Source organism: Burkholderia sp. L27(2015) (assembly GCF_009765705.1).
GTDB lineage: Bacteria > Pseudomonadota > Gammaproteobacteria > Burkholderiales > Burkholderiaceae > LMUX01.
The window spans coordinates 85278-199627 of the sequence record NZ_LMUX01000021.1; the positions used below are offsets into that span (position 1 = coordinate 85278).

Consider the following 114350-nt stretch of genomic DNA (forward strand, 5'->3'; position numbering starts at 1 on the left):
GAAATAGTCGAGCGCGATATAAAGCTGTCCGGTCAACAGATTGCCGGTGCGCAACTGGGCGCGCAGACCATGTTGAACCAGCGAAGCCAGCAGCGCACCGTTCTGGGTCGGCGAGGCGTCACGTATGCGCGCGGCGAAGTGCGCGCCAAGCCGATTCGGATAGAGCAGCACCGTGACCGGCATCTTGAAACGCTGCGTCGGCTCGTCGTAATCGAGTCCGATGGACTGCACTTCACCGACTTCCACGCCGCGGAAATCGAGCGATGCACCCGGCGACAGCCCGCGCAGCGATTGGTTGAAGTTGAATACGATCGTGACCGGTTGACCGTCCGGCACGCGCATTGCATCGCTGCGGCTGGTAGCCAGACCAAACGAGTAATCGTCCGGCGCCGGGGCCCCCAGCGTTTCGGCGGGTGCGGTCTGGAACGCGATACCGCCGATCAGCACTGCCGCGAGCGACTGGGTGTTGAGCTTGATGCCGTTGGAATCGATCTGTAAATCGACGCCGCTGGCATGCCAGAAGCGCGTGTTGACCCCCACATAGTGATCGTAGGGCGCATCGACAAACACGCGCAGGGTCACCCCGTTGCCGTCTTTATCGAGATTGAACGCGACCACCTGCCCGACCTGAATGCGGCGGAAAAACACCGGCGAGCCGATATCGAGCGAGCCCAGGTTGTCGGTATGCAGCACATATTGATGGCCCTTCTGGTCGCCGGTGACGGCCGGCGGCGTTTCGAGCCCGTTGAAATCCTGGCGCTCGTCGTGGGACTTGCCCGCGTCAGCGCCGATGTAGGTGCCGGACAACAAGGTATTCAGGCCCGACACGCCGCTCAATGCCACACGCGGGCGCACCACCCAGAAGCGGGTGTCGGTGACGGCAAAGCCTTCGGCCGCCTTGGTCAACTCGACTTTGACCACCACGTGCGAAAGATCGTGGCTCAGCGTTACGCCCTTGACGTCGCCAATGTCGACGTTCTTGTATTTGACCTTGGTTTTACCGGGCTCGATGCCTTCCGCGCTACCGAACGTGATGCTGATGGTCGGGCCGGTCTTCAATATCTCCTGCGCCACGAGCGACAGCCCGATCAGCGCAGCGATGATCGGGATAAGCCATACCAGCGACGGCAGCCAGCGCCGCATCGGGCGCACCACCGGTTCGGAAACATCGCCGTCGATCGGCGGCGAACCGTCGGGTTTAGTATTCTCGCCCGGTGAGTTCGGGTCTTTTTCAGTCATAGTGAGATCCAGTGTGTTTGATCGGGTCCCAGATCAGACGAGGGTCGAAGGTCATCGAAGCCATCATGGTGAGCACCACCACGCAGGCAAAAGCCACGGCACCGCTGCCAGGGGTGATCACGGCAAGGGATTGGAAATTGACTAGCGTCACGGTGAGCGTGATCACAAATATGTCCAGCATCGACCAGCGGCCGATTTTCTCAACCAGCCGGTAGAGCCGCGTGCGTTGCCGCGGGCGCCATTGCGAGCGCAACTGCGAGCTGACCACCAGCAAGACCAGCACCACGAGTTTGAGCATGGGCACCAGGATACTGGCAACGAACACGATGCAGGCGAGCGGCCATTCGCCATCCTGCCAGAAATAAATGATGCCGCTCATGATCGTGTTGTCCTGCGAGCCGAGAATCGAGCTCGTATGCATGATAGGCAGCAGGTTGGCCGGGATATAGAGCAGCGCCGCCGCGATCAGCAGCGCCCAGGTGCGCGTCACGCTGTCGGGGTGCCGCACATGCAAGGGGGCGCCGCAGCGCCTGCAGCGTGGAGGGGTCGCGGATGCGCCCGACGTGCCCCCCGATGCGCGCGGCGGATTCACCAGCCCGCAGGTATGGCACGCCTGCAGGCCCGCTTTGCGTGCCGTGACGTATTTCATGGGCGTGCCGTCCGCTTGCGGGCAGCATGCGCCGGCCGGCTAGCGGTGGGCTTACGGCGTGCGGGCTTACGGCGAGCAGGCGCGGCCTCAGGCAGCGCTTGCGCGATTTCCCACAATTGCCGCAAGTCGAACGCCATGATCAGTGCAAGCAAAAAGGTCACGGTTCCGAAGGCGAACAAGGCAGCCTCCGGAATCACGCGCGCCAAGTCGGATAGCTTGACCAGCGTGACCAGCACGCCCAGCATGAATACTTCGATCATGCACCATGGCCGGATCGCCTGGATCGTGCGCAGTACGGGCGCGTAGTACTGCGGTCGACGCCCGCGACACATCGGAACGATCAGCCACAGCATCGCCAGTACTTCGAACAGCGGCAGCACGACGGTCGACGCCAGCACGATCGCGGCGACCAGCGGTTCGCCGTCGCTCCACAAATGCCCTACCGCGCCGATGAGCGTGGTGCGCGTGGAAAAGCCACTGGTCTGGAGTTCGACGATCGGAAAGCCGTTGGCGATGCCCAATGTGATCAGTGTCGTCAACAGCAATGCGAGGATGCGCTCCAGTTTGCCGGAGGACTGGCTGTAGAGCACAGCATCGCAGCGCGAGCAGCGCGCGCTCGACAAGCGTGAAAGCGCCACCTTGCTATGCAGGGCGTCGCATTCCGGGCAGGCGATCAGCGTGTCTGTATCCATCGAGTCATTTCAGCAAAAAGAGGGCATTGCCAGTCGGCGGTACTGGGCGCGAGCGGGGCACGAGCGAGCGATCCGCGCAGCGCACTCGCATGGTATCAAAGCGTCGCAATCCTGTACGGATCGATCGACTCGGGGCAGCGCGTTCTTGTCGTCGATTGCGCCAATAGCATAGAAGCGGCGACAGAGATTGGCACAGACATTGGAAGCAGCGCGAGCTTCGGGTACGATCACACCCGTCGACATTCGGGCGGTGACCCGAAACGTCCTACTGAGGCTTGCGCATGCATCTGCTGTCCGTTCTACCCCGACATCTGGCTCGGTTTCTGTTAATAAGTTCACTACTGGCTGGCGGATGGGCGCACGCGGCGTCCGACGTACAAGCCACGCCGGGGCTCGACGCAGAAGCGCTCGATTTCGCCAAAAGTTCGATCCGCGCCACGTTTTCGCGCGGTAAACCGCGTTGCACCGGGGTTTTCAGGCATTTTTCAGGCGATGTCCGCTTCGATCCGAGTCGTCTCGGTGCGGCGCATGCCACGTTCACCATCGAGGTTGCCAGTATCGACTTGGGGCAATCTGCGTTGAATCAGGCCGCACGCAGCCGCGACTGGCTGGACGTAGAGCAGTTTCCAGACGCGACCTTCGTTTCCGACGCCATCGTTTCGGCCGGTGGCGGCAAATATAGCGTGCTGGGCAAACTGACTTTACGCGGTAAAACCCGCAATGTCGTGCTGCCGATCAGCTACACGCAGACGGCGACGGGCAGCGTGTTCGATGGCGTGTTACCGATACGCCGTTTGCAGTTCGGCGTGGGGCAGGGCGCCGACGCCGAGCCGCTGGGGATCGCGGACGGGGTGATCATCCGTTTTCATATCGTGACGCGCCTGCCGCCCTCAAATACCGACAGCACCGATAATGCCGGCCCCGAGCGCGACACGCATTAATCATGCGCTTGCCATGTGGAATCGTCGACCTCACCGGATAGCAAATTTCGATATCGCAACATCGTATAAACTCGTGCGCAGTGGCGCTTCGGCATCCGGCCTTTTTTCGATCCCGTACTTTCCAGAATCGATGCATGCTCGCAGAACAACGGCAACACTACATTCTTGAAAAAATAAGCCACGATGGCGCGCTATCGATCAGCGAGCTGGTCGAGCAACTGGCCGTGTCGCGCGAGACCATACGCCGCGATCTCAACCTGCTCGCCACACGCGGGCTGTTGCTGATGACGCACGGCGGCGCATTGGCCGCCAGCCATCGCGAACCCGATGTCGATGTTCGCGAAACCTCGAATGCGGAGGCCAAACACCAGATCGGCCTGCGCGCGGCGCAACTGGTGCCGGACGGCGCCTCGCTGATCATCGATTCCGGCAGCACCACGCTGGCGCTGGCGCGCTCTCTACTGGAGCGGCGCCGCTTGACGATTTATACCAACGACCTGCGCATCAGCCTGCTGTTGGGGCGCCGTAACGAGAACCAGGTGACCTTGCTGGGCGGCGAGCTGTCCGATAACGAGGATGCCACCTTCGGGCTCGATACCCTGCATCAGCTCACGCAGTATCACGCCGACATCGCGTTCATCGGTGCCGGCGGCATCACCGCCGACGCTTACCTGACCGACTACACCAGACCGGCCGCCGAGCTGCGCGGCAGCATGATCCGCGCAGCCAGCGTGGCTGTGGTGCTTGCCGACTGTTCGAAGTTCGGACGCACCGCGCCGGTGCGGATTTCACATTTTTCTCAAGTGCGCTATGTCATCAGCGAGCGCAAACCCGATGCGAAATTTCGCAAAAGTCTACTCGCGCGCGGGCCTGAGCTGATCATCGCTTGATCTCGGCGGACGCGGCCGGCATTGAAATGCCCATGCGCGTGAGCGCGATACCGATGGCATCGACCGCTTGCCGCATCTCGCGGTGATCGATTGCGCCTATGCAGCCCACCCGGAACGTCTCGACCTGGGTCAGCTTGCCCGGATACAGGATATAGCCGGCCTCGCGCACCAGATCGTAAAACAGCTTGAACTGATAGGCCCGGTCGGCCGGCGCATGAAACGTGACGATCACCGGTGCTTGGTGCGCCGCCGTCAGGTAGGGTTTGAAGCCCAAAGCGCGCATGGCGCCGGTCAGCGTGTCGCAATTGCGCTGGTAGCGCGCGCCGCGCGCGGCCTGACCGCCTTCGGCCAGAAATTGGTCGAGCGCCGCACGCAACGCGGCGACCACATGCGTGGGCGGCGTGTAACGCCACTGCGTGGTTTTTTGCATGTAGACATATTGATCGTGCAGGTCGAGTGCCAATGAGTGGCAGCGTCCCGTCGCCGCTTCCAGCACGCGCTTGCGCACCAGAACAAAGCCCATGCCGGGCACCCCTTCAAGACATTTGCCGCTCGCCGAGATAAGCGCATCGAACGGGGTGGTGCGCGTATCGATCGGCAACGCGCCCAATGAGCTCATTGCATCGACAATCAAGCCCACGCCACGTCGTGCGCACACGGTGGCAATCTCGTCGAGCGGATTGAGCAGACCCGTACTGGTCTCCAAATGAACCTGCGCCACATGGGTGATGGCCGGGTCGCGTTCGAGCTGGGCTTCCAGCGCACTCGCACTGACCGGTTCATTGTCGGCCAGCGGCAACTCACAATAGTCGCGACCGAGAATCTGCAAGATCTTGACGATGCGCGTGCAGTAGGCGCCGTTGTTCGGCACCAGGACTTTCCCCTCGCGCGGCACCAGTGTGCCCAGCGCCGCCTCGACGGCAAACGTGCCGCTACCTTGCAAGGGCACGCAGACGTAGTCGTCACCGCCGTTCACCAGATTGACCAAATCGTGGCATACGCTGGCAGTGAGCTGGTTGAACCGGGCGTCCCATGACCCCCAGTCGCGCAACATCGCCTGGCGCGTTGCGGGCGAGGTCGTCAAAGGCCCCGGTGTGAGCAGGATGGGTTCATTCCTCAATATCACCGTCTTCTCCTCTTCGGCTTGGCCACAGGCTGCGCGGATGGACTGTCGTCGTCCGCCGTGCGCCGCGGTAAATCAAAGTATAGAAGCGCAGTGTAGTTGCGATTTGTGTCAAAAATTGTCATTAGTTGGCGTTTATTGGCGTTTCACGGATTTGACACAAAAGTCTGCGATTCTGCGCAGGTTCGCCGTCGGCCGAATTTGCCGTGCGTTCGCCGTGTCCCCGCCATCGAGCAGTTCGGGGACCCGCCTGACACCTACCGGATGTGGAGATCATGATGAAAGGTTTGAATCGAGTCTTGAAAGCAGCCGTCACGCTTGCCGTGCTGCAATGTTTTGCATCCGCCGCACACGCTGCCGACGCCGTGGTGCTGTACACCGCCGACGGCCTGGAAGGTCTTTACAAGGACGTGCTGCCGGCGTTCGAGAAGAAAGAAGGCATCAAGGTCAATATCGTTACCGCCGGTAGCGGCGAAGTGGTGAACCGCGCCACCATCGAAAAAGATTCGCCCAAGGCCGACGTGATCGTCACGCTGCCGCCGTTTATCCAGCAGGCTGCGCAAGGCGGCGTGTTGCAGAACTATCAGAGCGTCGAGTACAAGAATGTGCCGGCGATCGCCAAATCCGCTGACGGGAGCTGGGCGACGTTCGTGAACAATTATTTCTCGTTCGCGGTCAATCCGGACGTGGTTAAGACCCGTCCGAAAACCTTCGCCGATTTGCTGAGCCCGCAATTTAGCGGCAAGGTGGCTTACTCGAATCCGGCGACCGCTGGCGACGGCATGGCTGTGATTATCCTGACCACTTCGTTGATGGGTGACGACGCCGCGTTCAAATATCTGGCGCAGCTCGAACAAAGCGTGAAGTTTCACACCAAAGGCACCGGTTACCTCGACGTGCTGTTGTCGCGCAATGAAATCTCGGTCGCCAACGGCGACGTGCAGATGGATCTCGACGATGCACAAAACGGTGGTCTGACGCTCGCGCCGGTATTTCTCGCAGCGAAGGCCGGCGAAGCACCTTCGACTTTCCAACTGCCCTACGCGATCGGCCTGATCAAGAACGGTCCGAACCAGGCGGCCGGCAAGAAGCTGATCGATTACCTGATGTCCAAGCCTGTGCAGTCCAAGGTGCCGGATAGCTTCGGTTTGCCGGGTCGCACCGACATCGCATTGACCGGCAAGAACGGTGGCGCATTGAAGCAGGCAGTGGCCGGCGTCAAGGTGATCCCGGTCGACTGGACCCAGGTGATGGCGAAGAAGGCCGACTGGACGCAGCGCTGGAAAAACGAAGTGATTGCCGATTCGGGCAAGAAACTGGACGTGGTCAAGCCGGCGCAATAAGCGCGGGGGCGTTCCTCATCAAGCGCGGGGGCGTTCCTCGTCAAGCGCGGGGACGTCCCACTCGTAACTAAAATCCAAGCTCACGCGCGTCTGATCGCGATCAGGAAGTTTCAGTGAATTCTCTACCTCTCGCCGTCAAGTCCCAGGCCGATGCGGCCGTTTCCGAAGTGGGCGGCGAGGGCGTGCAAATCGAGAATCTGACGGTGCGCTTTGCTGGGCGTACCGTGCTGGACAACCTGAGCCTGTCGATCAAGCGCGGCGAGTTACTGACCGTATTGGGGCGCAGCGGCTGTGGCAAGACCACGCTGCTGCGTTTTATCGCCGGCTTCGTCGAAGCCCACAGCGGGCGGCTCTCGATCGCGGGGCGCGACCTGAGCGCAACGCCGCCGCATCAACGCAACCTGGGTTTGCTGTTCCAGAGCTATGCGTTGTTTCCACACCTGAGCGTGTTCGAAAACGTGGCCTTCGGTTTGCGCGCGAGGCGCATCGGCAGCAGCGAGGTAAGCCGGCGCGTCGCGGGTGCGCTCAAGCTGGTGCAACTGGGCGACGCGGGACACCTATTGCCGGCGGCACTCTCCGGCGGCATGCAGCAGCGCGTTGCATTGGCACGCGCGCTCGTGATCGAGCCCGACGTGCTGTTGCTTGACGAGCCACTGTCTGCGCTCGACGCCAATTTACGCGCCTCGGTGCGCTCCGAACTCAAGGCTTTACATGAACGGTTGCCCGACCTGACCATCGTGTGCGTTACGCACGACCAGGACGACGCACTGGTGCTATCCGACCGCACCTTGTTGATGCGTGAAGGCCGCATTGCCCAGCTTGGCACGCCACAACAGCTTTACGACGAACCCGACGACGCATTTGTCGCGCGTTACCTCGGGCCCGCCAATCTTCTGCCGTTCCGCCTGGTATTCCCGCGCGAAGCGCATGCGCGCGACTACGAGCAACTGGTGTGTTTGCGGCCCGAGCGCTTGACGATAGGACCCTTGGGCAGCGGCCAACTGCACGGCGTGGTCGCAGCGGTGGATTGGTACGGATCGACCACCACGGTGCAAGTCGCTCTCGATGCGCTGCCCGGCGAATTGATTCAGGTTTCTCAATCGCGCGGGCAGACCCAGCCCCCGGAAAAAGGCGCGCGCATATCGCTCAGTTACGAAGAGGGCGATGCGGTGATCACCCGAGCGGAAGCGGCTCGTGCATAAGGCTCCTGCGCAAGAAATGCATTCGCTGGGAGCGACCGGGGCGCACGCCGCTGCGCATGCCATTTCGCTTAGTGCTGAAGTGGTGGCACGCAAGCGACGCCGTGCTTTGCTGACGAATCTGAATTTGGCGGCGATTCTGGTTGTGGTGCTGGGCCCGCTGATCATTTACCCGTTGCTGCGCCTGGTTTGGCTCAGTGTCGATGGCGCACATGGGCTGAGCCTGCAGACCTATCAAACCTTTTTTTCCAATCCCGAAACGCGCGGGGTACTGGGCACTACGCTCATGATCCTGGGGGCGAGCGCCGGTGCCGCTTCGATCCTGGGCGTGACGCTCGCGGCATTGCTGTTCTTCAAGCCGTTTCCGGGCGCTCGGCTACTCACTCGTTTTCTCGAACTGTTCGTCGCGTTCCCGTCTTTTCTGGTCGCCTTTACGCTGATCTTTTTATACGGCTCGCAAGGCTCGATCGGCATCGCCTTGCAGCAGCTTTTCGGGCTCGAAGCGCCGCCGTTCAATTTCCTGTTCGGTCCCGGCGGCGTCATTCTGGCCGAAGTGATTTTCTATACGCCTTTCGTGGTGCGGCCGACGCTGGCCTCATTCGCCACGCTGGATATGCGCTTGCTCGAAGCGGCGCGCAGCCTGGGCGCGGGTCTTCCGATGGTGGCCTTGCGCGTGGTGTTGCCGATCGCCTGGCCGGGGATCGCTGCCGGAGTGATCCTGTGCTTCTTGATGACGCTCAATGAATTCGGGATCTTGCTGGTGCTAGGCAGCGCGCATTTGGTGACCTTGCCCGTTGCGATCTACGCGTCGGCCACCGTGGACCTCGATTTGCCGACCGCCGCCGCGGGTGCAGTCGTGATGCTGTGCATGTCGCTCGCGCTCTATGCCGTGTATCGGCGCCTTAACCGCCGCAGGGGCTAACCGATATGGACATGCAGCTTGCGCCCGTACCGCAAAAACCTTCGCCCCAACCCTCGGAGCCGGCGCTGGCCGCCGCCGCGCGCGTGGCTCGGCAACGCCGCATGCGCCGGTTCAGCGGCTTTGCCATAGCGTTCGCCACCGGCCTCGTCTGCTGCTGGTTATTCGTGTTGCCGGTGATGGTGGTCGGGCTTTCTAGCGTGGCCGAACATTGGTCGGGGACGATCCTGCCGACCGGCGTCAGCCTGCGCTGGTTCGAGCGCCTGGGGTCGGACGACTGGGATGCCGTCATAGCCAGCCTTGAGGTCGGATTCGGGGTAGCGCTCTCGGGCACCTTGCTTGGGCTGTGGATTGCGTTGAGCCTGGAAGGTCGAGATCGACGTGGAGTGGGCGCGTTGATCGACACGTTGGCCATGATGCCCAACGGTCTGCCCAGCGTCGTGTTGGGTTTGGCTGTGTTGATCGCTTATCACAAGCGTCCGCTGGATTTATCGGGCTCGGCCGCGATCGTGGTGCTGGTGCAGGTGGCGCTGGTCCTGCCGTTTTGTTATCGCTGTTGCGCCGCAGCCTTGCGCCCTGAACTCACCATCCTGCGCGAAGCGGCGGCTAGCCTCGGAGCGGCGCCGGCTCGGGTGCTCGTGCGAGTGGTGTTGCCGCAATTGATGCCGGCGCTGCGCGCCAGCATGGCGCTCGGTTTCGCACTTTCGCTCGGGGAGCTGGGGGCGACGCTTACCGTCTATCCGCCTGGTTTTGCCACGGTGCCGATCGTCGTGGTCGGCGAAGTGGAGCGGGGTTATTATCTGCCCGCCTCGGCGCTGGCGCTGATATTGCTGGCTTGTTCGCTCCTCGCATTGTGTCTGATTGCCGCACGTATTCCGAAGCTCGGAGCGCGGAAAGCCTAGAGCAGCGTGGGAAATTCGAATCCAGTACGCGAGCATTAAGCGATTGAACCGCGCCCTCGAATTGGTCTGCTGAATTGGAGCGCTGAATTGGGCAGTTGAATCGGACCCACACAGGTGGACCCAACAGATGGTTTGTGTGGCAAAATGTTGCAAATTGATGCATTTTGAGTTTTTCTGAAAGCGCTCTCGCTCAAGCCCACCGCATTATGGAGTGTCACATGAGCCCTCATTCGACCGACGCCCACGCGAGTCTCGCGGTAAACGGCCGCACTTACCGCATGCCGGCCCACCCCAGCGTCATCCTATGCATCGATGGTTGTGAGTTCGCCTATCTGGAAGCTGCGGTCGCCGCCGGTGCCGCACCGTTTATCGCCACGCTGCTGCAGGAAGGCCACGCATTCAAAGCCGACTGCGTGATCCCTTCTTTTACCAACCCGAATAACCTGTCCATCGTGTGCGGTGCGCCGCCGTCCGTGCATGGCATTTGCGGCAATTATTTCTTCGATCGCACGGCCGAGCAGGGCGCGGGCGCCGAAGTGATGATGAACGACCCGCAATATCTGCGTGCCGAAACCGTGCTCGCGGCTGCCGCTGCCGCGGGTGCGAAGGTTGCCGTGGTGACGGCCAAGGACAAATTGCGTCGCTTGCTGGGCTGGCATCTCGACGGCATTTGCTTTTCGGCGGAGCAAGCCGACCGCGCCACGCTGGCCGACAACGGTATCGACGCCGTGCTGGAACTGGTCGGCATGCCATTGCCCGATGTCTATAGCGCCGAATTATCGGAGTTCGTGCTGGCCGCAGGTGTCAGGCTGCTGGAGACGCGCTCGATCGACCTCATGTACTTGTCGACCACCGACTACGTGCAGCACAAGCATGCGCCCGGCAGCGAAGGCGCCAATGCGTTCTACGCGATGATGGACAGTTATCTGGCACGGCTCGATCAACTCGGCGCGCTCATCGCACTGACCGCCGACCACGGCATGAACGCCAAGCATGACCCCCGCACGGGTGAGCCGAATGTCGTCTATTTGCAGGACTGGCTCGACAGCAGACCCGGTCCCGAGGGTGGTGGCGCGGCGCGCGTGATCTTGCCGATTACCGACCCCTATGTGGTGCACCACGGCGCGCTGGGTTCGTTCGCCACGATTTATCTGGTAGACGGCGTCGATCGCGAGAGCTTGCGCGCAGATCTGCTAGCGCTCACCGGGATCGAGTTGGTGCTGGCTAACGCCGAAGCGTGCGCACGCTTCGAACTGCCGCCCGATCGGGTCGGCGATCTGGTCGTTATCAGTCGACGCGATACGGTGCTTGGCACTGGGCGCGCGCGCCATGATCTATCGGGATTGACGGTGCCGCTGCGTTCGCACGGCGGCATCTCTGAACAAACCGTGCCGTTGCTGTTCAATCGGCGTCCTCACGGTCTGCGCGAGCGCTTCGGCGACGCGCCGTTGCGCAACTTCGATGTGCTCGAGATCGCGCTCAATCACCTGGAGCCATGGCCATGAATGCACCTATTGCTATCAGTGGACGTTGCGCCGTCGGGTTCCGCGCACAGGCACTGCGCATCGGCGGCCAGCAAGTGGCGCGCGAGCGCGTTATCGAGGTCACTGATCCCTACACCGGGGCCTGCGTTGGCACGGTGGCCAAGGCCTCGGTCGAGGATGTAAGAACGGCGTTCGAGATTGCCGCGCGTTACAAACCCACGCTAACGCGCTATCGGCGCTCGCAGATTCTTCAGGACGCCGCGGCGTTGCTCGGCGAACGCATCGAAGAAGCCTCCTCGCTGATTTCGATCGAATCGGGTTTGAGCAAACAGGACTCGCGTTACGAAATCGGCCGCGTGGCCGACGTGCTGCGTTTTTCCGCCGCGGAAGCGCTGCGCGACGACGGCCAGGCATTCTCGTGCGACGTGACGCCGCATGGTCGGGCGCGGCGGGTATTTACGCTGCGTGAGCCGATGGATGGGGTGATCGTTGCGATTACGCCGTTCAATCATCCGATGAATCAAGTTGCGCACAAGATTGCGCCGGCGATTGCGACCAATAATCGGGTGTTGCTCAAGCCTTCGGAAAAAGTCCCGCTGTCGGCCTATTACCTGGCGGACCTATTGTACGAAGCAGGGCTGCCGCCGCCGATGCTGCAGGTGGTTACCGGCGACCCCGCCGAAATTGCCGACGAACTGATCACGCATCGCGACGCGCAACTGGTGACGTTCACCGGCGGCGTCGCGATCGGCAAGTACATCGCGGCGAGAGCGGGCTACCGGCGCGTGGTGCTTGAGCTGGGCGGCAACGATCCCCTGGTGGTCATGGAAGACGCGGACGTGGAACGCGCGGCCACACTGGCCGTGCAGGGTTCCTACAAAAATTCAGGACAGCGTTGCACGGCGGTCAAACGCATCCTGGTGCAACGCCGTATCGCCGCTCGTTTTACCGAGTGCGTCGTCGAGAAAACCCTTGCGTGGCGTTATGGCGATCCCTTCGATGAAGCCAACCAGATGGGCACGGTGATTGATGAGACTGCTGCGCGACTGTTCGAAGCGCGCGTCGATGAGGCCTTGGAACAAGGCGCACGCCTGCTGTGCGGGCATCGTCGCGAAGGCGCGCTTTACGCGCCGACCGTGCTCGATCGGGTCGACCCGGCGATGACTCTGGTACGCGAGGAAACCTTCGGCCCGGTTTCGCCCATCATCGAATTCGATACGCTCGACGAAGCGATCCGCATCTGCAATGCCACGGCGTACGGTTTGTCGTCGGGCGTTTGTACGGATCGTCTCGATTACATCAATCGCTTCGTCAACGAGTTGCGCGTGGGGACGGTGAATATCTGGGAAGTGCCGGGTTACCGCATCGAGTTGACGCCGTTCGGCGGCATCAAGGATTCTGGGTTGGGCTACAAGGAAGGTGTGCAGGAAGCGATGAAAAGCATGACCAATCTGAAGACGTTTTCACCGCCGTGGAATACCTGAGGGAATACCCGGGGGAATACCTCGCCGCGGCTCACTTTATCGAGGATCATATGGCTCTTAGTTTCGACGATATCCGTACGCTGTTCGAGCAGCGCGGTGCGATGGCTTACAGCGGTGAGCCCATCACCCAGCTGGAGCACGCGCTGCAAACCGCGCAACTGGCGGAGCAAGCTGGTGCACCCGACACCCTGATCGCCGCGGCACTGCTGCACGATCTGGGGCATTTGCTGCATCCTCGCTCGACCGATGGCAGTTCGCCGAGTGTGCATGGTGTGGACGATCTCCACCAATACTATGCGTTGCCGTTTCTGCGGCCTCATTTCTCGGCGGCCGTGCTGGAGCCTATCCGTTTGCACGTGGACGCGAAGCGCTGCCTGTGTGCGATCGATGCGACGTATTTCGACCGACTGTCGCCTGATTCCGTGCGCAGTCTTGCGCTGCAAGGCGGCGTGTTCAGTGCCGACGAGGCCAGTGCTTTTCGTCAGCAGCCCCACGCCGAAGACGCGTTGCAATTGCGCCGCTGGGACGATCTCGCCAAATGCGAGGGCCGTGCCACGCCGGAGCTTGGGCACTATCTAGAAGTGGTGCGTGGCGTGATGCATGACGTGCCGTTGGACGCGACCGCTGACGCGCCGTCGCATGGTCGATAGGCGAGTCGATAAGCAGATCGATAAGCAGATCGATAAGCGCGAGCTGCGATCTGCACTGTGAGCCGAACTCGGCCGAAGGGCGACGTTAACGGAGATGACTGCGACGTCGAACTCGGCCGAACGCAGAACAGCGCGCGAGGGCGCTTAGCGAGCGTTATCGAAAACGCCAGCGCGGCGCCCGCGTGCTCCAGATAATGCAGACGATCAGCGCAAGCTGGATCGGCAGGCGTATTGCGAGCAGCCAGACCGGGAATTGCGGGAACAGTTCGTGGTGCTGCAGCATATAGACGTTAGCGGGCGTGACGCATACGGTCAGCAGCGCCAGGCCTTTGCCGGCCATTTCGCGCGTGCGCCACGCGAGCAGGCCGAATGCGCCGAGCAATTCGAGCCCACCGCTGACCAGCACAACGAGCATCGGCCACGGGACGTAAGGCGGCACGATTTCCACAAACCACGCGGGACGCGCGAAATGGGTGATTCCGCCCACGAAAAACCAGCAAAACACGAGATCCAGGCCTATCCGTTTTTTCAGTGTCACGCGGGAAGCGGGCATCGGAAATCCTGCACAGTGCTGAAGCGGTTAAAGAAACGGCCGGTTCTATTGTCGAACCGGCCGCTTGATGTGAAGCGCGTGCTGCAACCGTGAGGCTGGCGAGCTAGACAGAAGCTCCTGCATTCGGATCGGTCGGGTCGTGCTTGGGTTTGGTCTGCTTGATCAGGTCTTCGCGTTTCACGCCCAGCCACATGGCGAGTGCCGCGGCGACGAACACCGACGAGTAGATACCGAACAAAATCCCGATCGTGAGCGCCAGCGCAAAGTAGTGCAGCGTCGGGCCGCCGAACAGGAACATCGACAGCACCACCATTTGCGTACAGCCGTGCGTGATGATGGTGCGCGATATCGTGCTGGTAATGCCGTGGTTGATCACCTCGGTCACGCTCATCTTGCGTTGCTTGCGGAAGGTTTCGCGAATCCGGTCGAAGATCACCACCGATTCGTTGACCGAGTAGCCCAACACCGCCAGCACGGCCGCCAGCACCGAAAGCGAGAACTCCCACTGGAAGAAGGCGAAGAAACCCAGGATGATCACCACGTCGTGCAGGTTGGCGATAACGCCGGCCACCGCATATTTCCATTCGAAGCGAAACGACAGATAGATCACGATGCCGACTACCACGCTAAGCAGCGCGAGCAGGCCGTCGGTGACCAGTTCCTTGCCGACCTGAGGACCTACGAACTCGACGCGCTGCAGCTTGACCGTGGGGTCTTGGGTGGTGAGCACGCCCATCACCTGATCGCTTTGCTGCGCCGACGACAGCGCGCCTTTGAGCGGCAGGCGGATCAGCACGTCGCGCGAAGTGCCGAACGTCTGCACTTGTGCGTCAGGGTAGCCGACCTTGGATAGCGCATCGCGAATCGGCTCGACCCGAGCCACTTGCGGATAGTTGACTTCCAGCACGGTGCCGCCGGTGAATTCCACCGACAGGTGCAGCCCGTTATGGATCAGAAAGAATACTGCCGCCAAGAAGGTCACCAGCGACACCACGTTGAAGCCCAACGCGTGGCGCATGAACGGGATGTCTTTGCGGATACGGAAAAATTCCATGTTCGTCTCCTTAGCGCGTCGAACGCGGTTTTGCCGCAGGTTTGACCACGGGTTTTGCCGCGGCGGAGGCGACAGGTTTGGCCGTGGATTTGCTCGCGGTCGTGCCCTGTGCAGTGCCGGACGTGTCGCCCGTCGTGGCTGTCCTTGCTGGTGCCGCTTTCACCGGCTTACCTGCGCCAGGCCGATTCGTCGCTCTGGATGCCGGCAGACGCGGTTTGGCAGTGCCGCCTACGCCCGTGTTGTCTTCACCCTCATCGCCGTCGTCATCGTTATCGTTGCGGCGCGCGGCGCCACTTGGGCGCCAAACCTGCCCGATCGCCAATGACTTCAACTTGCGCTTGCCGCCGTACCAGACATTGACCAGCCCGCGCGCAAAGAACACCGCGGAGAACATCGACGTCAAAATACCGATCACGTGCACCACGGCAAAGCCGCGCACCGGGCCCGAACCGAAAGCCAGCAATGACAAACCGGCGATCAACGTGGTGACGTTGGAGTCGAGAATGGTCGCCCACGCATGGGTGAAGCCGTTCGAAATAGCCAGTTGCGGCGGCGCGCCGTTGCGCAACTCTTCACGGATACGCTCGTTGATCAGCACGTTGGCGTCGATCGCCATACCGAGCGCGAGTGCGATAGCCGCGATACCGGGCAGCGTCAACGTGGCTTGCAGCAGCGACAGCACGGCGACCAGCAGCAACAGGTTGACCGACAGCGCGATCACCGAGAACAGGCCGAACAGCATGTAGTACGCGATCATGAACACGGCGATCGCGGCAAAACCATATTTGACCGAGTCGAAGCCCTTGCGGATATTGTCCGCGCCCAGGCTCGGGCCGATGGTGCGCTCTTCGATGATGTCCATCGGCGCCGCCAACGAACCCGCGCGCAGCAGCAGTGCCAGGTCGCTAGCCGCTTCCGTGGAGGCCGCGCCCGTGATCTGGAACCGCTCGCCGAGTTCGGACTGGATAGTCGCGACCGTGAGCACCTGACCCTTGCCTTTTTCGAACAGAACGATCGCCATCGGCTTGCCGATGTTGTCGCGCGAAACGCTACGCAACACGCGTCCGCCATCCGCATCGAGGCGGATGCTGACGTCGGGGCGTTGATGCTCGTCAAAGCCGGCCGAGGCATCGGTAATGCGGTCACCGGTAAAGATCACCTGCTTTTTCAGCAATACCGGGGTGTTGTTGCCTTGCGTGAACAACTCGTCGCCGGGAGGCACCGGATCGCCCGGGTTCGGGAAGCGCGGCGCGTCGGCGTCGGCCAGACGCGCTTCGAGCGTGGCGGTACGGCCGATGATGTCCTTGGCCTTGGCGGTGTCCTGCACGCCCGGCAACTCGACCACGATGCGGTCGTCACCTTGCTGCTGGATCACCGGTTCCGACACACCGAGTTCATTCACCCGGTTATGCAGGGTCGTGATGTTCTGCTTGATCGCGTTGCTCTGCACGGTGCGCTGCATGGCCGGCGTGAACGTGCCGATCACCTGGAAGCCGGTCGCCGGCGGCGTGGCGGCGGCACTGGTCCATTGCAGCTCCGAACCGTTCGCGGACAGCAATTGCTTGGCTTGATCCGCGCTCGCGGCATCGACGAAATTGACGATAATCGACTGATTGACGCGGTTCACGCCGCCATCGCGTATGCCTTTATCGCGCAGCAATGCGCGCGCATCGGCAGCGTCGCTGTCGAGCTTCTTGCTCAAGGCGCCGTCCATGTCGACCTGCAGCAGGAAGTGCACGCCGCCACGCAAATCCAGGCCCAGGTACATCGGGCGCGCATTGAGCGCGCTCAGCCATTTCGGCGATGCGCTTTGCAGGCTCAGCGCGACAATGAACGACGGATCGCTTGGATCAGCGTTCAGGGCGCGGTTCACCAAATCTTTCGCATGCAGTTGGGTGTCGGTGTCGTTCAGACGGACCCGGACTGTGGCGTTATTGGGGTTGTTGTCGAACGAAATGTCGTTGGCAGCGATGTGGTTGTCAGTGAGCGTCTGCTCGATCTGCGCGTACACGGCAGGCGTGAGCTTGACGGTCGCCTTACCGCTGGACACCTGGATAGCAGGCGTCTCGCCGAAGAAGTTCGGTAGCGTGTAGAAGAAGCCGATAGCGAGCGCCACCAGCATCACGACATATTTCCAGAGGGGGTAACGGTTCATGAATGGGCCGGACTGGAGGGTGAGGGCGCCACCTGGTTAGGTCGGCTGGGTTGCCCGCCCGGAGAGTTCGGGCGGGCGCGCCTGGCGCAGATATCAAGCAGCAACATCAAGCGGCAGGCGGATCGGACGCGTTCAGATCGACTTGATGGTGCCCTTGGGCAAAACCGTGGTAATCGAGCCTTTCTGCACGGTGATTTCTACGCCGTCGGCGATTTCGAGGCCGATATAAGCATCGCCAGCCTTGGTGATCTTACCCACGACACCGCCGTTGGTGACCACTTCGTCGCCTTTGACCATGGCAGCCAGCATGTTGCGCAATTCTTTCTGACGCTTCATTTGCGGGCGGATCATGATGAAATACAGCACCGCGAACATTAGAATGATCGGCAGGAATTGCGTCAGGCTGGACTGAATCCCGCCCAAACCGCCAAATTGTGCATACGCATTGGAAATAAACACTTTTGTTTCTCCATCATCTCTGTCGAATTAACCATGGATTCTATCACTTGGGCATGGCCGGAACGTGGATTTCACTGACTCGGTCATTTAGCCCACTCGCTAGCGCATTTAGCTGGGTGAGTTAGCTAACCCACCCCCCGCATCCGGTCCGCCGCAAACTTGTGCCGAAATGCCTCGAAGCCCTGGGCTTCGATCGCATCGCGCATCTCCGCCATCAGCTCAAGGTAATAGTGCAGGTTATGGATAGTATTGAGCCGCGCGCCGAGAATTTCACCCACCTTATGCAGATGATGAAGATAGGCGCGCGAAAAATTACGGCAGGTGTAGCAGCCGCAGGTGGAGTCGAGCGGGCGCGGGTCGTTCTTGTGCGCGGCGTTCTTGATCTTGACGTCGCCAAAACGGGTGAACAGCCAGCCGTTGCGGGCGTTGCGCGTGGGCATTACGCAATCGAACATGTCGATACCGGCAGCAACCCCGGCCACCAGGTCTTCGGGCGTGCCCACGCCCATCAGGTAATGCGGCTTGTGCGCCGGCAGCTTGGGCGCGGTGTGCTCGAGGATGCGTTCCATGTCCTCCTTGGGCTCGCCGACCGACAAACCGCCGATCGCATAGCCGTCGAAATTCATCTCCGCCAAGCCTTCCAGCGATTCGTCGCGCAGTGCCTCATACATGCCGCCCTGGACGATGCCGAACAGCGCGTTCGGATTTTCCAATTCGCGAAACGCCGAAATCGAGCGCCGCGCCCAGCGCATCGACATGCGCATCGACTCGCCCGCCAGTTCCGAGGACACCGGCACATTGTCGATCGAATAAGGGGTGCATTCGTCGAACTGCATCACGATGTCCGAATTCAGCACGTGCTGGATCTGCATCGAAATCTCGGGAGACAGAAAGAGCTTGTCGCCATTGATCGGGGACGCGAAAGTGACACCTTCTTCGGTTATTTTGCGCAGATCGCCGAGGCTGAATACCTGGAAGCCGCCTGAGTCGGTCAGGATGGGTTTGTCCCAGCCCATGAAGCGGTGCAGGCCGCCGTGCAGTTCTATGGTTTCGAGCCCTGGTCGCAGCCACAGGTGGAAGGTGTTGCCCAGGATGATCTGCGCGTTGATCTCACGCAGTTCGAGCGGCGACATCGCTTTGACCGTGCCGTAGGTGCCCACCGGCATGAAAATCGGCGTTTCGATTACGCCGTGATTGACGGTGACACGTCCGCGCCGTGCCCGGCCGTCGGTATTGAGTAAATCGAATTTCAGCATGAAGTGGGTGTGTTGCTCGCAGGGGAAGCACAAGGGGCAGGGCTGCGCGTCAATAGCATCGCGTCGCCGTAGCTGAAAAATCGGTATTGGTTGGCAATGGCATGCCGGTAGGCGGCGCGCATAGTTTCGATGCCGGCGAAAGCCGACACCAGCATGAGCAGCGTCGATTTGGGTAGGTGAAAATTCGTGATCAGGCGGTCGACCACCTGGAACGTGTAACCCGGTGTGATGAAGATATCGGTTTCGGCTTGCGCGGCGTGCAAGCTGCCCGGTGGCAGGCCGCCCGCTTGCGCTGCGCGGGCAGCGGCCTCAAGCGCGCGCATCGAGGTGGTGCCCACGGCGATCACCCGGCCGCCGCGCGCCCGGGTGGCGGCGACCGCGTCGACCAGTGCGGGCGACAACTCGTACCACTCGGTATGCATCTTGTGCTCGGCGAGGTTTTCTGTGCGTACCGGCTGGAACGTGCCGGCACCGACATGCAGCGTCAGTGTCGCGCGTTGCACTCCGCGCGCGTCGAGCGCTGCGAGCAGCGCATCGTCGAAATGCAGCCCGGCGGTGGGGGCGGCCACGGCGCCCGGATTGGCGGCGTACACGGTCTGGTAGCGGCGCTCGTCGTAGTCGCTGGCGTCGTGCGTAATGTAAGGCGGCAGCGGCAGGCGGCCGTACTGCTCGATCAGTACCAGGCAGTCTTGCGGGAAGTGCAGCGTGTAAAACGGCTCGACGCGCTCGCCGACGATTACGTCGAATGCGTCGGCCAGTCGCAGCGTCGAGCCCGCGAGCGGAGTCTTGCTGGCGCGGATTTGCGCCAGCGCGGTGCGCGTGCCGGTGAGGCGTTCGACCAGCACCTCGATCTTGCCGCCACTGGCCTTTTGGCCGGGAAAGCGTGCCTTGAGCACCTTGGTGTCGTTGAATACCAGCAGGTCGCCCGGTGCGATAAGCGTGGGCAGCGCACTGAATGCGCGGTCGGTGAGCCGGGGATGCGCGGTGTCGGGAGCGGCGCTTGCACCCTCTACTTCGAGCAAGCGGCTAGCGCTGCGCTCGGCAAGCGCGGTTTGCGCAATCAGCTCGGGTGGCAGCTCGAAATCGAAATCAGATAAGGTATACACGTTTTACGGCAGACGCGAAAACCGCTATTGTACTTGCGATGAGACTTAAGCCCCAGGCCAACCCCGCCTCAAGCGGCGCAGCAGATGCCGCTTCTTCGACCGCATCCGCCACCAAAGCCCCTGCCCAGCCGGCCCCCAAGCCGTTGGCGCGCACGGTCGACAAGCTCGGTAAGCTAGGCCTGTCGCGCGATATCGACCTCGCGCTGCATCTGCCGATGCGTTACGAGGACGAGACCACGCTCACGCCGATCGGCGCTTTGCTGCCGGGCGCCTCCGCTCAAGTGGAAGGGGTAGTGTGCGATAACGAAATTACCTACCGGCCGCGCCGCCAGTTGATCGTCAAACTTTGCGACGATGAAGGCGATGTGTTGACGCTGCGCTTTCTGAATTTCTACGGTAGTCAGGTCAAGCAACTGGCGGTTGGGGTGCGAATCCGCGCGCGCGGCGATGCCCGTGGCGGTTTCTTCGGCATGGAAATGGTCCATCCGGCCTGCCGCGCCGTCGAAGAGGGCGCTGCACTGCCGCAAGTGCTTACGCCCGTTTATCCGAGCACCGCAGGCGTAAGCCAAGCTTATTTGCGGCGCGCCATCGACAATGCGCTCAAGCGCACGCCGCTGCCCGAATTGCTACCCGCCGAAATTGTCGATGCGTGCTTGCCGCTCCCCGCGATGCAACTGCAGCAAGCTGTGCAGTTGTTGCACCACCCGGGCGCTGATATTGACGAAAGCGCGCTGATGGACGGCACGCATGCGGCCTGGTTGCGGATCAAGTTCGAGGAATTGCTCGCGCAACAGCTCTCGCTCAAGCGTGCCCAGGAGCAGCGTCGTAGCCGTTCCGCGCCGGTCATGTTGCGTCACGCCCAAGGCGCATCGGGCACGGCGCAGGCCTCATTGGTGGCCCGTTTCGAGGCGACGCTGCCGTTTTCGCTGACCGCGGCTCAGCGTCGAGTGTGGGCCGAGATCGGCGCCGACATGGCCGTGCCGCACCCGATGCAGCGTCTGCTGCAAGGCGACGTCGGCAGCGGCAAGACGATCGTGGCGGCGCTCGCCGCGGCCCAGGCGATCGATGCCGGCTACCAGGCCGCGCTTATGGCGCCCACTGAAATTCTCGCTGAGCAGCATGCGCGTAAGCTGCGCGGCTGGCTGGAGCCGCTCGGCGTCGAAGTCGCTTGGCTGGCCGGCAGCCTGAAGGCCAAACAGAAGCGCGCGGCACTCGAAGCGATAGCGTCGGGCGCGGCCCAACTCGCCATCGGCACGCACGCGATCATTCAGGACGCGGTCGAATTTGCCCGGCTCGGCATGGTCATTGTCGACGAGCAGCACCGTTTCGGGGTGCAGCAGCGGCTGGCGTTACGGGCCAAGGCGCAGAACGCCGCCGATGGCGCCCGCGATTTCCAGCCACACCAGTTGATGATGAGCGCAACGCCGATTCCGCGCACGCTGGCGATGACGTACTACGCCGATCTCGACGTCTCGACCATCGACGAATTGCCGCCGGGCCGCACGCCGGTGCTGACCAAGCTGATCAGCGACGCTCGGCGCGACGAAGTGATCGCGCGGGTACGCGAGGCGGCGCTGACCGGTCGACAGGTGTATTGGGTGTGTCCCTTGATCGAGGAAAGCGAGGCGCTGCAACTGCAAACCGCGGTGGATACGCACGAAACGCTGACACTGGCCTTGCCTGAATTGAAAGTCGGCTTGGTGCACGGGCGCTTGAACCCGGCTGACAAGGCTGCCGTGATGGAGGATTTCACGCAGGGCGAGCTCAATCTGCTGGTGGCGACCACGGTGATCGAAGTAGGTGTGGACGTGCCCAATGCCTCATTGATGGTGATCGAGCACGCCGAGCGCTTCGGGCTTGCGCAACTGCATCAGTTGCGCGGTCGCGTTGGGCGCGGCAGCGCGGCGTCGGTGTGCGTGCTGATGTATGCCGGCCCGCTTTCGCAAACCGCGCGGGCACGGCTGCAGACCATGCGCGAAACCAACGACGGCTTTGAAATTGCACGCCGCGATCTTGAGTTGCGTGGGCCCGGCGAATTCCTGGGCGCACGGCAATCGGGCGCGGCGATGCTGCGATTTGCCGATCTCGAACAGGATGCGTGGTTGATCGAACCGACCCGGCAAGCGGCTCAAACCATGCTGCAGGACCATCCGGAGGCGGCCACTCAACACTTGAACCGCTGGCTGGGCGGGCGCGAGCACTATTTGAAAGCTTGAATGCGCGCGACTGGGGTTGGCGGGCAAGCAGGGTCGGTGTATAAGAACTAAAATCTATTGAGATTGCATGTTCGATTGTTTGTGTTGTTTCTTTATGGCGCTTGCTCATGACGCTTACTGAATTGAAATACATCGTCGCAGTGGCCCGCGAACGGCACTTTGGCCGGGCTGCCGAAGCCTGTTTTGTTAGCCAGCCCACCTTATCGGTTGCGATCAAAAAGCTCGAAGACGAGCTCAATATCCAGATTTTCGAACGCGGTACCAGCGAGGTCAGCGTCACCCAGATCGGCGAACAGATCGTCGCCCAAGCGCAGCGCGTGCTGGAGCAGACGCTCGCCATCAAGGAAATCGCCAAACAAGGCAAGGATCCTTTGCTCGGGCCGCTGCGCCTGGGCGTGATTTACACCATAGGACCGTACATCCTGCCCACGCTGGTGCGACGGATGATAGATACCGTCCCGCAGATGCCGCTGATGCTGCAGGAGAATTTCACGCTCAAGTTGATCGAACTGCTCAAGCAGGGTGAAATCGACGTCGCCATCATGGCCTTGCCATTTCCGGAAACGGGTTTGATGGTGCGCCCGCTCTATGACGAACCATTCGTGGTGGCCTTGCCCAAGGGCCATCCGTGGGAAAAGCGCAAGGCCATCCACGCCGAAGACCTGAAACAGGAGACCATGCTGCTGCTGGGCAACGGCCATTGTTTCCGCGATCATGTGCTGGGCGTGTGCCCGGAGCTGATGCGTTTTTCGCAAAATGCCGATGGCATCCAGAAGACCTTTGAAGGGTCGTCGTTGGAAACCATACGCCATATGGTTGCCAGCGGCGTGGGTATCACCGTGCTACCGCGTACCTCCGTGTCGGATTTCGACGGTGAGCATATGAACAGTACCGACAGCGGCATGTTGACTTATGTGCCGTTCGAAGCGCCGGTCCCCGACCGGCGCGTGGTGTTGGCCTGGCGCAAGAGCTTTACGCGCATGCCGGCGATCGAAGCGATTTGCAAGGCAGTGATGTCGTGCGAACTACCTGGCATCGAGATGCTGGATTTACCGGCGCAGATGAGTTGACGCGATTGCGCAACGATGACTACGCGACAGGGCCCTGCGTCGCAACTCGGCGATACGGCTAAGCGATACGACTAAACGAAGCGAATCGGTACACGACGCTCGATCGCTCGAAAACAAAAACCCGCAGACGCGGGTTTTTTTACGATTGAGGCGCGCTATTCAATAGATATATTTTATTGATTAGTCTGTTTTGATAGTATTTAATAAGATTCTTCCGTGGTCACCGATAGCGCGTCAGAACGGAGGAATACATGCAAACCAGCTCACATCACCCCCTGAATTTCAGCACGTTGAATTGGCTGGCCAGTTTCGACATTGTCAAAACAGTCGTCACCGAAGCGCTAGTGCATCGCGCATTAGCGGTCTGAACGCTTCGTAGCCGCTGCCGGCTTTAGCGAGCACTCTCCCGCTGCTTTTCTTGCCTATCCCTGGGCGCCGGTTGTTCGTGGGACCGCGCCCATCAATTCACTACAAGACTGAAGAGAAAAATCATGACCTCATCCAAAATGACCAACGGCGTCGGCGCTCCGGTTGCCGATAACCAGAATTCGTTGAGCGTCGGCGCACGCGGACCGCTCGCGCTGCAAGACGTGTGGTTGCTCGAAAAACTCGCGCATTTCGACCGTGAGGTCATTCCCGAGCGGCGCGTGCATGCCAAGGGGTCTGGGGCCTTCGGGACCTTGACCGTCACGCACGACATCAGCCGCTTTACGAAGGCCGGTGTATTCAGTGAAGTCGGCAAGCAAACGCCTTTGTTCATGCGTTTTTCGACCGTGGCGGGCGAGCGTGGCGCGGCGGACGCCGAACGCGATGTGCGCGGCTTTTCGGTCAAGTTCTATACGGACGAAGGTAACTGGGACTTGGTCGGCAATAACACGCCGGTGTTTTTCATCCGCGATCCGCTCAAGTTCCCCGATTTTATTCACACGCAAAAGCGCGACCCGCAAACAATTTGCGTAATCCCGTGGCGGTGTGGGATTTCTGGTCACGTCATCCGGAGTCGCTGCATCAAGTCACGATATTGATGAGTGATCGGGGCATTCCGCAAAACTACCGGCAGATGCATGGCTTCGGTTCGCACACGTACTCGCTGATCAATGCGAACAACGAGCGCTTCTGGGTGAAATTCCACTTCAAGTCGATGCAGGGCATTGCGAACTACACGAACGAAGAAGCCGGCCAAGTGGTGGCCAGCGATCGTGAAAGCGCCCAGCGCGATCTGTTCAATCACATCGCGCAGGGTAACTTCCCGAAATGGACGGTGCGTATCCAGGTGATGCCCGAAGCCGATGCGGCGGTCTATCCGATCAACCCATTCGACGTGACCAAAGTATGGCCGCACAAGGACTATCCGTTGATCGACGTGGGCGTGCTGGAGTTGAATCGCAACCCGGCCAATTATTTCGCGGACGTGGAACAGGCCGCATTCACGCCGGCCAATGTGGTGCCCGGTATCGGATACTCGCCCGATCACTTGCTGCAAGGGCGGCTGTTCTCGTATGGTGATGCGCAGCGCTATCGGCTCGGCGTCAACCATGCGTATATACCGGTCAATGCCGCACGTAGCCCCTCGCATGCACCGCACCGGGACGGCGCGATGCGCACCGACGGTAACCTCGGCGGCACGGTGAACTACGAACCCAATCGGTTCGGCGAGTTCGCCCAGACTCCGTCGGCGGCTCAACCGCCGCTGCCGGTGAGCGGTGCGATCGGCCACTACGATCATCGCGAGGACGGCGACTACTACAGCCAGCCGGCCGCCTTGTTCCGTTTGTTCGACGAGGCGCAACGGCAGCGTTTCTTCAACAATATCGCAAGCGCCATGCAGGGCGTGCCTGAAGATATCGTCGCGTGCCAGCTCGAGCATTTTCGCAAGATCGATCCGGCCTATGCCGCAGGCGTGGAGATCGCGTTGGGCCGCAACGTGAGGTAATGAAGCCCGGCGTCTGGCGACCGGCGACCGGCGACCGGCGTGCGCATTGCACGCCGTGTCGGCCGAACTGTTTCAAGATAAACTGGGGTCGGCATCCGTACGAAATTGCAACTGATCTTCTAAGGAGTGAGTTATGGCGAAAAAAAATCCGCCCCCAAGTGTCAATATCGGCATCAATGACAAAGACCGCAAGAAAATCGCGGAAGGGTTGAGCCGTTTGCTCGCCGACACGTACACCTTGTACCTGAAGACGCACAATTTTCACTGGAACGTGACCGGCCCGATGTTCAATACATTGCACCTGATGTTCGAAGGGCAATACACCGAGCTGGCGCTGGCCGTCGATTCGATCGCCGAGCGCATCCGCGCGCTGGGCTTTCCGGCGCCGGGCAGCTACAAGGAATACGCGAAGTTGTCGTCAATTCCGGAAGCGGAGGGCGTGCCCGAGGCCAATGAGATGATCCGCCAACTGGTGGAGGGCCAGGAAGCCGTGGTGCGCACCGCGCGCGGCGTATTTGCGCTGACCGACGAAGTCCACGACGAACCGAGTGCCGACTTGCTGACCCAACGCATGCAAATCCATGAAAAGACCGCATGGATGTTGCGCGCGATGCTGGGCTGAACTGCCGGCTGCGACCCACGTGATCGAAAAAAAGCGCTGAACTTCAGCGCTTTTTATTTGCCATTTTCCCGCCGTCCGTATGCTCAGTCGCGTCCACCCGTGTCCGCCACCCGGAACACATTGACGGCTTCACGCAACGAGCGCGACTGCTCTTCCATCGATTGCGCAGCGGCTGCCGCCTGTTCAACCATGGCCGCGTTCTGCTGGGTGGTCTGGTCCATCTGCGTGATCGCGATATTGACTTGCTCGATGCCGCGGCTCTGCTCTTCCGAGGCCGCGGAAATCTCGCCGATGATGTCGGTCACGCGCTGCACCGCCTGCACGATCGAGGTCATCGTGGTGCCGGCGCGCTCGACCAGACCACGCCCGGTATCCACCTGATGCACCGATGCCTCGATCAGGCCTTTGATCTCCTTGGCGGCTTCCGAGCTGCGCTGAGCCAAATTGCGCACTTCGCCGGCCACCACCGCGAAGCCGCGGCCGTCTTCGCCGGCGCGGGCCGCTTCCACCGCAGCATTCAGCGCCAGGATGTTGGTCTGGAATGCGATGCCTTCGATCACCGAAATAATATCGACGACGCGGTTCGAACTGGCCGCAATGTTTTGCATCGTGTCGACCACTTGCTGCACGACCGTGCCGCCTTCGCCGGCGATCTGCGATGCGCTGGACGCCATCTGGTTGGCCTGGCGCGCATTGTCTGCGGTCTGTTTGACGGTGGCGGTGAGCTGCTCCATGCTCGCCGCGGTTTCGCCCAGCGAGGCGGCTTGCTCTTCGGTGCGTGAGGACAGGTCGAGATTGCCGGCCGAAATTTCTTGCGCCGCCAGCGTAATGGTTTCAGTACCGCTGCGTATCTGCTGGATGGTGTCGGTCAGGCGGCCCTGCATGTTATGCATGGCAAACAGCATGCTGTTGCGGTCGTCGGCGCGCAACGCAAGCTTGCTGGTCAGGTCGCCGCTCGCGATCGTTTCGGCAATCTGCGCTGCGTACCCGGGTTCGCCGCCCAGGCTGCGCTTGACGTTGCGTATGATGAGTGTCATCGCTAGCGAAATCAGGCCGCCGATGACCAGCACCACGATAAAGTATTGCAGCAGATTGGCGTAAAACGCGGTGTTGATGTCCGCCATGTAGACGCCCGAAATCAGATACCAATCCCATGGTGCGAAGCGCTTCACAAAACTGATTTTCGGAGCCCACACGCCGTTCAGGCGCCCCACGTAGCTGAGGAACCCCTGGCCGTTGGTTTGCCCGATCTTGACCATCTCGACAAACATCTTCGTGCCTTTGGGATCGGCGTAATCGGAGACGTCCTTGTTGCGCAGGTCGGCGAGCACCGGATGCATGATGACGACCGGGTGGGCGGTTGAGATGATCATGTAGCCGCTATTCGGATAGCGCATCTCGCTCAGACGATCCATCGCTTGCTGCTTGGCTTGTTCGAGCGTCAATTTTCCGGCGTCGACTTGCTTCGCATAATCGTCGACGATCCCGTACGACGATTCGACGACATTTTGTACGGCGCCCTTGCGCTCACTGAGCATCGTGGTGCGCGATTCCCACGCGGCCCAGCCGCCCAGCAGCAAAAGGCCCAACCACGTAACGGCAAGCGCCAACCATAACTTCGCGTTCAAACTTAGACGACTCAATCTGCTCTCCCGGGCATGCGCTTACTTTAAAGGCATGAGTAAATGAAATGGGCTCACGCCGCTACCTTTAACATAACGACCAAGTGGAACGATTTCTTGACAAGGGAAAACACTTAGTAGAACGGGGAACGAGCGCATAGGGTGAAGGATAGGCATAGGACAACAGCGCGAGCGGAGAGCGCCCGGTAGCAGGCTCTTAATTGCAAGGGATACTCGAAACCGCTTTAAAATGCGACAGTTGACGTTCCCGGCCGACGTTCTCGGTAGATGTCCCCCGGGGCAACGTCACCCGCGTTGATGTCACTGATCGACATCCTCCTTAAGCCCTGCAAGCCTGCGGTCGCGCCGGTTTGGTATCCAACTCCAACTCTGACTCTATTCGCCATGCTTGCCCGCTTACCGCTTTACCTGCGTCTGATTCGGATGGACAAACCCATCGGCAGCTTGCTGTTGTTGTGGCCCACGCTCAACGCGCTTTGGATCGCCTCCGACGGCAGACCTTCGTTGCCCATGCTGACGATCTTCGTCGTGGGAACGATACTGATGCGCTCGGCCGGCTGCGCGATCAACGATTACGCCGATCGCGATTTCGATCGCCATGTCAAACGCACCGAGAACCGGCCGCTGACTTCCGGCGCGATTCAGCCGTGGGAGGCGCTGGCGATTGCCGGGACGCTCACGGTGCTGTCGTTTCTGTTGATCCTGCCCCTCAATTCATTGACCAAGCTGCTGTCTATCGCCGCGGTGATCCTGGCCGGCAGCTATCCGTTCACCAAGCGATTTTTCGCGATTCCCCAGGCGTATCTGGGGATAGCCTTCGGCTTCGGCATTCCGATGAGTTTTGCCGCGATACAGGGTCAGGTGCCTGCGGTGGCTTGGGTGATGCTGTTGGCCAATGTGTTTTGGTCGGTCGCTTACGATACCGAATACGCGATGGTCGATCGCGAGGATGATTTGAAGATCGGCATACGCACTTCAGCGCTGACGTTCGGGCGGTACGACGTGATCGCGATCATGCTGTGCTACGCCGCAACGTTGTTGATTTATGTGGGGATAGGCGTGTGGCTTGGGTTGGGCTTGCCGTTCTGGGCGGGACTGGGTGCGGCGGCCGGGTGCGTGGTCTATCACTATCGCCTGATTCGCGATCGTGACCGGATGGCGTGCTTCGCGGCCTTTCGCCATAACAACTGGCTCGGCGGCGTGTTGTTTGCGGGGATCGCGTTGCACTATTTGATTTGCGGGTAGCGACGAGATCAAGCGTTACCGAATTCGTCGCCCATTGCTTCAGCCCGATGGTGCGCCGCCAATGCACCACGCGCGATCGCCGTGCCCACTTGATCGGTTTCAAAAGAAGCGAGTGCCGCCGCCGTCGTGCCGCCCTTCGAGGTAACGCGCTCGCGCAACGTGCCGATCGGCTCAAGCGTTTGGGCCGCCAATTGCGCCGCGCCCGTGAAGGTCGAGACCGCGAGCTTGCGTGCCTGTTCTGCGTCGAAGCCGAGTTCCAGCGCGGCCTGCTGCAGCGCTTCAATGAAATAGAACACGTAAGCAGGGCCACTGCCGGAAATCGCCGTCACGGCATCAATGTCGCTTTCGGCTTTGCACCAGACCACTTGACCGACTGCCGCCAGCACCTCACCCGCGAGCGCGCGCCCAGCCTCGTCTACGTCGGGTAGGGCGGCCAAGCCAGTCACGCCCATGCCGATCAGTGCGGGCGTGTTGGGCATCGCGCGCACGATACGCGCATAGCCGCCCAGCCAGCGTGCAATATCGATGCCGCGTATGCCGGCGGCGATACTGATGATCAACTGTGTGCCGATAAACGGCGCCAGCGCGGTCGCGACTTCCTTCAGCACCTGCGGCTTGACCGCCAACACGATGGCGTCGAAATCCTGCAGGTGAGGCCCGACCGCACCGTAGGTCTTGATGCCGAATTGCGTTGCGAGATGCACGAGCGTGTTCGCGTTCGGATCGATTGCGCCCAGGCCATTGGCCGCCACGCCACGTTTGAGTAGGCCGCCGATCAAGGCGCTGGCCATATTGCCGCCGCCGATAAATAGAATCTTCATAGGGAATTCCGTCAGGGTTGAGAGGGGCGTTAGCTAGTGGCGTAAGTGCGTGCGCCGAAAATCGCGGTGCCGATGCGTACCATCGTCGCGCCTTCCAGCACCGCGGCTTCGAGGTCGTTCGACATGCCGGCGGACAGCGTATCGAGCGCAAGGCCGTCGGCGCGCAGCGTTTCATACAAGTCGTGAAGTGCGCGGTGTGGCGCGCGTTGTTGATCTAGCTTGTCAGCACTTTCGGGAATTGACATCAACCCGCGCAGGCGCAACCGAGGCAAGGCGGCGATCGCGTGGGCGACTTCGCGCGCGGTGTCGGGCGACGCGCCGCTTTTGCTGGCTTCACCGCTGATGTTGACTTGCAGGCAGAGATTGAGCGGCGGCAATTCAGCCGGGCGCTGCTCGGACAGCCGTTGTGCGATCTTCAGGCGATCGACGGAATGCACCCAGTCGAAGTGTTCGGCGACTTGGCGCGTCTTGTTGCTTTGGAGCGGGCCGATGAAATGCCACTCGAGCGCGTCGCGCACATCGGCTAGTTCAGCGATCTTGCCTAGCGCTTCCTGGACGTAGTTTTCGCCGAACGCGCGTTGGCCTGCGGCGTAGGCGTCACGCACCGCTTGCGCCGGGAAGGTCTTGGACACCGCCAGCAGCGTTACGCATCCGGCGGGACGATGAGCCGCCTGCTCGGCCTGCGCGATGCGGGCATGGGTTTCATCGAGATGTGCTGCAATCTGGGACATGAGGCGTGGATCAGTGAGAAATCTTCGGGCGGGCGGAGACCACGATTTCTCGATTATAGCGGTGTGCAGTCGGCAGGATCGGCGGTCTTAAATCAACATCCGATCAATTCAACATGCGATCGAGCAACTCCACCCAGTGCATCACCGGTATCCCCGTGCCGCTTTGCAAATGCGAAATGCAACCGACATTTCCCGACACGATCATCTGCGGCTCGGTCGCGGTCAGTTTTTCGACCTTCTGATCCCGCAACTTATACGACAACGTCGGTTGCAACACCGAGTAAGTCCCAGCCGACCCGCAACACAAATGCGAGTCCGCAGGTAGCCGCACTTCGATGCCCAGCGCACTGAGCAAGCCTTCGACCGAACCGCGTATCTGCTGCCCGTGCTGCAGCGTGCACGGTGGATGGTAGGCAATCGTATGCACGCTGCCGCGCGTCGTCATCGACAGCAGCTCGATTTCGAACTCAGGCAGCACCTCCGATATGTCGCGCGTGAGCGCCGAGATGCGCATCGCCTTCTCCGCATACATCGCGTCGTCACGCAACAGATAACCGTATTCCTTAACCGTCACGCCGCACCCGGATGCATTCATCACCAGCGCTTCCACACCCTGCTCGATGTACGGCCACCACGCATCGATATTGCGCCGGATATCGTCCAGCCCTTCGTCGTTATAACCGAGATGCAGGCGAATTGCGCCGCAGCAGCCGGCATTGGCGGCAACCAAAGACTGTATGCCCAGCGCGTCGAGCACGCGCGCGGTGGCGAGGTTCACGTTGGGCATCATCGCGGGTTGCACGCAGCCGGCCAGCATCAGCATCTTGCGCGGGTGTTCGCGGGTCGGCCATACGCCGACATTTTGTTTGGGCGGTACTTTGTCGCGCAGCTTTTTGGGCAGCAGCGGTCGAACCTGCTGGCCGAGCTTGAATGCCGGCGCGAACAACCGCGCATTGGGCAAGAAATTGGCGAGCGCGCGTCGGATGAAACGCTGCCCCAGCGGGCGCGAAACTCTTTCTTCGGCCACTTTTCGGCCGATCTCAATCAGGCGTCCGTATTGAACGCCCGAGGGGCAAGTGGTCTCGCAATTGCGGCAAGTCAGGCAGCGGTCGAGGTGAGTCTGCGTGAGCTGCGTGACCGCCGCGCCTTCGACCATTTGTTTGATCAGGTAGATGCGGCCGCGCGGGCCGTCGAGCTCGTCGCCCAATAGCTGGTAGGTCGGGCAGGTAGCGGTACAGAAGCCGCAATGTACACATTTGCCCAAAATGGCTTGTGCTTCATCGCCATCGGGTGTGTTGCGAATGAACTCGGCAAGAGTGGTTTGCATGCGGGCAGGAGTTGTGATTGGGCTACGTGCGGCTGGAGCGCCGCACTCGGTCGTTTCAGTCTGACACTTCCGGGCACAACTAGAAATCGGGATAAAGCCTGCCTCGATTGAAAATTCGCGCCGGATCGAAGGTCGCCTTCAGACCTCGGTGGATTTTCATGAGTGCCGCGGGTAGCGGCGTGAATACACCGCCCTGACGCGATTGTTCATTGCCGGGCCCCGGCCTGAACAGGGTGGCGTGACCGCCTGCGTGACGCGCCGCCATGCGTACCTGCTGCGCGTCGACATCGGTGATCCACCAACGTTGCGAGCCGCCCCATTCCATCAACTGCTGTCCGGCCAGCGGTTCGGCGATGGACGGTAGCGATAGCCGCCACAACGCAGCGGTGGGCGAAAGGTCGCTGAAAAAAGAGTCGGTCTGCTCGCGCAAACCTTCCCAGAAGCGCGCCGCTTCGATGGCGTCGACCGCTTCGCCGCCCAACTGCGTGCGCGCTGCTTTGACCGCGGCTTCCGCACCGGCCAGACGCAGCGCGAGCGTGCCGTCGCGCCAGGCGCTTGCCGTCACGGGCAAGGCTCTACCGGCCCACTCGTTGAGCTTGCGCACGGCATCGGTCGCACTGGTGTCGAATTTGAGCGTGGTTTCCGCGAAAGGACGTGGCAACACCTTGACCGAAATTTCGAGCAGCAGGCCCAGTGTGCCCAGCGCACCGGCCATCAAGCGCGAGACATCATAGCCGGCAACGTTTTTCATCACCTGCCCGCCAAAATGCAGCACTTCGCCACGACTATTCATCACCACCGCGCCAAGCACGAAATCGCGCGGCGCACCGGCACTCTGGCGACGCGGGCCCGCCAGTCCGGACGCGATGCAGCCGCCCAGGGTCGCGCCCGATCCGAAATGCGGCGGCTCGAATGGCAACATCTGGTTGTGTTCAGCCAGCTTGGCTTCGATTTCGGCCAGCGGCGTGCCGCTGCGCGCGGTGATCACGAGTTCGGCGGGGTCGTAAGCGAGGATGCCGGTATGTTCATGCGTGTCGAGGATCTCGCCTTCCAGGGCTTGGCCATACCAGTCCTTGGTTCCGCCGCCGCGGATACGCAGGGGGGTGTCGTGTCCGGCGGCGTGGGTCACACGCTCGCGCAACGATAGTGTCAGATCCGTCATTAAAACCTCGGTAGCTCGGGGTGTGGCAACAATCCGCCGCGTATGTGCATCTTGCCGTATTCGGCGCAGCGCGCCCGGCTGGGTATGCCTTTGTCCGGATTGAGCAGGCTCGCCGGGTCGAAGGCGCGCTTCACCGCAAAGAACGCATCGCGCTCTTCGGGCGAGAACTGCACGCACATCGAATTGATTTTCTCGATGCCTACGCCATGCTCGCCGGTCACGGTGCCGCCCAGCTCGACGCAGGCTTCGAGTATGTCCGTGCCGAATGCTTCGGCACGGTGCCATTCGTCCATATCGTTGCCGTTGAACAGGATCAGCGGGTGCATATTGCCATCGCCCGCATGGAACACGTTCATGCAGCGCAGTTGATAGCGCACCTCCATCTCGGTGATGCGCTTGAGCAAGACGCCGATACTGCGGCGCGGGATCGTGCCGTCCATGCAGTAGTAATCGGGCGAGATCCGACCCGCGGCCGGGAATGCGTTCTTGCGCCCTGACCAGAAGCGCAGCCGTTCGGCTTCCGAGCGCGATACCTGGATGCGCGTCGCGCCGTGATCCCTGAGCACGACCGTCATGCGCTCGATTTCTTCGCTCACTTCCTCTGTCGTGCCGTCGGATTCGCACAGCAGAATTGCCGCGGCGTCGAGGTCGTAGCCCGCCTTGACGAACTCTTCGACAGCGCGCGTTGCGGGCTTGTCCATCATCTCCAGGCCAGCCGGAATAATGCCGGCCGCAATGATAGCGGCCACCGCATTGCCGCCTTTTTCGAGGTCGTCGAAGCTGGCCATGATCACTTGCGCGAGCTGCGGTTTCGGCAGCAGCTTGACCGTCACTTCGGTGACGACCACGAACATGCCTTCGCTGCCGATCACGACCGAGAGCAGATCGAGGCCCGGCGTATCGAGTGCGAGCGAGCCGAATTCGACCACTTCGCCTTCCATCGTCACGGCACGCACGCGCATCACGTTGTGTACCGTCAACCCGTATTTCAGACAGTGGACGCCACCCGAGTTTTCGGCGACATTGCCGCCGATCGAACAGGCGATCTGCGAGGACGGATCGGGCGCGTAGAACAAGCCGTAGGGGGCGGCCGCCTCAGAAATCGCGAGATTACGCACGCCGGGTTGCACCGTTGCGGTTCGCGCGTAGGGATCGACGTTGAGGATTTTCTTAAAGCGCGCCAGCGACAGCACCAGCCCTTGCTGCAACGGCATGGCGCCGCCCGACAAGCCCGTGCCCGCGCCGCGCGGCACCACCGGGACGCTGAGCTTATGGCAGACCTGCAGGATGCGTTGTACCTGGAGTTCGGTTTCGGGCAATGCGACGGCCAGCGGCACGGTTCGGTACGCGGCCAATCCATCGCATTCGTACGGCGTGGTGTCTTCGGCACGGTGTAGCAAGCCGTGGCTGGGCAATATGGCGCTGAGCGCCTGGACCAGCTCGCGCTGCCGGATCGCCAGCGCATCGGCCGAGAGTTCTGCCGGTGCATTCATTGAAAGTCTCCTGTGACGCGCCCGGTAAGCCGGTGTTTTTGCGCCCGACTGGTGGAATCCATTGGCGAATTCATTAGCGACTCGATCAGCGCATCGATGATCGAGTCACTTATTGGGTCGCTTATCGTGTCGGCTGTCTGATCGCTTATTGGGTCGATCAGTCAGACGAAAATCTTGCCTGGGTTCATCAGGTTCTGCGGATCGAGCGCCTGCTTGATCGAGCGCATGACGCTGATGGCGTCCTCGCCGTGTTCTTCGATCAAAAAGCCCATTTTATGCAGACCGACACCATGCTCGCCGGTGCAAGTGCCGTCCATCGCGAGGGCGCGACGTACCACGCGCTGGTTGATCCGTTCTGCCTCTTCGAGCTCGGCCGGCTGAGTCGGATCGATGAGCATCGCGACGTGGAAATTGCCGTCGCCGACATGGCCGACGATCGGGCAGGGCAGCGACGATGCCAGCAGGTCGCGTTCGGTCTCGATGACGCACTCGGCCAAGCGCGAGATCGGCACGCACACGTCGGTCGTGACAGCGCGGCAACCGGGCTTGAGTTGCAGCATCGCGAAGTACGCGCTGTGCCGCGCGTTCCATAGGCGCGTACGGTCTTCCTGCCGCACCGACCATTCGAAGCCTTCGCCGTGGTTGCTGTCGGCCAGCTCCTGGACACGCTCCGCTTGCTCCTTGACGCCGGCTTCGGTGCCATGGAATTCGAAGAACAGGGTCGGCATTTCGCGCAGCGTGAGTTTCGAGTGCAGGTTGATCGCGCGCACCGCCAGTGCATCGACGAACTCAGCGCGCGCGACCGGCACACCGAGCTGGATCGTTTCGATCACGGTACGCACGGCATCCGCCATGGTCGGAAACGCGCAGATGGCGGCCGACACCGCTTCGGGCTGCGGATACAGCCGCACGGTAATTTCGGTGATCACGCCCAGCGTTCCCTCGGAGCCGACCATCAGGCGGGTCAGATCGTAGCCGGCCGACGATTTGCGCGCGCGGGTGCCGGTCTTGACGATGCGGCCATCGGCCAGCACGACGGTCAGCCCGAGCACGTTTTCGCGCATGGTGCCGTAGCGTACGGCGTTGGTGCCGGAGGCGCGGGTGGCTGTCATGCCGCCAATGCTGGCGTCAGCGCCCGGGTCGATCGGGAAAAACAAGCCGGTATCGCGCAGCGCCTCGTTGAGCGTCTTGCGGGAAATGCCGGGTTCGACCGTGACGGTCAGGTCTTCCGCGTTAATCGAAAGCACTCGGTTCATGCCGTTGAGGTCGATCGACACACCGCCGCGCACGGCCAACAGGTGGCCCTCGAGCGACGAACCGGCGCCGAATGGAATGATGGGCACTTGGTAGCGTGCGCACAGGCGCACGATGGTGGCCACTTCTTCGGTGGTCTGGGCAAACACCACCGCGTCGGGCAATTCCGGGTCGTACGGTGATTCATCGCGGCCGTGATGTTCACGCACCGCCGTCTTGTTGGAAACACGCTCGCCGAAGGCTTCCTGCAGCGCGCTGAAGAGTTCAGCGGGGAAGGGCACGCGTGTATTGGCGGGTGCGGCGGCATGGGTGGCCGCATGCGCTACCGCATTTGCCACATTCTCCACTTCCGTGGGAGGAACAGGATGGTTCAAGCTTGTCTCCAGCGCTTCGAACAACCGCACATCGGGTTGTATCGACGAATAATTCGGGGCTTATTATCGCTTTGTATGCCCTTATTCTACTGCCGATCGGGGTCTCGGGTGAATTCGGGTTTGTCGTTTGGCGCTTGCACGCGTTGTATGCTGCGCGGCGACAAAATCTATAATAGGCAGGCGCAGATATCAGCGCAGCACTAGCGAATTCGCAACAGGACAGCCATGGGCCATCGTTTGAGCAAAATCACCACCCGCACCGGCGACGACGGTACGACCGGCCTGGGCGACGGCAGCCGGGTAGGCAAGGACGAGGCGAGGATCGCAGCGATCGGCGACGTCGACGAACTCAATTCGAACCTCGGCGTATTGCTGGCCGAATCGTTGCCGCCCGCAATCCGGGTTCAACTCACGGCGATTCAGCACGATCTATTCAACTTGGGCGGCGAATTATGCATGCCGGGACACAGTGTGATCAGCGGCACCGAGGTGGCGCAACTGGATCATTGGATCATCGAGCATAACGCCGAGCTGCCGCCGCTACGCGAATTCATCCTGCCGGCAGGCTCGCGCGCCGCGTCCCTCGCGCACGTTTGCCGCACGGTGTGCCGGCGTGCCGAGCGCTCGATTGTGGCGTTGGGGCGCAATGAGCCGCTCAATGCTGCGCCACGGCTCTATATCAACCGCTTGTCCGATCTGCTGTTCGTGTTGGCGCGTGTGTTGAATCGGGAGAACGGCGGCGACGAGGTGCTTTGGCATTACCCTCGTCGCGACTAGGCGAGTTCTAGCAGCGCTCAGTTGCCGCTGCCGCGCACGCGACGGCGCTCCTTGACTGCGGCGGCCAGCGTTTCCAGCACGCCCAAGCTATCGTCCCACGCAATGCAGGCATCGGTGACGCTCTGACCATATACGAGCGGCTCGCCCGGCACGAGGTCCTGCCGTCCCGCAACGAGGTTCGACTCGATCATTGCACCGACGATGCGTTCGTCGCCACCGCCGATTTGGCGACCGATATCGGCGCACACCGCGATCTGGTTCTCATGCTTTTTCTCACTATTCGCGTGGCTCGCGTCTATCATGAGACGGGCCGCCAAGCCGGCCCGGCCGATATCGCCGCAAGCGGCGTCGACACTGGCTGCATCGAAGTTGGGCTGCTTGCCGCCGCGCAAAATGATGTGACAGTCTTCGTTGCCCGAGGTGGACACGATCGCCGAGTGGCCGCCCTTCGTTACCGACAGAAAATGGTGCGGTTGCGATGCGGCCTTGATCGCGTCTACCGCGATTTTGACGTTGCCGTCGGTGCCGTTCTTGAAGCCGATCGGGCAGGAAAGGCCCGAAGCCAATTCACGGTGCACTTGCGACTCGGTGGTGCGCGCACCGATCGCGCCCCACGAGACGAGGTCGGCGATATATTGCGGGCTGATCACGTCGAGATATTCCGTGCCCGCCGGCACACCCAGCGAATTGATCTTGTACAGCAACTCGCGAGCCATGCGCAGACCGTCGTTGATCTTGAAGCTATTGTCCATGTACGGATCGTTGATCAGGCCTTTCCAGCCCACCGTCGTACGCGGCTTTTCGAAATACACCCGCATCACCACTTCGAGTTCTCCGGCGTAGCGCTTGCGTTGCTCCATGAGCTTGCCGGCGTATTCCAGCGCGGCCTGCGGATCGTGTATCGAGCACGGCCCGATGATCACGATCAAGCGGTCTTCCATGCCGTGCAGTATGCGGTGCATCGCTTGACGCGAGCGGTAGATCAGCTCCGAAATCTTTTCTTCGCAAGGGAATTCCCGAATCAGATGCGCCGGAGGTACCAGCTCTTTCAACTCTCGAATTCGGACGTCATCGGTGTTATGCGGGGGCATGCTCAATTCTCCAGAAATAATGTGCGGTGTCTTGCGAGGCGAGCGGGTTGACTGAGGAACACGCTGCGCCGGATAAAAAAAAACCGCCAGACTCGCTGGCGGTTTTCGTGGATCCTGCAGGGCTCGTTACAAACCCTCTCCTTCCGCCAGCGGTTCGAGATAGCTATAAAAATAAAACCAGAACGTGGCGAACATGGAAAGGCGACCCAATATGAGATGTTTCGATGTGTCTTTATAACTCGTAGAAGCGTGTTTGACAAGCGTCTACATCATAAAATGCGGAATTCACGCGTGTGAGGCATGAATTTCGCACGAAGTGTGCGTATTTTTGCGGATTAAGCAGTGCCGCCAACCGTCATACGGTCGATGCGCAAGGTGGGCTGACCCACACCTACCGGCACGCTTTGCCCTTCTTTACCGCACACGCCTATGCCAGTATCGAGCGCCATGTCATTGCCTATCATGCTGACGTCCTTGAGCGATTCCGGGCCGCTGCCGATCAGCGTGGCGCCCTTGACCGGGTAGGTGATCTTGCCGTCTTCGATCATGTAGGCTTCTGAAGCGGAGAACACAAACTTGCCGTTGGTGATGTCCACCTGACCGCCGCCAAAATTGACCGCATACAGGCCGTGCTTGACGGATTCGATGATCTCCTGCGGATCACGCTCGCCGTTGAGCATGTAGGTATTGGTCATGCGCGGCATCGGCAGCGCAGCATAGGATTCGCGGCGCGCGTTGCCGGTGACCGGCATTTTCATCAGGCGCGCGTTAAGCGTGTCCTGGATATAGCCCTTCAGGATGCCGTCTTCGATCAAGGTCGTGCACTGGGTCGGATTTCCCTCGTCGTCGATGTTGAGCGACCCGCGGCGGTTCGGCAGCGTGCCGTCGTCGACCACGGTAACGCCCTTGGCGGCCACGCGCTCGCCGAGCTGCCCGGCAAACGCGGACGAGCCCTTGCGGTTGAAATCGCCCTCCAGCCCGTGGCCGATGGCTTCGTGCAGCAGCACGCCGGGCCAGCCGGGTCCGAGCACGACCGTCATCGCACCCGCCGGGGCTGGGCGCGCATCGAGGTTGAGCAAGGCCGCGCGTACCGCTTCATCGACGTAACCGGACAGTAATTCGTCACTGAAATAGTGATAGTCGTAACGTCCGCCGCCGCCGCTGCTGCCGACTTCACGCCGGCCGTTCTGCTCGGCGATGACGGTCACCGACACGCGCACCAGCGGCCGGATATCGGCGGCCAGGATGCCGTCGCTGCGGGCCACCAGCACCACATCGTATTCACCGGCCAAGCCGGCCATCACCTGCGTGATGCGCGGGTCGCGGCTGCGCGCCATCTTTTCGATGCGCTCCAGCAAGTTGACCTTGGCGGTAGCGTCCAGCGAATTCAAGGGATCCTGCGGCAAATAGAGATCGCGACCGAACGTGCCTTTCAGGGAGCTGGCCACCTTGATGCGTTGTCGTCCGCCGCCCGCTTTGGCGATCGCCTTGGTGGCCGCAGCCGCTTGCATGATGGCTTCGGCCGACAGGTCGTCCGAATACGCAAACGCGGTGCGCTCGCCGGCCACGGCACGCACGCCGACGCCTTGGTCGATGCTGAAACTGCCCGATTTCACGATGCCTTCTTCGAGACTCCAGGCTTCGCTGCGGGTGGTTTGGAAGTACAGGTCGGCGTAGTCGACCCGATGCGTGAAAATGTCGCCCAACACCCGCGTCAAGAGCGCCTCGTCGAGCCCGTAAGGGGTCAGGAGAAGGTCCTTGGCGGTTGCCAGATTGCGGATGCCCGGTTCTATAAGATTCATGCTCGCTTCTTCGAAAGTAATATGCGGTGTAAGTCGTTTAATACCCATAACTTACACCAATCCGCATTTTCCAGCCGGTGTCGGTGCAAGTGACAGCGTGGCGTTGCATTGTGACAATGGTCGAAGTGCAGCCCGGCCCGGTCGGGCACCGTTCAGCCCAGCACCCGGTGCCGCAGGGCCGGCAGGCTCTGCCGCACTTCGGCGATACGTTGCGGGTCGACGTATCCTGCAACCACGCCCGGACCCTCCTCCCGTTGCGCGACCCGTTCTCCCCAGGGATCGATCAGCATGCTGTGCCCCCAGGTGCGGCGGCCGGTTTCGTGTGTGCCGCCTTGCGCCGCCGCGAGCACGTAGCACTGGTTTTCCACGGCGCGTGCGCGCAGCAGCAACTCCCAGTGGGCACGGCCGGTGGTGTAGGTGAATGCCGAGGGCACCAGCATCAGCGCGCAATCGCCCAAGGCGCGGTATAGCTCGGGGAAACGCAGGTCGTAGCAGACTGACAGACCGACGCGGCCCGCCGGTGAGTCGAAGGTGCTGACCTGCTCACCGGGGCGGATGGTTCGTGCTTCGTCGAACTGATCCTGGCCCTTGCTGAAGCTGAATAGATGAATCTTGTCGTAGCGCGCAACCTGCTGGCCCTGTGCGTCGAACACCAGCGTGGTGTTCATGACGCGCGTGGCTTCCGGCGCGACCAGCGGCAAGGTGCCGCCGATCACCCAGACGTTGTTGCGTCGCGCCGCATCGGCAAGAAAATTCTGGATCGGACCGTCCCCGGGCGTCTCGCGCAAGGCCACCTTGTCGGTATCCTTGAAACCCATGAAACAGAAGTATTCCGGCAGCAGCACAAGTTCAGCGCCGTCGGCTGCCGCCTGGGCAATCAACGCACCGGCATCGGCGAGATTACGCGCGAGGTCGGGGGTGCTCACCATCTGCAGGGCCGCTACCTTGACCGGGGCGGCGGGTAGCGGGCTGGCAGATTCGGTGCGGGATGGGTTCATACGGTGGTTTCTCCCTCATGGCTACAGCGTAGATCGCAGGGTTACAGCATAGATTGCAGCGTAGATCGCGACGGCGGCGGGCGTCAATTAGATCGAGACGCCGGCCCGCATTAATTAGATCGAGACGCCGGCACGCGTCAGTGCGCCGGCGCGGATGCGGGCGGCGTGGTGTCTTTGGCGAGCGGATTCTTGAAGAACTTGCTGCGGTCCTTGATCTTGCGGATCTGTGGGGCGGCCCAGGAGCCTGTGACCGCATACTCTATGGATAGCGCCTGCGCCAGCGAATTGGATAACACCAATTGGGCGACGAAGGTGCCCAGGCCCAGCACCGGGTTGATTGCGGTCGCCGCCAACGCAGCCGAGCTGGCGCTTAACACTGGCACGACCATGACACGCAGATCTTGCGTTTCTTGGGGAATATCGGCGGTGCCGTGCATCGAAATTTTTGCCGGCGAGCTATTCAGTTTGAAATCGTCGATATGGATGATGCCGCGCCGCACGTCGCTGGTGGCGGTGATCGAATCAAACGGCAGGCCCGCGCCGAAAATGTCCCGGAAATCCAGCGTCAGAAAGCGCGACAGGCTTTGCAGGCTGAATACGCCCAGCAGCTTCGCTATGCCTGGGTCGACCTTCAAAAATTCGCCGCGTTTCAATTCGGCTGCCAAATGGCCATCGAGCGTGGTGCTGTCTATGGCGTCGGGACCGCCGCGCCAGCCGATATGACCGCTCAATGTGCCATTGCCCTTTTGCAGTGTGTGGGGCAAGCCCAATTGATTCAGCAAAGCACCGGCATCGGCAATGTCGAGTTTGAAATCGAGTTCGGTGCGGCGCAAGTCCTGAGCCGGCGGCGTGTCCTGCACTTGCGCCGGCGATTCGGCCAAGACAGACGATACGGCGAAGACAGACGGCGCGACGCTGGCCGGACTGCCTGGATTGTTCAAGTTGGTCGCATTCAAAGCGGTAGCGGTAGCGGTAGCGGTGGCGGCCGCGGCGTCACCGCTTGGCAGCCGCCAACTACCTGTGGTGGTCAGCGTGGCCGCTGGACTGGTAACTTTCAGCGAGTCGAGTTGCCAGACCGGCACGCCGTCTTGCCGCAGATTGCGTGCCTGCAGTTCGAGTTTGCCGAAGTGGCGATTGGACACGGTGAAGTCATCGACCGTCGCGTTAATGGCGGGGAATTGCTGCCGCTCGGTGCGCAGTCCCTCCATCAGCGCAGCGCCCGTGCGTGCGGGGGGAATATTCACGTGTGACAGGTGCGTTTCGAGCTCGCCGGCAGGACTAAGCGGACTGTGTGGGCGCCATAGCGCATGTCCCGTCACCTGATCGGATTGCAGATCGCCTTGCCATTGGTCGTTCATGTGGCTGCCGTCAAGGGCGATGTTGTCCCACTGCCGCGAAAACAGGTTTAGCGCGCCCACATGGGCTTTGAAAGTGGTCGGCGAATAGCCGCCGGCCATGCGCGGTCTTGGCGCGTCGGTCGCCGGATCCGAGGAGGAGAGCGGGAACGTGGGTCTGGTTTTGGCTTCGGGGGGCTGCAGGCTGCTCAGTGTCTTGCGCCATGCGTCCAGGTCCAGATGATCGAGGTCGACCTCAAGCGCCACGCCACGCGCCGGTAACGGCACCGTCTTGTTCACACCGATGGCGCCGCGCAATACGGTCGGTTCGGCGTCGGCAGATGGGTGATTGCGCAGTACATACGCCAGTGAGACCGGCCCGAGTTGCGCGTCGATTTGCTCGATCGGCGCCTTTTTCATGACAGTCGGTCCGTCATCTTTGGATGCTGCTCGTGGGGGGATTGTGTCGGCCTCTGGCTGCGTCGATCCTGCAATCGAAGTACCCACCGAAGCACCATCGGAAGCACCCACCGAAGCACCACCCGAGCCCACATTCGCGGCTTGCGATAGTGAGATCAGCGAAAACCGCAACGGCATCGGTGTGCCGGCGGCTTTGCCCAGCGGGGCAGGGAGATCGATCGCCATCGCGCTCAGGTCCGCGCTCGCCGTGATGTCCGCCGTGGCGTGGGGCGCCGCGTGCACCACGACGCGGTAAGGTGCTGTACCGCTTAACCGCCGTGCCACCGCGCCCTCCATACCGTTGGGCAGTTCGGTGCGCAACGCGTCGGCGGTGATGCTGCCGTCGACGTTGACCGCGAGCGTGCCGTCCTTTGTCATCCCGCCATCGAAACGCACAGGCTCGCCCAGGAACTCACCGCTCAGGCGTTGTAGCGTCATCGTGCGGTCGGCGGCAAATTCGACTTTGCCTTGCAAGCGGGTCAGCGGCGGCAAATCGCCATAACTGAGCGTGTCGTTCTTCAAGTCGAGCGTGCCGGCCACGTCGGTACGCTCTTTACGCTCGTCGCGCGACACACCGAGCTTGAGTGCGAGCCCCGTTTCGCCCTGGCCGCTGAGTTTCTCGGTGATATGGCCGCTGGCGAGCGCGATCGGGCTGGCATTCACAAAGGCCAGCAAGTCGGACATCGGACCCGCTCCCTGGCCTTCGATAACCAGGTCATCGTCGCGCGTGGAGAGATTGGCGATTCGCCCTTCGACGTGGCTCAGATTGAATTGCCGATAATGGGCTCGATCAATCGTGAACCCCAATTTTTCGCGATTGATCTCGAAGCGCCCCGCAACGCCGTCGATGCTGGGCCACTGCTCAGGACGGCCATCGCTCATCAGCGGCGTGGGTACCGACGTAGGGTCGAAAATACCGTCCTGGAACGGCGCCACGATATGAAACACGCCAGGGCGGCTCGGGTGATCGAACGGGAAGTTTTCGAGTAGTCCGCTAACTTCGACGCTCGCGTCGGTGGACGTGCCGCCGCGCAGCGCGTGCTCCAGGTAGGCACGCAGCTTGGCGCTCAAACTGGTGGGGAGATAACGCGGTACAGCCGCCACTTCCAGATGAGAAAAATTCGACAGCAGGTCAAGCGAACCGGGGCCGCTGTCGGTCTTGGCGTAGGTGACCCGGGTGTGCACGGTCGCATCGGCGTTGCTCACCGACAGATCGTCGGTATGAACTTTGACAGTGCGTTGCTCGCCATTCTTGCCCAGCGCCCAGTCGAGGTGGCCGCTCAGCGTATTGAGATCGATCTTCGGCTGATCGAACAGGCCTTCGATGGTGACCGATGCGCTTTGCGACGCCAGAGCCAGGCTGCCGCCTTTTTCGGTGGCGTAGATGTGCCCCGACAGATTTTCGAAACCCGGTTGGCCCACATGCGGATGGCCCAATGGTGTGAGCCCCGGCGCGGGGGGCTGCGGCGCAATGCCGAGGTTGTCGAGGTCGGCGTCGATCTGGTAACTGACGATAGGCACGCTGCGGCTGACTTCCGCTTCGGCGACGTCGGCCGCCGTGGCGGGTGCGGCGCGCTCCCACTTCACCGTGTAGTTGCGTAGCACGCCGCGCGGATCGTACCGTTGCAATTGATCTTCGATCGTGCGGGGCACCGGCAGCTTGCGCGAAAATTCGGCCAGCAGGCCCACATCCACTTGGTCGCCATGCAGGCTGAACGCTTGGCCCTTACCTACCGTCGGCCGGAGGTAGACCGCATCGAGCTGGCCCAGCGAGAGCAGCCGGTCGAGCGGGGTGCCATCGGAAAGCGGTTTGGGATCAGACAGCGCCATCGATAGGTCGCGCACGGCCAATCGATATTCGCGGCCGTCGTGTCGCAGATCGAAATGCATTGCCAGAGACGGGGAATCGATCTCGGGCAAGCTTGGCGTGACATGCAAGGCGAGCGCGTCGCCGTTCAGTTCACCTTCCACCGCGTTGACGTTCATTTTGCTAAACGACAGCGTGAGGTTGCCGCCCATCTGGCCGCCGCTGGCCTGGATCGGCAGGTCGACATATCGCCCGAGCGTGGGTAAATCGAGTGCGCCGATGCTCAGATACGCGCGTCCATTCCAACTGGCGGGTGCGCCCGGGTCGGCCAGCACGCCGTGACGAAAGCGCGCCCGGAAATCGAGCGGCCCCTTTAGCCACGTGCCGTCACCGTCGGCCTGCAGCCCGATCCGATGCGTGAGGCTGAAATTGAACACCGCCAATTTGATATTTTTCAACGTCAGGTCGGGCAGCCCACGTGCATTGTCACGCCACGTCAGTGTCCCGCCTCGAATCAGTACGGCGCCCTGGGTAAAGAGCCAATGAGTCAGCTTGTCATCGTGCTCGCCGCTGGCTTTGATCTGGACGCCGGCCACTTCGATACTGCCGTCGGCTCTGCGGGTCGCCAGCACCACGGGGTTTTGGATCTCGAGGCGGGCAAAGACCGGCGTGAGACGCAGAATCGAGCGCCAGGCCAGCGTGGCCGATGCATGCGGTACGGTTAGTGCGGGCGCACCCGTCGGGTCGCGTACAGTCAGGCCGGAAAGTTCAAGCCGCGGGGCGAAACCGTCCCAGCGAGCCGATATCGATTGCATCGACACCTGCGCATGCAGCGCATTGGACGCGGCGGCTTCGATGGCGGGGCGAAACGAGTCGATGCGCGGCATGACTACGAAACGCAGGGAAAGCGCCGTAACCGCCACGGCGAAGTACATCACGATCGCCAGTACGATCATGAACTCCAGCGTGCGCCACAATACCCGTTCGCTCAATACCCGCCACAAGGCTCGGGATATTTCATCCGTCGGCTCGGGCTCAGCGGCAACACTGGGTAACTCAATGAGGTCCTTACGGTCAGGCATACTGCTTGGCTTGGGCGAGCTGTGATAGGTTGCTGAAATATCGACCGACTGTAACACAGGCCGATCAGCCGACTGCCTTGTGGATGCCTATGCCACGCTTTATTTTCGTAACGATAAATGACTGACTTCATCGCCCTAAGTTCCGCCTATTCCCGGTATGCCGCGCGCCAGTTCCAGGCGCGCCCCGCTTTGGCCTCGCAAGTGCAGCGACTTGCGAGCGCACCGTTGACCCGCGAGTGGATGACGCAACGGTTTGATGCGCTATGGGCGGCCGGAGCATCCGACGCATCCGGTGCATCTGGTACTCCGGGCGCCCCCGGTGTACCCAGTGACAGCGCGGGCACGGGCGACGCGCTGCTCAAGACCGTCTTGCGGCAACTGCGCGCCGAGGTGTTCTGTACCGTCATGGCACGCGATCTGGCGGGCGTGGCGACGGTCGATGAGGTGACGACGACCATCAGCGATCTGGCCGAGCTGGCGATACAGCGTGCGCTGGTCGTCTTGTCGGCCGAGCTCGAAGGGCTGTTTGGCGCGCCGCTGGCCACGGCTGAGGCGGGCCAGCTGTGCTTGCCGCTGAGCCTGGGCGTGGTTGGGATGGGCAAACTCGGCGGCCGGGAACTCAATGTGTCCTCGGATATCGATCTGATTTTTGTCTATGAAGAGGAAGGCGAAACGGCTGGCGGCAGCCGCGCAGGCATTTCGAACCAGGAGTTTTTTATCCGCCTGGGCCGGCGTCTGATCGGCGCGCTCGCCGAAATTACCTCGGACGGCTATGTTTTTCGCGTCGATATGCGGCTGCGCCCGAATGGCGACTCCGGGCCACTGGCGTGCAGTATCGCGATGCTGGAAGAGTACTTCTACGTGCAGGGCCGTGAGTGGGAGCGCTATGCCTGGATCAAGGGCCGGCTGGTGTCCGAGGGCGAAAGCCCGGCCGCCAAGCGGCTCGCCGCGCAGCTCGAGTCACGCGTGGTGCCGTTTATCTACCGGCGTTACCTCGATTACGGCGTGATCAGCGCGATCCGCTCGCTGCATTTGCAAATCCGTCAGGAGGCGGCCCGGCGCGCGCGCATGCGCCCCGACAAGGCCGATGACGTCAAGCTCGGGCGCGGCGGCATCCGCGAAATCGAATTCAGCGCGCAGGCGTTCCAATTGATACGCGGCGGCCAGGACGCCGCGTTCCGCGTCAGACCTACCCGGCAAGTGCTCGCGCTGGCAGCCGAGCGCGGCCTGCTTGCGCCCGCGGTGGCCGAACAATTGTGCGCCGCGTATTTGCTGTTGCGCCAGGTGGAGCATCGTTTGCAGTACCTGGACGATGCGCAGACCCATGCTTTGCCGGTCGACCCGCAGGACCGCTTGCGGTTGGCGCAGTCGCTGGGCCATCCGGAATTTTCGCAATTGCTGGCGGCGCTCGACGTGCACAGGCAATTTGTCGAGGAGCAATTCGACCAGCTTTTTGCCGATAAGGCCGAAGCAATGGGGACCTCGACCGACGACTGTGCACCCGATATCGATTGGCTGTGGAGCGACAGCCTGAGCGAGGGCTTGATCGACAATCTGAACAATCCGGGACGCCCGGACGGGGAGGCCGGCGGCAAGCCAGGCGATGCGCAAGCGGCGGGCAGCGGCGCCGGCAAGGTGAGTGGCGCCGGTGGCAATGCGACCCCCAATGTGATCCGCGAGATGGCCAGCGAGGCCATTGCCGATACCGGCGACGATTTCAACGCGCGTGTCGATGCGCAATTGGTGGAACTCGGCTTTGCCGATCCCGCAGTCGTGCGCGAGCGACTGCGTATGTTGCGGGTATCTGCACGCTATCAGGGTCTGCCCGAAGCGAGCCGGCAACGCTTCGACGTGCTGGTGCAGCGCGCCTTGTTGGCCGCGTGTGGCGGCTGCGGAGAGCCGCACGTGGAGGCGGCAGTGTTTCCAGTAGCCGCACCCGATGCCATGCTGTTGCGTTTTCTCGACCTGCTCGACACGATCAGCCGGCGCGGCGCGTATCTGGCCTTGTTATCGGAATATCCGGCGGCGCTCAAGCGCGTACTGGTGGTGCTCGGCGGCTCGCGCTGGGGCGCCACGTATCTAAACAGTCACCCGCAGTTGCTCGATGAACTGCTCGACAACGAGGCGCTGGCAAGCCCGTTCGATTGGCCCGAATTCGTTCGCGAATTGCGCGGCCGGCTCGCGGCGGCCGATGGCATCGAGCAACAAATGGACTTGCTGCGGCATGCCCATCACGCCGAGGTGTTTCGCATCCTGCTGCTCGATCTGGCGGGGCATCTACCGGTCCAGGTCGTCAGCGACCGGCTATCCGAATTGGCTGACGCGGTGCTCGATGTGACCTTGGACGCCGTCTGGCGAACGCTACCGCGGCGCCATCGCGAGCAAGCGCAGTTCGCCGTGATCGCGTACGGCAAGCTCGGCGGAAAGGAGCTTGGCTATGCGTCCGATCTCGATCTGATCTTTCTCTACGATGACGAACACGAGAGCGCGGCCGAGGTGTATGCCACTTTTGGGCGCCGGCTGGTGATGTGGTTGACCACGGCCACAGGCGCGGGCACGCTCTTCGATATCGATTTGCGCTTGCGGCCCAACGGCGCGTCGGGATTGATGGTGACTTCGCTGGAGGCGTTCCGGCAATACCAGTTGCGCGAGGGCGATGCGGCCAATACGGCTTGGGTATGGGAACACCAGGCGCTGTCGCGTGCGCGCTTTAGCGCCGGCGATGCGCGATTGGGCCAGGCGTTCGATGCGATCCGTGCCCGGGTGATGGCGCTGCCGCGAGACAGCGCGGCGCTGGCCAAAGAGATTGTCGCCATGCGCGCGCGCGTGGCCGAAGGCCACCCCAACCGCACGCTCCTATTCGACCTGAAGCAGGACCGCGGCGGCATGGTGGATATCGAGTTCGCCGTGCAATATCTGATCTTGTTGCACGCTGGCGCGTACCCGCAACTGGTTCGCAACACCGGCAATATCAACTTGCTGCGCGAATTGGCGGCCTTGGGCCTGCTCAGCGAGCAGCACGCCGACAAAGCCGGGGCCGCGTATCGGACTTACCGTGGCTTACAGCACAAGTTGCGGCTCGACGGCATGGAGGTTGCCCGGGTCGAACCCGCGCGCGTGGCCGGCGAGCGCGCCGACGTGCTGGCGATGTGGGACAGTATTTTTCCCGAGAGCGGATCAGGCGCTTAGCATTTCCTTCGCATGCTTACGGGTGGTCGCGGTAATTTCGAGGCCGCCAAGCATGCGGGCGACTTCCTCGACACGCAGCGGTTTGTCCAACGGCATCACGGTGGAAACGGTCACGCCGTCGGATTGGGTCGCCTTGGCAACGCGGAAATGACGCTCGCCTCGGGCCGCGACCTGCGGCAAGTGCGTGACGCACAGTACTTGCCGCATGCTCCCCAGTTGCCGCAACAGGCGTCCAACCACTTCGGCGACCGCGCCGCCGATGCCGCTGTCGACCTCGTCGAAGATCAGGGTCGGTGTCGGGTTGGCGGTGCTGGCGATCACCGACAGGGCCAAGCTGATGCGGGCCAGCTCGCCGCCGGACGCGGTTTTGGCCAAGGGCCGCAACGGCACCCCGGGATGGCCGGCCACACGAAACTCAATTTGCTCGAGTCCATACGCACCGCCTTCGGGCAGCGCGACCAACGCCACTTCGAAGCTGCCGCCTTCCATCGACAGATCCTGCATGCCCGTGGTGACGGCGTCGCCGAGCGATTTCGCGGCGCCCGCGCGCGCTTTCGACAGCGTCTGGGCGTGCTGCAGATAGCTTGCGTGCAATTGGGCGGCGTGAGCCTGTAGCGCGGCAATATCGGTTGCGGCGTCGAGGGCCGCAAGTTGGGCGCGCCGCGCCTCGAATTCGTCGGGCAAGGATTCGGGTCGCAGTCGAAACTTGCGAGCCGCGGCATGCAGCGCGTCCAGACGCGTTTCGACCGTCGCGAGCCGCTGCGGATCGAGATCGAGCCGCTGGCTGTAATGGGACAGCGAATACGCCGCCTCCTGCAACTGGATCTCGGCAGGTTCGAGCGACGCCAGTGTGTCGTTGAGCCCGCTGTCGATTTCGGCCAATGCCTTCAGCCGCGACACCATACCGCTCAACTGACCGATCAGCGCGTCTTCGGCTTCAGACAGCGTGCCCAAGGCCGACTGGACGCCATCGATCAGACTGGCGGCATGCGACAAACGCCGGTGCTCGGCATTGATCTCTTCCCATTCGCCGGGTTGCGGCGCGAGCTTTTCGAGTTCGGAGAGTTGCCAGGCCAGCCGTTCGCGTTCGAGCTGCAATTCGCGTTCGCGTCCTTGCGCAGCTTGCGCGGCGGCCGTGGCCTCGCGCCATGCGCGCCAGGCCTGGGCAACCTCGGCCGCTTGCGCGCTCAAGCCGGCGTGCCCGTCGAACAGCGCGCGCTGGGCGTCCGGGCGCATCAATAGCTGGTGGGCATGCTGGCCGTGGATGTCGACCAGCATTTCGCCGACTTCGCGCAATTGCGCCAAGGTTGCCGGCGTACCGTTGATAAAGGCGCGCGAACGTCCGTTCGCATCCAGCACGCGGCGCAGCATGACGCTGCCGGCTTCCTGGCCGCTGCCATCCAAGGCCTGCTCGGCGAGCCACGCATCAGCCAAGGCGTGCGTGCTGAAGGACGCGGTGATGTCGGCACGCGCCTGCCCCGCCCGCACGACGCTGGCGTCGGCGCGTGCCCCAAGCGTCAGGGCCAGCGCATCGATCAGGATCGATTTGCCAGCACCGGTCTCACCGGAAAACACCGTGAAGCCGGTGTCGAACTCGATATCCAGGGCGGCGACGATAACGAAGTCGCGAATCGATAGGTGTCGTAGCATCGTTTGTCGAGCAGGTTCGCGGCCGCCGTGAAAAGCGGCGGTGAATCATTGGGTTGAATCGTCAGGTAGGGTCGTCCTCGTGGGACGGGTGTTCGTGCCAATGCATTTTGTTGCGCAGCGTGGCGAAGTAACTATATCCGACCGGGTGCAGGAATGGCACGGTATAGCGCGAACGTTGTACCTCGATCGTGTCGTTGAGCTGCAGGGCGGTGAACGATTGCATGTCGAAATTCACGTTGACGTCGCGCCCGCTCACAATCTGGATGCTGCAATGGGAATCTTCAGGCAACACGATGGGGCGATTGGACAGCGCATGCGGCGCGATCGGCACGAGCACGAAGCCCTTTAACTGCGGATGCAGGATCGGCCCTTGCGAAGACAGGGCGTAAGCGGTGGAGCCGGTCGGGGTGGCCACGATCAGGCCGTCCGAGCGCTGGTTGTACATGAAGCGGCCGTCCACTTTCACGCGTAATTCGATCATCCCCGAGAAGCCGCTGCGATTGACCACGACGTCGTTGAGCGCGACCGCCTCGCAGATCGACACGCCCTCGCGCACGATGCGCGCTTCCAGCAGACTGCGCTCTTCGCGCTCGAAGCTGCCCTCGAGCATCGGCAGCACCAGACTTTGCATCTCGCTGATGGGGATGTCGGTAATAAAGCCGAGCCGGCCGTGGTTAATGCCGATCAGCGGGGTTTTATAGGGCGCGAGCTGGCGGCCGATGCCCAGCATCGTGCCGTCGCCGCCCAGCACGACCGCCACATCGGCCCGTTCGCCGATTTCGCTCGGTGTGACCGCCGGATAATCGGTCGAATTGATCATGACTGCGGTTTCGGCTTCGAACACCACGTCGAAGCCGCGCTTGACAATGCATGATGCCAGCGCCAAGAGCGGTTCACGCACCGCAGGCGTGTTGTAGCGCCCGACCAGGGCGACAGTCTTGAATTGAGTGCGCGTTTCCATGCGTTGCATTAGACCATAGCTGTGGCGATTAAAGAATCGGCATAACGACTACAAGAACGGTGTCATGTGAGATAGCAAGGGAATCGCCGCGGTTTCTCGGTAGAATAGAGCTATCGAAAATACTGACTCCGCATGCTAGATCCTCGCGCCCAGACCCTGCTCAAGACCCTGATCGAACGGTATATCGCCGAAGGTCAGCCGGTGGGCTCGCGCACGCTTTCCAAATATTCCGGTCTAGAGCTCAGCCCCGCGACGATACGCAACGTCATGTCGGATCTCGAAGACCTGGGGCTGGTCGCCAGCCCGCATACTTCGGCCGGCCGGATTCCGACGCCGCGCGGCTACCGCTTGTTCGTCGACACCATGCTCACGGTGCAGCCCCAATTCGACGACGAACAGGTTGCCCGCAATGTGGCCCGCCACTTGCAGCCCGGCGAGCCGCAAAAGGTGGTGGCGGTCGCCGCCAGCGTGCTGTCCAGCCTGTCGCAGTTTGCCGGCGTGGTGCTGACGCCGCGTCGCAGTCACGTGTTCAAGCAGATCGAATTCATGCGCTTGTCCGAAAGCCGCATCCTGCTGATCATCGTCACGCCCGAGGGCGACGTGCAGAACCGCATCATGGCGACCCAGCGCGACTATTCGCCCGCGCAACTGGTCGAAGCCTCGAATTACATCAACGCCAACTTTGCGGGCCTGTCGTTCGACGAGGTTCGCAAGCGCCTGCTCGAAGAAATCAATGCCTTGCGCGGCGACATGACGCAATTGATGCAGGCAGCGGTGGTAGCCAGCACCGACGACTCCGATACCGGCGAGACGGTGTTGATTTCGGGCGAGCGCAATCTGCTTGAAATCGCCGACCTGTCGTCGAATATGAGCCGCTTGCGCAAGCTATTCGACGTATTCGACCGAAAGACCAGCTTGTTGCAACTGCTCGATGTGTCCAGCCACGCGCAGGGTGTGCAGATTTTCATCGGCGGCGAGTCTACGCTGGTGCCGCTCGAAGAGATGAGCGTGGTGACCGCACCTTACACCGTGGATGGCAAGATCGTCGGCACGCTGGGCGTGATCGGCCCGACGCGCATGGCTTACAACCGCGTCATCCCGATTGTCGATATTACGGCCCGGTTGCTCTCGCAAGCGCTTTCGCAGCACTGAAGCCATCGCCGCCCCCCGGCAGTCGAGTCGCGTCCCCTGGCTATAATGACCTTTCAATTGGCTTGTGCGTAGCCCATGACCTGGCTTCGGCGTCGCGCCGACCGGCGCGGCACGACGCCGAAGCCAGCCTGATTTATACCGTGCCGTCCTCCGAGGGCTTATGCGTTTCGATCTTGAATTGCCGCACCAGCACACCGGCTCGTCGCGAGTGGCTGTTCTTCTGCTCAATCTGGGCACACCGGACGCGCCGACACCCACGGCGGTACGCCGCTATTTGGCCGAATTCCTGTCCGACCCCCGTGTGGTGGAGATTCCGTGGTTGGTCTGGCAGGTGATCCTGCGGCTATTCATCCTGCCGGTGCGCGGGCGCGCTTCGGCCAAGAAGTATGAAGCGGTATGGCTCAAGGAAGGCTCGCCGCTGCGCGTTCATACGCAAGCGCAAGTGGAGCAACTGCGGCTATTGTTGCAAACCAACGGCTATGACGTCGTGGTCGATTACGCCATGCGCTACGGCAATCCCGGTGTGCCGACCGTATTGGCGCAGCTCAAGCACGCGGGCGTCGGACGTATCCTGCTGGTGCCGATGTATCCGCAATATTCAGCGTCGACCTCGGCGACGGCCTTCGATGCCGTGTTCAGCGCACTGGGCCGCATGCGCAACCAGCCGGAGTTGCGGATGATCAAACAGTACCCTGACTATCCGGGCTATATCGATGCCATGGTCGAGCAGATTCATGGCTACTGGACCGTGCACGGCAAACCCGATTTCGCTGGAGGGGACCGTATGTTGTTGAGTTTTCACGGGATTCCAAAGCGCTCGCTCGATCTGGGCGATCCTTACCACGAGCAATGCCAGCAAACGGGCACACTGTTGACGCAGGCACTGGGCCTCACGCCGACCGAATGCCGGGTCACGTTCCAGTCGCGTTTTGGTGCGCAGGAGTGGCTGCAGCCGTATACGGCGCCGACTTTGAAAGAGTTGGGCACAGCGGGATTGCGACGGGTTGATGTATTTTGCCCGGGCTTCACCTCCGATTGCCTGGAAACGATAGAGGAAATCGGCATGGAAGGCCGCGACGAATTCATCGCAGCCGGTGGCCGCGAATATCACGCGATCCCTTGCCTGAATGCCTCGGCTGCCTGGATCAAGGGCTTGGGCGAATTGGTCGCGCTTAATCTACAGGGCTGGCCGGTGCTTGCGCAGCAACCGGCCAGCGCTGCAGCCTGAACGCTCAGATATGCAATATCCCGTCCAGAACGATATTCACGCGCGCTTGCGTCTCGACAAGTGGTTATGGGCGGCGCGGTTCTTCAAAACGCGCTCGCTTGCAACCGATGCCGTGAACAAAGGGCGAGCGACGTTGAACGGCGCAGCGGTGAAGCCGGCACGCGACGTGCGGGTCGGTGACCAAGTTCGCATCGAACTCGACGGTCTTGCGTGGGAAATCGAGGTGCTAGGTATTTGTGAAGTACGCGGGCCTGCCAGTATCGCGCAGACCTTGTATCAGGAAACGCCGGAGAGCCTCGCGAAACGAGACGCGGAGTTGGCGCGGCGCAAGCTGTTCCGCGAGCCGGCTGCCGCGCTGCACGGGCGTCCGACCAAGCGCGACCGCCGCGAAATCGGCCGGCTGAACCCCAAGATCAGCGGCAGGTCGCCGCCTGAGGACTGAGCCAATGACCGACGGTGGCGCGTGCAAAACCGTATTCCATTGTGCGATCGGTGACCGCCCCGGACATGCAAATCGTGGTGGTGCCAGCGATCAATACCAATCCGACCACAGCTATCGCGAAGGTCAATTTCATGGCAGATCCTTGACTGAAAGAACTTTTTTGAGCGGTGCTGCCGCCCAAGTTGACGGTTGGCCCGTGAACAGCTCAATTTTAGTCGCTCGACTATATCGGCTCAATGTCAATCGTGGTTTTCTCTCGAAAAAGAGTGTTACCGTACATTGCAACGGCCGAAAAAGCGGATTTTGGACCCTGCCGGCGACTTGAAATTATGTCGCATGCCCCCATAAACAAAGGGGCGGCCGCGAACCGACTGCATCCGCGATCGCGCCCGGGCGAGTGTTGCGTCGCCGCAAATGGGCTTTTCAGCCCGCCGAACTTCTTGGACTCGATCACTGTTCGGGTCTGCTTTTTTTGATCACAGTAATTTAGGGAAATACGGAAATGGAAGACACTCAATCGACGCCGCCGACGCCGCAACAAGATTCCGAAGCGCAATTCTCTGCCGCTCAGAACCCCGAAGTCGCGGGCGATGCTGCCGGCAACGAGAGCGACGCTGCGCTGGCGGAAGCGCAGGCAAAGTTGGCAACGCTGCAGGAGGAGTTCCTGCGCGCCAAGGCCGAGACGGAAAATATCCGTCGTCGGGCTCAGGAAGACGTCACCAAAGCGCATAAATTCGCGCTCGAAAGCTTTGCCGAGTACCTGTTGCCGGTGATCGACAGCCTCGAAGCCGCGCTGGCGGACACGTCGGGCGATACCACCAAGGTTCGCCAAGGGGTTGAGCTAACGCTGCGCCAGCTCAATTCGGCGCTGGAAAAAGGGCGAGTGATCGCCATCAATCCGGTTGGCGAGAAATTCGATCCGCACCGCCACCAAGCTATTTCGATGGTGCCGTCGGAACAGGAAGCGAACACGGTGGTCGCGGTGCTGCAAAAAGGCTTTCTGATCTCGGATCGCGTGCTGCGCCCGGCGTTGGTGACGGTGTCACAGCCGAAATAAGCAGCCGAGCACGCACCATGCCGCAAATCTCGATTGACCGTAGCGCTTTCGACACCTTCGCGATGCGCGAAGTGACCGCTGCCGACCTCGACGCTCAGCTTGCCGCTGCGGGCGATGGGCTTGCCGTCGTGTTTTTGTGGGGCTATGACTGCTTCAACTGTGAAATTGCCAAGAAGGCGATGCTGGCCCAGCCCGCCGCCATCGAAGCGCTGGGGCTGACCTGGTTTCACAGCAATGTCTACGAGCAGCCGGAGTTATCCCGGCGCTTCGCGCTGCATGGCGTACCCACCTGGTTTTTCTTTTATCGCGGCCGCAAGCTGGGTCGCGCGACCGGATGGCATGGTTTGGCGCAATTTGAGGCCGCAGTGAGCGCTGCACGCGCAAAAATTGCAGATTTGCGCGAAATCGGGTCTTGAAAAAGCGCCGTCGGGACCCACGTTAGGAGCAAGGTTATAGATAGGGAATCGGAAGCGCGGCCATCCTCGTGAAAAATCGAGGTCGCGCGGTCCGAAGTGACGCAAAATGTCGCCTGCTGTGAAGCTGGCGACCCGGGAACGATTAAAGTCAGGGAGCTAGAAATGGGCAGAATCATCGGGATTGACTTGGGTACGACGAACTCGTGCGTAGCGATCATGGAAGGCAATACCGTGCGCGTGATCGAAAACGCCGAAGGCACACGCACCACGCCGTCTATCGTCGCTTATATGGAAGACGGTGAGATTCTGGTCGGCGCGCCGGCCAAGCGTCAAGCGGTGACCAATCCGCGCAATACGCTATATGCGGTCAAGCGCCTGATTGGTCGCCGTTTCGAAGAAAAAGAAGTGCAGAAAGACATCGCGCTGATGCCCTATGCCATCTCGAAAGCCGACAATGGCGACGCATGGATCACCGTGCGCAACGAAAAATTGGCACCGCCGCAGATTTCCGCGGAAATCCTGCGCAAGATGAAAAAGACCGCCGAAGACTACCTCGGCGAGCCGGTGACCGAAGCGGTCATCACCGTGCCGGCTTACTTCAACGACAGCCAGCGCCAAGCAACCAAAGATGCAGGGCGTATCGCCGGCCTCGAAGTCAAGCGCATTATCAACGAACCGACCGCGGCGGCTCTCGCGTTCGGTTTGGACAAGACCGAAAAGGGCGATCGAAAGATTGCCGTATATGACTTGGGCGGCGGCACGTTCGATATTTCGATCATCGAAATTGCCGATGTCGACGGCGAAAAACAATTTGAAGTGCTGGCGACCAACGGCGACACCTTCCTGGGTGGCGAAGACTTCGACCAACGCATCATCGAATACATCATTGCCGAGTTCAAGAAAGAGCAGGGCGTCGACCTGTCGAAAGACGTGCTCGCGCTGCAACGCCTGAAAGATGCGGCCGAGAAAGCGAAGATCGAATTGTCGAGCACGCAGCAGACCGAAATCAATCTGCCGTACGTGACGGCCGATGCCAGCGGTCCGAAGCACTTGAACTTGAAGATCACGCGCGCCAAGCTCGAAGCGCTGGTCGAAGAGCTGATCGAACGCACGATGGAGCCGTGCCGTATCGCCATTAAAGATGCAGGCGTGAAGGTCGGCGAAATCGACGATATCATCCTGGTCGGCGGCATGACGCGTATGCCCAAGGTGCAAGAGAAGGTCAAGGAATTCTTCGGCAAGGACCCGCGTCGCGACGTGAACCCGGACGAAGCCGTGGCTGTGGGCGCTGCGATCCAAGGCCAAGTGCTCTCGGGTGACCGTAAGGACGTGCTGCTGCTGGACGTGACGCCGTTATCGCTGGGCATCGAGACGCTGGGTGGCGTGATGACCAAGATGATCAAGAAAAACACGACGATCCCGACCAAGCACGCGCAGGTATATTCGACTGCCGATGACAATCAGGGTGCCGTGACGATCAAGGTGTTCCAGGGCGAGCGCGAGATGGCGGCCGGTAACAAGCTGCTGGGCGAATTCAACCTCGAAGGCATCCCACCGGCGCCGCGTGGCGTGCCGCAGGTCGAAGTCACGTTCGACATCGACGCCAATGGTATCTTGCACGTCGGCGCGAAGGACAAGGCAACCGGCAAGGAAAACAAGATCACGATCAAGGCCAACTCGGGTCTGTCCGAAGCCGAAATCGACCAGATGGTGAAAGACGCCGAGATCAACGCAGCCGAAGATCACAAGCTGCGCGAGCTGGCCGAGTCGCGTAATCAGGGCGAGTCGCTGGTTCACAGCACCAAGAAATCGGTGGCTGAGTATGGTGACAAGCTCGACGCGGCCGAAAAGACCCAGATCGAGAGCGCGTTGAAGGAACTGGAAGACGCGCTCCAGGGTACCGACAAGGCTGCCATCGACGCCAAGGTCGAAGCGTTGAGCACCGCGGCGCAGAAACTCGGCGAAAAGATGTATGCCGATTTGCAGGCTCAGCAAGCCGCGGCAGCAGCGGGTGGCGCAGGCGCGCAAGGCGAGCATCCGGGTGCGCAGCACGCCGGTGCCGATGAGAAACCGGCGGAAGACGTGGTCGATGCCGATTTCAAGGAAGTGAAGAAGGACTGATCCTGCCGTGAAGGTCAGTGGTAAAGACAGGACGTAGTGTCAGCCTGGCGAATGCGTCTGCTACGTGCAGAAGGTTCGCCGGGCGTATTTGTTTTTGGCTGGCGTGGTAGCGGGTTTCCCGATACCGTGTCCGACGAGTCGCTGTGGGTGCGCTGTGGTTCCGCTGTGGTTCAGCTGTGACTCATTTGCGGGCTCATTGACAGGCTCATTACTAGGATTAACAAGGCGCCGCTGGCCCGGTTTGGCAGGCGGTGACAGATCGATATGGCGAAACGGGATTACTACGACATTCTAGGTGTCGCACGCAACGCAAGCGATGAAGAGATCAAAAAGTCGTACCGCAAGCTTGCGATGAAATTTCATCCGGACCGCAATCCGGATAGCAAGGATGCGGAGGAGCATTTCAAGGAGGCGAAGGAAGCCTATGAAATGCTGTCCGATGGACAAAAGCGCGCCGCTTACGACCAGTACGGCCATGCGGGCGTCGATCCGAATATGGGTGGCGCGGGCGGTCCGGGCTTTGGCGGGTTCGCCGAGGCTTTTGGCGATATCTTCGGCGATATCTTTGGCGGCGCTGCCGGCCAGCAGGGTGCCGGACGCGGCCGCTCCGGCCCGCAGGTTTATCGCGGCGCGGACTTGCGCTACAGCATGGAAATTACGCTGGAGCAGGCGGCGCATGGCTACGAAACGCAGATTCGCGTGCCGAGCTGGGATAACTGCGAGGTTTGCAGCGGTTCGGGTGCGAAGCCCGGCACCAAGCCGCAAACCTGCCCGACGTGTAGCGGCCAGGGCACGGTGCGCATGTCGCAAGGCTTCTTCAGCATTCAGCAGACTTGCCCGAAATGCCATGGCACGGGAAGTTTCATTCCTGATCCCTGCACGGCGTGTCACGGTGCCGGCAAGATCAAAAAGACCAAGACGCTTGAAGTCAAAGTACCGGTCGGTATCGACGACGGCATGCGGATTCGTTCGGGCGGCAACGGCGAGCCGGGTCTGAACGGCGGGCCGCCGGGCGATCTGTATGTGGAAATTCACATCAAGGCCCATTCGGTGTTCGAGCGCGAGGGCGACGATTTGCATTGCCAGATGCCGATCAGCTTCGCGGCGGCGGCCTTGGGCGGTGAGATCGAGGTACCGACGCTGGCAGGCCGCGCCAGCTTTGAAGTGTCGGAGGGTACGCAATCGGGCAAGACATTCCGCCTGCGTGGCAAGGGCATCAAGGGCGTGCGTTCCAGCATCCCGGGCGACCTGTACGTGCATGTGATTGTCGAAACACCGGTCAAGCTGACGGAACCCCAACGCGATTTGTTGCGGCAGTTCGATAAATCGTTGACTGAAGGCGGCTCGCGCCACAGTCCGCAAAGCAAAGGCTGGTTCGACCGGGTCAAGAGCTTCTTCGAGTGACATCATGGTGAGTGCCGGCCCGTTCGCGCTGTTCGACGACGCATCTATCGCGTCGAATCGCTCGGCGGGCGGCGCTGGTGTTTCTGCTGCCCCCGACTTTACTGCAACCTCCACGCCTGGCTCCTCAGGCGGGAGCTCCCGACTCTATACCGGATTTGTGCGCGAGCATGTGTGCCACGATGGCGCGCAACTCGATGCGTTCGATGCGGCGGTCGCGGCCGATCTTGCTGCGGGCCTGCATGCCGTAGTGCTCGCCGACTACGAATGGGGCACGGCGCTAAACGGCGTGCCTGGCGTGTCTGGCGCTCCTCGGCCCCTAGCCGGCTTGCCCGGCGAACCGCAGCAGGTACGCGGTGCGCTCGATGCCCCAGCGTTGCGCTGCCTGATGTTCGATACATTGGCGCGCCCTACGCGTGGCGAGGTCGACGACTGGCTGGTCGCCCACGATAATCGCCAGACCGAGCCGAGCTGCGCCGGTGTGCTCGACCTCGAGCCCAGCGTCGAACGTGCCGAATTCGACCGCTCCATGAGCGAGATTGGAGAGGCGCTGCGAGCCGGCGACGCCTACCAGATCAACTACACGTTTCGCCTCGATTTCACCGCCTACGGCGAGCCTTTGGCGCTTTATCGCCGCTTGCGTGCGCGTCAGCCGGTACGATACGGCGCCTTGATCGCATTGCCCGAGCAGCGCTGGATCCTGTCGTGCTCACCGGAATTGTTCGTGGCCTTCGCTGGCGCTTCGGCCGAGTTGACCGCGCGGCCAATGAAAGGCACAGCCGCGCGTTTAAGCGATCCGCAAGCCGATCAAGAAGCCGCGTCGGGGCTGGCCCAAGATGCCAAGAATCGCGCCGAAAATCTGATGATCGTCGATTTGCTGCGCAACGATTTGGGCCGTATCGCGGAGACCGGCTCGGTGAAAACACCGGCGCTTTTTTCGATCGAAGGGCACCCCAGCGTCTGGCAAATGACGTCCACGGTTACGGCAAGACTCAAGGGCGGCACTTCGTTCGCCAACGTGATGCGCGCCTTGTTTCCCTGTGGGTCGATTACCGGTGCGCCCAAGCGTCGCGCGATGCAGATCATCGCATCGCTCGAATCGACGCCGCGCGGGCTTTATACCGGCGCGATCGGCTGGTTGGATGCGCCGCGCCCGGGTACGCGCAACGCGTGTGGGGATTTTTGCCTGTCGGTTGCGATTCGTACGCTGTGCCTGCAAGCGCCACATGCCCATGACATGCGAGCGGGGCGCCTGGGCATAGGCGCTGGCATCGTGCTCGACAGTCGTTGCGACGACGAGTATGAGGAGTGTTATCTGAAAGCGCGTTTTTTGACGGGTCTTGACCCGGGCCTGACCTTGTTCGAAACGATACGTGCGAGCCGCGGGCAGGGGGCGCCTTATCTCGATCGGCATTTGGCTCGTCTCGCGAACGGCGCGCGCCGGTTGGGATTCGCCTGTGAGCCGGCAACGTTGCGCGCTGCGGTGTTGTCACAGATTGCTGAGTTGCCCGATGGCTTACCCGCTGACTTATCCGCTAACTTACCCGCTGAAGCCGAGTACAGGCTGAGGCTCGTGCTCGCGCACGATGGCCGTGCGAGTATCACGCATGCGCCGCTGCGGCCGTTGCCGCCGGGACCGGTCAAGATATGGCTGGCTCAGGATCTGGGGTTTGCCGCCACCGAGGCCTCCGATGCGCTGCTGCGGTTTAAAAGCAGCCGGCGTGCCGACTACGACAAGGCGTGGCAGCAAGCCGAAGCATTGGGTGGCTTCGACGCGATCTTCGTCAATACACGTGGCGAGTTGACAGAGGGCGGTCGCAGCAATCTGTTCGTCAAGCTTGCGGGTCGCTGGTGGACGCCGCCGTTGGCAAGCGGCGTGCTGCCCGGGGTGATGCGAGCAGTGTTGCTGGAAGACCCCCTATGGGCAGCAACAGAGCGGGTTTTGCTGCCGGCGGATCTGGACGCGGCTGAAGCGCTGGTAGTGAGCAACGCTTTACGCGCAGCGGTACCCGCGCAATTGATGCGGAAATAAAATCGCTACTTAAGAAACAGTCTAGAAGACGTACTAGAAAACGTGTGCTTCGCCCGGGAAGCTGCCCTCTTTAACCGCCGCGATATAAGCCCGTACCGCGCCTTCGATGCTGCTCTGGTCTTCCATGAAGTTGCGTACGAAACGCGGCCGCTTGCCCGGGAAAATCCCGAGCATATCGTGCAGCACCAATACCTGTCCGGAGCAATCGACGCCTGCACCGATCCCTATCGTCGGGGCGCGCAGTCGTTCGGTGGTGGCCCGACCCAAAGCCGCCGGCACCGCTTCGAGCACGAATAATTGCGCCCCGGCTTGTTCCAGCGCTACAGCATCATCGAGCAGTTGCAGAGCGCCGGCTTCGGTTTTCCCCTGCACCTTGAAGCCGCCAAACGCATGCACCGATTGCGGCGTCAGACCGATGTGCGCGCATACCGGAATGGCGCGTTCCACCAGCATGCGCACCGTATCGGCCAGCCAGGCGCCACCTTCGAGCTTGATCATCTGCGCGCCCGCGCGCATCAGCACCACCGCGTTGTTGTATGCGTCGGTGGGCGTGCCATAAGTGCCGAATGGCATATCGGCAACCACCAGCGCATTGTGATTGCCACGACCGACGCACGCGGTGTGATAGGCGATATCGGTCAACGTCACCGGCAAGGTCGTCGAGTGGCCTTGCAGCACATTGCCGAGTGAATCGCCGATCAGCAATACTTCGACGCCGGCGCGATCGAGCAGCGCTGCGAAGCTTGCGTCATAGCATGTCAGCATGGTGATCTTGTCGCCTGCGTCGCGCATCGCCTGCAGCCGCGGTACGGTAACGGCGCTGCGCGCCTTGTCTTGCAAATAGGTCATGGAAAATCCGATGGAATATCAATGGTGGCCGGTTGGGCGCCGCATAGTCGGCGAACCTTGGCGGTGACGCTGCGCAGCCTAGGGCGTGCCTTTGACGAAAGAAGTTTTGCGACCGCGCAAGTTGCCTATCCGTTCGATCAGCAGCGCCATGTCGGCATCATTTTCAAGCGGGTTGAAGTGTTCGGTGTTCACGGTGAGCACCGGCGCTTCGCTGTAATGGTAAAAATAGTTATCGTAGGCGCGGCACAAGGCGCGCAGATAGTGATCGGTAATCAGTTGCTCGGACGAGATGGCGCGCCGCTGGATCCGGGCAAACAGCACTTCGGGGCTGGCTTGCAAATAGATCACCAAATCGGGCGCACCGGGCGCGAGCTGTACCTGCCGCGCCAGTTCCCGATACAGCGAGAATTCATCGTCGGGCAGTGTCAGGCGCGCGAACAGTTCGTCTTTCTGGCGCATGAAATCGGTGACCACCGGCGGCCCGAGATCGACCGCCAAGGCAATCTCGCGTGACTGAGCGGCACGCTGCAATAGAAAACTCAGTTGAGCGGGCAGCGCATAACGCGCGCCCTGCTGATAAAAGCGATCGAGAAAGGGATTGTCGCCCGGTTGTTCGAGCACTGTACGCATCGACCAGCGACTTGCCAGCTTGAGCGCCAGCGACGTTTTACCGACACCGATCGGACCTTCGATCACCATGTGCCGAACCGGCGGGTTCAAGTCAGGGCCTTGCACGGTAACTTGCACAGGACGCGACGTGAATGAGCCGACGGACATTGTGCTGGGCCTTCAGGCGGGTTTGGGGTGACTGGCGGCGAGGCGGGCGCCTGCGTCTTTGGCCTTCGCGGCGCTTTGCAGCGGGCACTGGCAGGTCTCGACTTTTTCGATGCGTTGCTCGGCCACTTGCGCTAGATAAGTCTGGGCTCGGCCATAGCCCGGGATCACGATGTCGGCATCGAGTTCGATCAGCGGCACCAGCGTAAACGCGCGTTGGACCAGGCGCGGATGCGGAATGACGAGATCCTCAGCGTCGACCTTCTGAGTGCCGAATAGCAGGATGTCGAGGTCGAGCGTACGGGGAGCATTGCGATACGAACGTTCGCGCCCAAAATGATTTTCGATCAACAGGCACAACCTGAGCAGCGACGGTGCAAGCAACGCCGTCTCGACCGCGACGACGCAGTTGTAGTAATCGTCGCCGTCCGCGTCGATGGGGGCAGTGCGATACAGGCTCGATTTCGCGAGCACCGTGATCGTGTGTTGTTGCGCCAGGCAAACCACGGCGTCTTTCAAGGTCTGGCGCGCATCTCCCAGATTCGCGCCAAGTCCCAGATAGGCTAGCGTCATAAACGTCCTACGTCTGTCCAAAAGGCTATTGGCCGCTTTCGGCCTGATCGCCCGACCCCGATTCAGCTGGCCCCCGGCCTTTGCCTGCACCGCCCCTGCGGCGCCGGCGGCGCGGTGCGCCTTCTTTGTTCGTGCTTTGCGTCAACAGCAACTCGCGTGCGCCCGAGTCGGCTTCGATAAAATCGGTCCACCATTGCGCGACGGCCGGATCGAGTTCACCCGACTCGCAGCGCAGCACCATGAAATCATACCCTGCTCTAAATCTTTGGTGTTCCAGCAGCTTCAAGGCCGAGCGTCCCGAACGTTTCTCCAGGCGCGGCTGCATGCCCCAGATTTCCTTCATATCGGCGACGAAACGCTTCTGGATTGCGAGTTTGCCGGTCTGGGTTTCGAGCACGCCGTCCATTGCCCCGTGCAGCGCAGGAATCGGGAATTCGCCGTTCGCGACGTTGCTTTGCCAGCGCTCCTGCACTTGCTGCCACAGCAACGCGGCAAACAGGAAGCCGGGCGACACCGGTTTGCCGGCGCGCACGCGGTCGTCGGTGCGGGTCAGTGCGAGCGAAATGAATTTTTCGCCGTGCGGCTGTTCGAGCGCAACGTCGAGCAAGGGCAGCAGGCCGTGATGCAGGCCCTCGGCGCGCAGCCGCTGCAGGCAGGCCAGAGCGTGGCCTGATAACAACAGTTTGAGCATTTCGTCGAACAAGCGGGCAGCCGGCACGTTGTTCATCAGGTCCGCCACTTCGACGATAGGTGCGCGCGTGGCGTCCTCGATCTCGAAACCGAGCTTGGCCGCGAAACGCACTACGCGCAGCATGCGCACCGGATCTTCGCGATATCGGGTGGCCGGGTCGCCGATCATGCGCAACAGCCGCGCACGGATATCGGCCATGCCGTTGTGATAATCGTGCACCGTCTGGGTGGCCGGATCGTAATACATCGCGTTGATGGTGAAATCGCGGCGGGTCGCGTCTTCGTGCTGCGCACCCCATACGTTGTCACGCAATACGCGGCCTGCCGCATCGACCGCGTGGGTCTTGCGATCCAGCTCGTCGCGGCGTAGGCGGCGTGTTTCGGAGGGTACGGTGGCCGTGCCCGGTTCGGCTTCGCGGGGCGAGTCGACCAATGCACGGAACGTCGAGACCTCGATCAGGTCCTGGCCGAATTGCACGTGCACGATCTGAAAGCGCCGCCCGATCAGACGGGCGCGGCGAAACAGCCGCTGCACCTGCTCGGGGGTGGCGTCGGTGGCGACGTCGAAATCCTTGGGTGCCACGCCCAGCAACAGGTCGCGTACGGCGCCGCCGACGATAAAGGCGCGAAAGCCCGCCTCCTGCAGCGTGTCGGTGACGCGCACTGCGTTGCGCGAGATCAGCGCCGGGTCGATACCGTGTTCGGCGGGCCCGGCAATAACGGGGACGTCAGTCGCGGCGCCCTTGGCCTTGCCGCGCGGTTTCTTGACCGCGGCCGCGCCGCGTGCGGGTTTCGCATCGGACGAAGCCGGGGCTGACGCGGGTGCAGACGAAGCGGCTGCCGTTTTGGCTTCGGCTTCGGGAGGCTCGGCTTGCCCGAGCAATTTGCGGATGAATTTTTTAATCACGTGGACCTGAATAAGTCGAGAATACGCCAGCCCCGCGACTGCGCATGGGCGCGCAACGTATCGTCGGGGTTGGTGGCGACGGGATGGCTGACCTTTTCCAGCAGCGGAATATCGTTCAAGGAATCGCTGTAGAACCAGGTCTGGTCAAAATCCGACAAGCTTTTGCCCAACGACTGCAACCAAGCTTCGGTCCGGATGATCTTGCCTTCCCGGTAGCTGGGAATACCGGTCACTTCACCTGTGTAGTCGCTGGCGGGGTCGCCATCCACAGTAGCAGGCTCGGACCCGATCATGTTTTCGATGCCGAACGCCTGCGCGATCGGCCGGGTGACAAAGCTGTTGGTCGCTGTGATCATACAGCACAGGTCGCCCCGGTTACGATGCTCGGCCACCAACGCCAGCGCTTCGGGGCGAAGTGTGGGCAATATCACCTCATCCATGAACTGCCGGTGCCAGGCATCGAGCTGCCGACGCGGATAGCGCGCCAGCGGCGCAAGCACGACACGCAAATAGGCATGGATGTCGAGGCGGCCGACCTTGTAGTCGGCATAGAACCGCTCGTTGTCGCGGGCGAAGCTTTCGGAGTCGACCATAGAGTGCTCGACCATGAAGCGGCCCCACGCGTGGTCGCTGTCGGTCGGGATCAGGGTGTGGTCGAGGTCGAAGAGGGCAAGATTTGTCATAAGTGTCATTTTACTTGAAGCGGCTGTCCAGGTTATCGGCAGCCGCGGCTATGGGCGAGAGCGGGTCTTGCGAGGTCGCGCTAAGCATGGCGCGCAACAGCGGCAGCGTCACGGCGCGATGCTGTTCCAGCGAATAGCGGTCGAGCGCGTCCAACAGGCGCATCAAGCTGGGCATGTCGCGCTGGAAGTGAGTCAGCAGATACGCGGGCACATCGTCGGCGAGCGCCAGCCCGCGGGCTTTCGCCGCTTGGCGCAAGGCCTCGATCTTGTCGGCGTCGGTGAGCGGCGCCACTTGGAACACCAGGCCCCAGCCCAGCCGCGTGCGTAAATCTTCACGCACCGTCAGCGCCAGCGGTGCTGCGTTACCGGCGATCACCAGCGCGCTGCCTGGGTGAGCGCGAACCTCGTTGAACAAGTTGAAGAGCGCGATCTGCTGCGCCGGATTGAGGCGCTCGCAATCGTCGACGGCGTAAAGCGCCACCGCCGGATCGAAGGAAAACGCGGTCAAGGGGCTGGGCGGGCTGGCAAAGCGCGCCTGATGCCCCGGCGCTTCGTGGCACAGCGCGTGCAGCAAATGGCTGCGACCGCTGCCGGTCTCCCCCCAGATATAAAAGCTGCGATCGGCCACCGGGCCGCTCGCCAGCTCGCTGCCCAGCGTGCGCAACCGCGTCACCAGCTCATAGTTCTGCGCACCCAGAAAGGTCTCGAAGCGCGCCGGCGGCGGCGTGCCGAGGTCCAGCAGTAATTGTCGTGATGCAGCCATGAGGAGCGCAGCTAGGAGGGGTTGAGTCGCGACGATTTCGTTAGGGTCGCCATGAGACGGGGGGCAGGATGTATGGGTATCAATTACGATAAAGTGCGCTCGATAAATAAATCCGACGGATTTCACGCAAGCCGGTGAGGATGATGGCGCTCATCGGCAATGCCAGCAACACGCCGAAAAAGCCGAATAGCTGTCCGAACGCGAGCAAGGCGAAAATGACCGCGAGCGGATGCATGCCGATGCGCTCACCGACCAGCCGCGGCGTCAGGAAGAAGCCTTCCAGCACCTGGCCGACGCCATAAATCACGGCGACCGCGCCAAAGCCATACAAGGTGCCAAACTGTAGCATCGCTGCGAGCAACGCCAGCACCAAGCCGATGGCGAAGCCGATGTAGGGGATGAACACGGCCAGGCCGGTAAATATACCGACCGGCAACGCGACTTCAAAGCGCGCAACGGTCAAGGCGATGGCGTAATAGGCCGCCAGCACGCCCATGACCAGCAACTGTCCGCGCAGATATTGCGAGAGCATCTGGTCGATTTCCGTGGCGAGCGCCAGCGTTTTTGGCAGCCACTGGCGCGGGATGGCGTTTTCGACGCGTTCGAGCATGCGGTTCCAGTCATACAGCAGGTAGTACAGAACCAATGGCGTGAGCACCAGGTTACCGACCACGGTCATCGCCACGTTGCCGCTGGTACGGATCGAGGTCCACGCAGCCCCCATGATGGTGCTGGTGCTCATGGCAAACTGGTTGGTAACCAGATCCTTGATCCCGTTGAAGTCGAGATTCACGTCGATACCGAGCGCGTTCAGGCGCGGCTGCAGCACATCGTGCAGTTTCGCCAGCAGCAAGGGCACTTGTATCTTGATTTGCGGCCCTTCCTGCTGGGCGACCAGCAGAACCAGGATCACCAGCAGCGTGACCAGCGTCACCAGTAGCAGCATCATCAGCAGCGCGGCGAGGCTGCGCGGGATGCGCTTGCCGGTCAGAGCCGCGACGCCGGGCTGCAAAATGTAGGCCAGGATCGCCCCCAGCAGGAACGGTGTCAGCACCGGGCTCAAGGCCCACAGCACTACGCACACTAAGAAAGCGATGAGTACCCAAATAAAAACCTGCCGTTGGGACGGAGTAAACATGGGTGAATTCATCAGGGAGGGGCTTCCATCGGGTAAAATCGCTATTTTACCGAACCTTCACCGCTCCTCCCCATGAATTCACCGAAATCCGCTTCTACCAAGCCAGGCCTGTCGTATAAAGATGCCGGCGTCGATATTGACGCTGGCGATGCGCTGGTCGATGCGATCAAACCCTACGCCAAAAAGACCATGCGTCCGGGCGTACTGGCCGGTATCGGCGGTTTTGGCGCGCTGTTCGAAGTGCCGAAGAAGTATCGCGAACCGGTGCTGGTGTCGGGCACCGATGGCGTGGGCACCAAGCTCAAGCTGGCGTTTGATTTGAATCGCCACGACACGGTTGGGCAGGATCTGGTCGCGATGAGCGTCAACGACATCCTGGTGCAGGGCGCGGAACCGTTGTTTTTCCTCGATTATTTTGCCTGCGGCAAGCTCGATGTGCAGACGGCCGCGACCGTCGTCAAGGGGATCGCGGCCGGCTGCGAGTTGGCCGGCTGCGCGCTGATCGGCGGCGAGACGGCTGAAATGCCGGGTATGTATCCCGATGGCGAGTACGACTTGGCGGGTTTCGCGGTAGGCGCGGTCGAGAAAAGCGAGATTATCGACGGGACGACGATTACGCCGGGCGATGTGGTTTTGGGTTTGGCGTCCAGCGGCATTCATTCGAATGGGTTTTCGCTGGTGCGCAAAGTCATCGAGCGTGCCAAGCCGGATCTGAACGCGGACTTCGGTGGACGTACCTTGGGCGATGCGCTGATGGCGCCCACGCGCATTTACGTGAAGCCGGTGTTGGCGTTGATGGAAACCGTGCCGGTCAAGGGCATGGCGCACATCACCGGGGGGGGGCTGGTCGAGAATATCCCGCGCGTGTTGGGCGAAGCATTGACGGCCGAGCTGGATCAGAAATCCTGGCCGCTGCCGCCGTTGTTTGCCTGGTTGCAGGAGCATGGTGGCGTGGCCGATAGCGAAATGCATCGCGTATTCAACTGCGGCATTGGGATGGTGCTGATCGTAGCGGCCGATCAGGCGGCGGCTGCCCAGGCTTTCCTGCAGAAAGCGGGTGAGACGGTGTGGAATATCGGCGCGATTCGTGCGCGGGCTGAAGGCGAAGCGCAGACGATCGTGCGTTGAAGAGGACGGTCGGGTAGCAGCGCTGATGGCCTTCGAGCGCCGCGAGTCATGCGCGTGAAGTGTGGCTTCATGAGTGCGACGCCAAGAGCGTGGCTTCATGCGTGCGGCGTTAAGTGTGTGAGTCCGGCGTCACCGGGGATGACGCTGATGTGCTTGCATATGAATCCGCAGCAGTTTGTTGATGTGTATCTGATAGTCCTCGCCCCGCGCCTTGAACCAGCTCAGTACATCGGCATCCAGGTTGATCATCACCGTCTGCTTCGGGGGGATCGTTGGCTTGGCAGGGTCCGCGCGGCTGTTATGGGTATCGGTCGCGTTGCTGCTCGCGATGTCCGCATCATGCGCCTTCTCCGGATGCGATTCGTCCGTTCCCGGTATTTTGCTCATCGTGTATTGCCTCATGGTTGATCGCTTCACGTCCTCGCAGCTTCAGGTTTCGCCGCTTCACGTCTCGCTTTACATCTTCGTTCCGTGTCCTACCGCTCATTGACAATAACCGTAGCGCGCTCGCGTCACTCACGCTAGGCGAAATGGTCTGGTTGCAATCAGGGGGTGTCGTCGGATACTGCTGTTTTTTGCGGCTGAGCGCGCACCGCGCAGGGGGCGCGTCGTTTAGCCGAAGGCACAATACGCGTTAATCGAAACCAATAATTGCCGTCAGGCAATCAATCAGACGATTTCGTATTTTTTTCATGGGCAATAGGCTCAAAAGCCTAGCAACGCTCTGATGGCATGCACCGTTTGCGCCGTCGCATCGGCATCGCAACAATCGATCACCGTGCGCTCAGGCATCCCGCGCAACCACGTCAACTGCCGCTTGCACAACTGCCGCGTTGCGAACACGCCTTTATCCCGGGCGCCTGGTAAATCGATCTCACCGTCGAGATACGCCCAAATCTGCCGATAGCCGACACACCGTATCGACGGCAGCCCCGGGTGCAGATCGCCGCGCGCGTGCAGTCGCGCTACCTCATCGACCAGGCCGGCCGCGATCATCTGATCGAAACGCCGCGCAATGCGTGCATGCAAGACAGCGCGATCGGAAGGCTCCAGCGCCACCGGAATAAACCGATAGGCGGTCTCGGCCGCCGGCTGCCGCGTCTTCGCATGAAATGCCGAAAGCGCTTGACCGGATAGCATCCAGACTTCCAATGCGCGCTGGATTCGTTGCGAATCGTTAGGTGCGAGCCGCGCCGCAGTGACAGGATCCACTTCCGCCAAGCGCGCATGCAACGCGGGCCAGCCCAGGTCCGCAGCCTGTGCATCGAGCGCGGCCCGCACCTCGGTGTCCGCACTGGGCATGTCGTTCAAGCCCTGGCTCAATGCCCGGTAGTACAACATCGTGCCGCCAACCAGCAGTGGTACACGACCACGCGCTCGAATTTCACCGATCAAGCGCCGCGCGTCGTCATGAAACTGGCCCGCCGAGTAAGTGTCGGCCGGGTCGATGATGTCGATCAGATGGTGCGGTACCTGTGCTCGCTCGGCCGCATCGGGTTTCGCGGTGCCGATATCCATCTCGCGATAGACCAGCGCCGAATCGACGCTGACGATTTCGATCGGCAACTGGCGCGCCAATTCCAGCGCCGCAGCGGTTTTACCGGATGCGGTCGGACCCAACAGACAGACAACGGGCAGTGGAGCTTCAATCATGCCGACACCCGCGTGCAGACGCCGGCACTTATTGCCCGCGCATGAAAAGTCGATCCATGTCGGCCAGCGTCAGCTGGAACCAGGTCGGCCGACCGTGGTTGCACTGGTCGGCGCGTTCGGTCACTTCCATTTGGCGCAGCAGTGAATTCATTTCGTCCAGGCCCAGACGCCGGTTGGCACGCACCGCGTGGTGGCAAGCCAGCGTGCCCAGCAATTCATGCTGGCGCTCGGTGAGTACGCGCGAGCCGCCGTAGGAATGCAGGTCAGATAGCACCGCGCGGGCGAGCGTCTGTAAATCCGCGTCTTTCAACAGTGCTGGAACTGCACGCACCGCGATCGAGGTCGGCGACAGCACGGCCAAATCGAAGCCGAGCGCGGCGAGTGTTTCGCGGTTCTCTTCCACGGTGCCGATCTCGACCGGATCCGCCGGCATCGCGAGCGGAATCAACAAAGGCTGCACCGCGATCGAACGATCGGTCAGCGCGTTCTTGAACTGCTCGTAGAGTATGCGTTCGTGCGCGGCGTGCATATCGACGATCACGAGGCCGCTCGAATTTTGCGCCAACACGTAGATGCCGTGGACTTGCCCTAGCGCAAAGCCCAGCGGTTGTTCTTGGTCGGACCATTGCCCCGGCGTCAATTCGCCCACACCGGGCTGGCTGACGAAGCCGGGTATCCGTGGCGACGATGCGGCGTATGGCGTGTCCAGTCCAGTCGTGCGCGAGTTCAATCCATCACTCAATCCATCGGCTGCACCCGTCGGCGATTCGGACCGGCGCCCAAACAGCGCATCGTAGAACGCCAACGGCTGGGCGACGGGCAAGCTACCTTGCCGCATCCGGGCTTGCGGCAGCCAAGTGCTTTGCGTACCGGGTACAGCACCCGGGACTGGCATCGGCCGGGTGCTTTCCAGATGCGCCGCATGACCGCCCGCGGTGGTTTCAGGCGCAGCGCCTGCATGCCGTGCCAGCGCGCGCTGCACCGCGTGAAACACGAATTGGTGGATGGAGCGTGAGTCGCGAAAGCGCACCTCGATTTTGGAGGGATGTACGTTGACATCCACCGACCCGGGCGGAATTTCCAGACACAATACATAGGACGGGTAACGCTCGCCGTGCAACACGTCTTCGTATGCGGCGCGTACCGCGTGGGTGAGCAGCCGGTCTCGCACGAAGCGGCCGTTGACGAAAAAATACTGCTGGTCGCTGCGGCTTCGGCTGGCGGTCGGCAAACCGGCGTAGCCGTAGACGGCCAGGGGACCGGCTTGCTCTTCGAGTGGCAGATGCGCGCCGGCAAACGTTTCGCCGAGGATCTTCGCCGTGCGCTGCGCCGCGTCGCTGGGGTTCCAGTGATCGACCGCGCGGCCGTTGTGGAGTACCGAAATCGCTACGTCAGGACGAGAGAGTGCGGCGCGCCGCACCATTTCCAGGCAGTGGCCCAACTCGGTTTGTTCGCTTTTCAGAAACTTGCGGCGCGCCGGCGTATTGAAATACAACTCGCGCACCTCGATGGTCGTGCCCGTCGCGCCCGCGGATGGCGCAAGCTCGCCAGACTGCGCGTCTATGCGCGTCGCGTGTGCGGCGCTTGATGTGCGGCTCGTAATCGAGACTTGTGCGACCGAGGCGATCGAGGCGAGCGCTTCGCCACGAAAACCGAGCGTGCGTACCGATTCGAGTTCGGCCAGTGTATGGATCTTGCTGGTCGCATGCCGCATCAACGCGAGCGGTAGTTCGTCTGCGGGTATGCCGCGGCCGTCGTCGGTGACGGTAATGCGTTTCACGCCGCCTTCATCGAGCGTGATGCGCAGCGCTGTGGCACCCGCGTCGAGCGCATTCTCGAGCAATTCCTTGACGACCGACGCCGGGCGCTCGACCACTTCACCGGCGGCGATCTGGCTAATCAGTTGATCGGGCAGCGGCTGAATGGACCGGCTGACGGCCTGCGGCGGTGCGGCGTCGGCGGATGTGGGCAGTGTGGCGTCGGAAGAACGCTGGGGGAGGGTATCGGCCATGTCGAGATTATAGCGGCTGAACCCGGCGGCTGAACCCGGCGGCTGAACCCGATGTCAGAACCCAGCGATGGAGCGCTGCGCATAACGCGGCCATTGAACTCGACGGCTAAACGACTCGGGCGATTTAGAAAATGGTTTCCGGTATCATGGGCGCGATCGTTAAACCCTAACAGGATCCGCATTTGGACACGCTATTGGCTTTTGGCAGCTTGGTGCTGCATATCGACAAATTCCTGGGGGTATTCATCCAGCAATACGGCGCGTGGGTGTACGCAGTGCTGTTCCTGATCGTGTTTTGCGAAACCGGGCTGGTGGTCTTTCCGTTCTTGCCCGGGGACTCCTTGTTATTTATCGGTGGTGCGTTCGCCGCTTCCGGTCTGATGGATGTGACACTGCTCACTGTGTTGGTGCTTGTGGCGGCGATCGGCGGCAATACCTTGAATTACGCGATCGGTCGTGGCATCGGCGTGCGCGTGTATCAGAGCAATTGGCGTTTTCTCGATAAGAAAGCACTGCAACGCACGCACGATTTCTATGAGCGGCACGGCGGAAAAACGATCGTATTGGCCCGCTTTATGCCGGTGGTGCGGACCTTCGCGCCGTTCGTGGCCGGTGTGTCGGGGATGCGTTTCGGCCGTTTTCAAATGTTCAACGTCGGCAGCGCATTGCTGTGGGTGTTGAGCTTGGTGCTGTGCGGCTATTTCTTCGGCAACTTGCCGTATATCAAGCAATATCTGAACGTCATCGTACTGGTCGGTGTAGCTGCTGCAGCGGTGCCGGTAGCGTTCGGTGCCTTATGGAAACTGATGAGGCAAAAACGCGACGCCTGAGGGTGAGGCAGAGGCGGCCGCCGCGTATCGGTTTCACTGGGACAGTCGGACGGCGCCGCTCAGGCAATCTCGATCAGGTCGGCTACTCAGGCGGCCTACTCAAGCAAGCTCATATAAATCGCGTCGATTCGACCGCATGGCTTTTCTTACGCCCAGCTTTCTCCGCTAGCCGTCTCTTACACCGTCCGACTTTTCGCCAGCGGTGGGTTGGCAGCAAAATACCGTTTGATGCCGCGTAAGATCGCATCCGCCATTTGATCGCGATAGGCCTCGTTATTCAGCTTCGCTTCTTCTTCCGGGTTCGAAATAAACGCAGTCTCGACGAGTACCGAAGGGATGTCGGGCGCCTTGAGCACGGCAAAACTGGCCTGTTCCACCGAGCCCTTGTGCAACTTGTTGATGGAGCCGATTTCGTCGAGCACGAAGCCGCCATAGCGCAAGCTGTCGTGAATTTGTGCCGTGGTCGACATGTCCAGCATGGCGCGTGACACGGTTTCGTCCTGAGACTTGATGTTGATCCCGCCGATCAGGTCGGACGAATTCTCCTTGTTGGCCATCCAGCGTGCGGCGGTACTCGTAGCGCCATGATCAGACAGCGCGAACACCGACGAGCCACGCGCATTCGGCGTGATGAAGGCGTCGGCGTGGATCGAAACGAACAGGTCGGCTTCGACCCGACGCGCTTTCTGAACGCGCACATTGAGCGGCACGAAGAAATCGTCGTCACGCGTCATCATGGCGCGCATATTGGGTTGGGCATCGATCTTGGCGCGCAGTTTGTGGCCGATGTCGAGCACCACGTTTTTTTCGTAGCTTCCAGCGCTGCCGATCGCGCCAGGATCTTCACCGCCGTGGCCAGGATCGATCGCGACAGTCAGCAGCCTCACGGTGGTGGGCTTGTCCGCTTTATCCGGTGCAGCGCGCGCCATCTTCTCGGGCGGCAAACCGGCGCCGGGCCCGGGCGCTGCCCGGTTCACGCTGGCTAGAGGATCGGACTTGTGAGGCGGCACATTCGCCACGACACTTGGCGCGTGGAATTGCGTCGCGCCCGGTGCCGCCGGTGCGCTCGGGCTGCTCGCCGCTTGGGCTGCTTGAGCCGTTTGGTTGGCGTATTTCTCGAAGAACGCATCGCTGCTATCGAGCGAGCTGGTAGCTGGCGGTGCATCGGGTGCCGGCGTCGCGGCGGAGTTCTGTTCGGACAGCGCGGTTTGCTTGTTCTCGGTACGCGCGAGCAACTCCAGCAGCGGGTCAGGGGCCACAGCAGGATAGAGATCGAATACCAGCCGATACTTGTACTCGCCCACTGGCGCAAGCGCAAACGATTGCGGCTTGACCGCGCCCTTCAGATCGATCACCAGCCGCACCACGTGCGGCTGGAATTGGCCCACGCGCACCTGCGCAATCTGCGGGTCGTTCGGCGTAATCTTGGCGACCAGATCTTTGAGCGCCTGATCCAGATCGAGACCGTTGAAATCGACCACCACACGATCTGGCCCTTGCAGCAATTGCTCCTGGTATTGCAAGGGCTGATCGGACTCGATGGTGACACGCGTGTAATCGCGTGCGGGCCATACCCGCACCGCCATCACCGATTGTGCCGCCGCATCGCGACTTGCCAGCGGGCTCAACGGCCCGAGCAAACCGACCAGTACGGTCGACGCACCCGCGCGCAATATCTTGCGCCGCGACCAGCCCGAGCTTGCGCCAGCGGCCGACTCGATCGAGTAAAACGGTTTGATCAACAATTTGCGAGGCACTGTTTTCCCGTTTCGGTAAAGGCTTGAGCCGTGAGCTGACGACCTTCGTCGCTCAGCGCGATAGCAAAGTTCAGATCGGGTACCCCGAGCAAGCCTCCCGCTTGTTCGGGCCATTCGACCAGGCATAGCGAGCCGCTGCCAAAATAATCGCGGAACCCGGCGTCGGCCCATTCTGCTGGATCGGCAAAGCGGTACAGGTCGAAATGATAAACAAGCAGACTGCTTTGTGGTGAGGCAATGCTGTCTATGGTGTAAGGTTCGACCAGTGTGTAAGTGGGGCTGCGCACTCGGCCCGGGTGACCCAGCGCATGCAGCGTGGCACGCACCAGCGTGGTCTTGCCGGCACCGAGATCGCCGGTAAGATGGACTTGCAGGCCTTTGAAAGGTTGCAGTGCGCCTTGTAACGGAGTGTGTGCTGCGGCTTGCGTAGGGCCCGCTTGTTGTTCGTAATCTCGTTCGTAAGACGGGTCACGCAAGATGTTGAGCGCGCGGGCAAAACGTTGCCCGAACGCGACGGTGGCCGCTTCGTCGGGCAAATCGAAAACGCGCGTCATGATGTCGGCCGGGTGGCCAACGCGAGCTTGCGAATTTGTATGGTCAGGTGGAACCGAGGGCGCGGGCATTGCGTAAAATGATCATATGAATTCCATTCCGTTTTCCGCGGCGTCCGATACGTTGGCGACGGCGTCACTGAACGCCGAGGCGCTGGCCGAGTGTGCCCGGCAGATTCAGGTCTGGGGGCGTGAACTGGGTTTCAGCGCGGTGGGGATCAGTACCGTCGATACCCATCATCCGGTCGCGGCCGAGGCCCAGGCGAAGCTTGAAGCCCGCTTTGACGCGTGGCTCGCAGCGGGGTACCACGGCGAGATGGATTATATGGCGAAACACGGCTCCAAACGCACTCGCCCAGCCGAACTCGTGCCGGGTACGTTACGGGTTATTAGCGTGCGCCTCGATTATCTGCCCGCGGACGTGTTTACGCCAACGGCCAGTGCCGCTGCAAACACAAACGCAAACACAAACGCAAACGCAAACGCAAACGCGAATGTAACCGAGCGTGCGACCGCGACTGCGAGCGAAAATGCGACCGAAACCGCCGCGGCGATCACGAGACACCCCGAGGATTGGCGCCGGGCGGAGTTGTCCCGTTTAAGCGAACCGGGCAGTGCCGTGGTATCGGTCTACGCGCGCGGCCGCGATTATCACAAGGTGCTGCGGCAACGTCTGCAGAAACTGGCCGAACGCATCGCCGAGCAGATCGGCCCGTTCGGTCATCGCGTGTTCACCGATTCGGCGCCGGTCCTGGAAGTCGAGTTGGCGCGTCGGGCCAACCTGGGCTGGCGCGGCAAACATACTTTGCTGCTGCATCCGCAGCACGGTTCGTTTTTCTTTCTCGGTGAAATTTATGTCGATATCGCGTTGCCGGTGTCGACGGTAGACGAGGAGCCCGAGGCGCAGTTGCCCGGCGAGATCGATGGGGCGCATTGTGGGTCTTGCACGCGCTGTCTGGCGGCCTGTCCGACCGGTGCGATCGTGGCGCCTTATCGAGTTGACGCGCGGCGTTGTATCTCCTATCTGACGATAGAATTGAAAGGCAGTATCCCGCTTGAGCTTCGACCATTGATCGGTAACCGTGTCTATGGATGCGACGATTGCCAGATGGTGTGTCCGTGGAATAAGTTTGCGCAGCCTGCGTCGATCGACGATTTCGCACCGCGTAACGGGCTGGACCGGCCCGAGCTGGTCGAGTTGTTCGGATGGAGCGCGGCGCAATTCGATACGCGCCTGGCTGGCTCGGCGATACGCCGCATCGGATATGAACGTTGGTCGAGAAACCTCGCGGTGGGATTGGGCAATGCGCTGCGCACGCAACTCGAACCGGCGGCACGCGATGCGGTACTGGCAGCGCTGAGGACGCGCGCGGATGACGATTCGGCGGTAGTGCGAGAGCACGTCGGCTGGGCGCTAGAGGCGGCGTGAATGCAAAGGGGGAGTGTGATGTATCAAGCGGTGATTGATGTGCCATTTGGACGGGTAGGCATTCGTACGAGCCATGGCGCCACGGATTTCGATCCGATGCAGCCTGAAGTGCTGAAGGAGGTGATCTATCTACTGCCGACTACGGCATTGCGTGCGCCGCAGACGCCGCTTGCGCAGCGCACGGCGCAACAAATCGAACGCTACCTGGAGCGTCCGGTCAGTGCGTTCGACGTGCCGTTGGATGTCGTCGGCACGGCGTTCCAGCAACGTGTCTGGCAAGCCATCTGCGACATACCGTGTGGGACCGTGCGGACCTATGGCCAGTTGGCGCGCCTGATCGGCAGCGCGCCGCGTGCGGTCGGTCAAGCATGCGGCTCGAACTATTTTCCATTATTGATTCCGTGTCACCGGGTCGTGTCTTCATCGGGAATCGGCGGATTCGCTCATCATGGCGGAGATGGATATTTCCGCGATATCAAGCGCTGGCTGCTTACGCACGAAGGGGTGAAGTACTGATGGCAAAAGCGGCTGCGGTGCCTGAAGGTTCCAATGCGGCTACCGTTGCAGCCACGGCTACGGCTACGGCCAAGGTTGCAGCGAGCGAGCCGCTGTCGGACTCCGCGCAGCGGACCTATCAAGCCAGTATTGGACGGATCGATACCTTTTGCGATGCGATCTGGCTTGAACATGGGCTGTCGCGCAACACGCTGTCCGCCTATCGACTCGATTTGAGTTTGTTCGCGCATTGGCTGGCAGCGCAACGCGATCGGGCTTTGGACAGCGTTGAGGAAGATGATCTGAACGGCTATTTCGCCGTACGGCGCGCCGACAAGGCCACCACTTCGAATCGCCGCCTCTCGGTACTACGCCGCTATTACGCGTGGGCGTTGCGCGAGCACCGCGTGTCGGTCGATCCTACCTTGAAGGCGCGCGCGGCCCGACAGCCGCTGCGCTTTCCGTCGACGCTCTCGGAAGCGCAAGTCGAAGGCCTGTTGCGAGCGCCCAACCTCGACGCTGCGTTGGGCTTGCGCGATCGCACCATGATCGAGTTGATGTATGCGAGCGGTCTGCGAGTGTCCGAACTGGTGACGCTCAAGACCGTCGAAGTGGGCTTGAACGAAGGTGTGGTGCGGGTACTGGGCAAGGGCTCGAAAGAACGGCTGATCCCGTTTGGCGAAGAAGCGCATGGTTGGCTCACGCGCTATCTGCGCGAATCGCGCCCCGCGCTATTGGGCGCGCGTTCGGCCGATGCGTTATTTGTCACCACACGCGGCGGGGCAATGACGCGGCAAGCGTTCTGGTATCTGCTCAAGCGCTATGCGCTGATCGCCGGCATCAATGCGCCGCTATCGCCGCACACCTTGCGGCACGCGTTTGCGACGCATCTGCTCAATCACGGCGCCGACCTGCGTGTGGTGCAATTGCTGCTGGGCCATGCCGACATTTCGACGACACAGATCTACACCCATGTGGCGCGCGAACGACTCAAGACGCTTCATCAGATGCATCACCCGCGTGGCTGAACAGCGCGGCGCAGGCTAAGGCTTCGTGCTCCGCCGACGATCTTTACAATAACGCTATGAGCAAACAGAAACACGTATCCGAGACCCAGGCGACACAGTTCTTGCGCAAGCATCAGGTGGCATTCGGGGAGCATCCGTACACCTACGTCGACCATGGTGGCACGACCGAATCGGCTCGCCAGCTTGGCGTGGACGAGCACCACGTCATCAAGACCCTGGTGATGGAGGACGATCAAGCCAAGCCATTGATCGTGCTGATGCACGGTGACCGCACGGTGTCGACCAAAAACCTGGCGCGGCAAATTGGCGTGAAACGAGTCGAACCGTGCAAGCCCGAGGTGGCGAATCGCCATTCCGGTTACTTGGTGGGCGGCACCTCGCCGTTTGGCTTAAAGAAAGCGATGCCGGTGTACTTCGAAGAGAGCATCCTCGAGCTGCCGCTGATTTACCTCAATGGTGGGCGGCGCGGTTATCTGGTGAGTCTGGTGCCGGATGTCCTGACCCGCCTGCTGGAGGCCAAGCCGGTGAATTGCGCCAGCGTTGAATGAACTGTGTAGCGGCGCAGGATCGTGGCTGATAGCACGAGGGACGGCGTGATCCGGTGGAGGCCTCTGCGGTGATTGAGCGGGGTAATCCAGTGTAGGTCGGGCCCGCGACCTTCGGTACAATGCGCGCCTGACCATTGCTAATTTGTCGCAAACTCATCATGTCCATTCTGTCTATCGATTTGCTTGTCGCCGTGTTGGCTTACCTGATCGGCTCCGTGTCATTCGCGGTGCTGGTCAGCGCCGGCATGGGGCTCGCCGATCCGCGCTCGTATGGTTCGAAGAACCCGGGCGCAACCAATGTGCTGCGCAGTGGCAACAAGCTGGCAGCCGTGCTGACCTTGCTTGGCGACGCGCTCAAAGGTTGGCTTGCGGTTTGGCTGACTCAGCATTTCGCCGCGCGTTTCGGCCTCGATGACGATGCCATCGCGCTGGCTGCGCTCGCCGTCTTTATCGGTCACCTTTATCCGGTGTTCTTTCGCTTCAAGGGCGGCAAGGGTGTGGCGACTGCGGCGGGGATACTATTGGCGATCGACCCCATCCTCGGCTTGGCAACCCTGGCAACCTGGCTGATCGTCGCGTTTTTCATCCGCTACTCTTCGCTGGCCGCATTGATCTCGGCGTTGTTCGCGCCGTTCTTCGATTTTTTGATGTTCGGCACCAGCCCCATTCTGTTGGCCGTTTTTTTGATGAGCGCGTTATTGATTTATCGGCACAGCGGGAACATTGCGAAGCTGATAGCCGGTAAGGAAAGCCGCATCGGCGAGAAAAAGACGGCGGCCGGTGTGAAGCCCGCGCCGGCGAAAAGCGCTAAAAAATAGTCGATGCGTCATCGGGCCGAACAGGGGGCGGGGCACGCTTGCGCGTAACCGTGGGCGGTCGTAATCAAGCGAACGCCCCCGCTCACTGGCTGCCGTTTTAATCGCGGAAGTTATTGAAGTCCAGCGGTGTATCGGTCACATCCTTGCGCATCAACGCAATCGCGGCTTGCAGGTCGTCGCGTTTGGTGCCGGTCACGCGCACCGCATCGCCCTGTATGCTTGCTTGCACCTTGATCTTGCTGTCCTTGAGCAGGCGCACGATTTTCTTCGACAGATCGCCTGAAACGCCTTTCTTGATCGTGATGACTTGCTTGATCTTGTCGCCGCCGATCTTCTCGACCTTGCCGTAGTCGAGAAAACGTACGTCGACGTTGCGCTTGGCCATCTTGTTGATCATGACGTCCTTGACCTGGCTGAGCTTGAAATCGCCGTCGGCATAGCAGGTTAGGTCGTTTTCCTTATGCTCGATGCGGGCATCGGAGCCTTTGAAGTCGAAACGGGTCGAAATTTCCTTGTTCGACTGTTCGATCGCGTTTTTGACTTCAATCATGTTTGCTTCGCAAACGACGTCAAACGATGGCATGAGCTGTCCTTTTGGGTGAGGCGGCATACGGGCGCGCCAGGGTTACATTGTGCTGGCAACCGGCGCAGCGCGGCCGACTCTGTTTTGGCTTGCTGGCAATGCCAGCGTGCTCGTTATAATTCGGGTTACTGGTATTTTACCGGTGCCGCTCGTTTTGCCCAAGTTCGTCGAGGGCAGGGCTGTTAGTCTCTGACTTCGTGACTCCGTGTCTTCCTCACTGCCGCCTATGGCCGACCTGATCGCCGACTTCTCGCTGTTGCCCCACAATACCTTTGGCTTCGATGTCAAAGCGCGCTACGCCTATAGCGTGGAGTATGAGGCTCAATTACCCGCGCTGCTAGCGCATCCGCGCTTGGCCAAGCTGCCACGGCTGATTTTGGGCGGCGGCAGCAACGTGGTGTTGACCGGCGACTTCGAGGGCGCGGTGTGGCTGGTGCGTTTGGCCGGCCGACGCCTGTTGCGCGAAGATGCCGATGCCTTTTACGTCGAGGCCGCTGCCGGCGAGAACTGGCATGATTTCGTCGCATGGACATTGGAGCAGGGCTACCCGGGGCTTGAAAACCTGGCGCTGATTCCCGGCACGGTGGGGGCGGCGCCCATCCAGAATATTGGGGCCTATGGGATCGAGATGGCGGAACACTTCGACCGCCTGCGCGCGTTCGACCTGAGTTCGGGCACGATTTGCGAGTTCGATCTTGCCGATTGTGCGTTCGGGTACCGGGACAGCATCTTCAAGCGGGCTGCCCGGGGCTGTTATCTGATTCTATCTGTGACTTTTCGCTTGCCCAAGCAATGGCAGCCACGGGCGGGCTACGCCGATGTGGCGCGTGCTTTGGCTGAGCGCGGCATTGCACAGCCGAGCGCGCAGAATATTTTCGACGCGGTCGTCGCGGTTCGCCGCGCGAAGCTGCCGGACCCGTTGCAGACTGGCAATGCCGGCAGTTTTTTCAAGAACCCGGTCGTCGATGCCGCGCAGTTTGAAGCGCTTGCGCATCGCGAGCCAGGTCTCGTGTCGTACCGGCAAGCGGACGGCCGCTTTAAGCTGGCAGCGGGCTGGCTAATCGAGCAGACGGGATGGAAAGGCCGCGCGCTAGGCGAGGCGGCGGTGCATGAGCGTCAGGCCTTGGTTTTGATCAATCGCGGCGGGGCGGATGGTCGTCAGGTGCTGGCGCTGGCCGACGCAATACGCGCGAGCGTGCAGGAACGCTTCGGTGTCGAATTGGAAGCCGAGCCCGTGGTGGTGTGAGATGGTGATGTGAAGCGGTGATGTGAAGCGGTGGTGTGAGGCGGTGGTGTGAGGCGGTGGTGTGAGGCGGTGATATAAAAAAGCGCTCGGAAATTTTCCGAGCGCTTTTTCCAGCGTTAATGCAGCTTACGCAGTGTAATTTCACATCGTAGCCACTACGTCAAAGCCAGCTACAACGCGAACAACACCCTGCGCGCCTCAGGAACGCTTGCGTCGTGCGTTTTCGGCGATGCGCATGCGCAGGGCATTGAGCTTGATAAAGCCGCCGGCATCAGCCTGGTTGTAGGCGCCACCGTCATCGTCGAAGGTCGCGATGTTCTTGTCGAACAAGGTTTCCTTCGAATCGCGCGCGACGACCGTCGCGCTGCCTTTGTACAACTTGATGCGTACCCAGCCATTGACGCTTTGCTGCGTGTGATCGATCAGCACTTGCAGCGCGCGGCGCTCCGGGCTCCACCAATAACCGTTGTAAATCAGCGCGGCGTAGCGTGCCATCAGATCGTCTTTCAAGTGCGCCACTTCGCGATCGAGCGTGATCGATTCGATGCCGCGGTGGCCCTTGAGCATGATGGTGCCACCCGGCGTTTCATAGCAGCCGCGCGATTTCATGCCGACGTAGCGGTTTTCAACCAGATCGAGGCGTCCGACACCGTGCTTGCCGCCCAGCGCATTCAACTCGGTCAACATTTCAGCCGGCGATAGGGCACGACCGTTCAATGCCACCGGGTCGCCGTTCTTGTACTCGATATCGACATATTCCGGCGTATCCGGCGCGGCTTCGGGCGCGACCGTCCAGCGCCACATGTCGGCTTCGGCTTCGGCTTTCGGGTCTTCCAGATGGCGACCTTCGAACGAAATGTGCAGCAGGTTGGCGTCCATCGAATAGGGCGCGCCGCCTTGCTTGTGCTTCATCTCGATCGGAATGCCGGCTTTCTCGGCATACGCGAGCAGTTTTTCACGCGACAGCAGATCCCACTCGCGCCACGGCGCGATGACCTTGATGCCTGGTTCGAGCGCGTAATAACCGAGTTCGAAACGCACCTGATCGTTGCCCTTGCCGGTTGCGCCGTGCGAAACCGATTGCGCGCCCGTGGAGCGGGCAATTTCGATCTGGCGCTTGGCGATCAGCGGGCGCGCAATCGAGGTGCCCAGCAGGTATTCGCCTTCGTAAATGGCATTGCAGCGAAACATCGGGAACACGAAATCGCGGACAAATTCTTCGCGCAAGTCGTCGATGAAAATATTTTCCGGCTTGATGCCCATTTGCAGCGCTTTCTTGCGCGCGGGCTCGAGCTCTTCGCCCTGGCCGATATCGGCCGTGAACGTGACGACTTCGGCGTCGTAGTTGTCCTGCAGCCATTTAAGGATGACGGAGGTGTCCAGCCCGCCCGAGTAGGCAAGCACGACTTTCTGATGATCGCTCATAGTGAATCCATAGCTTGAGAAGGGAGGCCGCCCGGTTGGCTAAGCCCGCCCGTTATTTTGACATTGTTTGCAAACCGGCTTTCGACATTTAATCATGCTGCGCGATGCCGCCGGTGCATCGCGCGGGTCTTGGGTCTAGCTCAGTTATCCAACTTCCCGAGCAACAGGAATTCCAGCAGCGCCTTTTGCACATGCAAACGGTTTTCCGCTTCCTGCCAGACCACGCTTTGCGGCCCATCGATCACTTCGGCGGTTACTTCTTCGCCGCGGTGCGCCGGCAGGCAGTGCATGAACAGCGCATCCGAACGGGCGCGCGCCATCATGTTGGCATCCACGCACCAATCCTTGAACGAGCGCATGCGCGCTTCGTTTTCCGCTTCGAAGCCCATGCTGGTCCACACATCGGTGGTGACCAGATCGGCGCCGGCACACGCCGCGTGCGGATCTTCAAACTCCTCGAAGGCGTCATGCGATTCGGCTGGCACGAGCGCCATATCGACCCGGTAACCGGGCGGCGTCGAAATATTCAGCTTGAAGCCGAGAATATGCGCGGCCTCGATCCAGGTGTACGCCATATTGTTGGCGTCGCCGATCCACGCCACCGTCTTGCCCTGAATCGGCTCACGGCACTCGTAATAGGTGAAGATGTCGGCCAAGACCTGACACGGGTGATATTCGTTGGTCAACCCGTTGATCACCGGCACGCGCGACGAATCGGCAAAGCGCTGCAGAATGTCCTGGCCGAACGTGCGGATCATGATGATGTCGGTCATGCGCGAAATCACCTGCGCCGCGTCTTCGATCGGCTCGCCACGACCCAACTGCGTATCGCGCGTATTCATGAATACGGCGTGGCCGCCGAGCTGATAAATACCGGCTTCGAACGACAAACGCGTGCGTGTCGAATTTTTTTCGAAGATCATCGCCAGTGTGCGGTCGTGCAACGGGTGATAGGTCTCGTAACTCTTGAATTTGTGCTTCAGGATCCGCGCGCGTTCGAATATGTAATCGTATTCGTCACGGGTCAGATCGTTGAATTGTAAATAATGGCGAATCTTTTTATCGGTCATGAAACTAATATGGCAAGCAGCGGGAGTATGGGTGCCCTGCTGCGGCCGCTCCCTTAGGTAAGTCTTGGAAGGATAAAGGATTTCGTTGCATTTGACGAGCCGCCCCGGCGACTCCACAGCGTTATGACCGGGATATGACGCTGTTTTCCAGCCCGCCATGCAAGCTGCGTTCAGAGGGTGGGTAGGCTATAATTCGCCTCGCAGTTCCAGAGTGAAAAAATGCAGAACAACTTGCCTATGGCCGAAGAATTCCCCAACGGATATTTCATTCAAGGTGTCACGAAAGACGGGAAGCGTTTTCGGCCCAGTGATTGGTCGGAGCGTCTTTGCGGCGTGATGTCACAGTTTGGTCCCAGCACTGGCGTGATTGGACGTAACGCGCGCCTGCAGTATTCTCTCTACGTCCGTCCCACCCTGCTCGGCGATATCAAATGCGTGTGGGTCGACGCGCGCCTGCGCGATGTCGAACCGATGGCATTCAACTTCGTGATGAATTTCGCCAAGGACAACGGCCAGGTTGTCACGGAAGGATGCTTGTTGCACGACGGCGTACCCGCGTCGATATTCACGCCGCGCTGAGTGAGCCCTCTGCCGCTCGTGCGGCATACGCTGATACCGCAAACAACCCGCAAACAACCCGCAAACAACCCGCAAAAAAACCCGCAAAAAAACCCAAGCAAAAAGCCCGCTGCGTGCGGGCTTTTTGTTCTATCGCAGGAAACAGGTTGGGGTGAGCCGGGCAGGCTAGCTGCCGGACTGGGCCCTGAGTGTTACTAGGCGCTTATTTGGCGCTTACTGCGTGATGCTTACTGCGCAGCAGCCGGAGCCGACAGGCCCTTGATCGCAGCGGACAGGCGGCTCTTCTGGCGAGCGGCCCGGTTTTTGTGAATGATGTTCTTGTCAGCGATGATATCGAGCGTCTTCGACGATTTCTTGAAGATCTCGTTTGCTGCAGCTTGATCGCCGGTTTCGATGGCCTTGCGAACAGCCTTGATTGCGGTGCGCAGCTTCGAGCGCAGTGCCGAGTTGTGCGAGTTGGCTTTGGCAGCCTGACGGGCACGCTTGCGAGCTTGTGCGGAGTTTGCCATGACGTTTCCTTATCCTGTTTCCTGATCCAACCTGCACCCGAACTCGCTGGAACGCGGTCGAGTGCCGAAAAGTGAATGCGATACACCACTGCGTTTAGGTGCATCTCGTGAGAACCGCGGAGTATAGCGCATTATTTGCGGGTTTGGCAATTTCTGCCTGCAAGGCGCGAGTTGGTTGCGCCTAACCCACGTATGCCACGCATGAGTTCGTGCGCCCGCGACTCTGCGCAGGAGTCCGCGCTTGTGTTCTCGTTTCGCGTTCGAGTTCGCGCTTGAATCCGCATTTTAGTCCGCGCTTGGTCCGTATAATACCGTCAACATGAATTTACTCCGCGCCCTTTTAACCGTCAGCGGCTTCACGCTGCTCTCGCGTATTACCGGTCTGGCTCGCGAAACGCTGATCGCCCGCGCCTTCGGCGCCAGTGCCTATACCGACGCCTTCAACGTCGCGTTCCGAATTCCCAACCTGCTGCGCCGATTATCGGCCGAGGGGGCGTTTTCGCAGGCGTTCGTCCCAATTCTTGCCGAATTCAAGAATCGCGAAGGACATGACGCGACCAAGCTGCTGGTGGACGCCACTGCCACCGTGTTGGCCTGGGTGCTTGTGCTGCTGTCGGCCGCGGGCATGCTGGGCGCCGCCTGGGTGGTGTACGTGGTGGCGACCGGGTTGCGCGCGGACGCACAGGTCGCAGCCATTGAGATGACGCGCATCATGTTCCCGTACATCGCGCTGATTTCCCTCACGTCGCTGGCCTCGGGCGTGCTCAATACGTATAAGAATTTCTCGCTGCCCGCCTTCGCACCGGTGCTGCTCAATGTGAGTTTTATCGGTTCGTCGTTATTTCTGGCTCCGCATCTGGCCCACCCGATCTATGCATTGGCCATCGCCGTGATCGTCGGCGGCGTGTTGCAACTGGCCATTCAGATCCCTGCGCTCAAACGCATCGACATGGTGCCGCTGATCGGCATCAACCCACGCGCCGCGCTTGCGCACCCCGGCGTCAAGCGGGTGCTGGCCAAGATGGTGCCGGCGACGTTCGCGGTGTCGGTCGCGCAGCTCAGCTTGATTATCAACACCAATATCGCATCGCGGCTCGTGCCAGGCAGCGTCTCGTGGCTGGCCTACGCCGACCGTTTGATGGAGTTTCCCACCGCATTGCTGGGCGTGGCGCTGGGCACCATCTTGCTGCCCAGTTTGTCAAAAGCGCATGCCGACGGCGATCCGCTCGAGTATTCGTCCCTGCTCGACTGGGGGCTGCGCCTGACCTTTCTGCTTGCCGCCCCAAGCGCCGTGGCCTTGTTCGTCTATGCCGGCCCGCTGACCGCCACGCTGTTCAATTACGGGCGCTTCGGGGCGAAGGACGTGTTGATGGTGTCGCACGCGCTGACCGCCTACGGGGTAGGGCTGCTGGGTTTGATCTTGATCAAGATTCTTGCACCGGGTTTTTATGCGAAACAAGACATTAAAACGCCGGTCAAAATAGCTGTCACTGTTTTGTGCGTGACGCAGTTATGCAATATGCTGTTTGTACCGATGTTTGCGCATGCCGGTTTGGCACTGAGCATCGGCGCCGGAGCGTGCTTGAATGCGCTGTTGCTGTTCCTGGGGCTACGCCGTCGCGGCATCTACACGCCCTCACCGGGCTGGTCGATGTTCTTTGTGCAGTTACTGGGTGCCTGCCTCGTGCTGGCGGCGGTCATGATGTGGTTTCGCGATCGTTTCGATTGGATCGGGCTTGGTGATCACGTGCTGTTGCGTATGGCGCTGCTGGGTGGGACGCTCGGTGTGCTGGCCGTGCTGTATTTCGGTATGCTGTGGATGATGGGCTTCAAGTACCGCGACTTCCGGAGACGTGTGCAGTGACGATGACCCGAATGCTCGAGTATTTCACCACACTGGTGGCCGCTGACGAAGGCTTGCCGCTGACCGAAGCGGCACTGGCGCTGGCGCAGGATGCCTATCCCGATCTCGACATTCAAGGCACGCTTGCGGAAATCGATGCGCTGGTATTACGGCTGAAACGGCGCCTGCCCGATGAGGCCGACATCGTCCAGAAGCTGCAGATGCTGAATCGCTTCTTCTATCGCGAACTCGGCTTGGCGGGCAATCTGAACGATTATTACGATCCCGATAACAGCTTTTTGCACGTGGTGGTGCGCAAACGGCGTGGCATTCCGATCTCGCTAGCCGTGCTCTACATGGAAATGGGCCAGCAGATTGGCCTGAACGTGCATGGCATTGCGTTTCCGGGGCACTTTCTGTTACGGGTCACCACCACGGCCGGCGAGGTGATGCTGGACCCGCTGACCGGTGAAGCGCTGTCCGAAGCCCAGATGGTCGAAATGCTCGAACCCTACGTGGCCACGTCGGTGTCGCGTTCGGGTGATTCCATTTCCAACGCGCTACGTGCGTTATTGGCGCCTTCGTTGCCGCGCGAAATCCTCGCTCGCATGCTGCGCAATCTCAAGGCGATTTATCAGCAGACGGAGCGCTGGCAGCGCTTGCTGGCGGTGCAGCAGCGCATGGTCATTTTGCTGCCCGAGCAAATCGAGGAGCGGCGCGATCGTGGCCTTGCCTATGCCAAGCTCGATTTCGTGCGCGCCGCGCTTGACGACCTCCAACTCTATCTCGATACGTGTCCCGAGGCGGAAGATGCCGCGGCGATCGAAACTCAGCTCGCCGATTTGCGGCAGCGCGCATCGCATAGCGGACGTTAGGCGCTATTTCGGCTGCATCCGGATGGCGCCGTCCAGGCGTATCGTCTCGCCGTTGAGCATCGGATTGGCCAGAATCTGCTCCACCAGCATCGCATACTCGGCCGGACGACCGAGGCGCGGCGGGAACGGCACCATTGCCCCGAGCGCATCCTGCACTTCCTGCGGCATACCCAACAGCATCGGCGTTTCGAAAATGCCCGGCGCGATCGTCATGACACGGATCGCGTTGCGCGAGAGGTCGCGCGCGACCGGGAGCGTCAGCCCAACCACCCCGGCTTTGGATGCACCATAAGCCGCTTGACCGATCTGCCCGTCATAGGCTGCGACCGATGCGGTAAATATGATCACGCCACGCTCGCCATTGGCAATCGGCTGGGTGGCCGACATCGCCGCTGCAGCCAGGCGCGTCATGTTGAAGGTACCGATCAGGTTGATGCTGACGGTCTTCGCGAACAGCTCCAGCGAATGCGGTCCATCCTTGCCCACCGTCTTGCTGGCCGGCGCGACACCCGCGCAGTTGATCAACCCGCGCAAGGTGCCCAGCGCCTGGGCGGCGGCCACGGCCGCCTGGCCATCGGCTTCGCTGCAGACATCGCACCGTACGAACACACCGCGAAGCTCCGCGGCAAGCGCTTCGCCGGCTGCCACGTTGAGGTCGGCCAGAACCACCTTGCCGCCTTGTTTGGCCAAGGCGCGCGCGGTGCCGGCACCGAGCCCCGATGCGCCGCCGGTAATCAGAAATACGTTATCGCGAATGTCCATTTCATCTCCTGAAGAAAATCATTGCCGGCGCGATGATCTGCGTGCGCTCATTGTATGACCGCTGGCAGCGGGGCAAAAAGCGGGTCAAAAAGCAAAAAAAGCGGCTCGTAGGCCGCTTTGATCGGGCATCTCGCCGCGCTGTTTATTTCAGTGCGTCGAACACGCGGGTGCGGATGTCTTCGACGCTGCCCAGCCCGGAAATTTTCCGATATTGAGGCGCCTTGAGTGCACCGCCGCTGCCATGGCTAGCCCAGTTCGAATAATAGTCGACCAGCGGGCGGGTTTGCGCGTCGTACACTTCCAGCCGCTTCTTGACGGTTTCTTCCTTGTCGTCGTCGCGCTGGATCAACGGCTCGCCGCTCACGTCGTCGATGCCTTCGACTTTGGGCGGGTTGAAGACCGTGTGATAGGTACGGCCCGACCCCGGATGCACGCGACGCCCACTCATGCGCACGATGATCTCGCTGAACGGGACGTCGATCTCGAGTACATAGTCGATTGCCACGCCGGCTAGCTTCATCGCTTCGGCTTGCGGAATCGTGCGCGGGAATCCGTCGAACAGATAGCCGTTGTCGCAATCGCACTCTTGCAGGCGTTCCTTGACCAGGTTGATGATCAGCGTATCGGGCACGAGGTCGCCCGCGTCCATGAATTTTTTTGCTTCCACGCCAAGCGGCGAGCCGGCCTTGACCGCGGCGCGCAGCATGTCGCCCGTCGAAATCTGGGGAATGCCGAATTTCTCTTTGATGAAGTTCGCCTGGGTACCTTTACCTGCGCCCGGGGCGCCCAAAAGGATCAAACGCATGGTGCCATCTCCCGATAGTGATTTTTTAAAATTCGCTTATTTCTAACTGACTCTGCTCAAGGCCCGCACTGCAACCACCGACGATCACACGCCGGCCCAAAGGGTCTCTGAAGGCTGCTGAAAGCGCGTTCAGTTGACTGGATTGATCTGTGACGGACCCGCTACCCGGTACGAAGAACGAAGTGACCCATTACGCGACCGAGCAGGAAAAATCTGGCGAGATCGGGCAAGCAATTGCCCGACACTCTCATGGTAATGCTTTGGTAAGGCCTGATTATGCCACGCCTGCCGCGCCTCGCAGCGCGTAAATCGCCCGTACGCGCTCAAGGTCGGCGGGCGTATCGACACCTGGCGCCGGGGCGGTAGCCGTCAGCAGCACGGCAATGCGCGCGCCATGCCACATCGCGCGCAACTGTTCCAGCGCTTCGGCCTGTTCGATCGGGGCTTGCGCCAAGCTCGGGTAAGTACGTAAAAAAGCGGCGCGGTACGCATACAAACCGATATGCCGGTAAACCGCGCCGGCGACCGGCGCCGCGCTCAGCGCAGCGATATCGGGCCACACGGCATAGGCGTCGCGTGCCCACGGAATCGGTGCGCGCGAAAAATACATGGCCACGCCGCGTGCATCCAGCACCGTCTTCACGACGTTCGGATTGAACACCTCGGCGGCATCGGTGATCGGATGCGCCGCGGTCGCAATCGCACAATCGGGCATCGCGTCGAGGTGGGCCGCCACTTGGCGGATCAGGTCGGCATCGATCAGCGGCTCGTCGCCTTGCACATTGACGACGATTTGGTCGTCGCTCCAACCTCGCAGCGCAGCCACTTCGGCAAGCCGGTCGGTGCCGGACGGATGATCGCCGCGCGTGAGCACCGCTTCGATCCCGTGTTGCTGCGCCGCGAGCATGACTTCCGGGGCATCGGTTGCGATCAACACCTGACGGGCGCCCGCGGCGCGTGCTCGCTCAGCTACGCGTACGACCATCGGTTTGCCGCCCAGGTCGGCGAGGGGTTTGCCGGGCAGGCGCGTCGAGGCGAGGCGCGCAGGTACCACGGCAATAAAAGATACCGGTTTATCGGGCACGTTCAAGCATCCGGTCAAATGTCAGGGGCAAACAGGAGAGGAAGAATCGCGCTGGATCAGCGGCCTTCAGGATTGACCAGCGTGCCTTCGACTGTCTGGCGCGCTTCGTTGGCCAGCATGACCGGGATGCCGTCGCGAATCGGATAGGCGAGTTTGTCGGCGTGACAAATCAGTTCCTGCGCGGCGCGATCGTGTTCCAGCGGACCTTTGCACAGCGGGCAGACAAGAATTTCAAGCAGGCGAGTGTCCACGAATTTTCTCCACAACAAGCGCTATTAAGCGGGGGGCTAGCACGGCTTGGACCGGTACGACCCAGATGCGCGCATCGTCCCAACCCGCGCATTTTACCGCATCCTTTTCGGTGATCAGGATCGCATCGGCGTTCGCTAGTGCGAAAGGGTTATCGGTGTAGGCGTAATGGTCAGGCAGCGGCAAGGTCGTGGGGGCCAGGCCTGCGGCGCGCACCAGCGCGAAAAAGCGCTCCGGCGAGCCGATGCCCGCGGCCGCAAGCACGCGTTGCGAGGCGAATTGCGCCAGGGGTCGCTGTTGCGTCGGGTCGATCAAGCGCCATGCGGCGCCGGGTGTGAGGCTGAGCGCATAGGTGTTGGGCCAGGGAGGCAGGCCGTGCGCGTAGGGATTGTTGATCAGTGTGGCGTCACGATGGCGGGATAGCGGTTCGCGCAAGGGCCCGGCGGGTAGTAAGAAACCGTTGCCGCCAAGCCGGTGATCGAATACCACCAGCTCGACTTGGCGCGCGAGGCGGTAGTGTTGCAGGCCGTCGTCGCTGAGTATCACATCGACCGTCGGATGAGCGGCGCATAAGGCGCGCGCGGCGGCAGGCCGGTCGCGGCAGACCCAGACCGGCGCGCCGGTGCGTTGCGCGATCAGTAGCGGTTCGTCGCCGGCCTGCGCGGCGCTTGAGTGCGCGTCGACGCAGCGGGGCGTGTCGATTTGCGCGCCGTAGCCGCGCGAGATGACGCCCGGAAAATACCCGGCCGCGCGCAACGCTTCGACCAGCGCGATGACGGTCGGCGTTTTGCCAGTACCGCCCACCGTGACGTTGCCGACCACCACCACCGGCACGCCGACGGTTTCGATGCGCAGCCAACCGCGCCGGAAAGCCAGTCGCCGCAACGCACTTACTGCGCCGAATAGCAACGAGAGCGGCCACAATAGCCAAGCCAGCACGCCGCGTCGCTGCCAGGACCGGGTCACATGGCCTTCCAGTTTTTCGCGGGCCGCGGCCAGACGCGATTTCGTTGCTGTCATCGGGGGCGCACTCATACACTCACAGAATTCGATATCCGCACGGTGTCTGCCTAGACAGGCGCCAGGATCGTGAACAAACAGTTATGCTTCTGCTCCATCAGTGCCGGGGTGATAACTGCGCCATTGTCCCTCACTGCAATCGGCAAGCCGTAACATTGCCGTAACATTGCCGGAGCATGACAGGCGCGTTCCGGCCCGGAACTCTAGCGCGCCCAGGTGGCCCCCGCAAGCGGCGATGGATGCGGTACCTCGCAATTCAATCAGCGGGCGCGCATAAGCGACACATAAGCAGCTCAAGAGCAGGGCCTTGGACCGGCATGTGGACAGGCACATCAGCCGGGTGTAAGCGAGGCATCGCGCCACAATGCAATGCGTCCTGTGGATAACTCTGTGTACTTCTTTTTTGCGAAAAAAAATTATTAGGTCATGGGCAAAGGTTCCCCGGTTGAATAAGTATATTGATCGATATTAATTCATATAAATCAATGATTTAGAGTGTGACGGAACGATGTCAGCGGTGGTTTCGGCAACGCTTCGGTAAAATAGAAAATGTGGACATGTTGATCCACTTGCGGCGAGTAAAGTTGAATGACATTTGAATCCGGTTTTTCCGAACCCTCCGATTTTCGCGATGAGCCGAACGCCCGCAGCGACGCGGTGATCCCCGTCTCGGCCCTGAATCGTGCGATTGCCAATACGCTGGAGCGGAATTTTCCGCTGAGCTGGATTTCCGGCGAAGTGTCCAACTTCACGCGGGCGGCCAGTGGGCACTGGTATTTCTCGATCAAGGACGCGGGTGCCCAGATCCGCTGCGTGATGTTTCGCGGGCGTGCGCAGCATGCCGAATTCACGCCCCGTGAAGGCGATCGGATCGAGGTTCGCGCGCTCGTCACGATGTACGAACCGCGCGGCGAACTGCAACTGAGCGTCGAAGCGGTAAGGCGCACCGGGCAGGGGCGGCTCTACGAAGCGTTTTTGCGCCTGAAGGCGCAACTTGAAGCGGAAGGCTTGTTCGACCCCGCGCGTAAGCGCGCCTTGCCCACCCATCCACGCGCCATTGGCATCGTGACGTCCCTGCAGGCAGCGGCCTTGCGCGACGTGTTGACCACGCTCGCGCGCCGCGCGCCGCACGTGCCTGTCGTCATTTACCCGGCGCCCGTACAGGGAGCTGGTGTATCGGCCAAGCTCGCGGCGATGGTGGTGGCGGCCAACCAGCGCAATGAAATCGACGTGTTGATCGTGTGCCGAGGCGGCGGGTCGATCGAGGATTTGTGGGCCTTTAACGAAGAGGTGTTGGCGCGCGCCATCGCTGAAAGCCGAGTGCCGGTGGTCAGTGGCGTGGGCCATGAAACCGATTTCACCATTGCCGACTTCGCCGCCGATGTGCGCGCTCCGACGCCAACTGCGGCTGCCGAATTGGTCAGCCCGCAGCGTGCGCTACTGCTGCGCGAGCTGGAGCAGCGCCATGACGCGCTGGCTCGCGCGCTGCGACGCAGCCTGGAGCTGCGTGCTCAACAGCTCGACTGGCTGGCGCGCCGTTTGGTCAGTCCGGCCCAAAAACTGGAACGTCAGCGCGAACAGCTAGTCCAACTTCGCACGCGCTTGGCCGGTGCTGTCCAGCGGTCACTGCGCGAGGGCCACGCTCGTTTCTCGCTGGTGCAGTTGCGCTGGCGGCGTGCTCGCCCCGACGCGCTGCGGGCACAACGCGATTTGGCACAAATGTCGCTGCGCTTGCGCACGGTTTTTGCGCGGCGGCTTGAACAGCGCCATGCCCAGCTCAGTGAGCTGGCAGCCAAAACCACGTTGCTCAGTCCGCGCCGCACGCTCGAGCGTGGTTACGCCGCTTTGCTCGATGCACAAGGGCGAGCGGTGCGTTCACCCGACGCGCTCAAACCAGGGCGCAGCGTGACGGTGTATCTTGCACAGGGCGTGGCCGATCTGGGGATCGCGGATGTACAACCAAGACTGGACGGCGGTTTGTAGTTGCAGGCACAGGGCTGGCCGCTAGATTTACCCGATAATACGGGTTTGCGAGGTTTTTCCAACTCGCCTACAATCAAGCGCTCTAAAGAATTTGCTTTGCAGGCTCGCTCTGACTCTCCCGATCGACTCGATCGGTTCTCTTGTTAACTAAGGAACATTCTCATGGCACATACTCTTCCGGCTCTGCCGTACGCAAAAGACGCGCTACAGCCGCACATTTCAGCGGAAACCCTGGAGTTCCACTACGGCAAGCATCATCAAGCCTATGTGACGAATTTGAATAACCTTATTCCGGGCACCGAATTCGAAAACATGTCGCTCGAGGACACCATCAAGAAATCGTCGGGTGGCGTGTTCAACAATGCGGCACAGATTTGGAACCACACGTTCTATTGGCATAGCCTCTCGCCCAAAGGTGGCGGCGAGCCGAGCGGCGCGTTGGGCGATGCGATCAAGAAGCAGTGGGGTTCGTTCGCGGCCTTCAAGGAAGCGTTCACCAAGGCTGCCGTGGGCACCTTCGGTTCGGGTTGGGCATGGCTGGTCAAAAAGGCCGACGGTTCGCTCGATATCGTTTCGACCAGCAATGCGGCTACGCCCTTGACGACGGATGCCAAGGCCCTGCTGACGATCGACGTATGGGAACACGCCTATTACATCGACTACCGCAATGCGCGTCCGAAGTATGCTGAAGCGTTCTGGAACATCGCTAACTGGGAATTCGCAGCAAAGAACTTCGCAGCGTAAGCTGGGAAATGCGCTGGGAAATAAGGCTGGAAAAATCAGGTTGGGAAAAAGAGCGACATGGTTTGGAAAATTCGAACCGTAGCTCTGTGAAGGTTTGAACGTGTAGTGAAAAGGAAAGCCCTCCATCGCGAGGGCTTTCTGCTGTTCGCGCAAAGCAACGATATCCTACAAATGACCGACGAAAATCCCTGTATTGAATCCGCTCCTGGGCCCGTCCAGCCCTGGTTGAATGCGAGCCGGTTGCGAGCTTACCTGGGGACCCTGTTTTTTGTATTGCAGATGGCTATGCTGGCGGTAAGCTGCTGGGTGGCTTGGCACATCTATAGCCAGCCATGCGGCTTTGACTTCCAGACCTTTTGGGCGGCATCGCGCCTGACGCTCCAAGGCACGCCGCTGCTGGCCTATTCGCCGGAGGCGATCGCACACACCGCGCAGCAGATCGGGCCGCACACTATGCCGCTCGGCCCGTGGCGCTACCCTCCCAATTTTTTGTTGCTGGTTGAGCCGCTCGGCTTGCTTCCGTGTCCCATTTCTTATCTGATTTTCGGTCTTGTCACCACGACGATTTTTATTCGGATGTTGCGCAGGGCATTGCCGATGGCCGACGCCATGGTGTGGATACTCGCGTTCCCCGGTCTGTGGCTCAATGCAACACAAGGGCAAAACGGTAGCGTGACCGCCATTTTTGCACTCGCGGCGTTCTTCTTCATGCAAAAAAAACGGCCGGTGCTGGCCGGTGTTTGTATTGGCATGCTGTCTATCAAGCCGCATTTGGCCATCCTGTTTCCGCTCGCGCTCGCGTGCGCCGAAATGTGGACCACCTTCATTGCCGCGGCCGTCACCACAGTATTGTTCACCGGGCTGTCGATCGCGGTATTCGGCGTGGCGGTGATCCCCGCATTTCTACATGGGATCAGTGGCGCCGGCAGCGATCTGGAAAATGGTGCGATACCCTGGCAACAGATGGCGAGCCTGTTCGCGGCACTACGCGACCTCCGTATCGCGATCGCACCGGCTTACGTGGCTCAGGGTTGCGGGGCGATCGTTGCGGCCTGCGTGACGGCTTGGGTGTGGCGCAATTCGGATGAGCTGGAGGTGAAAGCGACAGCGCTGGTTGCGGGCACTTTCATGATCAGCCCGTACATTTACAACTACGATGCGGTATGGCTAGGCATACCGGTCGCATTGCTTACCGCGAAAGGCCTGCGAGACGGCTGGTTGCGCTGGGAGCGCCCCATATTGATGGTCGCGTTCTTGTACCCGCTATTCGGAAACGAAACAGCTTATGCCTGGCGCATCGGATTGGGCCCGCTGGTTTTTGCTGCGCTGCTGTTCGTGAGCGTGCGCCGTGTCACGCATCATCGTTCAGTGCTTGCCCGCTTCGACCCAAAGGTCCAGAGCAGATTGGCAGAATAGGTCAGCACCAGGACCAGCGCGGTAGAGAATACCTGCGCTAACAAATAGTTGAACGCGAACGTGACGGTCATCACGTGCATCAGGATCGCATTAAGTGCGATGCCGGCGATAGCGATTGACCCAAAGCGGGCCGCCGTTTGCAAAATTCCGGCCCGGCTTTTGAACGTGATCCGGTAATTCAACGCATAGTTGACGATGGCACCCACGCACGCGCCTAGCGATGAAGCCAACACGGGTCGCGCGAGGCCGCCTTGAACCAGCAGAACCAATACTGCATATTGGCAAGCGGTGCCGGTGGCTCCGACCGCCGCATAGATCAAGAAGCGTTTGACGCTTGTCATCGGTGTGCGGCCATTACTGCCTTGCGTTGCCATACTGACGGCGAATCAGATAGATCGGACGTCCTTTGGACTCCAGATAGACTCGACCGATGTATTCGCCCAGAACGCCGATGCCGATCAATTGGATCCCGCCGAGAAACAGGATGACCGTGAGTAACGACGCATAGCCCGGCATGTCGATGCCGCGTATCAGCGTTTTGATAATGGTGACCAGGCCGTAGAGGAAGGCGAGCGATGAAATGACGAGGCCGCAATAGGTCCAGCAGCGCAGTGGCACCGTGCTGAAACTCGTTATCCCTTCAATGGCGAAATTCCACAATTTCCACCCGGAAAATTTTGTGGTTCCCGCACTGCGAGGCGCCCGGACGTATTCGACCGTGGCAGTCTTGTAACCTAACCAGGCAAACAGGCCTTTCATGAAGCGCCGATTTTCCGGCAATTGCTTGAGGGCTTCGAGTACTTGACGATCGATCAGGCGAAAGTCACCGACGTTCTCAGGCAGAGGAATGTCCGCCACGGCATTGTGCACGCGATAGAACAAATGGGCGGTTTTGCGCTTAAGGTAGGAGTCGGTGCTCCGGTTGGTGCGCTTGGCCAGTACGACTTCATAGCCGTTAAGCCATTGTTCGATCAGGCGCGGGATCAATTCGGGCGGATCTTGAAGATCGGCGTCGATCGGAATGACGGCGTCGCCCAACGCTTCGTTCAGTCCTGCCGTCAAGGCGGCTTCCTTGCCGAAATTTCTCGACAGATCGATGACTCGCGTGCGTGGGTCCTGCCCCACCATGGCGATCAGTTGTTCCAAGGTGTCGTCGGCGCTGCCATCGTTGATGCAAACGATTTCGAAATCGAAACGGTCGAGGGCCGCGAGTACCGGGGCGATTCCCAGGAAGAAATTGGCAACCGCCAAGCTCTCATTGTAAAAGGGAACGACGAGTGATAGCAGTGGCTTTCTTGTGCTTTGACCCGGCGAATTCTTCGTCATCCCTGCTTGGGAATGTTCCGCGGAATAGGGCGGCTGCGAGTCGAGAGGTTGGGCGTTTCTAATTATCTGCTCCACGGGCGGCCCTCTTGCCGGGGATTTCTGTCTCGCAGCACAGGGTCCCCGGTTCCGGGCGGATCGTTACAGGGTATCCAACTTGTCCGGAGCATTCTATCTTATTGCGGAGTAGAAAAAATCCTGCCCAAGACTGATCTGTGCGGGAGCGTCAAAACGAGTCATTGGGAGGCTAGCCAAGCGGGTGGATAAGGGGTAGCTGCGCGGGGCCTCAGGCAGATGATCAAGCAGATGGCCGGCGTCGGCGCTCGCGTATGCGCTTTTCAACTTCGCTGATATAAGCCGCTGCCTCCGCGACGGTATAGATCGTCCGACGCCGCAGATGGACCGTCTCGGGGAAGGTCGGGTCGGTACTGCCTTCGATATCGCAAGCCATTGCCAGGGCGAGGAATGCGTGCTGACTGGACGATAGCGGTGCGGCGAAGCTGGGGGCGACGGGTGGGCTTTCGAACAAGCGCATGAAGCGCGTGAAAAAACCATAGTCCGCGGTCGCGGGGAGCGTGCTCGGCGCTTCCTCCTCAGACAGGCGAGGCGCATTCTGATTGATCGCGGCCGCCAGCGTATTGGCCGTCCGGTCCCGTTCGGTCAAGGGAGGTAAACCAAAACGCGCCTCGAGCGTGGCAAGGATCGACGTGTGATCGAAGCGGGTGCTGGGATCGTCGGGCGTGGTACCGATCACCGTTCCTCTTTGCGTGTAAGCGCTCACAATCACCGCGGGAACCCGTACGCCGAGTAAGTCGAAACCGAAGTCGACGCCGGGTGTGGCATAGCGCGCTTCGTCGCCCGGTGCAACGGCTGCGGGAGGCGGCACATGATCGTAGAAACCGCCATGTTCGTCGCAGGTGACGACCAGCATCGTCTCGGGCCATAGCGCTGAGTTGCGCAGCGTGTCATAGACCAGCTTGATCAGCTTTTCACCCTCGCGGATATCGTTGAGCGGGTGCATCGAGTTGCCGTTTATGCAATCGTGACCGGTGTCGTAAGCCGGCTCGATGAAGGTGTAGGCGGGTAGATCCTGCGCTGTGACGTCGGAGGCGAATTCCGACATATGACGAAAATTTTTCGTCAACGGATCGACGTACTCCTTGCGCAGACTGTCGATTCCCGCGCACTGGGGCAAGCCGTCGTGATACACGCGCCATCGCTCGACGCCCAGCCGTTCGAATATCGTATGGTTCTGAAACGAATAGCCGCCGAGAATTTGCGCTTCGCTCGGGCTTGCGGTCAGGCCGCCGGAAGTGGCGGCATGCACGAAAAAACGGTTCGGCCAGGTCGGGCCCGGCAGTGACGCATGCCAGAAGTTGCAGATGGCGAATTCTCGGGCCAAGGTCGCCAGCACAGGTATCTGGGCCGGCCTGTAATACTCCATCACGCGGTCGGCTTCTTCCAGCGTAGGCGCCGCTGCCCGCGCGCTGCTGACGAAACCCGACATCGGGGCCGGTGTGACCGGCCGATTAGGTAAGCGGCCCGTCTCCCGGCCCGTCTCCCGGCCCGTCTCCCGGGTAGGCCCGCGGGTTGTCTCCGAATGCAGGCCGTAGAGCTGAATTTGAATGTCGTCGAATTCATGTCCCGGATCGAACGACATCGTGTAGCGTTTCGCTGGAGTGCGTACACCGCTGGCGGTATTGAACTGCGATCTGGCGGATTTCGACCAGGCGGTGGCCGCGGCAGGTTTGCCCACCACGCGGGGATCGGCCGACTGCAGGCTCCCCAGCAAGTGGTCGAACGAGCGGTTTTCCAGCATTAGCACGACGAAATGCTGAATTTTTCCCAATGATGAGGCGGGCATAACGCGAATCTCCGGTCCGAGACACTGCCCACTGTAGTGGAAGCGGTGACTTATGACCAGTCACCGCAGCGCCGGGGGTCTTCGGTTCGCGTGCTCCGTCGTTACAAAATGGCCGCCGTGGCGCGGGCCTGCAACACATCGTAGAGCGTGCGCGCCACCACTTTGGTGGCGCGCCGCAAGTCTTCGAGCACCAGATGTTCATCGGCGCGCTTGGCGTTCGATTCGAGCACGGTGCGTGGGCCGGCCCCGTACAGGACGGCCGCAGCACCCGCTTGCGCATAGAGGCGCGCGTCGGTGTAAAGCGGTGTGCCGCGCGCAGCCAGCGGTTCGCCCAGCACCGCGAGCCCATGCCGCTGCAATGCCTCGACTAACGGCGCGATGGCCGGCGTCGGTGTCATCGCACGCGCCAACAGCAAACGTTTGATCTCGACCTTGATCCCGGGCACTTGAGCCGCAGTCGCTTCGATCAGGGCGCGCAAGCCGGCTTCCACCGCTTGCGGGTCTTCTTCCGGGATCATGCGCCGGTCGAGCTTGAAGGTGACTTTCCCTGGCACCACGTTGGTGTTCGTACCCCCGGCGATCCAGCCTACGTTCAGGTAGGGGTGGTCGATCCCCGGAACCTGCGAGCGCTGTTCGCGGTAACGCGCATTCTGCGCGTACAGCGCGTTCAGGATGCCGACCGCGCCTTGTAACGCATCGACGCCGCTGGCGGGAATTGCCGCGTGAGCCATCTTGCCGTGCACGGTCACTTCCATTTGCAGGCAGCCGTTGTGAGCCGTGACGACTTCATAAGAAAAGCCGGCGGCGATCACGTAGTCGGGGCGGCTGAGCCCCGTGCGCAGCAGCCAGCCTGGCCCGAGTTCGCCACCGAATTCCTCGTCATAGGTGAAGTGCAGTTCCACCGTGCCCGCCAGTGGCGTGTGCAAGGCTTCCAACGCGCGCAGCGCAAAGGTATAGGTTGCGAAATCGCTCTTGCTGACGGCGGCAGCCCGACCGTACAGCTTGCCGGCCTCGATCGTCGCGTCGTATGGCGGGTGCCGCCAGCCATCGCCCGGGGGCACGACATCGCCGTGCGCGTTGAGCGCGATGGTCGGGCCCGCGCCGAAATGGCGCCGCACGATCAGGTTGGTAATGCTTTGCATACCTGCGGAAAGGACTTCGGCCGCAGGCACCGGATGCACTTCGACGTTCAAGCCGAACTCGCCGAGCAATGCCGCGGTGCGCTGCGCATGCGGCGCGTTGTCGCCGGGTGGGGTATCGGTCGGAATTTGGACCAGTGCTTGCAGAAAGCGGGTTTGTGCGTCGAAGTGCTGGTCGATCCAACGATCGAGTTCATCGTACACGGGTGACGATACGGGTTGGACAGTCATGCAGACTCGCTAAGGTAAGGCTTGTTAAGGTAAGACCCTGCCAGGCTCAAGGCCGGGCAAAATGTTCAATGAAATGCAGCAGGACCGAGGTGGCGATCTCCGCGTCTTCCGCCGTCATGGTTTCGAGCGGGTTGTGGCTGATGCCGCCATTGCCGCAGCGCACGAACAGCATCGCGGTCGGGGTAACCGGGGCAAATTGCATCGCGTCATGGCCAGCCCCGCTAGGCAAATGTTTAACGCTCACGCCATGCGCGGCGATGGCGTCGGCCATGCGTTTTTGCAGCGACGGCGCGCATGGCGACGCGGTGAGCGCGTAGTAGGGCGCCCAGGTGAATTCCACGCGACGGCGCTGCGCAATGCCGGCGAGGTTGTCGTGCAGCGCCTGGAGTGCATCGAGGCGTTGCGCGTCGTCGCCTGAACGCAGATCGATCGAGAACTCCACGTGGCCGGGGATCACATTCACGGCTCCGCCGCCGGCGACGCTGAACTTGCCGACGGTGGCGACAAGGTGTGGCGCGCGCGCTTGCGCCAACTGCTCGACTGCCAGCGCCATTTCGGCGGCGGCGGCGAGGGCGTCGCGACGCCCCGGCATGGGCACCGTGCCCGCGTGTCCCGCCAAGCCGGTGACGCTGACCTTGACGCGCGTGCAGCCGGCAATCGCCGTGACCACGCCCACCGGCAGGCCGGCATCGAGCAGCACCGGACCCTGTTCGATATGACTTTCGACGAAGCAGGCGACGCGGCTGAAGTCGCGTTGCAGTGTCGGCCAACCGTCAGCGTAGCCGCCGAAACGGCCAATTGCATCGCGCATCGAGAGCCCCGCGTCGTCGGCCATCTCCAGCCACGCCGGATCGAAGTGGCCGCTCATCGCGGCCGACCCGACCATCGTGACATTGAAGCGCACGCCTTCCTCATCGCCAAAACCGATGACCTCAATTGCGTGCGGCAGGCGCACGGCGCGTGCGTTGAGATCATGGACACAAGCGATCGCGGTGAGGATGCCAAATAGGCCGTCGTACTTGCCCGCATCGACTACGCTGTCCAAGTGCGAGCCGGACATGATTACCGGCGCGTCGGGCGTGAGGCCGGCATAGCGGCCCACCACATTGCCCAGCGCATCGTAGTCGGCCTGCATGCCAGCGTCGCGCATCAGCGCAAGCAGGTAGTCGCCGGCTTGACGGTGTTGCGGCGTCAGATAGGTGCGCGTGAGGCGACTGTCGTCCTGCGTGAAGCGCGCCAGATCGTCGGCTTGTTGTATCAGACGGGTTCCAAAGCGCATCAAGCGACTCCGTAAAACAGGCTATGCACAATCAAGCCGCGACCATGCCGAGAAACTGCTGCAGTTCGGGCGTTTTCGGGCGACTGAAAAACTCCTCGGGCGCGCCCGTCTCGTGTACTTTACCCTGATGCATGAAGATCACGCGATCGCAGACTTCGCGCGCGAAGCGCATCTCGTGCGTGACCATCATGAGCGTCATACCGGCGTCGGCCAGTGCACGCACGACAGCGAGCACTTCATTGACCAATTCCGGGTCGAGCGCCGAGGTGATCTCGTCGCACAACAGCGCGCGCGGCTGCATCGCCAGCGCCCGCGCGATGGCCACGCGCTGCTGCTGCCCACCCGAGAGCTGATCGGGCATGGCATCGAATTTTTCGGCGAGACCAACGCGTCCCAGCATATCGCGAGCGATGCGCTCGGCTTCATCGGTTGCGGTCTTCTTGACCACTTGCTGCGACAACATTACGTTGCGCCCGGCCGAGAGATGCGGGAACAAATTGAACTGCTGGAAGATCATGCCGACCTTGAGGCGCAGTTCGCGCAGATGCGTTTCGTGCGTGCTGACGGGGACTTCGTCGACCGTGATGCTGCCTTCGCTAATGGCTTCCAGCCCGTTCACGCAGCGCAGCAGGGTACTTTTGCCGGAGCCGCTCTTGCCGATCACGGCAATCACTTCGCCAGCCTCGATCGACAGGCTCACGCCCTTGAGCACATGGTTGGCGCCGAAATGCTTGTGTACGTTATCAATGATGATGAGCGGCATTGAGCTTCCTCTCGAGGTGTTTGGCCAGACGCGAGAGCGGCCAGCACAAGATGAAATAGAGCGCCGCGACCATCGCGTAGACGGTGAAGGGCTTGAAGGTGGCATTGGTAATGATGGTGCCGGCCTTGGAAATCTCCATGAAGCCGATGATGGAGGCCAGCGCCGTACCCTTGATCACCTGCACCGAAAAACCGACGGTGGGCGCGATCGCAATGCGCATCGCTTGCGGCAACACGACGTGGCGCATTTGCTGCAAATAGCCCATGGCCAGCGACGACGAGGCTTCCCACTGGCCGCGCGGCACGGCGTCGACGCAGCCGCGCCAGATTTCAGCAAGGAACGCGCTGGCCCACAGCGTCAATGCGAGGCTGGCGGCGCTCCATGGCGTGGTGTCGACGCCGAGCAGCGATAAACCAAAAAATGCGATGAACAACTGCATCAACAGCGGCGTGCCTTGAAACAGTTCGATGTAAGTGCGGGCTGCGGCCGGCAAGGCGTTGCCGCGCCCAGTGCGCAGCAGCAGGACCAGCAAGCCGACCACACCGCCGCCGATAAACGCGACCAGCGATAGCGCAATCGTCCAGCGTGCCGAAAGCAGCAGGCCGCGGGCGATATCCCAGAGAGTAAAGTCGCTCATCGTTTCACCTTGCGCGGAAATAACTGTATGCCGATTTGCCGCATCACTTGCCGCACGAAAATGGCGAGCACCAGGTAGATACCGGTCGCGATGAAATACGCCTCGAAGGCGCGGAAATTGCGCGACTGGATGAAGTTGGCCGCGAAGGTCAAGTCTTCCACCGCGATCTGCGAACACGCAGCCGAGCCCAGCATTACGATCACGACCTGGCTCGATAGCGCGGGCCAGATTTTTTGCAGCGCCGGGCGCAACACGACATGGCGAAACACCTGCAACCGCGTCATCGCCAGGCACATGCCGGCTTCGATCTGACCGCGCGGCACGGCGTCCACGCCGGCACGGATGATCTCGGTGCTATAGGCGCCGAGATTGAACACCATGGCCAGCGACGCCGCTTCCAGTTCGGTGAGCTGAATGCCGGCGCTGGGCAAGCCGAAGAAGATAAAGAACAGCTGGACCAGGAACGGCGTGTTGCGCACGATCTCGACATAAGCGCCGACTGCCGTTTTCAAAGGCCGTGGGCCGTAACTGCGCGCCCACGCGCCGAAGATGCCCAGCGCAATGCCGCATACGCCGCCGACCGCGATCAGCTCGAGCGTCAGCAACGCGCCCTTAAGCAGCAGCGGGTAGTAGGCCAGCACATCGCCGAAATTGAAGTGATATCGCATGGGACGCTCTGAGTGTTGCTACGGTTGGACGGCGGCGTCAGCTCGCTGATTACAGGTTGGCCGGCAGCTTGGCGTTCAGCCAGGTTTGCGAAATACGATCGAAGCTGCCGTCTTTCTTACCTTGCTCGATTAGCGCGTTGATCTTGGCTTTCAGGCGTGGCTCGTCCTTGTTCAAGCCGATCTCGCAGGGCGAGTCCTTGATCAGGAATTTCGGCTCCGGTTTCTTGGGCGGGTTCTTGGCGAGAATCGCGGCGGCCACGACGTTGCCCGAGGCGATCAGCTCGACCTGGCCCGAGAGGAATGCGCTGATGGTGCTGTTGTTGTCTTCGTAACGCTTGATCACGGCGGTGGGCGGGGCGATCTTGCTCAGCTCGATATCTTCGATCGCGCCACGGGTCACACCGACGGTCTTGCCGGCCAGATCATCCGCTTTGCTGACCTTCTCGCTAGCCGGCCCGAATACGCCGTTATAGAACGGCGCATAGGGCACCGAAAAATCGATCACCTTATCGCGCTCGGGATTTTCGCCAAGGCTGGAAATGACCAGGTCGACCTTGCGTGTGGTGAGGTAGGGAATCCGGTTGGCGCTGGTCACGGGCACCAATTCGAGCACCACGTTGAGTTTTTGCGCCAGGTATTTCGCGGTGTCGATGTCGTAGCCGACGGGGCGCAGGTCGGGGCCAACCGAGCCGAACGGGGGGAAATCCTGCGGCACGGCGACCTTCAGCGTCTTGGAGGCGATGATGTCGTCGAGCGCATCGGCGTGGGCAAACGATGCCGCGCTCAGCGCGGCCGCGGCAAACAGGGTGGCGATCAAACGGTGCAGTTTCATGAGTTTCTCTCTTTAGCAGTCGTGGAGGGTGGGGCGGGAAGATGGGTAACGCCGGGACCTCGGCCGGCCTGTAGTCGGCGCGAGACCGCGGCCGGCACGGGAGCTAGCGTGTTGCGCATGGCGTCCAGCGGATCGGTGGGCGCAGCTAACTGGAGTTCGGAGGCGATGTGCTGCAGGTGCTGGCGCATCAGCAGCACCGCGCCGTCGATATCGCCGCGTTCGAGCGCATCGACGATTTCGACGTGTTCGTCGCACGAATGGCTGGCTTCATGGCTGGATTGATAGAGCATCGAAATCAGCTGGGTACGGGTGGTCAGGTCGCGCAGGATGTCGGCCAAGTGGCCGTTGCCAAGGCATTCGGCCAGGCATACGTGAAAATCGCCGAGTAACCAGCTGCGTTGCGCGGCGTCTTCGGTGTCAATGGCTAAGCGCTCGCGCGACAGGTGGTTGCGCAGCTTGCGCAGGCTGGCCGGCGTGAGCGCATGAGCGGCTTCCAGCAGCAGGCCGGTTTCGATCACGCGGCGCGCCTCGAACGCTTCGCGCGCGTCGTTGGGCGAGGGCGTGACGACAAACCAGCCGCGCCGCGCATTTACTTCCACCACGCCACGCACGGTCAGCCGCGTGAGCGCCTCGCGCACGATCGTGCGCGACACTTCGAACAGGTCGGCGAGCTGCTGCTCGCCCAGGCGTGTACCCGGGGCGAGTCGCCCAGCCATGACGGCGTCGATCAGGCGTTCGGCGAGTTCAGCGGACGAGACGGTTTGGGGCATCGGTTACCAGAGGTGGTGCATACATTCGTTGTATACAAGCAAGGTGGACCAAAAATGGGGCAAATCCTGCTTGGGGTGGCCGCCGGGTGGGCGGCTTGCAAGGAGAAGAGCAAAGCGTGTGCCAGGCTCACATTTTCTTGGCTCGATCTTTTTGGGGCGTAGTAGGATGGATGTGCTGGCAATTTGAGACAAAGCGTGAAGCACAGCGCAAGACAGAGCCCAAAGCACGGCGTAAGGCACGGCACAAGGCGCAGCGGCGGCCTGCTTGAGCGCCCGGTACGTGACTGCGCGCGGGAATGCGCTGGCTTAGTGCGCCGTGGTGAAGGCGCGCGATAGCCAGGGCACCGCCACGGTGCAGATAGCTATTGGCCCGCAATTCGGGCATGGGCGAGAATAGTCTTGCTCCTCAGCAGCTTAGGGCGTCCGATCAGCGCCGGTACGACACTTGCTAGAGAAAGCGGATCAACAGCGTTATACGTTCAGGAGGCTCAATGGTTCCCATGCGGTCGTATAACGAGATGCAGCGTGAGTCGGGTGACGTTCGTGCCCATTACGATCGCTTTTGTCAGTGGCTCTCCCGGCAACCGAGCGAGACCATGGCACGCAAACGTGCGGAAGCCGACCTGGTTTTCCGGCGCGTTGGTATTACCTTCGCGGTCGACGGCGATCTGTCCGGCACCGAGCGGCTAATCCCATTCGATCTGATTCCGCGCATTATTCCACCGGACGAGTGGCAGATGCTGCAAAACGGTTTGCGCCAGCGGGTCAAGGCGCTCAACATGTTTTTGCACGACGTCTATCATCAGCAGAACATCATCCGTGCCGGGGTGATTCCGGCCGAGCAGATCTACACCAACGCGCAGTACCGCCCCGAAATGCAGGGGGTGGACGTGCCGCGTGACATCTACGCGCACATTGCCGGCATCGACATGGTGAGAGCGGGCGACGACGAAAACGGTGCGTTTTACGTGCTGGAGGACAACCTGCGCGTGCCGTCGGGGGTGTCGTACATGCTGGAAAACCGCAAGATGACGATGCGGCTTTTCCCTGAATTATTCGTCCAGAACCGCATTGCGCCCGTGGCGCACTATCCCGACCTGCTGCTCGAATCGCTGCGCTCCGCGGCGCCACCCGGTGTGGATAATCCGACGGTCGTGGTGCTTACGCCGGGCATGTACAACTCGGCCTACTTCGAACATGCGTTCCTCGCCCAACAAATGGGCGTCGAGCTGGTCGAAGGCAAGGATCTGTTCGTCGACGATAACAGTGTGTTCATGCGCACCACACACGGGCCGCAGCGCGTGGATGTGATCTATCGGCGGCTGGACGACGACTTTCTCGATCCGCTCGCGTTTCGCAACGATTCGGCGCTTGGCGTTCCGGGCCTCTTGTCGGTGTATCGGGCCGGCCGCGTGGTGCTGGCCAATGCGCTGGGTACCGGCGTGGCGGACGATAAGTCGATCTACCCGTTCGTGCCGGACATGATCCAGTTCTATCTGGGCGAGCAGCCGATCCTGAATAACGTGCCGACCTACCAGTGCCGCAAGCCCGAGGACTTGAGCTATGTGCTGGCGCACCTGCCCGAGCTGGTTGTGAAGGAAGTGCACGGCGCGGGCGGCTACGGCATGCTGGTCGGGCCGGCGTCGACCAAAGCGGAAATCGAGTCGTTCCGTGCCCGCTTGATCGCGCACCCCCACGGGTATATCGCCCAGCCGACGCTGGCATTGTCATCCTGTCCGACTTTCGTCGAATCGGGCATCGCGCCGCGCCATATCGATTTGCGGCCTTTCGTGCTGTCGGGGAAAAACGTTTCGATGGTGGCGGGCGGCCTGACGCGAGTGGCTTTGCGTGAAGGCTCGCTAGTGGTCAATTCCTCGCAAGGCGGCGGCACCAAAGACACCTGGGTGATTGAGAAATGAACAACTATCCTCTGAACGTCATCTGCCGGGAGGCCGCATGCTAAGCCGCACAGCCGACCACTTGTTCTGGATGGCACGCTACATGGAGCGTGCCGAGAATACCGCGCGCATGCTCGACGTCACGATGCAGGCGCGCTTGCTGCCGCAAAGCCACAATCAGGAGAACCGCAGCCTGCGGGCGGTATTGCGAATTTCCGAATTGGAACCCGCATTCCTGGAACGCGGTGAACCGCTGACGCAGGAAAGCGTGCTGCGCTTTTTGGTTTCCGATCCGCGCAACCCGTCGAGCATTTACTGCTTTTTGCAGGCTGCGCGTGAGAACGCGCGCGCCGTGCGCGGGACCTTGACCACCGAAGCGTGGGAAACCGTCAATTCGACCTGGCTGAAGTTCACGCAATTGCTCAAGGATGATCTGCTCGCGATCGATCCGGGCTCGCTGTTCGAGTGGGTCAAATACCGCTCGCATTTGTCGCGCGGAGTGACCACCGGCACCGCTTACCACGACGACGCGTATTTCTTCACCCGTTTGGGCACGTTCCTGGAACGCGCCGACAATACCGCGCGGATCCTTGACGTGCGTTTTCTCGATGCCGAGCGCGAGCCGCGCGATCTGTCCGATTCGTCGGCGCAACTGGAAGATTTTTATTACTGGACGTCGATTCTCAGTTCGGTGTCGGCGCTGGAAATCTATCGCAAGGTCTATCGAGACGTGGTGACGTCGGATCGCGTGATCGATTTGCTGATGCTCAATCGCAGCATGCCGCGTTCTTTGCTAGCGGCGCTCGACGGCGTGTGCGACAACTTGAAGAAGCTGCGCAACGACTATTCGCACGACTGCGAGCGGGAGGCCGGCAAGCTGCGCGCCGAGCTGCAGTATGCCGATATTCCGCAGATTCTCGAGGGCGGCCTGCACGCGTATCTGACGCAATTTCTCGCCCGCGTGTATGAGCTCGGTAACCGCGTAAGCGAAACCTTTTTGTTGTTGCCGGTTGCCTGACTGGAGTTTTCCATGCGCTTTTCTATTCGTCATGAAACGATTTATCACTACGGGACGCATGTTCAGTATTCGATCCAGCAAATAAGGCAGACGCCGTCGAATACGCCGTCGCAATTCGTTATCCGCTGGAACATCGATGCGCCGAACAAACTGGTGTTGTCCTACGATACCTACGGCAATCCGTTGCATACGCTGGTGCTGACACGCCCGCACCGCGAAATCGTCCTGCTGGTCGAGGGTGAGATTGAAACCGTGGCGTTGCAGGACGGTCGGCTGCTGGAGGGGGCCGGCCCGATACCGCTGCCGCACTTTACGTGTCAGACGCGTTTGTCGACGCCCAATACGGCGCTCGACGCGCTCGGGCACGAGTGCGGGCCGCTGGAAACACCCGCGGACTTGATCCAACTGGCGAGCGTGATCGGTTCGCGGGTCGCGTACCGGACTGGCATCACCGAGGTGACCAGCACCGCAGTCGAGGCGCTCGAGTTGGGTCACGGGGTCTGCCAGGATCACGCGCATCTGATGCTCGCGTGCTGCCGCGCGCGCGGCTTGCCGGCCCGTTATGTCAGCGGCTATCTGGACGCCGGCGACGTGCAGGACGTGGCCAGCCACGCGTGGGTCGACGTTTGGCTGGAGGGCTCGGGCTGGGTTTCGGTCGATGTTTCGCATGCGTGTTTTGCCAGCGAAAAGTACTGCCGGGTGGCGGTCGGTCGTGACTACGAGACGGCGGCGCCGGTGCGTGGGATGCGCGTTGGCGGCGGTAGCGAAGAAATGGCGGTGACGGTCGCGGTGGACCGAATCACGAATCAGTGAGTCGTTGAATGCCGCTGGGCACGCTGGGATTGGGCGCGTAGGGCGGCGGCGGATAGGCTGGCGATTTGGGATACACTACCCGCGCCATGCAGCACCGGAACACTTGGACCCCGTTGCAGCGCTTCAGGCTGCAACGGGGTTTTGTCCATGGCCAGCCGCTTTTTTTACCGAATCGATTTATGACTTACTGTGTAGCAATGAGCGTGCGTGAGGGCTTGGTGTTTCTCTCGGACACCCGTACCAACGCGGGTGTCGACCATGTCAGCACGTTTCGCAAGATGACCGTGTTCGAGCAGCCCGGCGAACGCGTGCTGGTGGTGCTGGCGGCCGGCAATCTGGCGCTGACCCAGTCGGTGCTGCAATTGCTCGTGGAACCCGCGGCGCCCGAGCGCGCTTCGCTTTGGAATGTGCCCAACGTCTATGAGGCTGCGCGCGTGATCGGCGAAGCGGTGCGCGAGGTGCACCACCTGCATGCGCAGCCCTTGCAGGAATTCGGCGTCGAATTCAATTGCAGTTTTTTGCTGGGCGGCCAAATTCGCGGTCAGGCAATGCGGTTATTCCAGATTTACTCGGCGGGCAACTTCATCGAGGTGTCGACCGTTAATCCGTATTTTCAGATCGGTGAGGCGAAATACGGCAAGCCCATTATCGATCGGGTTCTTACCCCGGATACGCCGCTGCACGAAGCCGCAAAGTGCGCGCTAGTGTCGATGGACTCGACCCTGCGCTCCAATGTATCGGTCGGTTTGCCGCTTGATTTGCTGGTGTATGAGCGCGATAGCCTGCGCGTGTCCCACTTCGCCCAGCTCGACAGTGAAAACGCTTATTTCCAGATGATTCATAACACCTGGGGAGAGCGCCTCAGGCAGGTGTTTACCGAAATCCCCGATCCCGACTGGACTTCGGTCGAGCAACTACCGAGCGCCGGCCGTGCTTCGGCCATGGCGCCGCGCGCGATCGTGCCAGCCGGAATTGGCGCGGACGTTATCAGCACGCCGGCACAGACCTTAGCGCAAGAATCCTGAATCAGGGCTAAGCACCGGGGGCGCGGTCATGGTCGTCGGTATCAGCGTGATCATGGGTGTGGCCATGCTCATGTGCGTGCTCATGCGGATGCTTGTGTATCGGATCCACCCAGTAGACTTTCTCCGGTGTCTCGACGGCGTCGATATCGAGGTTCACCACCACAGCTTCACTGTCGCTGCGCATCAGGATGCATTCGAGCGGCTCATCGGTGCGTGCATTGATTTCCTGATGGGGCACGAAGGGCGGGATGAATATGAAATCGCCCGCGTCGGCCTCGGCGGTGAATTCCAGATGTTCGCCCCAGCGCATGCGCGCTTTGCCAGATAACACATAGATCACGCTTTCCAGTTCGCCGTGGTGATGCGCACCGGTTTTCGCGTTGGGGTCGATGCGCACGGTGCCGGCCCAGATCTTCTGAGCGCCGACCCGGGCTTTGTTGATCGCGGCGGCGCGATTCATACCCGGCGTTTGTGCGGTGTTGGAATCGAGCTGGTCGCTTTTGATCACTTTGACGCCATTGTCGCGCCAGTCTACGGGGACATCGGATGCACTCACGCTACGCTCCTGAAAATGGAAAAGGGGCGCCGTGACGTTCTTCACGGCGACGATTCCGACTCAGTGTACGTCGCTTTTTCGATGGCGTGTTTTTGGTAAATCGCTCGGATTTCACGCAAGAATTGCGACGCTTCGGTAGCGGGCAACTCTGCGAGTTAAGTGAGCCAAATAAGTCAGCGAAATAAGTCAGCGCAGCGCGGCAACTCAGGGTTGAGGCAGTCCCGTAATCTGCGCGCCCGGCTTGATACCCTTGGCTGCAAACCAACCCTTGCTCATTTCCAGCGCGTACCGGCCGTTATGAGTCGGACAATGATTGTCGGTCGTTTCCGCCTTCATCTCGTCCAGATCGGTGATGATGCCGTCGTCGCGAATAAAGGCAATCGACAACGGTATCTCGGTATTTTTCATCCAGAAGCAGTGCCCGGCGTTTTCGTCGAAGACGAACAACATGCCTTCATTGGGCGCGAGCTTGTTGCGGTACATCAACCCTTGCTCGCGGTCTGCTTCATTGGCGGCGACCGACGCATCGATCAAATACATGCCGACCGTCAGTTTTACCTTGGGAAAGTCGCCCGGTTGTTTCATACCGGCAGGCACGCCGGGCGATTGCGCACCGGCGGCTTGCGGCTGCATGGCGAACAGCACGGCTGCGCCCAGCATCGGCAGTGCCACGGCAGCAGCACGACGCGACAGACGCGCGAGATCGGCTGCAACGCGGGTTGCCGCAAGGGCTGCAACACGACCCGCAGCCTGGCCAAAGATAGAGGTCCACGCTGAAGAGCGCGGCTCGGAAGACCGAGACATAGAATAATGAGAATCGTCAGAACGCACAGAAAGCTCCATAGACCGTAACAACAAGGACTCTGCGCATGTTACGCGATCTGCCGCACAAATGAAAAAGGCAGATTGCATATAGCGATCTGCCTTTCAAGACGTAAGGGACGAAAGCCCTCGCGTCGGGTCTGCTTCTTACAGGCGGCTTACTCGGTTACCCAACTCAGCCGCCTTGCAAACTTATTGCGCGCTGCTAGCAGCAGCAGCCGAAGCTGCTTTCTTCGTCGACTTCTTAGCTTTGTGTGCGGTTGCTTTCTTCTTAGCAGCCGGTTTAGCAGCGGCGGTGCTAGCAGCCGGTGCAGCAGCGGGAGCCGAAGCTTGAGCGAATGCAGCGGTAGCGAACAGGCCAGCGATCAGGGCAGCGATCAGTTTTTTCATGAAAATCTCACAGAATTAAATTTGATTAACCAAATGACCCGGTCAATGAGTCAGTTCGGTAAACGTATTGAGTTTTTTTCGGTTGACACGCAAATCGACAAATCGAAAGCAGCCCACCAACTTTTGAGGTTCAAAGAGAACGTCCGAAGATCATCTCACTTCACCCTTCATCGTTGACCGGTCGCAAGAGCGTCCAAGCCACATCGATTAACGCGCGGCGTGTCAGATGGTTGACGACGGTTGTGCTTTTCGTTTTGCCTTTCGTTTAGCCGACATCACGCCCAGGGCGAGCGCGGGTCGAGTTCGCACGATTCGCCGGGTGCGAGGTTCAACTCGAACACGTCGAGCGCGCCGATCGCGCAGCGTACGAGCCGCAACGTGGGGTGCCCGATCGCGGCGGTCATGCGTCTGACTTGACGGTTTTTGCCTTCGACGATGGCGAGTTCGATCCAGGCCGTCGGCAAATTGGCGCGATAGCGAATCGGCGGGTTGCGGGCCCAGAGCGTGTCGGGGGCATCGATCAGACGCGCACGCGCCGGCTTGGTGACGTAATCGCCCAGATCGACGCCTTGCGCAAGACGAGCCAGCGCGACATTGTCGGGAATGCCCTCGACTTGCGCCCAGTAGCGTTTGACAAGCTTGTGGCGCGGCTCGGCGATGCGCGCCTGCAGGGCGCCATCATCTGTGAGCAGCAGCAATCCTTCACTATCCGCATCGAGCCGGCCCGCCGGATAGACGCCCGGAATCGACACGCAGTCCGCGAGCGAAGGGCGCGCTTCGTGAGGCGAAAACTGGCAAATCATGCCGAACGGCTTGTTCAGGGCGATCAGACGCATCGGTGCGGGACAGAGTAGGCTAGCGGTTTGCCATTATGGCAACGGACGAAATAATAATGCATAATCTGAAGCGGAAGTCTTTGGTCTTATATAAGACTCAAGAAATAATTTAAGCATCGCCCTAGGCGAGGACGTCCACCGCAACCCGGTCGCGCCGCGCGTTTCCCTGCGAAAATTCGCCAGCAAGAAATATCCCAACGAAACTTTTTGATCGCACGTCGGCGCTTTGAGCGGCCACAAGCCCTCCACAGAAGCCTCGCACGACCTTCGGCCGACCGTTTAAGAAATGGTCGGGTCGACTATACGGTTTGGCGTTTCGACGTGGGATAAACTACCGGTTCGCCGCGCCGCCTGTGCCGAGCGCGCTCAATTTCATAACACTCTAGTGCAAGCCCAATATTGGAGTCGATCATGGCGTATCAGCACATCAAGGTTCCTGCCGGTGAAAAAATCACCGTCAACAAGGATTTTTCTCTCAACGTGCCTGACCAGCCTATCATTCCGTTCATCGAAGGCGACGGCACGGGCGCGGACATTACCCCGGTGATGATCAAGGTCGTCGACGCGGCTGTGGAAAAGGCTTACGGCGACAAGAAAAAAATCAGTTGGATGGAAGTGTTCGCAGGCGAGAAGGCGACCAAGATCTACGGGCCGGATGTCTGGTTGCCGGATGAAACGCTCGATGCGGTGAAGGAGTATGTCATCTCCATCAAGGGACCGCTCACGACGCCGATCGGTGGCGGGATCCGTTCGCTGAACGTGGCGCTGCGCCAGCAACTCGACTTGTACGTGTGCCTGCGTCCTATCCGGTATTTCAAGGGCGTGCCCTCACCGGTGCGCGAGCCGGAAAAAACCAATATGGTGATTTTCCGAGAAAACTCCGAGGATATTTACGCCGGTATCGAATGGCCCGCCGGGTCGGATGGCGCGAAGAAACTGATCAAATTCCTGCGCGAAGAAATGGGCGTCTCCAAGATCCGTTTCCCGGAAACGTCGAGCATCGGTGTCAAGCCGGTTTCGCGCGAAGGCACGCAGCGCCTAGTGCGCAAGGCGTTGCAATACGCGATCGACAACAACCGCCGTTCGCTGACCTTGGTACACAAGGGCAATATCATGAAGTTCACCGAGGGTGGCTTCCGCGATTGGGGCTATGAACTGGCTCTGCAAGAATTTGGCGCGGTGCTGATCGACGACGGTCCGTGGATGAAATTCAAGAACCCGAAGACCGGCAACGACATCGTCGTCAAGGATGTGATCGCGGATGCATTCCTGCAGCAGATTCTGCTGCGTCCTGCTGAATACGACGTGATTGCGACGCTGAACCTGAACGGCGATTATGTTTCGGATGCATTGGCGGCACAAGTTGGCGGCATCGGCATTGCTCCGGGCGCCAATATGTCGGATTCGGTCGCGATGTTTGAAGCGACTCACGGCACAGCGCCGAAATATGCGGGCAAGGATTACGTGAACCCGGGCTCGGAGATTCTGTCGGCGGAAATGATGTTGCGCCACATGGGTTGGATCGCAGCGGCCGACGCGATTATTCATTCGATGGAAAAGTCGATTTTGCAGAAGCGGGTGACGTATGACTTCGCGCGTTTGATGGAAGGGGCGACGCAAGTTTCGTGTTCAGGTTTCGGACAGGTCTTGATCGAAAATATGTAAGCACGTATCGCCACA

101 protein-coding genes and 2 pseudogenes (1 of these 103 only partly in view) are annotated in these 114350 nt (G+C 61.0%); 44 read left to right on the forward strand and 59 right to left on the reverse strand.

Features of this window, described 5'->3' with window-relative positions; translation table 11 throughout:
* The 3 genes in view from GSQ77_RS18840 to GSQ77_RS18850 are tightly spaced (each overlapping or abutting the next) and all read right to left on the reverse strand, a layout consistent with a single transcriptional unit that may run on beyond the window.
* On the reverse strand, nt 1–1239 hold the 5' portion of the coding sequence (locus tag GSQ77_RS18840) for an intermembrane transport protein PqiB (RefSeq protein WP_158904314.1). The gene continues 414 nt to the left of window position 1, outside the view; the window shows 1239 of its 1653 coding nt (coding positions 1–1239); it begins with the start codon at nt 1237–1239; its stop codon lies off the left edge, out of view.
* Nucleotides 1232–1888, reverse strand: coding sequence for a paraquat-inducible protein A (locus tag GSQ77_RS18845; protein ID WP_158904315.1), 657 nt, complete (start codon nt 1886–1888; stop codon nt 1232–1234). The genes GSQ77_RS18840 and GSQ77_RS18845 overlap by 8 nt, the downstream gene beginning before the upstream one ends.
* On the reverse strand, nt 1885–2580 hold the full coding sequence (locus GSQ77_RS18850; RefSeq protein ID WP_158904316.1) for a paraquat-inducible protein A: 696 nt from the start codon (nt 2578–2580) through the stop codon (nt 1885–1887). Before GSQ77_RS18850 ends, GSQ77_RS18845 begins: the two co-directional genes overlap by 4 nt.
* Before the next feature lie 281 nt (nt 2581–2861).
* Between GSQ77_RS18850 and GSQ77_RS18855 the strand changes: the two genes are divergently transcribed.
* Both GSQ77_RS18855 and GSQ77_RS18860 read left to right on the forward strand, forming a co-directional pair.
* Nucleotides 2862–3521 (forward strand): YceI family protein, encoded by a 660-nt coding sequence (locus GSQ77_RS18855; protein WP_158904317.1) that lies wholly within the window; start codon nt 2862–2864, stop codon nt 3519–3521.
* A gap of 134 nt (nt 3522–3655) precedes the next feature.
* Nucleotides 3656–4411, forward strand: a complete 756-nt coding sequence (locus tag GSQ77_RS18860) for a DeoR/GlpR family DNA-binding transcription regulator (protein WP_158904318.1) — start codon at nt 3656–3658, stop codon at nt 4409–4411.
* Here GSQ77_RS18860 and GSQ77_RS18865 read toward each other — a convergent pair.
* Nucleotides 4401–5537 carry a 2-aminoethylphosphonate--pyruvate transaminase gene (locus GSQ77_RS18865; RefSeq protein ID WP_158904319.1) on the reverse strand — a complete coding sequence of 379 codons (1137 nt, stop codon included), beginning with the start codon at nt 5535–5537 and terminating at the stop codon, nt 4401–4403. The two genes, GSQ77_RS18860 and GSQ77_RS18865, sit on opposite strands and share 11 nt — an antisense overlap.
* 275 nt (nt 5538–5812) lie before the next feature.
* On the opposite strand from GSQ77_RS18865, the gene phnS reads away from it, so the two are divergent.
* From phnS to GSQ77_RS18900, 7 genes are all read left to right on the forward strand, one after another.
* The gene (gene phnS / locus GSQ77_RS18870) at nt 5813–6877 is read left to right on the forward strand and encodes a 2-aminoethylphosphonate ABC transporter substrate-binding protein (RefSeq protein WP_254067698.1); all 1065 of its coding nucleotides are present in this window, start codon (nt 5813–5815) and stop codon (nt 6875–6877) included.
* A gap of 167 nt (nt 6878–7044) precedes the next feature.
* On the forward strand, nt 7045–8079 hold the full coding sequence (locus tag GSQ77_RS18875) for an ABC transporter ATP-binding protein (RefSeq protein WP_254067800.1): 1035 nt from the start codon (nt 7045–7047) through the stop codon (nt 8077–8079).
* Entirely contained in the window at nt 8072–8998 is a 927-nt protein-coding gene (locus GSQ77_RS18880) for a 2-aminoethylphosphonate ABC transporter permease subunit (RefSeq protein ID WP_254067699.1), read from the forward strand. The genes GSQ77_RS18875 and GSQ77_RS18880 overlap by 8 nt, the downstream gene beginning before the upstream one ends.
* A gap of 101 nt (nt 8999–9099) precedes the next feature.
* Nucleotides 9100–9897 carry a 2-aminoethylphosphonate ABC transport system, membrane component PhnV gene (gene phnV, locus GSQ77_RS18885; protein ID WP_158906337.1) on the forward strand — a complete coding sequence of 266 codons (798 nt, stop codon included), beginning with the start codon at nt 9100–9102 and terminating at the stop codon, nt 9895–9897.
* Nucleotides 9898–10115: 218 nt separating this feature from the next.
* The gene (gene phnA / locus GSQ77_RS18890) at nt 10116–11402 is read left to right on the forward strand and encodes a phosphonoacetate hydrolase (protein ID WP_158904322.1); all 1287 of its coding nucleotides are present in this window, start codon (nt 10116–10118) and stop codon (nt 11400–11402) included.
* A complete protein-coding gene (phnY, locus tag GSQ77_RS18895) occupies nt 11399–12865 on the forward strand; it encodes a phosphonoacetaldehyde dehydrogenase (protein ID WP_158904323.1) in 1467 nt (488 codons plus the stop codon). The genes phnA and phnY overlap by 4 nt, the downstream gene beginning before the upstream one ends.
* Before the next feature lie 50 nt (nt 12866–12915).
* Nucleotides 12916–13515, forward strand: coding sequence for a phosphonate degradation HD-domain oxygenase (locus GSQ77_RS18900; RefSeq protein WP_158904324.1), 600 nt, complete (start codon nt 12916–12918; stop codon nt 13513–13515).
* Nucleotides 13516–13669: 154 nt separating this feature from the next.
* Here the strand turns inward: GSQ77_RS18900 and GSQ77_RS18905 are convergent, their stop codons facing one another.
* From GSQ77_RS18905 to queA, 6 genes are all read right to left on the reverse strand, one after another.
* A complete protein-coding gene (locus tag GSQ77_RS18905; protein ID WP_158904325.1) occupies nt 13670–14068 on the reverse strand; it encodes a hypothetical protein in 399 nt (132 codons plus the stop codon).
* A gap of 103 nt (nt 14069–14171) precedes the next feature.
* The gene (gene secF, locus GSQ77_RS18910) at nt 14172–15122 is read right to left on the reverse strand and encodes a protein translocase subunit SecF (protein WP_158904326.1); all 951 of its coding nucleotides are present in this window, start codon (nt 15120–15122) and stop codon (nt 14172–14174) included.
* Nucleotides 15123–15132: 10 nt separating this feature from the next.
* Entirely contained in the window at nt 15133–17277 is a 2145-nt protein-coding gene (gene secD / locus GSQ77_RS18915; protein WP_158904327.1) for a protein translocase subunit SecD, read from the reverse strand.
* Between the two features lie 132 nt (nt 17278–17409).
* Nucleotides 17410–17736, reverse strand: coding sequence for a preprotein translocase subunit YajC (gene yajC / locus GSQ77_RS18920; protein ID WP_158904328.1), 327 nt, complete (start codon nt 17734–17736; stop codon nt 17410–17412).
* A 125-nt stretch (nt 17737–17861) separates the two neighbouring features.
* Nucleotides 17862–18992, reverse strand: coding sequence for a tRNA guanosine(34) transglycosylase Tgt (gene tgt, locus GSQ77_RS18925; protein WP_158904329.1), 1131 nt, complete (start codon nt 18990–18992; stop codon nt 17862–17864).
* Nucleotides 18986–20098, reverse strand: coding sequence for a tRNA preQ1(34) S-adenosylmethionine ribosyltransferase-isomerase QueA (gene queA, locus GSQ77_RS18930; RefSeq protein ID WP_158904330.1), 1113 nt, complete (start codon nt 20096–20098; stop codon nt 18986–18988). Before queA ends, tgt begins: the two co-directional genes overlap by 7 nt.
* Nucleotides 20099–20136: 38 nt before the next feature.
* Between queA and recG the strand changes: the two genes are divergently transcribed.
* From recG to GSQ77_RS18950, 5 genes and pseudogenes are all read left to right on the forward strand, one after another.
* Nucleotides 20137–22314 carry an ATP-dependent DNA helicase RecG gene (gene recG / locus GSQ77_RS18935; protein ID WP_158904331.1) on the forward strand — a complete coding sequence of 726 codons (2178 nt, stop codon included), beginning with the start codon at nt 20137–20139 and terminating at the stop codon, nt 22312–22314.
* Nucleotides 22315–22421: 107 nt separating this feature from the next.
* Complete coding sequence (locus tag GSQ77_RS18940) at nt 22422–23384, forward strand: hydrogen peroxide-inducible genes activator (RefSeq protein WP_158904332.1); 963 nt, start codon at nt 22422–22424, stop codon at nt 23382–23384.
* Between the two features lie 506 nt (nt 23385–23890).
* A pseudogene (locus GSQ77_RS18945) lies at nt 23891–24978 on the forward strand (catalase); the annotation flags it as partial.
* Nucleotides 24979–24981: 3 nt separating this feature from the next.
* Nucleotides 24982–25317 carry a catalase-related domain-containing protein gene (locus GSQ77_RS29605; RefSeq protein WP_254067801.1) on the forward strand — a complete coding sequence of 112 codons (336 nt, stop codon included), beginning with the start codon at nt 24982–24984 and terminating at the stop codon, nt 25315–25317.
* Between the two features lie 133 nt (nt 25318–25450).
* Nucleotides 25451–25939, forward strand: a complete 489-nt coding sequence (locus tag GSQ77_RS18950; protein WP_158904333.1) for a Dps family protein — start codon at nt 25451–25453, stop codon at nt 25937–25939.
* An 83-nt stretch (nt 25940–26022) separates the two neighbouring features.
* Here GSQ77_RS18950 and GSQ77_RS18955 read toward each other — a convergent pair whose 3' ends face one another.
* The gene (locus GSQ77_RS18955) at nt 26023–27582 is read right to left on the reverse strand and encodes a methyl-accepting chemotaxis protein (RefSeq protein ID WP_254067700.1); all 1560 of its coding nucleotides are present in this window, start codon (nt 27580–27582) and stop codon (nt 26023–26025) included.
* Between the two features lie 384 nt (nt 27583–27966).
* Here GSQ77_RS18955 and ubiA point away from each other — a divergent pair, with 384 nt between their 5' ends.
* On the forward strand, nt 27967–28827 hold the full coding sequence (gene ubiA / locus GSQ77_RS18960; RefSeq protein ID WP_158904334.1) for a 4-hydroxybenzoate octaprenyltransferase: 861 nt from the start codon (nt 27967–27969) through the stop codon (nt 28825–28827).
* An 8-nt stretch (nt 28828–28835) separates the two neighbouring features.
* Here the strand turns inward: ubiA and proC are convergent, their stop codons facing one another.
* The 6 genes from proC to GSQ77_RS18990 form a co-directional block, all read right to left on the reverse strand.
* A complete protein-coding gene (proC, locus tag GSQ77_RS18965; protein ID WP_158904335.1) occupies nt 28836–29648 on the reverse strand; it encodes a pyrroline-5-carboxylate reductase in 813 nt (270 codons plus the stop codon).
* 29 nt (nt 29649–29677) lie between these two features.
* Nucleotides 29678–30379 (reverse strand): YggS family pyridoxal phosphate-dependent enzyme, encoded by a 702-nt coding sequence (locus GSQ77_RS18970; RefSeq protein ID WP_158904336.1) that lies wholly within the window; start codon nt 30377–30379, stop codon nt 29678–29680.
* Between the two features lie 103 nt (nt 30380–30482).
* Entirely contained in the window at nt 30483–31706 is a 1224-nt protein-coding gene (gene glcF, locus GSQ77_RS18975; RefSeq protein WP_158904337.1) for a glycolate oxidase subunit GlcF, read from the reverse strand.
* 79 nt (nt 31707–31785) lie between these two features.
* On the reverse strand, nt 31786–32868 hold the full coding sequence (gene glcE, locus GSQ77_RS18980) for a glycolate oxidase subunit GlcE (RefSeq protein WP_158904338.1): 1083 nt from the start codon (nt 32866–32868) through the stop codon (nt 31786–31788).
* Nucleotides 32868–34361: an FAD-linked oxidase C-terminal domain-containing protein gene (locus GSQ77_RS18985; RefSeq protein ID WP_158904339.1), complete on the reverse strand. Its 1494-nt coding sequence runs from the start codon at nt 34359–34361 to the stop codon at nt 32868–32870. Before GSQ77_RS18985 ends, glcE begins: the two co-directional genes overlap by 1 nt.
* A gap of 161 nt (nt 34362–34522) precedes the next feature.
* The gene (locus GSQ77_RS18990; RefSeq protein ID WP_254067802.1) at nt 34523–35896 is read right to left on the reverse strand and encodes an FAD-binding oxidoreductase; all 1374 of its coding nucleotides are present in this window, start codon (nt 35894–35896) and stop codon (nt 34523–34525) included.
* 318 nt (nt 35897–36214) lie between these two features.
* Between GSQ77_RS18990 and GSQ77_RS18995 the strand changes: the two genes are divergently transcribed.
* A complete protein-coding gene (locus GSQ77_RS18995; protein ID WP_158904340.1) occupies nt 36215–36766 on the forward strand; it encodes a cob(I)yrinic acid a,c-diamide adenosyltransferase in 552 nt (183 codons plus the stop codon).
* Between the two features lie 17 nt (nt 36767–36783).
* Here GSQ77_RS18995 and aroG read toward each other — a convergent pair whose 3' ends face one another.
* The 4 genes from aroG to GSQ77_RS19015 form a co-directional block, all read right to left on the reverse strand.
* Complete coding sequence (gene aroG, locus GSQ77_RS19000) at nt 36784–37857, reverse strand: 3-deoxy-7-phosphoheptulonate synthase AroG (protein ID WP_158904341.1); 1074 nt, start codon at nt 37855–37857, stop codon at nt 36784–36786.
* A 335-nt stretch (nt 37858–38192) separates the two neighbouring features.
* Nucleotides 38193–39659 carry a metalloprotease TldD gene (gene tldD / locus GSQ77_RS19005; protein WP_158904342.1) on the reverse strand — a complete coding sequence of 489 codons (1467 nt, stop codon included), beginning with the start codon at nt 39657–39659 and terminating at the stop codon, nt 38193–38195.
* Between the two features lie 152 nt (nt 39660–39811).
* Complete coding sequence (locus GSQ77_RS19010) at nt 39812–40657, reverse strand: carbon-nitrogen hydrolase family protein (protein WP_158904343.1); 846 nt, start codon at nt 40655–40657, stop codon at nt 39812–39814.
* Nucleotides 40658–40794: 137 nt separating this feature from the next.
* Entirely contained in the window at nt 40795–45339 is a 4545-nt protein-coding gene (locus GSQ77_RS19015) for a YhdP family protein (protein ID WP_158904344.1), read from the reverse strand.
* 117 nt (nt 45340–45456) lie between these two features.
* Here GSQ77_RS19015 and glnE point away from each other — a divergent pair, with 117 nt between their 5' ends.
* Nucleotides 45457–48528 (forward strand): bifunctional [glutamate--ammonia ligase]-adenylyl-L-tyrosine phosphorylase/[glutamate--ammonia-ligase] adenylyltransferase, encoded by a 3072-nt coding sequence (gene glnE / locus GSQ77_RS29610; protein ID WP_254067701.1) that lies wholly within the window; start codon nt 45457–45459, stop codon nt 48526–48528.
* Here glnE and recN read toward each other — a convergent pair.
* The gene (recN, locus tag GSQ77_RS19025; RefSeq protein ID WP_158904345.1) at nt 48517–50178 is read right to left on the reverse strand and encodes a DNA repair protein RecN; all 1662 of its coding nucleotides are present in this window, start codon (nt 50176–50178) and stop codon (nt 48517–48519) included. The two genes, glnE and recN, sit on opposite strands and share 12 nt — an antisense overlap.
* A 61-nt stretch (nt 50179–50239) precedes the next feature.
* Complete coding sequence (locus GSQ77_RS19030; protein ID WP_158904346.1) at nt 50240–51139, reverse strand: NAD kinase; 900 nt, start codon at nt 51137–51139, stop codon at nt 50240–50242.
* A 132-nt stretch (nt 51140–51271) separates the two neighbouring features.
* Here GSQ77_RS19030 and hrcA point away from each other — a divergent pair, with 132 nt between their 5' ends.
* The 3 genes from hrcA (at nt 51272) to GSQ77_RS19045 (ending at nt 53961) form a co-directional block, all read left to right on the forward strand.
* A complete protein-coding gene (hrcA, locus tag GSQ77_RS19035; protein ID WP_158904347.1) occupies nt 51272–52291 on the forward strand; it encodes a heat-inducible transcriptional repressor HrcA in 1020 nt (339 codons plus the stop codon).
* 160 nt (nt 52292–52451) lie between these two features.
* The gene (hemH, locus tag GSQ77_RS19040) at nt 52452–53519 is read left to right on the forward strand and encodes a ferrochelatase (protein ID WP_158904348.1); all 1068 of its coding nucleotides are present in this window, start codon (nt 52452–52454) and stop codon (nt 53517–53519) included.
* Between the two features lie 10 nt (nt 53520–53529).
* Nucleotides 53530–53961: an RNA-binding S4 domain-containing protein gene (locus GSQ77_RS19045; RefSeq protein WP_158904349.1), complete on the forward strand. Its 432-nt coding sequence runs from the start codon at nt 53530–53532 to the stop codon at nt 53959–53961.
* Here GSQ77_RS19045 and GSQ77_RS29190 read toward each other — a convergent pair.
* Nucleotides 53933–54094 carry a hypothetical protein gene (locus tag GSQ77_RS29190; protein ID WP_174246469.1) on the reverse strand — a complete coding sequence of 54 codons (162 nt, stop codon included), beginning with the start codon at nt 54092–54094 and terminating at the stop codon, nt 53933–53935. The genes GSQ77_RS19045 and GSQ77_RS29190 overlap by 29 nt on opposite strands.
* 369 nt (nt 54095–54463) lie before the next feature.
* Here GSQ77_RS29190 and grpE point away from each other — a divergent pair, with 369 nt between their 5' ends.
* From grpE to pabB, 5 genes are all read left to right on the forward strand, one after another.
* Nucleotides 54464–55018 (forward strand): nucleotide exchange factor GrpE, encoded by a 555-nt coding sequence (grpE, locus tag GSQ77_RS19050; protein ID WP_158904350.1) that lies wholly within the window; start codon nt 54464–54466, stop codon nt 55016–55018.
* A gap of 17 nt (nt 55019–55035) precedes the next feature.
* On the forward strand, nt 55036–55434 hold the full coding sequence (locus GSQ77_RS19055) for a thioredoxin family protein (protein ID WP_158904351.1): 399 nt from the start codon (nt 55036–55038) through the stop codon (nt 55432–55434).
* Nucleotides 55435–55596: 162 nt separating this feature from the next.
* Nucleotides 55597–57555 carry a molecular chaperone DnaK gene (gene dnaK, locus GSQ77_RS19060; protein WP_158904352.1) on the forward strand — a complete coding sequence of 653 codons (1959 nt, stop codon included), beginning with the start codon at nt 55597–55599 and terminating at the stop codon, nt 57553–57555.
* A gap of 264 nt (nt 57556–57819) precedes the next feature.
* Nucleotides 57820–58959 (forward strand): molecular chaperone DnaJ, encoded by a 1140-nt coding sequence (gene dnaJ, locus GSQ77_RS19065; RefSeq protein ID WP_158904353.1) that lies wholly within the window; start codon nt 57820–57822, stop codon nt 58957–58959.
* 4 nt (nt 58960–58963) lie between these two features.
* Nucleotides 58964–60988, forward strand: a complete 2025-nt coding sequence (gene pabB, locus GSQ77_RS19070) for an aminodeoxychorismate synthase component I (protein WP_158904354.1) — start codon at nt 58964–58966, stop codon at nt 60986–60988.
* Nucleotides 60989–61021: 33 nt separating this feature from the next.
* Here pabB and panB read toward each other — a convergent pair whose 3' ends face one another.
* From panB to GSQ77_RS19105, 7 genes are all read right to left on the reverse strand, one after another.
* On the reverse strand, nt 61022–61837 hold the full coding sequence (gene panB / locus GSQ77_RS19075) for a 3-methyl-2-oxobutanoate hydroxymethyltransferase (protein ID WP_158904355.1): 816 nt from the start codon (nt 61835–61837) through the stop codon (nt 61022–61024).
* Between the two features lie 78 nt (nt 61838–61915).
* A complete protein-coding gene (locus GSQ77_RS19080) occupies nt 61916–62614 on the reverse strand; it encodes a deoxynucleoside kinase (protein WP_158904356.1) in 699 nt (232 codons plus the stop codon).
* Between the two features lie 12 nt (nt 62615–62626).
* Nucleotides 62627–63184 (reverse strand): 2-amino-4-hydroxy-6-hydroxymethyldihydropteridine diphosphokinase, encoded by a 558-nt coding sequence (gene folK, locus GSQ77_RS19085; RefSeq protein ID WP_158904357.1) that lies wholly within the window; start codon nt 63182–63184, stop codon nt 62627–62629.
* Between the two features lie 25 nt (nt 63185–63209).
* A complete protein-coding gene (gene pcnB, locus GSQ77_RS19090) occupies nt 63210–64781 on the reverse strand; it encodes a polynucleotide adenylyltransferase PcnB (protein WP_158904358.1) in 1572 nt (523 codons plus the stop codon).
* A complete protein-coding gene (locus GSQ77_RS19095; protein WP_158904359.1) occupies nt 64778–65464 on the reverse strand; it encodes an HAD family phosphatase in 687 nt (228 codons plus the stop codon). The genes pcnB and GSQ77_RS19095 overlap by 4 nt, the downstream gene beginning before the upstream one ends.
* 10 nt (nt 65465–65474) lie before the next feature.
* Nucleotides 65475–66227, reverse strand: a complete 753-nt coding sequence (hda, locus tag GSQ77_RS19100) for a DnaA regulatory inactivator Hda (RefSeq protein ID WP_158904360.1) — start codon at nt 66225–66227, stop codon at nt 65475–65477.
* Between the two features lie 79 nt (nt 66228–66306).
* The gene (locus tag GSQ77_RS19105; protein WP_367889682.1) at nt 66307–67365 is read right to left on the reverse strand and encodes an AI-2E family transporter; all 1059 of its coding nucleotides are present in this window, start codon (nt 67363–67365) and stop codon (nt 66307–66309) included.
* Between the two features lie 72 nt (nt 67366–67437).
* On the opposite strand from GSQ77_RS19105, the gene purM reads away from it, so the two are divergent.
* Nucleotides 67438–68493, forward strand: a complete 1056-nt coding sequence (gene purM, locus GSQ77_RS19110; protein ID WP_158904362.1) for a phosphoribosylformylglycinamidine cyclo-ligase — start codon at nt 67438–67440, stop codon at nt 68491–68493.
* Nucleotides 68494–68622: 129 nt separating this feature from the next.
* Here the strand turns inward: purM and GSQ77_RS19115 are convergent, their stop codons facing one another.
* The 3 genes from GSQ77_RS19115 to mutL all read right to left on the reverse strand — a co-directional run bounded on the left by GSQ77_RS19115 (nt 68623) and on the right by mutL (nt 72157).
* The gene (locus tag GSQ77_RS19115) at nt 68623–68880 is read right to left on the reverse strand and encodes a BrnA antitoxin family protein (protein ID WP_158904363.1); all 258 of its coding nucleotides are present in this window, start codon (nt 68878–68880) and stop codon (nt 68623–68625) included.
* Nucleotides 68881–69198: 318 nt separating this feature from the next.
* Nucleotides 69199–70146 (reverse strand): tRNA (adenosine(37)-N6)-dimethylallyltransferase MiaA, encoded by a 948-nt coding sequence (miaA, locus tag GSQ77_RS19120; protein ID WP_158904364.1) that lies wholly within the window; start codon nt 70144–70146, stop codon nt 69199–69201.
* Between the two features lie 28 nt (nt 70147–70174).
* Nucleotides 70175–72157 (reverse strand): DNA mismatch repair endonuclease MutL, encoded by a 1983-nt coding sequence (gene mutL, locus GSQ77_RS19125; RefSeq protein ID WP_158904365.1) that lies wholly within the window; start codon nt 72155–72157, stop codon nt 70175–70177.
* A 182-nt stretch (nt 72158–72339) separates the two neighbouring features.
* Here mutL and GSQ77_RS19130 point away from each other — a divergent pair, with 182 nt between their 5' ends.
* The gene (locus GSQ77_RS19130; RefSeq protein WP_158904366.1) at nt 72340–72987 is read left to right on the forward strand and encodes a VTT domain-containing protein; all 648 of its coding nucleotides are present in this window, start codon (nt 72340–72342) and stop codon (nt 72985–72987) included.
* Between the two features lie 176 nt (nt 72988–73163).
* On the opposite strand, the gene GSQ77_RS19135 is transcribed toward GSQ77_RS19130, so the two are convergent.
* Both GSQ77_RS19135 and tsaE read right to left on the reverse strand, forming a co-directional pair.
* Nucleotides 73164–74744 carry an N-acetylmuramoyl-L-alanine amidase gene (locus tag GSQ77_RS19135; RefSeq protein ID WP_158904367.1) on the reverse strand — a complete coding sequence of 527 codons (1581 nt, stop codon included), beginning with the start codon at nt 74742–74744 and terminating at the stop codon, nt 73164–73166.
* Nucleotides 74726–75298 carry a tRNA (adenosine(37)-N6)-threonylcarbamoyltransferase complex ATPase subunit type 1 TsaE gene (gene tsaE / locus GSQ77_RS19140; protein WP_254067702.1) on the reverse strand — a complete coding sequence of 191 codons (573 nt, stop codon included), beginning with the start codon at nt 75296–75298 and terminating at the stop codon, nt 74726–74728. The genes GSQ77_RS19135 and tsaE overlap by 19 nt, the downstream gene beginning before the upstream one ends.
* Before the next feature lie 85 nt (nt 75299–75383).
* Here tsaE and queG point away from each other — a divergent pair, with 85 nt between their 5' ends.
* The 5 genes from queG (at nt 75384) to plsY (ending at nt 79613) form a co-directional block, all read left to right on the forward strand.
* The gene (gene queG / locus GSQ77_RS19145; RefSeq protein ID WP_158904369.1) at nt 75384–76724 is read left to right on the forward strand and encodes a tRNA epoxyqueuosine(34) reductase QueG; all 1341 of its coding nucleotides are present in this window, start codon (nt 75384–75386) and stop codon (nt 76722–76724) included.
* Nucleotides 76725–76742: 18 nt separating this feature from the next.
* Entirely contained in the window at nt 76743–77240 is a 498-nt protein-coding gene (locus GSQ77_RS19150; protein WP_158906345.1) for a methylated-DNA--[protein]-cysteine S-methyltransferase, read from the forward strand.
* A complete protein-coding gene (xerD, locus tag GSQ77_RS19155) occupies nt 77240–78247 on the forward strand; it encodes a site-specific tyrosine recombinase XerD (RefSeq protein ID WP_158904370.1) in 1008 nt (335 codons plus the stop codon). Before GSQ77_RS19150 ends, xerD begins: the two co-directional genes overlap by 1 nt.
* Nucleotides 78248–78303: 56 nt before the next feature.
* A complete protein-coding gene (gene ybaK, locus GSQ77_RS19160) occupies nt 78304–78795 on the forward strand; it encodes a Cys-tRNA(Pro) deacylase (RefSeq protein WP_158904371.1) in 492 nt (163 codons plus the stop codon).
* Between the two features lie 158 nt (nt 78796–78953).
* Nucleotides 78954–79613, forward strand: a complete 660-nt coding sequence (gene plsY, locus GSQ77_RS19165) for a glycerol-3-phosphate 1-O-acyltransferase PlsY (protein ID WP_158904372.1) — start codon at nt 78954–78956, stop codon at nt 79611–79613.
* 97 nt (nt 79614–79710) lie between these two features.
* On the opposite strand, the gene GSQ77_RS19170 is transcribed toward plsY, so the two are convergent.
* The gene (locus GSQ77_RS19170) at nt 79711–80196 is read right to left on the reverse strand and encodes a YajQ family cyclic di-GMP-binding protein (RefSeq protein ID WP_158904373.1); all 486 of its coding nucleotides are present in this window, start codon (nt 80194–80196) and stop codon (nt 79711–79713) included.
* 226 nt (nt 80197–80422) lie between these two features.
* Between GSQ77_RS19170 and murB the strand changes: the two genes are divergently transcribed.
* Nucleotides 80423–81442 (forward strand): UDP-N-acetylmuramate dehydrogenase, encoded by a 1020-nt coding sequence (gene murB, locus GSQ77_RS19175; protein ID WP_158906347.1) that lies wholly within the window; start codon nt 80423–80425, stop codon nt 81440–81442.
* 198 nt (nt 81443–81640) lie between these two features.
* On the opposite strand, the gene GSQ77_RS19180 is transcribed toward murB, so the two are convergent.
* A complete protein-coding gene (locus GSQ77_RS19180) occupies nt 81641–82867 on the reverse strand; it encodes an argininosuccinate synthase (RefSeq protein WP_158904374.1) in 1227 nt (408 codons plus the stop codon).
* 140 nt (nt 82868–83007) lie between these two features.
* Nucleotides 83008–83937 (reverse strand): ornithine carbamoyltransferase, encoded by a 930-nt coding sequence (argF, locus tag GSQ77_RS19185; RefSeq protein WP_158904375.1) that lies wholly within the window; start codon nt 83935–83937, stop codon nt 83008–83010.
* Nucleotides 83938–84174: 237 nt separating this feature from the next.
* On the opposite strand from argF, the gene GSQ77_RS19190 reads away from it, so the two are divergent.
* Entirely contained in the window at nt 84175–84516 is a 342-nt protein-coding gene (locus GSQ77_RS19190) for a DUF3579 domain-containing protein (RefSeq protein WP_158906349.1), read from the forward strand.
* A gap of 227 nt (nt 84517–84743) precedes the next feature.
* On the opposite strand, the gene rpsT is transcribed toward GSQ77_RS19190, so the two are convergent.
* Entirely contained in the window at nt 84744–85025 is a 282-nt protein-coding gene (gene rpsT / locus GSQ77_RS19195; RefSeq protein WP_158904376.1) for a 30S ribosomal protein S20, read from the reverse strand.
* A gap of 319 nt (nt 85026–85344) precedes the next feature.
* On the opposite strand from rpsT, the gene murJ reads away from it, so the two are divergent.
* Both murJ and GSQ77_RS19205 read left to right on the forward strand, forming a co-directional pair.
* Nucleotides 85345–86889, forward strand: a complete 1545-nt coding sequence (gene murJ, locus GSQ77_RS19200; RefSeq protein WP_158904377.1) for a murein biosynthesis integral membrane protein MurJ — start codon at nt 85345–85347, stop codon at nt 86887–86889.
* 2 nt (nt 86890–86891) lie between these two features.
* On the forward strand, nt 86892–87743 hold the full coding sequence (locus GSQ77_RS19205; protein ID WP_158906351.1) for a SirB1 family protein: 852 nt from the start codon (nt 86892–86894) through the stop codon (nt 87741–87743).
* Between the two features lie 3 nt (nt 87744–87746).
* Here the strand turns inward: GSQ77_RS19205 and GSQ77_RS19210 are convergent, their stop codons facing one another.
* From GSQ77_RS19210 to lpxK, 5 genes are all read right to left on the reverse strand, one after another.
* On the reverse strand, nt 87747–88505 hold the full coding sequence (locus GSQ77_RS19210) for an SDR family NAD(P)-dependent oxidoreductase (protein WP_158904378.1): 759 nt from the start codon (nt 88503–88505) through the stop codon (nt 87747–87749).
* Between the two features lie 142 nt (nt 88506–88647).
* Nucleotides 88648–89310 carry an adenylate kinase gene (gene adk / locus GSQ77_RS19215; RefSeq protein ID WP_158904379.1) on the reverse strand — a complete coding sequence of 221 codons (663 nt, stop codon included), beginning with the start codon at nt 89308–89310 and terminating at the stop codon, nt 88648–88650.
* A gap of 274 nt (nt 89311–89584) precedes the next feature.
* A complete protein-coding gene (kdsB, locus tag GSQ77_RS19220) occupies nt 89585–90394 on the reverse strand; it encodes a 3-deoxy-manno-octulosonate cytidylyltransferase (protein WP_158904380.1) in 810 nt (269 codons plus the stop codon).
* A 56-nt stretch (nt 90395–90450) separates the two neighbouring features.
* Nucleotides 90451–90645, reverse strand: coding sequence for a Trm112 family protein (locus tag GSQ77_RS19225; RefSeq protein WP_158904381.1), 195 nt, complete (start codon nt 90643–90645; stop codon nt 90451–90453).
* Nucleotides 90626–91663 carry a tetraacyldisaccharide 4'-kinase gene (gene lpxK / locus GSQ77_RS19230; RefSeq protein ID WP_158904382.1) on the reverse strand — a complete coding sequence of 346 codons (1038 nt, stop codon included), beginning with the start codon at nt 91661–91663 and terminating at the stop codon, nt 90626–90628. Before lpxK ends, GSQ77_RS19225 begins: the two co-directional genes overlap by 20 nt.
* A gap of 588 nt (nt 91664–92251) precedes the next feature.
* Here lpxK and xseA point away from each other — a divergent pair.
* From xseA to GSQ77_RS19245, 3 genes are all read left to right on the forward strand, one after another.
* Nucleotides 92252–93646, forward strand: a complete 1395-nt coding sequence (gene xseA, locus GSQ77_RS19235) for an exodeoxyribonuclease VII large subunit (RefSeq protein ID WP_158904383.1) — start codon at nt 92252–92254, stop codon at nt 93644–93646.
* Nucleotides 93647–93808: 162 nt separating this feature from the next.
* Nucleotides 93809–94390, forward strand: a complete 582-nt coding sequence (sodB, locus tag GSQ77_RS19240; protein WP_158904384.1) for a superoxide dismutase [Fe] — start codon at nt 93809–93811, stop codon at nt 94388–94390.
* Nucleotides 94391–94495: 105 nt separating this feature from the next.
* On the forward strand, nt 94496–95806 hold the full coding sequence (locus GSQ77_RS19245) for a glycosyltransferase family 87 protein (RefSeq protein WP_158904385.1): 1311 nt from the start codon (nt 94496–94498) through the stop codon (nt 95804–95806).
* Here the strand turns inward: GSQ77_RS19245 and GSQ77_RS19250 are convergent.
* From GSQ77_RS19250 to GSQ77_RS19295, 10 genes are all read right to left on the reverse strand, one after another.
* Entirely contained in the window at nt 95749–96147 is a 399-nt protein-coding gene (locus tag GSQ77_RS19250; RefSeq protein ID WP_158904386.1) for a GtrA family protein, read from the reverse strand. The genes GSQ77_RS19245 and GSQ77_RS19250 overlap by 58 nt on opposite strands.
* 13 nt (nt 96148–96160) lie before the next feature.
* Entirely contained in the window at nt 96161–97132 is a 972-nt protein-coding gene (locus GSQ77_RS19255) for a glycosyltransferase family 2 protein (protein ID WP_158904387.1), read from the reverse strand.
* Between the two features lie 295 nt (nt 97133–97427).
* The gene (locus GSQ77_RS19260; protein ID WP_158904388.1) at nt 97428–98993 is read right to left on the reverse strand and encodes an alkaline phosphatase family protein; all 1566 of its coding nucleotides are present in this window, start codon (nt 98991–98993) and stop codon (nt 97428–97430) included.
* A 101-nt stretch (nt 98994–99094) separates the two neighbouring features.
* Nucleotides 99095–100363, reverse strand: a complete 1269-nt coding sequence (locus tag GSQ77_RS19265; protein WP_158904389.1) for a M20/M25/M40 family metallo-hydrolase — start codon at nt 100361–100363, stop codon at nt 99095–99097.
* A gap of 46 nt (nt 100364–100409) precedes the next feature.
* Entirely contained in the window at nt 100410–101642 is a 1233-nt protein-coding gene (locus GSQ77_RS19270; protein WP_158904390.1) for an allantoate amidohydrolase, read from the reverse strand.
* 31 nt (nt 101643–101673) lie between these two features.
* Entirely contained in the window at nt 101674–102405 is a 732-nt protein-coding gene (locus tag GSQ77_RS19275) for an amino acid ABC transporter ATP-binding protein (protein WP_158904391.1), read from the reverse strand.
* Nucleotides 102386–103042: an amino acid ABC transporter permease gene (locus tag GSQ77_RS19280; RefSeq protein ID WP_158904392.1), complete on the reverse strand. Its 657-nt coding sequence runs from the start codon at nt 103040–103042 to the stop codon at nt 102386–102388. Before GSQ77_RS19280 ends, GSQ77_RS19275 begins: the two co-directional genes overlap by 20 nt.
* Nucleotides 103039–103710: an amino acid ABC transporter permease gene (locus tag GSQ77_RS19285; RefSeq protein ID WP_158904393.1), complete on the reverse strand. Its 672-nt coding sequence runs from the start codon at nt 103708–103710 to the stop codon at nt 103039–103041. The genes GSQ77_RS19280 and GSQ77_RS19285 overlap by 4 nt, the downstream gene beginning before the upstream one ends.
* 49 nt (nt 103711–103759) lie before the next feature.
* Nucleotides 103760–104542, reverse strand: a complete 783-nt coding sequence (locus GSQ77_RS19290; RefSeq protein ID WP_158904394.1) for a transporter substrate-binding domain-containing protein — start codon at nt 104540–104542, stop codon at nt 103760–103762.
* Nucleotides 104539–105312, reverse strand: a complete 774-nt coding sequence (locus GSQ77_RS19295; RefSeq protein ID WP_158904395.1) for a GntR family transcriptional regulator — start codon at nt 105310–105312, stop codon at nt 104539–104541. The genes GSQ77_RS19290 and GSQ77_RS19295 overlap by 4 nt, the downstream gene beginning before the upstream one ends.
* Before the next feature lie 500 nt (nt 105313–105812).
* Here GSQ77_RS19295 and GSQ77_RS19300 point away from each other — a divergent pair, with 500 nt between their 5' ends.
* The 4 genes from GSQ77_RS19300 (at nt 105813) to GSQ77_RS19315 (ending at nt 110066) form a co-directional block, all read left to right on the forward strand.
* Nucleotides 105813–107231 (forward strand): circularly permuted type 2 ATP-grasp protein, encoded by a 1419-nt coding sequence (locus GSQ77_RS19300; protein ID WP_158906353.1) that lies wholly within the window; start codon nt 105813–105815, stop codon nt 107229–107231.
* Nucleotides 107232–107268: 37 nt separating this feature from the next.
* Nucleotides 107269–108228 (forward strand): alpha-E domain-containing protein, encoded by a 960-nt coding sequence (locus GSQ77_RS19305; protein ID WP_158904396.1) that lies wholly within the window; start codon nt 107269–107271, stop codon nt 108226–108228.
* Nucleotides 108229–108240: 12 nt separating this feature from the next.
* The gene (locus tag GSQ77_RS19310) at nt 108241–109041 is read left to right on the forward strand and encodes a transglutaminase family protein (protein ID WP_158904397.1); all 801 of its coding nucleotides are present in this window, start codon (nt 108241–108243) and stop codon (nt 109039–109041) included.
* A gap of 179 nt (nt 109042–109220) precedes the next feature.
* Nucleotides 109221–110066, forward strand: coding sequence for a proteasome-type protease (locus tag GSQ77_RS19315; protein WP_158904398.1), 846 nt, complete (start codon nt 109221–109223; stop codon nt 110064–110066).
* 76 nt (nt 110067–110142) lie between these two features.
* On the opposite strand, the pseudogene GSQ77_RS19320 reads toward GSQ77_RS19315, so the two are convergent.
* The 4 genes and pseudogenes from GSQ77_RS19320 to GSQ77_RS19335 all read right to left on the reverse strand — a co-directional run.
* Nucleotides 110143–110622: pseudogene (locus GSQ77_RS19320) on the reverse strand (cupin domain-containing protein); the annotation flags it as partial.
* Between the two features lie 204 nt (nt 110623–110826).
* The gene (locus GSQ77_RS19325; protein WP_158906354.1) at nt 110827–111282 is read right to left on the reverse strand and encodes a DUF192 domain-containing protein; all 456 of its coding nucleotides are present in this window, start codon (nt 111280–111282) and stop codon (nt 110827–110829) included.
* 354 nt (nt 111283–111636) lie between these two features.
* Nucleotides 111637–111834: a hypothetical protein gene (locus GSQ77_RS19330; protein WP_158904400.1), complete on the reverse strand. Its 198-nt coding sequence runs from the start codon at nt 111832–111834 to the stop codon at nt 111637–111639.
* Between the two features lie 275 nt (nt 111835–112109).
* Nucleotides 112110–112670: a pseudouridine synthase gene (locus GSQ77_RS19335; protein WP_158904401.1), complete on the reverse strand. Its 561-nt coding sequence runs from the start codon at nt 112668–112670 to the stop codon at nt 112110–112112.
* A gap of 411 nt (nt 112671–113081) precedes the next feature.
* Between GSQ77_RS19335 and icd the strand changes: the two genes are divergently transcribed.
* Entirely contained in the window at nt 113082–114335 is a 1254-nt protein-coding gene (gene icd / locus GSQ77_RS19340) for an NADP-dependent isocitrate dehydrogenase (RefSeq protein ID WP_158904402.1), read from the forward strand.
* The last annotated feature ends 15 nt before the right edge of the window (nt 114336–114350 follow it).

Excerpts from the sequence above, each read along its gene's own strand:
- secF (WP_158904326.1), bottom strand. The coding sequence starts at position 15,122 with ATGGAATTTTTCCGTATCCGCAAAGACATCCCGTTCATGCGCCACGCG.
- GSQ77_RS19030 (WP_158904346.1), bottom strand. The coding sequence starts at position 51,139 with ATGGAAACGCGCACTCAATTCAAGACTGTCGCCCTGGTCGGGCGCTAC.
- tldD (WP_158904342.1), bottom strand. The coding sequence starts at position 39,659 with ATGAATCTTATAGAACCGGGCATCCGCAATCTGGCAACCGCCAAGGAC.
- GSQ77_RS18905 (WP_158904325.1), bottom strand. The coding sequence starts at position 14,068 with ATGCCCGCTTCCCGCGTGACACTGAAAAAACGGATAGGCCTGGATCTC.
- GSQ77_RS19265 (WP_158904389.1), bottom strand. The coding sequence starts at position 100,363 with ATGACTGTCCAACCCGTATCGTCACCCGTGTACGATGAACTCGATCGT.
- GSQ77_RS19310 (WP_158904397.1), top strand. The coding sequence starts at position 108,241 with ATGCGCTTTTCTATTCGTCATGAAACGATTTATCACTACGGGACGCAT.
- mutL (WP_158904365.1), bottom strand. The coding sequence starts at position 72,157 with ATGGCCGATACCCTCCCCCAGCGTTCTTCCGACGCCACACTGCCCACA.
- phnA (WP_158904322.1), top strand. The coding sequence starts at position 10,116 with ATGAGCCCTCATTCGACCGACGCCCACGCGAGTCTCGCGGTAAACGGC.
- GSQ77_RS29605 (WP_254067801.1), top strand. The coding sequence starts at position 24,982 with ATGCGCACCGACGGTAACCTCGGCGGCACGGTGAACTACGAACCCAAT.
- panB (WP_158904355.1), bottom strand. The coding sequence starts at position 61,837 with ATGACCTATTTGCAAGACAAGGCGCGCAGCGCCGTTACCGTACCGCGG.
- miaA (WP_158904364.1), bottom strand. The coding sequence starts at position 70,146 with ATGATTGAAGCTCCACTGCCCGTTGTCTGTCTGTTGGGTCCGACCGCA.
- recN (WP_158904345.1), bottom strand. The coding sequence starts at position 50,178 with ATGCTACGACACCTATCGATTCGCGACTTCGTTATCGTCGCCGCCCTG.
- phnY (WP_158904323.1), top strand. The coding sequence starts at position 11,399 with ATGAATGCACCTATTGCTATCAGTGGACGTTGCGCCGTCGGGTTCCGC.
- purM (WP_158904362.1), top strand. The coding sequence starts at position 67,438 with ATGAATTCACCGAAATCCGCTTCTACCAAGCCAGGCCTGTCGTATAAA.
- GSQ77_RS19280 (WP_158904392.1), bottom strand. The coding sequence starts at position 103,042 with ATGAGCGACTTTACTCTCTGGGATATCGCCCGCGGCCTGCTGCTTTCG.
- GSQ77_RS19325 (WP_158906354.1), bottom strand. The coding sequence starts at position 111,282 with ATGCTGGGCGCAGCCGTGCTGTTCGCCATGCAGCCGCAAGCCGCCGGT.
- plsY (WP_158904372.1), top strand. The coding sequence starts at position 78,954 with ATGTCCATTCTGTCTATCGATTTGCTTGTCGCCGTGTTGGCTTACCTG.
- GSQ77_RS19335 (WP_158904401.1), bottom strand. The coding sequence starts at position 112,670 with ATGCGTCTGATCGCCCTGAACAAGCCGTTCGGCATGATTTGCCAGTTT.
- GSQ77_RS19095 (WP_158904359.1), bottom strand. The coding sequence starts at position 65,464 with ATGACAAATCTTGCCCTCTTCGACCTCGACCACACCCTGATCCCGACC.
- GSQ77_RS18940 (WP_158904332.1), top strand. The coding sequence starts at position 22,422 with ATGACGCTTACTGAATTGAAATACATCGTCGCAGTGGCCCGCGAACGG.
- GSQ77_RS18970 (WP_158904336.1), bottom strand. The coding sequence starts at position 30,379 with ATGTCCCAGATTGCAGCACATCTCGATGAAACCCATGCCCGCATCGCG.
- GSQ77_RS19045 (WP_158904349.1), top strand. The coding sequence starts at position 53,530 with ATGCAATATCCCGTCCAGAACGATATTCACGCGCGCTTGCGTCTCGAC.
- murJ (WP_158904377.1), top strand. The coding sequence starts at position 85,345 with ATGAATTTACTCCGCGCCCTTTTAACCGTCAGCGGCTTCACGCTGCTC.
- dnaJ (WP_158904353.1), top strand. The coding sequence starts at position 57,820 with ATGGCGAAACGGGATTACTACGACATTCTAGGTGTCGCACGCAACGCA.
- lpxK (WP_158904382.1), bottom strand. The coding sequence starts at position 91,663 with ATGACAGCAACGAAATCGCGTCTGGCCGCGGCCCGCGAAAAACTGGAA.
- GSQ77_RS19250 (WP_158904386.1), bottom strand. The coding sequence starts at position 96,147 with ATGACAAGCGTCAAACGCTTCTTGATCTATGCGGCGGTCGGAGCCACC.
- ybaK (WP_158904371.1), top strand. The coding sequence starts at position 78,304 with ATGAGCAAACAGAAACACGTATCCGAGACCCAGGCGACACAGTTCTTG.
- GSQ77_RS18985 (WP_158904339.1), bottom strand. The coding sequence starts at position 34,361 with ATGAATGCACCGGCAGAACTCTCGGCCGATGCGCTGGCGATCCGGCAG.
- tgt (WP_158904329.1), bottom strand. The coding sequence starts at position 18,992 with ATGCTGAAATTCGATTTACTCAATACCGACGGCCGGGCACGGCGCGGA.
- queG (WP_158904369.1), top strand. The coding sequence starts at position 75,384 with ATGAATTCCATTCCGTTTTCCGCGGCGTCCGATACGTTGGCGACGGCG.
- glcE (WP_158904338.1), bottom strand. The coding sequence starts at position 32,868 with ATGACGGATCTGACACTATCGTTGCGCGAGCGTGTGACCCACGCCGCC.
- GSQ77_RS19170 (WP_158904373.1), bottom strand. The coding sequence starts at position 80,196 with ATGCCATCGTTTGACGTCGTTTGCGAAGCAAACATGATTGAAGTCAAA.
- GSQ77_RS19330 (WP_158904400.1), bottom strand. The coding sequence starts at position 111,834 with ATGAAAAAACTGATCGCTGCCCTGATCGCTGGCCTGTTCGCTACCGCT.
- tsaE (WP_254067702.1), bottom strand. The coding sequence starts at position 75,298 with ATGACGCGCGTTTTCGATTTGCCCGACGAAGCGGCCACCGTCGCGTTC.
- GSQ77_RS19295 (WP_158904395.1), bottom strand. The coding sequence starts at position 105,312 with ATGCCCCAAACCGTCTCGTCCGCTGAACTCGCCGAACGCCTGATCGAC.
- phnS (WP_254067698.1), top strand. The coding sequence starts at position 5,813 with ATGAAAGGTTTGAATCGAGTCTTGAAAGCAGCCGTCACGCTTGCCGTG.
- icd (WP_158904402.1), top strand. The coding sequence starts at position 113,082 with ATGGCGTATCAGCACATCAAGGTTCCTGCCGGTGAAAAAATCACCGTC.
- GSQ77_RS18950 (WP_158904333.1), top strand. The coding sequence starts at position 25,451 with ATGGCGAAAAAAAATCCGCCCCCAAGTGTCAATATCGGCATCAATGAC.
- hemH (WP_158904348.1), top strand. The coding sequence starts at position 52,452 with ATGCGTTTCGATCTTGAATTGCCGCACCAGCACACCGGCTCGTCGCGA.
- GSQ77_RS19205 (WP_158906351.1), top strand. The coding sequence starts at position 86,892 with ATGACCCGAATGCTCGAGTATTTCACCACACTGGTGGCCGCTGACGAA.
- sodB (WP_158904384.1), top strand. The coding sequence starts at position 93,809 with ATGGCACATACTCTTCCGGCTCTGCCGTACGCAAAAGACGCGCTACAG.
- glnE (WP_254067701.1), top strand. The coding sequence starts at position 45,457 with ATGACTGACTTCATCGCCCTAAGTTCCGCCTATTCCCGGTATGCCGCG.
- GSQ77_RS18855 (WP_158904317.1), top strand. The coding sequence starts at position 2,862 with ATGCATCTGCTGTCCGTTCTACCCCGACATCTGGCTCGGTTTCTGTTA.
- pabB (WP_158904354.1), top strand. The coding sequence starts at position 58,964 with ATGGTGAGTGCCGGCCCGTTCGCGCTGTTCGACGACGCATCTATCGCG.
- secD (WP_158904327.1), bottom strand. The coding sequence starts at position 17,277 with ATGAACCGTTACCCCCTCTGGAAATATGTCGTGATGCTGGTGGCGCTC.
- GSQ77_RS19115 (WP_158904363.1), bottom strand. The coding sequence starts at position 68,880 with ATGAGCAAAATACCGGGAACGGACGAATCGCATCCGGAGAAGGCGCAT.
- folK (WP_158904357.1), bottom strand. The coding sequence starts at position 63,184 with ATGACGCTAGCCTATCTGGGACTTGGCGCGAATCTGGGAGATGCGCGC.
- xseA (WP_158904383.1), top strand. The coding sequence starts at position 92,252 with ATGACATTTGAATCCGGTTTTTCCGAACCCTCCGATTTTCGCGATGAG.
- GSQ77_RS19305 (WP_158904396.1), top strand. The coding sequence starts at position 107,269 with ATGCTAAGCCGCACAGCCGACCACTTGTTCTGGATGGCACGCTACATG.
- GSQ77_RS19190 (WP_158906349.1), top strand. The coding sequence starts at position 84,175 with ATGGCCGAAGAATTCCCCAACGGATATTTCATTCAAGGTGTCACGAAA.
- GSQ77_RS19270 (WP_158904390.1), bottom strand. The coding sequence starts at position 101,642 with ATGCGCTTTGGAACCCGTCTGATACAACAAGCCGACGATCTGGCGCGC.
- GSQ77_RS19275 (WP_158904391.1), bottom strand. The coding sequence starts at position 102,405 with ATGCCGCTCATCATCATTGATAACGTACACAAGCATTTCGGCGCCAAC.
- hda (WP_158904360.1), bottom strand. The coding sequence starts at position 66,227 with ATGGCTGCATCACGACAATTACTGCTGGACCTCGGCACGCCGCCGCCG.
- grpE (WP_158904350.1), top strand. The coding sequence starts at position 54,464 with ATGGAAGACACTCAATCGACGCCGCCGACGCCGCAACAAGATTCCGAA.
- GSQ77_RS18845 (WP_158904315.1), bottom strand. The coding sequence starts at position 1,888 with ATGAAATACGTCACGGCACGCAAAGCGGGCCTGCAGGCGTGCCATACC.
- GSQ77_RS19080 (WP_158904356.1), bottom strand. The coding sequence starts at position 62,614 with ATGTCCGTCGGCTCATTCACGTCGCGTCCTGTGCAAGTTACCGTGCAA.
- phnV (WP_158906337.1), top strand. The coding sequence starts at position 9,100 with ATGCGCCGGTTCAGCGGCTTTGCCATAGCGTTCGCCACCGGCCTCGTC.
- GSQ77_RS19285 (WP_158904393.1), bottom strand. The coding sequence starts at position 103,710 with ATGCGATATCACTTCAATTTCGGCGATGTGCTGGCCTACTACCCGCTG.
- aroG (WP_158904341.1), bottom strand. The coding sequence starts at position 37,857 with ATGCCCCCGCATAACACCGATGACGTCCGAATTCGAGAGTTGAAAGAG.
- glcF (WP_158904337.1), bottom strand. The coding sequence starts at position 31,706 with ATGCAAACCACTCTTGCCGAGTTCATTCGCAACACACCCGATGGCGAT.
- adk (WP_158904379.1), bottom strand. The coding sequence starts at position 89,310 with ATGCGTTTGATCCTTTTGGGCGCCCCGGGCGCAGGTAAAGGTACCCAG.
- GSQ77_RS19315 (WP_158904398.1), top strand. The coding sequence starts at position 109,221 with ATGACTTACTGTGTAGCAATGAGCGTGCGTGAGGGCTTGGTGTTTCTC.
- argF (WP_158904375.1), bottom strand. The coding sequence starts at position 83,937 with ATGACCGATAAAAAGATTCGCCATTATTTACAATTCAACGATCTGACC.
- GSQ77_RS19300 (WP_158906353.1), top strand. The coding sequence starts at position 105,813 with ATGCGGTCGTATAACGAGATGCAGCGTGAGTCGGGTGACGTTCGTGCC.
- GSQ77_RS19055 (WP_158904351.1), top strand. The coding sequence starts at position 55,036 with ATGCCGCAAATCTCGATTGACCGTAGCGCTTTCGACACCTTCGCGATG.
- GSQ77_RS18900 (WP_158904324.1), top strand. The coding sequence starts at position 12,916 with ATGGCTCTTAGTTTCGACGATATCCGTACGCTGTTCGAGCAGCGCGGT.
- GSQ77_RS19290 (WP_158904394.1), bottom strand. The coding sequence starts at position 104,542 with ATGAAACTGCACCGTTTGATCGCCACCCTGTTTGCCGCGGCCGCGCTG.
- GSQ77_RS19210 (WP_158904378.1), bottom strand. The coding sequence starts at position 88,505 with ATGGACATTCGCGATAACGTATTTCTGATTACCGGCGGCGCATCGGGG.
- murB (WP_158906347.1), top strand. The coding sequence starts at position 80,423 with ATGGCCGACCTGATCGCCGACTTCTCGCTGTTGCCCCACAATACCTTT.
- GSQ77_RS19180 (WP_158904374.1), bottom strand. The coding sequence starts at position 82,867 with ATGAGCGATCATCAGAAAGTCGTGCTTGCCTACTCGGGCGGGCTGGAC.
- xerD (WP_158904370.1), top strand. The coding sequence starts at position 77,240 with ATGGCAAAAGCGGCTGCGGTGCCTGAAGGTTCCAATGCGGCTACCGTT.
- GSQ77_RS18995 (WP_158904340.1), top strand. The coding sequence starts at position 36,215 with ATGGGCCATCGTTTGAGCAAAATCACCACCCGCACCGGCGACGACGGT.
- GSQ77_RS19015 (WP_158904344.1), bottom strand. The coding sequence starts at position 45,339 with ATGCCTGACCGTAAGGACCTCATTGAGTTACCCAGTGTTGCCGCTGAG.
- hrcA (WP_158904347.1), top strand. The coding sequence starts at position 51,272 with ATGCTAGATCCTCGCGCCCAGACCCTGCTCAAGACCCTGATCGAACGG.
- rpsT (WP_158904376.1), bottom strand. The coding sequence starts at position 85,025 with ATGGCAAACTCCGCACAAGCTCGCAAGCGTGCCCGTCAGGCTGCCAAA.
- GSQ77_RS29190 (WP_174246469.1), bottom strand. The coding sequence starts at position 54,094 with ATGAAATTGACCTTCGCGATAGCTGTGGTCGGATTGGTATTGATCGCT.
- GSQ77_RS18850 (WP_158904316.1), bottom strand. The coding sequence starts at position 2,580 with ATGGATACAGACACGCTGATCGCCTGCCCGGAATGCGACGCCCTGCAT.
- ubiA (WP_158904334.1), top strand. The coding sequence starts at position 27,967 with ATGCTTGCCCGCTTACCGCTTTACCTGCGTCTGATTCGGATGGACAAA.
- GSQ77_RS19255 (WP_158904387.1), bottom strand. The coding sequence starts at position 97,132 with ATGACGAAGAATTCGCCGGGTCAAAGCACAAGAAAGCCACTGCTATCA.
- GSQ77_RS19010 (WP_158904343.1), bottom strand. The coding sequence starts at position 40,657 with ATGAACCCATCCCGCACCGAATCTGCCAGCCCGCTACCCGCCGCCCCG.
- GSQ77_RS19105 (WP_367889682.1), bottom strand. The coding sequence starts at position 67,365 with ATGTTTACTCCGTCCCAACGGCAGGTTTTTATTTGGGTACTCATCGCT.
- recG (WP_158904331.1), top strand. The coding sequence starts at position 20,137 with ATGAGACTTAAGCCCCAGGCCAACCCCGCCTCAAGCGGCGCAGCAGAT.
- GSQ77_RS19260 (WP_158904388.1), bottom strand. The coding sequence starts at position 98,993 with ATGCCCGCCTCATCATTGGGAAAAATTCAGCATTTCGTCGTGCTAATG.
- GSQ77_RS19150 (WP_158906345.1), top strand. The coding sequence starts at position 76,743 with ATGTATCAAGCGGTGATTGATGTGCCATTTGGACGGGTAGGCATTCGT.
- proC (WP_158904335.1), bottom strand. The coding sequence starts at position 29,648 with ATGAAGATTCTATTTATCGGCGGCGGCAATATGGCCAGCGCCTTGATC.
- GSQ77_RS18860 (WP_158904318.1), top strand. The coding sequence starts at position 3,656 with ATGCTCGCAGAACAACGGCAACACTACATTCTTGAAAAAATAAGCCAC.
- dnaK (WP_158904352.1), top strand. The coding sequence starts at position 55,597 with ATGGGCAGAATCATCGGGATTGACTTGGGTACGACGAACTCGTGCGTA.